Origin of the sequence: Gemmobacter fulvus, from assembly GCF_018798885.1 — a bacterium.
Classification (GTDB): Bacteria; Pseudomonadota; Alphaproteobacteria; order Rhodobacterales; family Rhodobacteraceae; genus Gemmobacter; species Gemmobacter fulvus.
Map to the genome: position 1 here is coordinate 57,672 of NZ_CP076363.1, position 113,165 is coordinate 170,836.

The 113,165-nt window shown below is 63.5% G+C and carries 107 protein-coding genes and 1 pseudogene (2 of these 108 cut by a window edge); 75 read left to right on the plus strand and 33 right to left on the minus strand.

Annotated features, from left to right (window positions below; all coding sequences use genetic code 11):
- The 4 genes from KM031_RS18780 to KM031_RS18795 all read left to right on the plus strand — a co-directional run.
- Nucleotides 1-625 carry the 3' portion of a 2-oxo acid dehydrogenase subunit E2 gene (locus KM031_RS18780; protein WP_215505679.1) on the plus strand. The gene continues 68 nt to the left of window position 1, outside the view, so the window shows 625 of its 693 coding nt (coding positions 69-693); its start codon lies off the left edge, out of view; its stop codon occupies nt 623-625.
- Nucleotides 622-1,323: a lipoate--protein ligase family protein gene (locus tag KM031_RS18785; RefSeq protein ID WP_215505680.1), complete on the plus strand. Its 702-nt coding sequence runs from the start codon at nt 622-624 to the stop codon at nt 1,321-1,323. The genes KM031_RS18780 and KM031_RS18785 overlap by 4 nt, the downstream gene beginning before the upstream one ends.
- A gap of 74 nt (nt 1,324-1,397) precedes the next feature.
- The gene (locus KM031_RS18790) at nt 1,398-1,985 is read left to right on the plus strand and encodes a gluconate 2-dehydrogenase subunit 3 family protein (RefSeq protein ID WP_215505681.1); all 588 of its coding nucleotides are present in this window, start codon (nt 1,398-1,400) and stop codon (nt 1,983-1,985) included.
- A gap of 11 nt (nt 1,986-1,996) precedes the next feature.
- Nucleotides 1,997-3,574 (plus strand): GMC family oxidoreductase, encoded by a 1,578-nt coding sequence (locus KM031_RS18795; protein ID WP_215505682.1) that lies wholly within the window; start codon nt 1,997-1,999, stop codon nt 3,572-3,574.
- A gap of 17 nt (nt 3,575-3,591) precedes the next feature.
- On the opposite strand, the gene KM031_RS18800 is transcribed toward KM031_RS18795, so the two are convergent.
- Both KM031_RS18800 and KM031_RS18805 read right to left on the minus strand, forming a co-directional pair.
- On the minus strand, nt 3,592-5,361 hold the full coding sequence (locus KM031_RS18800; RefSeq protein WP_215505683.1) for a sigma-54-dependent Fis family transcriptional regulator: 1,770 nt from the start codon (nt 5,359-5,361) through the stop codon (nt 3,592-3,594).
- A gap of 110 nt (nt 5,362-5,471) precedes the next feature.
- On the minus strand, nt 5,472-6,758 hold the full coding sequence (locus KM031_RS18805; protein ID WP_215505684.1) for an RNA polymerase factor sigma-54: 1,287 nt from the start codon (nt 6,756-6,758) through the stop codon (nt 5,472-5,474).
- An 86-nt stretch (nt 6,759-6,844) separates the two neighbouring features.
- Here KM031_RS18805 and KM031_RS18810 point away from each other — a divergent pair, with 86 nt between their 5' ends.
- Nucleotides 6,845-7,810 (plus strand): hypothetical protein, encoded by a 966-nt coding sequence (locus KM031_RS18810; RefSeq protein WP_215505685.1) that lies wholly within the window; start codon nt 6,845-6,847, stop codon nt 7,808-7,810.
- 6 nt (nt 7,811-7,816) lie between these two features.
- Here KM031_RS18810 and KM031_RS18815 read toward each other — a convergent pair whose 3' ends face one another.
- From KM031_RS18815 to KM031_RS18825, 3 genes are read right to left on the minus strand one after another with little or no spacing between them, the layout of a single operon-like run.
- Nucleotides 7,817-7,999 carry a hypothetical protein gene (locus KM031_RS18815; RefSeq protein WP_215505686.1) on the minus strand — a complete coding sequence of 61 codons (183 nt, stop codon included), beginning with the start codon at nt 7,997-7,999 and terminating at the stop codon, nt 7,817-7,819.
- 23 nt (nt 8,000-8,022) lie between these two features.
- Nucleotides 8,023-9,153: a WD40 repeat domain-containing protein gene (locus KM031_RS18820; RefSeq protein WP_215505687.1), complete on the minus strand. Its 1,131-nt coding sequence runs from the start codon at nt 9,151-9,153 to the stop codon at nt 8,023-8,025.
- Nucleotides 9,154-9,167: 14 nt separating this feature from the next.
- Nucleotides 9,168-9,449 (minus strand): hypothetical protein, encoded by a 282-nt coding sequence (locus tag KM031_RS18825; RefSeq protein WP_215505688.1) that lies wholly within the window; start codon nt 9,447-9,449, stop codon nt 9,168-9,170.
- 35 nt (nt 9,450-9,484) lie between these two features.
- On the opposite strand from KM031_RS18825, the gene KM031_RS18830 reads away from it, so the two are divergent.
- Nucleotides 9,485-9,760 carry a hypothetical protein gene (locus tag KM031_RS18830; protein WP_215505689.1) on the plus strand — a complete coding sequence of 92 codons (276 nt, stop codon included), beginning with the start codon at nt 9,485-9,487 and terminating at the stop codon, nt 9,758-9,760.
- An 8-nt stretch (nt 9,761-9,768) separates the two neighbouring features.
- On the opposite strand, the gene KM031_RS18835 is transcribed toward KM031_RS18830, so the two are convergent.
- Nucleotides 9,769-10,215 carry a hypothetical protein gene (locus tag KM031_RS18835; RefSeq protein WP_215505690.1) on the minus strand — a complete coding sequence of 149 codons (447 nt, stop codon included), beginning with the start codon at nt 10,213-10,215 and terminating at the stop codon, nt 9,769-9,771.
- Nucleotides 10,216-10,975: 760 nt separating this feature from the next.
- Between KM031_RS18835 and KM031_RS18840 the strand changes: the two genes are divergently transcribed.
- The 12 genes from KM031_RS18840 to KM031_RS18895 all read left to right on the plus strand — a co-directional run bounded on the left by KM031_RS18840 (nt 10,976) and on the right by KM031_RS18895 (nt 24,120).
- A complete protein-coding gene (locus tag KM031_RS18840) occupies nt 10,976-12,643 on the plus strand; it encodes an aromatic/alkene/methane monooxygenase hydroxylase/oxygenase subunit alpha (protein ID WP_215505691.1) in 1,668 nt (555 codons plus the stop codon).
- 102 nt (nt 12,644-12,745) lie between these two features.
- Nucleotides 12,746-13,804, plus strand: coding sequence for an NADH:ubiquinone reductase (Na(+)-transporting) subunit F (locus tag KM031_RS18845; protein WP_215505692.1), 1,059 nt, complete (start codon nt 12,746-12,748; stop codon nt 13,802-13,804).
- 54 nt (nt 13,805-13,858) lie between these two features.
- Nucleotides 13,859-14,917 carry an aromatic/alkene monooxygenase hydroxylase subunit beta gene (locus KM031_RS18850; RefSeq protein WP_215505693.1) on the plus strand — a complete coding sequence of 353 codons (1,059 nt, stop codon included), beginning with the start codon at nt 13,859-13,861 and terminating at the stop codon, nt 14,915-14,917.
- A 12-nt stretch (nt 14,918-14,929) separates the two neighbouring features.
- On the plus strand, nt 14,930-15,301 hold the full coding sequence (locus KM031_RS18855; protein WP_215505694.1) for an MmoB/DmpM family protein: 372 nt from the start codon (nt 14,930-14,932) through the stop codon (nt 15,299-15,301).
- A 58-nt stretch (nt 15,302-15,359) separates the two neighbouring features.
- Nucleotides 15,360-16,439: an NAD(P)-dependent alcohol dehydrogenase gene (locus tag KM031_RS18860; RefSeq protein WP_215505695.1), complete on the plus strand. Its 1,080-nt coding sequence runs from the start codon at nt 15,360-15,362 to the stop codon at nt 16,437-16,439.
- A 36-nt stretch (nt 16,440-16,475) separates the two neighbouring features.
- Nucleotides 16,476-17,498, plus strand: coding sequence for an amidohydrolase family protein (locus KM031_RS18865; protein ID WP_215505696.1), 1,023 nt, complete (start codon nt 16,476-16,478; stop codon nt 17,496-17,498).
- 5 nt (nt 17,499-17,503) lie between these two features.
- Entirely contained in the window at nt 17,504-18,307 is an 804-nt protein-coding gene (locus KM031_RS18870; RefSeq protein ID WP_215505697.1) for an iron-sulfur cluster assembly protein, read from the plus strand.
- Nucleotides 18,308-18,377: 70 nt separating this feature from the next.
- On the plus strand, nt 18,378-20,012 hold the full coding sequence (locus KM031_RS18875) for a molecular chaperone GroEL (protein ID WP_215505698.1): 1,635 nt from the start codon (nt 18,378-18,380) through the stop codon (nt 20,010-20,012).
- A 66-nt stretch (nt 20,013-20,078) separates the two neighbouring features.
- On the plus strand, nt 20,079-21,122 hold the full coding sequence (locus tag KM031_RS18880; RefSeq protein ID WP_215505699.1) for an NAD(P)-dependent alcohol dehydrogenase: 1,044 nt from the start codon (nt 20,079-20,081) through the stop codon (nt 21,120-21,122).
- A 168-nt stretch (nt 21,123-21,290) separates the two neighbouring features.
- Complete coding sequence (locus tag KM031_RS18885) at nt 21,291-22,325, plus strand: ABC transporter substrate-binding protein (protein WP_215505700.1); 1,035 nt, start codon at nt 21,291-21,293, stop codon at nt 22,323-22,325.
- On the plus strand, nt 22,322-23,362 hold the full coding sequence (locus KM031_RS18890) for a FecCD family ABC transporter permease (protein WP_215505701.1): 1,041 nt from the start codon (nt 22,322-22,324) through the stop codon (nt 23,360-23,362). The genes KM031_RS18885 and KM031_RS18890 overlap by 4 nt, the downstream gene beginning before the upstream one ends.
- Nucleotides 23,359-24,120, plus strand: coding sequence for an ABC transporter ATP-binding protein (locus KM031_RS18895; protein ID WP_215505702.1), 762 nt, complete (start codon nt 23,359-23,361; stop codon nt 24,118-24,120). The genes KM031_RS18890 and KM031_RS18895 overlap by 4 nt, the downstream gene beginning before the upstream one ends.
- Nucleotides 24,121-24,226: 106 nt before the next feature.
- Here the strand turns inward: KM031_RS18895 and KM031_RS18900 are convergent, their stop codons facing one another.
- The gene (locus KM031_RS18900) at nt 24,227-25,585 is read right to left on the minus strand and encodes a formimidoylglutamate deiminase (RefSeq protein ID WP_215505703.1); all 1,359 of its coding nucleotides are present in this window, start codon (nt 25,583-25,585) and stop codon (nt 24,227-24,229) included.
- Nucleotides 25,586-25,682: 97 nt separating this feature from the next.
- Between KM031_RS18900 and hutI the strand changes: the two genes are divergently transcribed.
- From hutI to KM031_RS18955, 11 genes are all read left to right on the plus strand, one after another.
- Nucleotides 25,683-26,879, plus strand: coding sequence for an imidazolonepropionase (hutI, locus tag KM031_RS18905; RefSeq protein WP_215505740.1), 1,197 nt, complete (start codon nt 25,683-25,685; stop codon nt 26,877-26,879).
- The gene (gene hutH / locus KM031_RS18910; RefSeq protein WP_215505704.1) at nt 26,876-28,426 is read left to right on the plus strand and encodes a histidine ammonia-lyase; all 1,551 of its coding nucleotides are present in this window, start codon (nt 26,876-26,878) and stop codon (nt 28,424-28,426) included. Before hutI ends, hutH begins: the two co-directional genes overlap by 4 nt.
- On the plus strand, nt 28,423-29,229 hold the full coding sequence (gene hutG, locus KM031_RS18915; protein WP_215505705.1) for an N-formylglutamate deformylase: 807 nt from the start codon (nt 28,423-28,425) through the stop codon (nt 29,227-29,229). Before hutH ends, hutG begins: the two co-directional genes overlap by 4 nt.
- A gap of 11 nt (nt 29,230-29,240) precedes the next feature.
- Nucleotides 29,241-30,923: a urocanate hydratase gene (gene hutU / locus KM031_RS18920; RefSeq protein ID WP_215505706.1), complete on the plus strand. Its 1,683-nt coding sequence runs from the start codon at nt 29,241-29,243 to the stop codon at nt 30,921-30,923.
- 77 nt (nt 30,924-31,000) lie between these two features.
- The gene (locus KM031_RS18925) at nt 31,001-32,131 is read left to right on the plus strand and encodes an S-(hydroxymethyl)glutathione dehydrogenase/class III alcohol dehydrogenase (RefSeq protein WP_215505707.1); all 1,131 of its coding nucleotides are present in this window, start codon (nt 31,001-31,003) and stop codon (nt 32,129-32,131) included.
- Between the two features lie 60 nt (nt 32,132-32,191).
- Nucleotides 32,192-32,752, plus strand: coding sequence for an S-(hydroxymethyl)glutathione synthase (gfa, locus tag KM031_RS18930; protein WP_215505708.1), 561 nt, complete (start codon nt 32,192-32,194; stop codon nt 32,750-32,752).
- A 332-nt stretch (nt 32,753-33,084) separates the two neighbouring features.
- Entirely contained in the window at nt 33,085-33,573 is a 489-nt protein-coding gene (glmS, locus tag KM031_RS18935; RefSeq protein WP_215505709.1) for a methylaspartate mutase subunit S, read from the plus strand.
- 16 nt (nt 33,574-33,589) lie between these two features.
- Nucleotides 33,590-35,038 carry a methylaspartate mutase subunit E gene (locus tag KM031_RS18940; RefSeq protein ID WP_215505710.1) on the plus strand — a complete coding sequence of 483 codons (1,449 nt, stop codon included), beginning with the start codon at nt 33,590-33,592 and terminating at the stop codon, nt 35,036-35,038.
- A 28-nt stretch (nt 35,039-35,066) separates the two neighbouring features.
- Nucleotides 35,067-36,311 (plus strand): methylaspartate ammonia-lyase, encoded by a 1,245-nt coding sequence (locus KM031_RS18945; protein WP_215505711.1) that lies wholly within the window; start codon nt 35,067-35,069, stop codon nt 36,309-36,311.
- A 1-nt stretch (nt 36,312) separates the two neighbouring features.
- Nucleotides 36,313-37,458 carry a CaiB/BaiF CoA transferase family protein gene (locus KM031_RS18950; RefSeq protein ID WP_215505712.1) on the plus strand — a complete coding sequence of 382 codons (1,146 nt, stop codon included), beginning with the start codon at nt 36,313-36,315 and terminating at the stop codon, nt 37,456-37,458.
- Nucleotides 37,459-37,461: 3 nt separating this feature from the next.
- A complete protein-coding gene (locus tag KM031_RS18955) occupies nt 37,462-38,325 on the plus strand; it encodes an HpcH/HpaI aldolase/citrate lyase family protein (protein ID WP_215505713.1) in 864 nt (287 codons plus the stop codon).
- Here KM031_RS18955 and KM031_RS18960 read toward each other — a convergent pair.
- The 3 genes from KM031_RS18960 to hutC form a co-directional block, all read right to left on the minus strand.
- Entirely contained in the window at nt 38,282-39,286 is a 1,005-nt protein-coding gene (locus tag KM031_RS18960) for a LysR family transcriptional regulator (protein ID WP_215505714.1), read from the minus strand. The genes KM031_RS18955 and KM031_RS18960 overlap by 44 nt on opposite strands.
- Nucleotides 39,287-39,295: 9 nt before the next feature.
- Entirely contained in the window at nt 39,296-40,849 is a 1,554-nt protein-coding gene (locus KM031_RS18965) for a FumA C-terminus/TtdB family hydratase beta subunit (RefSeq protein WP_215505715.1), read from the minus strand.
- Nucleotides 40,850-41,129: 280 nt separating this feature from the next.
- Complete coding sequence (gene hutC / locus KM031_RS18970; RefSeq protein ID WP_260692199.1) at nt 41,130-41,819, minus strand: histidine utilization transcriptional repressor HutC; 690 nt, start codon at nt 41,817-41,819, stop codon at nt 41,130-41,132.
- A 165-nt stretch (nt 41,820-41,984) separates the two neighbouring features.
- On the opposite strand from hutC, the gene KM031_RS18975 reads away from it, so the two are divergent.
- The 3 genes from KM031_RS18975 to KM031_RS18985 are packed head-to-tail and all read left to right on the plus strand — an operon-like array spanning nt 41,985 to nt 45,416.
- On the plus strand, nt 41,985-42,941 hold the full coding sequence (locus KM031_RS18975; RefSeq protein ID WP_260692207.1) for an ABC transporter permease: 957 nt from the start codon (nt 41,985-41,987) through the stop codon (nt 42,939-42,941).
- 7 nt (nt 42,942-42,948) lie between these two features.
- The gene (locus tag KM031_RS18980; protein ID WP_260692208.1) at nt 42,949-43,803 is read left to right on the plus strand and encodes an ABC transporter permease; all 855 of its coding nucleotides are present in this window, start codon (nt 42,949-42,951) and stop codon (nt 43,801-43,803) included.
- Nucleotides 43,804-43,805: 2 nt separating this feature from the next.
- A complete protein-coding gene (locus KM031_RS18985; RefSeq protein ID WP_215505454.1) occupies nt 43,806-45,416 on the plus strand; it encodes an ABC transporter ATP-binding protein in 1,611 nt (536 codons plus the stop codon).
- Nucleotides 45,417-45,556: 140 nt separating this feature from the next.
- Here the strand turns inward: KM031_RS18985 and KM031_RS18990 are convergent, their stop codons facing one another.
- From KM031_RS18990 to KM031_RS19000, 3 genes are all read right to left on the minus strand, one after another.
- Nucleotides 45,557-46,738, minus strand: a complete 1,182-nt coding sequence (locus tag KM031_RS18990) for a 2Fe-2S iron-sulfur cluster-binding protein (protein ID WP_215505455.1) — start codon at nt 46,736-46,738, stop codon at nt 45,557-45,559.
- Nucleotides 46,739-46,740: 2 nt separating this feature from the next.
- Entirely contained in the window at nt 46,741-47,781 is a 1,041-nt protein-coding gene (locus KM031_RS18995; protein ID WP_215505456.1) for an aromatic ring-hydroxylating dioxygenase subunit alpha, read from the minus strand.
- 100 nt (nt 47,782-47,881) lie between these two features.
- On the minus strand, nt 47,882-48,742 hold the full coding sequence (locus tag KM031_RS19000; RefSeq protein WP_260692200.1) for a LysR substrate-binding domain-containing protein: 861 nt from the start codon (nt 48,740-48,742) through the stop codon (nt 47,882-47,884).
- Nucleotides 48,743-49,044: 302 nt separating this feature from the next.
- Here KM031_RS19000 and KM031_RS19005 point away from each other — a divergent pair, with 302 nt between their 5' ends.
- Nucleotides 49,045-50,556: an ABC transporter substrate-binding protein gene (locus KM031_RS19005; protein WP_260692201.1), complete on the plus strand. Its 1,512-nt coding sequence runs from the start codon at nt 49,045-49,047 to the stop codon at nt 50,554-50,556.
- A 139-nt stretch (nt 50,557-50,695) separates the two neighbouring features.
- Here KM031_RS19005 and KM031_RS19010 read toward each other — a convergent pair whose 3' ends face one another.
- The 3 genes from KM031_RS19010 to KM031_RS19020 all read right to left on the minus strand — a co-directional run bounded on the left by KM031_RS19010 (nt 50,696) and on the right by KM031_RS19020 (nt 54,064).
- Nucleotides 50,696-51,394 carry a GntR family transcriptional regulator gene (locus KM031_RS19010; RefSeq protein ID WP_307742833.1) on the minus strand — a complete coding sequence of 233 codons (699 nt, stop codon included), beginning with the start codon at nt 51,392-51,394 and terminating at the stop codon, nt 50,696-50,698.
- A 182-nt stretch (nt 51,395-51,576) separates the two neighbouring features.
- Nucleotides 51,577-52,722: an aromatic ring-hydroxylating oxygenase subunit alpha gene (locus KM031_RS19015; RefSeq protein ID WP_215505460.1), complete on the minus strand. Its 1,146-nt coding sequence runs from the start codon at nt 52,720-52,722 to the stop codon at nt 51,577-51,579.
- 436 nt (nt 52,723-53,158) lie between these two features.
- A complete protein-coding gene (locus KM031_RS19020) occupies nt 53,159-54,064 on the minus strand; it encodes a LysR substrate-binding domain-containing protein (protein WP_215505461.1) in 906 nt (301 codons plus the stop codon).
- 139 nt (nt 54,065-54,203) lie between these two features.
- Between KM031_RS19020 and KM031_RS19025 the strand changes: the two genes are divergently transcribed.
- The 13 genes from KM031_RS19025 (at nt 54,204) to KM031_RS19085 (ending at nt 69,115) form a co-directional block, all read left to right on the plus strand.
- Entirely contained in the window at nt 54,204-55,241 is a 1,038-nt protein-coding gene (locus KM031_RS19025; protein ID WP_215505462.1) for an aromatic ring-hydroxylating dioxygenase subunit alpha, read from the plus strand.
- Nucleotides 55,238-56,347 (plus strand): 2Fe-2S iron-sulfur cluster-binding protein, encoded by a 1,110-nt coding sequence (locus KM031_RS19030; protein WP_215505463.1) that lies wholly within the window; start codon nt 55,238-55,240, stop codon nt 56,345-56,347. Before KM031_RS19025 ends, KM031_RS19030 begins: the two co-directional genes overlap by 4 nt.
- A complete protein-coding gene (gene hisC, locus KM031_RS19035; RefSeq protein ID WP_215505464.1) occupies nt 56,347-57,480 on the plus strand; it encodes a histidinol-phosphate transaminase in 1,134 nt (377 codons plus the stop codon). The genes KM031_RS19030 and hisC overlap by 1 nt, the downstream gene beginning before the upstream one ends.
- Complete coding sequence (locus KM031_RS19040) at nt 57,480-58,859, plus strand: FAD-binding oxidoreductase (RefSeq protein ID WP_215505465.1); 1,380 nt, start codon at nt 57,480-57,482, stop codon at nt 58,857-58,859. The genes hisC and KM031_RS19040 overlap by 1 nt, the downstream gene beginning before the upstream one ends.
- A gap of 257 nt (nt 58,860-59,116) precedes the next feature.
- Nucleotides 59,117-60,325 carry a CaiB/BaiF CoA transferase family protein gene (locus KM031_RS19045; RefSeq protein ID WP_215505466.1) on the plus strand — a complete coding sequence of 403 codons (1,209 nt, stop codon included), beginning with the start codon at nt 59,117-59,119 and terminating at the stop codon, nt 60,323-60,325.
- Entirely contained in the window at nt 60,318-61,460 is a 1,143-nt protein-coding gene (locus tag KM031_RS19050) for an acyl-CoA dehydrogenase family protein (protein ID WP_215505467.1), read from the plus strand. Before KM031_RS19045 ends, KM031_RS19050 begins: the two co-directional genes overlap by 8 nt.
- Before the next feature lie 432 nt (nt 61,461-61,892).
- Entirely contained in the window at nt 61,893-62,915 is a 1,023-nt protein-coding gene (locus KM031_RS19055) for a substrate-binding domain-containing protein (protein ID WP_215505468.1), read from the plus strand.
- A gap of 154 nt (nt 62,916-63,069) precedes the next feature.
- Complete coding sequence (locus KM031_RS19060) at nt 63,070-64,353, plus strand: ABC transporter substrate-binding protein (protein ID WP_246567093.1); 1,284 nt, start codon at nt 63,070-63,072, stop codon at nt 64,351-64,353.
- A gap of 85 nt (nt 64,354-64,438) precedes the next feature.
- The gene (locus tag KM031_RS19065; RefSeq protein ID WP_215505469.1) at nt 64,439-65,398 is read left to right on the plus strand and encodes a carbohydrate ABC transporter permease; all 960 of its coding nucleotides are present in this window, start codon (nt 64,439-64,441) and stop codon (nt 65,396-65,398) included.
- Entirely contained in the window at nt 65,395-66,228 is an 834-nt protein-coding gene (locus KM031_RS19070) for a carbohydrate ABC transporter permease (protein WP_215505470.1), read from the plus strand. The genes KM031_RS19065 and KM031_RS19070 overlap by 4 nt, the downstream gene beginning before the upstream one ends.
- A gap of 4 nt (nt 66,229-66,232) precedes the next feature.
- Complete coding sequence (locus KM031_RS19075; RefSeq protein ID WP_215505471.1) at nt 66,233-67,240, plus strand: ABC transporter ATP-binding protein; 1,008 nt, start codon at nt 66,233-66,235, stop codon at nt 67,238-67,240.
- A gap of 40 nt (nt 67,241-67,280) precedes the next feature.
- A complete protein-coding gene (locus KM031_RS19080) occupies nt 67,281-68,066 on the plus strand; it encodes a ThuA domain-containing protein (protein ID WP_215505472.1) in 786 nt (261 codons plus the stop codon).
- Nucleotides 68,066-69,115, plus strand: coding sequence for a Gfo/Idh/MocA family protein (locus KM031_RS19085; protein ID WP_215505473.1), 1,050 nt, complete (start codon nt 68,066-68,068; stop codon nt 69,113-69,115). Before KM031_RS19080 ends, KM031_RS19085 begins: the two co-directional genes overlap by 1 nt.
- A 130-nt stretch (nt 69,116-69,245) precedes the next feature.
- Here the strand turns inward: KM031_RS19085 and KM031_RS19090 are convergent, their stop codons facing one another.
- The 3 genes from KM031_RS19090 to KM031_RS19100 form a co-directional block, all read right to left on the minus strand.
- Entirely contained in the window at nt 69,246-70,784 is a 1,539-nt protein-coding gene (locus KM031_RS19090) for an amidase family protein (protein ID WP_215505474.1), read from the minus strand.
- Entirely contained in the window at nt 70,784-72,208 is a 1,425-nt protein-coding gene (locus KM031_RS19095; protein WP_246567094.1) for a S10 family peptidase, read from the minus strand. The genes KM031_RS19090 and KM031_RS19095 overlap by 1 nt, the downstream gene beginning before the upstream one ends.
- Nucleotides 72,209-72,301: 93 nt before the next feature.
- Nucleotides 72,302-72,841 carry a hypothetical protein gene (locus KM031_RS19100; RefSeq protein WP_215505475.1) on the minus strand — a complete coding sequence of 180 codons (540 nt, stop codon included), beginning with the start codon at nt 72,839-72,841 and terminating at the stop codon, nt 72,302-72,304.
- Nucleotides 72,842-73,254: 413 nt separating this feature from the next.
- On the opposite strand from KM031_RS19100, the gene KM031_RS19105 reads away from it, so the two are divergent.
- On the plus strand, nt 73,255-74,220 hold the full coding sequence (locus tag KM031_RS19105) for a helix-turn-helix domain-containing protein (RefSeq protein WP_215505476.1): 966 nt from the start codon (nt 73,255-73,257) through the stop codon (nt 74,218-74,220).
- 16 nt (nt 74,221-74,236) lie between these two features.
- Here KM031_RS19105 and KM031_RS19110 read toward each other — a convergent pair whose 3' ends face one another.
- Complete coding sequence (locus KM031_RS19110) at nt 74,237-75,763, minus strand: MFS transporter (protein ID WP_215505477.1); 1,527 nt, start codon at nt 75,761-75,763, stop codon at nt 74,237-74,239.
- An 84-nt stretch (nt 75,764-75,847) separates the two neighbouring features.
- On the opposite strand from KM031_RS19110, the gene KM031_RS19115 reads away from it, so the two are divergent.
- On the plus strand, nt 75,848-76,387 hold the full coding sequence (locus KM031_RS19115; protein ID WP_215505478.1) for a TetR/AcrR family transcriptional regulator: 540 nt from the start codon (nt 75,848-75,850) through the stop codon (nt 76,385-76,387).
- Between the two features lie 383 nt (nt 76,388-76,770).
- On the opposite strand, the gene KM031_RS19120 is transcribed toward KM031_RS19115, so the two are convergent.
- From KM031_RS19120 to KM031_RS19140, 5 genes are all read right to left on the minus strand, one after another.
- Entirely contained in the window at nt 76,771-78,171 is a 1,401-nt protein-coding gene (locus KM031_RS19120; RefSeq protein WP_215505480.1) for a hypothetical protein, read from the minus strand.
- Nucleotides 78,168-79,526, minus strand: coding sequence for a CHAT domain-containing protein (locus KM031_RS19125; protein WP_215505481.1), 1,359 nt, complete (start codon nt 79,524-79,526; stop codon nt 78,168-78,170). Before KM031_RS19125 ends, KM031_RS19120 begins: the two co-directional genes overlap by 4 nt.
- Nucleotides 79,523-80,875 (minus strand): hypothetical protein, encoded by a 1,353-nt coding sequence (locus KM031_RS19130; protein ID WP_215505482.1) that lies wholly within the window; start codon nt 80,873-80,875, stop codon nt 79,523-79,525. The genes KM031_RS19125 and KM031_RS19130 overlap by 4 nt, the downstream gene beginning before the upstream one ends.
- Before the next feature lie 4 nt (nt 80,876-80,879).
- Nucleotides 80,880-82,178 carry a hypothetical protein gene (locus KM031_RS19135; protein WP_215505483.1) on the minus strand — a complete coding sequence of 433 codons (1,299 nt, stop codon included), beginning with the start codon at nt 82,176-82,178 and terminating at the stop codon, nt 80,880-80,882.
- 122 nt (nt 82,179-82,300) lie between these two features.
- The gene (locus KM031_RS19140) at nt 82,301-83,674 is read right to left on the minus strand and encodes an aminotransferase-like domain-containing protein (protein ID WP_215505484.1); all 1,374 of its coding nucleotides are present in this window, start codon (nt 83,672-83,674) and stop codon (nt 82,301-82,303) included.
- Nucleotides 83,675-83,926: 252 nt separating this feature from the next.
- Here KM031_RS19140 and KM031_RS19145 point away from each other — a divergent pair, with 252 nt between their 5' ends.
- The 3 genes from KM031_RS19145 to KM031_RS19160 all read left to right on the plus strand — a co-directional run bounded on the left by KM031_RS19145 (nt 83,927) and on the right by KM031_RS19160 (nt 85,951).
- Nucleotides 83,927-84,409, plus strand: a complete 483-nt coding sequence (locus tag KM031_RS19145; protein WP_215505485.1) for an MSMEG_0572/Sll0783 family nitrogen starvation response protein — start codon at nt 83,927-83,929, stop codon at nt 84,407-84,409.
- 295 nt (nt 84,410-84,704) lie between these two features.
- Nucleotides 84,705-85,406, plus strand: coding sequence for a hotdog family protein (locus KM031_RS19155; RefSeq protein ID WP_215505486.1), 702 nt, complete (start codon nt 84,705-84,707; stop codon nt 85,404-85,406).
- 182 nt (nt 85,407-85,588) lie between these two features.
- Complete coding sequence (locus tag KM031_RS19160) at nt 85,589-85,951, plus strand: DUF983 domain-containing protein (protein WP_215505487.1); 363 nt, start codon at nt 85,589-85,591, stop codon at nt 85,949-85,951.
- A 230-nt stretch (nt 85,952-86,181) separates the two neighbouring features.
- Here KM031_RS19160 and KM031_RS19165 read toward each other — a convergent pair whose 3' ends face one another.
- Nucleotides 86,182-86,379, minus strand: a complete 198-nt coding sequence (locus tag KM031_RS19165; RefSeq protein WP_215505488.1) for a hypothetical protein — start codon at nt 86,377-86,379, stop codon at nt 86,182-86,184.
- A 190-nt stretch (nt 86,380-86,569) separates the two neighbouring features.
- Between KM031_RS19165 and KM031_RS19170 the strand changes: the two genes are divergently transcribed.
- Nucleotides 86,570-86,887: an alpha/beta fold hydrolase gene (locus KM031_RS19170; RefSeq protein ID WP_215505489.1), complete on the plus strand. Its 318-nt coding sequence runs from the start codon at nt 86,570-86,572 to the stop codon at nt 86,885-86,887.
- An 86-nt stretch (nt 86,888-86,973) separates the two neighbouring features.
- Here KM031_RS19170 and KM031_RS19175 read toward each other — a convergent pair whose 3' ends face one another.
- The 4 genes from KM031_RS19175 to KM031_RS19190 form a co-directional block, all read right to left on the minus strand.
- Complete coding sequence (locus KM031_RS19175; protein ID WP_215505719.1) at nt 86,974-88,287, minus strand: TRAP transporter large permease; 1,314 nt, start codon at nt 88,285-88,287, stop codon at nt 86,974-86,976.
- A gap of 4 nt (nt 88,288-88,291) precedes the next feature.
- Entirely contained in the window at nt 88,292-88,789 is a 498-nt protein-coding gene (locus tag KM031_RS19180; protein ID WP_215505490.1) for a TRAP transporter small permease, read from the minus strand.
- 50 nt (nt 88,790-88,839) lie between these two features.
- On the minus strand, nt 88,840-89,850 hold the full coding sequence (gene dctP, locus KM031_RS19185; RefSeq protein ID WP_215505491.1) for a TRAP transporter substrate-binding protein DctP: 1,011 nt from the start codon (nt 89,848-89,850) through the stop codon (nt 88,840-88,842).
- 136 nt (nt 89,851-89,986) lie between these two features.
- Nucleotides 89,987-90,970, minus strand: a complete 984-nt coding sequence (locus KM031_RS19190; RefSeq protein WP_215505492.1) for a LysR family transcriptional regulator — start codon at nt 90,968-90,970, stop codon at nt 89,987-89,989.
- 196 nt (nt 90,971-91,166) lie between these two features.
- Here KM031_RS19190 and KM031_RS19195 point away from each other — a divergent pair, with 196 nt between their 5' ends.
- The 10 genes and pseudogenes from KM031_RS19195 to KM031_RS19240 all read left to right on the plus strand — a co-directional run bounded on the left by KM031_RS19195 (nt 91,167) and on the right by KM031_RS19240 (nt 98,358).
- On the plus strand, nt 91,167-91,523 hold the full coding sequence (locus KM031_RS19195) for a Dabb family protein (protein ID WP_215505493.1): 357 nt from the start codon (nt 91,167-91,169) through the stop codon (nt 91,521-91,523).
- On the plus strand, nt 91,516-92,583 hold the full coding sequence (locus KM031_RS19200) for a maleylacetate reductase (protein WP_260692203.1): 1,068 nt from the start codon (nt 91,516-91,518) through the stop codon (nt 92,581-92,583). The genes KM031_RS19195 and KM031_RS19200 overlap by 8 nt, the downstream gene beginning before the upstream one ends.
- Before the next feature lie 10 nt (nt 92,584-92,593).
- On the plus strand, nt 92,594-93,442 hold the full coding sequence (locus KM031_RS19205) for an intradiol ring-cleavage dioxygenase (RefSeq protein WP_215505494.1): 849 nt from the start codon (nt 92,594-92,596) through the stop codon (nt 93,440-93,442).
- A gap of 117 nt (nt 93,443-93,559) precedes the next feature.
- Nucleotides 93,560-95,068, plus strand: coding sequence for an aldehyde dehydrogenase family protein (locus KM031_RS19210; RefSeq protein WP_215505495.1), 1,509 nt, complete (start codon nt 93,560-93,562; stop codon nt 95,066-95,068).
- Nucleotides 95,069-95,308: 240 nt separating this feature from the next.
- On the plus strand, nt 95,309-95,647 hold the full coding sequence (locus KM031_RS19215) for a GMC family oxidoreductase N-terminal domain-containing protein (RefSeq protein ID WP_260692204.1): 339 nt from the start codon (nt 95,309-95,311) through the stop codon (nt 95,645-95,647).
- Entirely contained in the window at nt 95,613-96,266 is a 654-nt protein-coding gene (locus KM031_RS19220; RefSeq protein WP_260692205.1) for a GMC family oxidoreductase, read from the plus strand. The genes KM031_RS19215 and KM031_RS19220 overlap by 35 nt, the downstream gene beginning before the upstream one ends.
- 280 nt (nt 96,267-96,546) lie before the next feature.
- Nucleotides 96,547-97,326 (plus strand): ABC transporter substrate-binding protein, encoded by a 780-nt coding sequence (locus KM031_RS19225; protein WP_246567095.1) that lies wholly within the window; start codon nt 96,547-96,549, stop codon nt 97,324-97,326.
- Nucleotides 97,327-97,468: 142 nt separating this feature from the next.
- Nucleotides 97,469-97,627: a P-loop NTPase family protein gene (locus KM031_RS19230; RefSeq protein WP_246567096.1), complete on the plus strand. Its 159-nt coding sequence runs from the start codon at nt 97,469-97,471 to the stop codon at nt 97,625-97,627.
- Between the two features lie 88 nt (nt 97,628-97,715).
- Nucleotides 97,716-97,940: pseudogene (locus tag KM031_RS19235) on the plus strand (ABC transporter permease subunit); the annotation flags it as partial.
- 142 nt (nt 97,941-98,082) lie between these two features.
- Entirely contained in the window at nt 98,083-98,358 is a 276-nt protein-coding gene (locus KM031_RS19240; protein ID WP_260692211.1) for a hypothetical protein, read from the plus strand.
- On the opposite strand, the gene KM031_RS19245 is transcribed toward KM031_RS19240, so the two are convergent.
- Complete coding sequence (locus KM031_RS19245) at nt 98,264-98,830, minus strand: nuclear transport factor 2 family protein (RefSeq protein ID WP_215505497.1); 567 nt, start codon at nt 98,828-98,830, stop codon at nt 98,264-98,266. The two genes, KM031_RS19240 and KM031_RS19245, sit on opposite strands and share 95 nt — an antisense overlap.
- Nucleotides 98,831-99,277: 447 nt before the next feature.
- On the opposite strand from KM031_RS19245, the gene KM031_RS19250 reads away from it, so the two are divergent.
- Genes KM031_RS19250 through KM031_RS19285 form a run of 8 tightly spaced genes read left to right on the plus strand, consistent with a single transcriptional unit; the run spans nt 99,278 to nt 105,983 of the window.
- Entirely contained in the window at nt 99,278-100,444 is a 1,167-nt protein-coding gene (locus KM031_RS19250) for an amidase (RefSeq protein WP_215505498.1), read from the plus strand.
- A 4-nt stretch (nt 100,445-100,448) separates the two neighbouring features.
- Nucleotides 100,449-101,582, plus strand: coding sequence for an acyl-CoA dehydrogenase family protein (locus KM031_RS19255; RefSeq protein WP_215505499.1), 1,134 nt, complete (start codon nt 100,449-100,451; stop codon nt 101,580-101,582).
- Nucleotides 101,583-101,605: 23 nt separating this feature from the next.
- The gene (locus tag KM031_RS19260) at nt 101,606-101,968 is read left to right on the plus strand and encodes a hypothetical protein (RefSeq protein WP_215505500.1); all 363 of its coding nucleotides are present in this window, start codon (nt 101,606-101,608) and stop codon (nt 101,966-101,968) included.
- A 12-nt stretch (nt 101,969-101,980) separates the two neighbouring features.
- The gene (locus tag KM031_RS19265) at nt 101,981-103,255 is read left to right on the plus strand and encodes an aromatic ring-hydroxylating oxygenase subunit alpha (RefSeq protein WP_215505501.1); all 1,275 of its coding nucleotides are present in this window, start codon (nt 101,981-101,983) and stop codon (nt 103,253-103,255) included.
- On the plus strand, nt 103,252-103,746 hold the full coding sequence (locus tag KM031_RS19270) for an aromatic-ring-hydroxylating dioxygenase subunit beta (RefSeq protein ID WP_215505502.1): 495 nt from the start codon (nt 103,252-103,254) through the stop codon (nt 103,744-103,746). Before KM031_RS19265 ends, KM031_RS19270 begins: the two co-directional genes overlap by 4 nt.
- Nucleotides 103,743-104,507 (plus strand): SDR family NAD(P)-dependent oxidoreductase, encoded by a 765-nt coding sequence (locus KM031_RS19275; RefSeq protein WP_215505723.1) that lies wholly within the window; start codon nt 103,743-103,745, stop codon nt 104,505-104,507. Before KM031_RS19270 ends, KM031_RS19275 begins: the two co-directional genes overlap by 4 nt.
- Nucleotides 104,504-105,469 (plus strand): PDR/VanB family oxidoreductase, encoded by a 966-nt coding sequence (locus tag KM031_RS19280; RefSeq protein ID WP_215505503.1) that lies wholly within the window; start codon nt 104,504-104,506, stop codon nt 105,467-105,469. The genes KM031_RS19275 and KM031_RS19280 overlap by 4 nt, the downstream gene beginning before the upstream one ends.
- Before the next feature lie 13 nt (nt 105,470-105,482).
- Complete coding sequence (locus KM031_RS19285; RefSeq protein ID WP_246567098.1) at nt 105,483-105,983, plus strand: flavin reductase; 501 nt, start codon at nt 105,483-105,485, stop codon at nt 105,981-105,983.
- Here KM031_RS19285 and KM031_RS19290 read toward each other — a convergent pair.
- Nucleotides 105,946-106,950, minus strand: a complete 1,005-nt coding sequence (locus KM031_RS19290) for an FUSC family protein (RefSeq protein ID WP_215505504.1) — start codon at nt 106,948-106,950, stop codon at nt 105,946-105,948. The genes KM031_RS19285 and KM031_RS19290 overlap by 38 nt on opposite strands.
- 177 nt (nt 106,951-107,127) lie before the next feature.
- Nucleotides 107,128-108,582 (minus strand): APC family permease, encoded by a 1,455-nt coding sequence (locus tag KM031_RS19295; protein ID WP_215505505.1) that lies wholly within the window; start codon nt 108,580-108,582, stop codon nt 107,128-107,130.
- A 121-nt stretch (nt 108,583-108,703) separates the two neighbouring features.
- On the opposite strand from KM031_RS19295, the gene KM031_RS19300 reads away from it, so the two are divergent.
- From KM031_RS19300 to KM031_RS19320, 5 genes are all read left to right on the plus strand, one after another.
- Nucleotides 108,704-109,735 carry an AraC family transcriptional regulator gene (locus tag KM031_RS19300; RefSeq protein ID WP_215505506.1) on the plus strand — a complete coding sequence of 344 codons (1,032 nt, stop codon included), beginning with the start codon at nt 108,704-108,706 and terminating at the stop codon, nt 109,733-109,735.
- A 210-nt stretch (nt 109,736-109,945) separates the two neighbouring features.
- Nucleotides 109,946-111,085: an ornithine cyclodeaminase family protein gene (locus tag KM031_RS19305; protein WP_215505725.1), complete on the plus strand. Its 1,140-nt coding sequence runs from the start codon at nt 109,946-109,948 to the stop codon at nt 111,083-111,085.
- 69 nt (nt 111,086-111,154) lie between these two features.
- Nucleotides 111,155-111,577, plus strand: coding sequence for a Rid family hydrolase (locus KM031_RS19310; RefSeq protein WP_215505507.1), 423 nt, complete (start codon nt 111,155-111,157; stop codon nt 111,575-111,577).
- A gap of 33 nt (nt 111,578-111,610) precedes the next feature.
- The gene (locus tag KM031_RS19315) at nt 111,611-112,930 is read left to right on the plus strand and encodes an NAD(P)/FAD-dependent oxidoreductase (protein ID WP_215505508.1); all 1,320 of its coding nucleotides are present in this window, start codon (nt 111,611-111,613) and stop codon (nt 112,928-112,930) included.
- Between the two features lie 107 nt (nt 112,931-113,037).
- On the plus strand, nt 113,038-113,165 hold the 5' portion of the coding sequence (locus KM031_RS19320) for a MarR family winged helix-turn-helix transcriptional regulator (RefSeq protein WP_246567100.1). Its footprint extends 319 nt past the window's final position; 128 of the gene's 447 nt are visible here — the first part of the coding sequence; its start codon is at nt 113,038-113,040; its stop codon lies beyond the right edge, outside the window.

Sequence of the window (113,165 nt, forward strand, 5' to 3'; positions counted from 1 at the left end):
CAAGATGGTGCAAAGCCTGCATGAGGCAGCACAGCTGACCCACCATGCGGCGGCCGATGTGACAGCGCTGCTGGCCGCCAAAACCGATCTGGCGGCGCAGGGGATCAAGGCCTCGGTCGAGGATCTGCTGATGCTGGTGGTGGTGCGGGTGTTGCAAGCCCACCCCGGCCTGAATGGCCGGGTGCAGGGGCGCGAAGTGCATCTTGCCCCGGCGGTCGACCTGTCGGTCGCCATCGCACTGCCCGGCAACTTGCTGGTGGCGCCGGCGATCTTCGGGGCCGACAGGCTGGATCTGGCCGGGCTGCGCGCGGCGCGGCAGGATCTGGCGGCGCGGGCGCGGATCAACAAACTGAGCGTCGCCGAGATGACGGGCGGCAGTTTCTGCATCTCCAACCTCGGGCTGACGCGGGTGGAACAGTTTACCCCGATCCTGAACACGCCGCAGATCGGGATTCTGGGCATCGGCTGCATCACCGACCGGGCGGTGCGGACTGCGGAGGGCGGCATGGCCTTGCGCCCCTATGCGGGCCTGTCGCTGACCTTCGATCACCGCGCGGTTGACGGGGCGCCTGCCGCCGCCTTTCTGACCGATCTCTGCACCGCCATTGAAAGCTTTGTGCCATGACTGGGCCGCTGCTGCGCTGTGCCGATGTGGCCGAGGGGCTGGCGGCAGAGGCGGCGCTGCTGGCGGCGGGGCAGGCGGGCGTCTGTCTCTGGACTGCCGCGCAACGTGGTCTCGTGCTGCCTGCCAGCACCGCGCGTCAGACCGGCTTTGCGGCGGCGGCAGCGGCCAGTGCGGCGCGGGGCTGGCCGCTGCATACACGGCCCAGCGGCGGCGGCACCGTGCCGCAGGGGCCGGGTGTGCTGAACCTCGCGCTGGTCTTTTCGGCCCCGGCGGGGTTCGGCATCGCGGATGGCTATCGTCTGCTCTGCGCACCGCTGGTCGCCAGCCTTGCCACGCTTGGCCTTGCCGCGACACCCGCGCCGGTGCCGGGGGCGTTCTGTGACGGCCTGTGGAACCTTGCCCTGCGCGGGCGCAAGATCGTGGGCACCGCGCAGCGCTGGCGCGCCACGGCGCAGGGGCCGCTGGTGCTGGCCCATGCGCTTGTGTTGCTGTCGGGTGATCCGGCCCCGGCCTGTCGCGCCATTGCCGCCCTGCACCGCAATCTGGGCGACGGTTTCGCCCCCGATCCGGCGCTGCATACAACGCTGGCCGCCGAAAGCCGCAGTGTGGATGCCGCCGCCTTTGCCCGGCAGCTGCACCTTCACGCCAGCCGCGAACTGGCGGCCCTGACCCGGGACGGATGGCCCTGCGCCGCCTGATCCCGCTGCGGGGCGTGGAGGCCCCGCCCTGCGATCAACCAAGGCAAACCACAAAAAAACCAAGGGAGGATACCATGTTACACTTTCTCACCCGTCGGCGGCCTGCGCCGCGCGCCAAGGCCCGGCTCAGCCGCCGGGGCTTTCTGCTCAGTTCGGCCTTGGCCAGCGTTGCCGTGGCCAGCCTCGGTCACGGCACAGCCTGGGCCGGACCGGCGCTTGGCCCCGATGCGGCGGCGACGCTGCTGCGCATGACGCAGGACATCTATCCGCACCCGACATTGGTGGAGCCGGAGCATTATCAGGCGATTGCGGATGCACTGATGACCGAGGCCGAAACGGATGCCGAGGTCAAGACCCTGCTGGCCGACGGGCTGACGGCGCTGGATGCGCAGGCGACGGCGCTGCATGGCAGCGCGTTTGCGGCGGTGGCGGATGCCGATGCGCGCGAGGCGCTGCTGCGTGCGGTGCAGCACGGTGCGTTTTTCCAGAAGATCCGCTGGGCCACCTACTTTGGCATCTATGACAACAAGGCGCTCTGGGCCCGGTTCAACTATGAGGGCTCTTCCTGGGAGGAAGGCGGCTATGCCGACCGGGGCTTCAGCGACATCACCTGGGTGCCACAGGGCCCCTCCGAGGCGGACCGCCTCGCTGCCGTGCAATAAGGGGGCCGCAGATGACACAATTCGATCTGAACGATGACAGCCTTGTCGTGATCGTCGGTTCTGGGGCCGGGGGTGGAACCTTGGCCAATGAGCTGGCTCAGAAGGGCATCAAATCCGTCGTGCTGGAAGCGGGTAAACCCTATACGCAGGACGATATCGAAAACGATGAATGGGGGATGTTCAACAAGATCTCCTGGCTGGACAAACGCATCTCGGCGGGCGGCTGGCATCATGCGGTCAACCATCCGGGCCTTCCGGCCTGGATCGTGAAAGGGTATGGCGGATCGACGATCCATTGGGCGGGCGTTGCGCTGCGGTTCAAGGAATACGAGTTCAAGACCCGCAGCACCTATGGTGACATGGCCGATGCCAATCTGGAGGATTGGCCGCTGTCGCTGGCCGAGCTTACGCCCTATTACGAACGGGCCGAGCTGAAGATGGGTGTCACGGGCAAGACCACCGGGATGCCGCATCTGCCGTGGAACAACGGGTTCCGGGTGCTGGCCGAAGGCGCGCGGCGCACCGGGCGCAGCAATATCGCCTCTGGCCCGATGGCGATCAATTCGGTGGATCGGGACGGGCGACCGGCCTGCCAGCAGATTGGCTTCTGCATGCAGGGCTGCAAGGTCGGGGCGAAATGGTCCACCATGTACACCGAATTGCCGCGCGCGGTGGAGACGGGCAATTGCGAGATCCGCACCGATTGCATGGTGCTGAAGATCGAGCATGACGCGCAGGGCAGGGCAAGCGGCGTGCTCTATGCCGATGCGGCGGGCAATCAGCATCTGCAAAAGGCGCGGGTGGTCTGTGTGGCGGGCAATTCGATCGAAAGCCCGCGGCTTCTGCTCAATTCCGCGTCGTCGTTGTTCCCCGATGGTCTGGCGAACAGCTCCGGTCAGGTGGGGCGCAATTACATGTGCCACACAACGGCGGGTGTCTATGCGGCGATGCCCGAAAAGGTGCGCATGTATCGCGGCACCTCGGTTGCCGGGATCGTGGCCGACGAGGTGCGCGATGATCCGACGCGCGGCTTCCGGGGCGGCTATCACCTGGAATTCCTGTCGCTGGGCCTGCCGTTCCTCGCGGCCTTCCTCGAGCCGGGCAATACCGGCTGGGGCCGCCGCACCGCCGAGGCGATGGAGCAATATGGCAATATGTCGGGCGTCTGGGTCTGTGGCGAGGATATGGCGCGGGCCGACAACCGCATCACCCTGCACGCGACGGAACGCGACCAATATGGCCTGCCGGTGCCGGTGGTGACCAAGACACCCCACAACAACGATCATGCGATGACGGCAGATGCCTGCAATGTCACCGGCGAGATCTATGATGCGGTGGGGGCCAAGGCGATCTACAACCTGCCCGCCTACCCGGCCAGCCACAACATGGGCACCAACCGCATGTCAGCCGATCCCACGCGGGGTGTGGTGAATGCGCAGGGGCAATCGCATGATGTGGCCAATCTGTTCGTGTCGGATGGCAGCCAGTTCACCTCCAGCTCGGCGGCGAACCCGACGCTGACCATCGTGGCACTGGCAATCCGGCAGGCCGAAAGCATCGCGGCCAAGATGACCGCGCGCGAGATCTGAGCCCCGGCCCGGTCCCGTCAGCGGGGCCGGGCCAAACCTTCTGCGGCGATGCGGCGGTTGATGGTGGCGCGGCTGATGCCCATGATCTGCGCGGCTTTGGTGACGTTCCACCCCGCGCTATCCAACGCATCACGCAGGCTGATTTCAGGCGGGGGTGCATCCGTTGGGCAGCGGTGCAGCCGCGCGGGCAGATCGGCGGCGGTGATACGCTGCCCATTGCCGCAGACCAGCGCCTCGGCCAGAACCGAGGCCAGTTCGCGCAGATTTCCCGGCCAGTCATGGGCGTGCAGCAGGGCCTCGGTCTCGGGCGACAGGCTGATGTCAGGCGGGCGGTGCTGATCCAGCAGAGCGGATATCACCTTTGACAGATCGCGATCGCGCAGATTGGGCAGGCGGATCACCGCCTTGCCCAGAAGATGCAGCAGATCGGGGCGCAACCCACCCGTGGCCAGCTCCTGCCAGTCGCCGCGCACGGTGGACAGGATCACCACGCCCTGTGCCGCGGTCTGGCCGGGCCGCACCTCCAGCTGGCCTGCCCGCTCCAGCCCGGTCAGGAACTGCGCCAGTTCGGCCTGATGTTCGGCAGGCAGGGCCGCGACGTTTTCCAGCCACAGCACCGGACGGCAGCCATCATCCGGGGCGGCGCTGAGGCGGCGGGCCTGATCCAGCGCGCTGCGCAGGGCCGCCGCCTGTGCCGGATTGGCCGCCAGACCATCGCAATCCATGGCCAGCATCACGCCTTTCTGCCGCCCCAGATCTTCCAGCAGCCCTTCGGCGAACTGGCTTTTGCCGGTGCCACTGTCGCCGCAGATCAGCAGCGGGCTGCCATGCGCCACCAGTTTGCGCGCGCGGTCGATCAGCAGTGCCATGTCCGGCCCCTGTGCGGCCAGACGGCGCAGCCCGGCCCCGAGGCCACGCGTGCCGCCACCTGCCGGGCGCTGTGCAGCACGTGGCGATTGGGGCAGACGCAGATGCAGCACCGGATCGGGATTGCGCGGCAAGGCTTCAAGATCCAGATCGAACAGCGCCTCAAGCCGCTGGCCGATCAGGGTTTCAGGCGCGCGCGCCCCCATCAGATGCGCGGCAAAAGCCGTCACGCCGACAATGCGTTTGGCATCGTCCAGCGCCACCAGCGCATTGGGCCTCAGAGTGCCACCCCCCGCCGGATCGCTGATCCGCACCTTCAGATGCGGCGCATGGTGGCGGTGGAACAACCGGGCCTGAAGCCGGTCCGCCGCGAGCGACAGCGCGTGTTGGGCAAAGACATAGTCAAAGGCATTGCGCCGGTCGGTTGTCACCAGCGTCAGCGCGCCGATCACACTGCTTTCGGCATCCAGACAGGGCACCGATGTGCAGGCGAAAGGCCGGAAACAGCTGTGAAAATGGTCATCGCCGCGCACGGTGAAGGCCCCGCCTTCGCCCATCGCCATCGAAATGCCGTTGGTGCCTGCGATCTTTTCATCCCAGCAACTGCCCATGGCGATGCCATAGGTTGCATAATCCGCCACTGTGCCGGTGCGGCTGCGCAGATCGACCAGCACCCGGTCGCGGTCCGTCACCACAAGGCAGCTTCCCGCCCGCATCGCCAGATCGGCCAGATGGTCCAGATCCTGCACGCAGCCGCCGATCCGCTCGCGGAAGGCCTGCGACCGGGGCGACAGTTCTGACATCTGCAAGCGCAGCACCGGGCGGCGGGTCGAGGGCAGCAGCCCATGCTGATGGCTGCACCGCTCCCACGAGTCGCGGATGGACTGGCTGTGCCGTTCGGCGTTCCTGATCCCGACCAACTGCGCCTCCCCGCGCTTGAATCGAAAGGGCGCTATACGCTCTTTGCCCGAGCTTACAGCATTGTGACGGCGCGCGGCACAGGACGATGGTCGCAGCTCCGGCCTTTCAGCTAGGCCTCGGCCGTGGCCGCGCGCGGGCGGCGGCGCGACAGCATCGGCGGGATGCCCAGCTCGTGTCGGAACTTCGCCACCGTGCGCCGGGCCAGCGGTTTGCCCTCGCGCCACAGTGCCGTGGCCAGCGCCGCATCGCTGAGCGGGGCCGCCGGATTTTCGCCCGCGATGATCTGGCGCAGACGGTGGCGGATGGCGGCAGACGAGGGCGCCAGATCCAGATGACGGGCGGCCAGCGGGGCGGCATCGAAAAAGCTGCACAGGCTGCGCATCCCATGCGGGGTTGCCACCAGCAGATGCCGCGATACCCGGCTGATGGTGCTGTCATGCAGCGACAAGGCTGCCGCCACTTCGGCCTGCCGCAGCGCAATCAGGCTGCCCGGACCCTGATCCAGAAACCCCTGCTGCCGCCGCAAAACTTCGGTTGCAACGGCCAGCACGGTGCGGTTGCGCCGCTCCAGCACATTGGCCAGCCATTCCGCCTCGGCGCGGGCGGCGCGCAGCTTTGCATCCGGTGCCGGGCTGCGCGGCGGCAACAGGATGGCGGGCAAGGTGCTGCGGTTCAGATCGACGCGCCAGCCCTCTGGCGCTTGCGTCACGATCAGATCCGGCTCGCGCAGCGGCGGGGCATCATTGCCGAACGCTGCCCCCGGTTTGGGGTTCATCCGGCGGATCTGGCCAAGGCAAAGCTGCACCTCTTCGGGGCGCAGCCCGGCGGCCTCGGCCACCGCCCGCAAGCCGCCCGTCGCCAACAGCGGCAGACGCGCCAGAACCGCCAGCATTGCGGGCGAAAGCTGCCCCCGGTCTTCGGCCTGCAAGGCCAGACATTCGCGCAGATCGCGGGCAAAGAGGCCGGCCGGCTCCACCTGTTGCAACCGCGCCAGCAGCGCGCGTGCCTCGGGCAGGCTGCGCCCCGCGGCCGTGGCGATCTCAGGCAGCGGACGGTCAAGCCAGCCATTCGCATCCAGCGCTTCGATGAAAGCCATCGCCAGGGTCAGGCTGGCGGAATCGGAAATCATCAGCCGGATCTGGCGCAGCACATGATCCTGAAGGCCGGGGGCCGATTGCGGCTGTTCGGCCTCCGCGCCGCCCGGCTCTGTCATCACCGACGGCCCGCCGCGCAGCCGCAACATCGGGTTGACCTCGGCCCGGCGTTGCAGATGCACCATCAGGCCATCATTGGTCAGGTGCAACAACGCGATGGCCTGCAACTGCCGGGCCGACAGATGCTGGCGCAGCCCCTGAGTCTGCCGGGCGGCAAGGCTGTGGCGCGGGGATTGGGTCATGCCGGTCCGCCCCCGGTGTCACAAAGCCATTGCACTGAGGACGCGGCTCGAGTCTGATCCGGGCAGTGCAGCGAAAGGATCCTGCGATGCGCAGCGGCACCAGCCCGGACACCCATTACCGCGCCCTCAGCCCCCGGCTTGCCGCCAAGCTGCGGCTGGTCTGGTCGGCGCGCGGGCATGATCTGGACCGGATCTGGGGCGATTGCATGGCCACGGTGCCGGGTATCACCCCGCTGCCGGATCCCCGCCCGGCAGAGCGGACGGCCAGCCCCGGCACGCCATCGCCCGACACGGCGGCGCATGACCAGCTGTGTCTGTTCGATCAGACCCTGATCTGGGCCATGGCGCTGCGCACGGCGGCCCGGGTCGGGGCGGGGCTGGACGGGCTGGCGCTGATCCCCGCACAGGTCGCGGCGCTGGAGGCGCTGACTTCGCGGCTGGTCGATACGCTGTCGGGGCTGCGGATGCTGGTGCTGGCCGGGCTGCCCATCCCGGCGCTGCAACTGGCGCGCTCGGTATCGGAGGATGTCGATATGGTGCTGGCGCTGTTGCTGCGGCGCAAACTGGCGCAGCAGTTCATTGCCTGCACCTGCGCCGAAGAGGCCAACAGCTTTTGGCGGCGGCATATCGCGGGTGGGCGGGCGTTCCGTCTGGTGGCGGAAAAGCTTTATGAGGTCGGGCTCGACCATTCGGATCAGAGCGATTACGGGCGCTGGCGGCGCGGCGTGCTGACGCTGCTGGGCAGTGCGGTGCACAGCTCGGCGCTTGGCTTGCGGGCCGGGGATGCCGCAGCCCCCTGGCCGCAGAACGCCGCGCTGCGCGATTGCCTCGCCTTCGTCACCCATCGGATGCAGGAATTCTGTGCCTGGTCGCATGTGCTGGATACCGGATTGCAGGGGGATCTGGCGCGCATCCGCCTTGCCCGCGCGGCGGGGATGCCGCCACGCGAGGCGCGGTTGCTCGGCTTCGCCGATGGCGGGGCCGAGATCCTGCTGGATCAGATGCGCTGGATGCTGGCAGAGCCGGACCTGCCCGAAGACGCCCGGCGCTAGCCCCGCCTAGTGCGGCGGTTTGGCGGCGCTGATCTTGTTGTCGGCAATCCAGCGCGCGGCAAGAACCAGCGTGCCCATGGCAAAATCCTTGCCATGCGCGCCGATCATTTCCTGCGACACTTCGGCAATCCGGGTGAAAAACGCATCCTTGCTGCGGTCTTCGGCGGTCAGGTCTGTGGTCTGGGTCATGGCTTTATCTCCGAAAAGTGGGGTCATTTGAACAGATGCGGGGGGAAGGTGACGATTGCGGCGTCGCCCGCCGCCGTGCCAAGCGCAAGATGCGTGCCATTGGCCGACCAGCACAGGGCGGTGACGGGGCTGCCGCAGGCATGGCGCAGCAGCATTTCATCGGGCTGGCCGATCTGTGCCACGACCACCGCGCCATCCGCACTTCCGGCGGCAACCAGAGGGCGGTCGGGATGGGCGGCAACCGTCTCGATCAGCACCAGACCGGGGCGGCCATTGCGCAGCGCACCGGTGGCATCGCTGGTGAAGGGCGCATCCTGCAACGACCAGCCCGCAATGCGGAACGCGCCCGAGGCGAAAACCGCGCCCGACGGCGCGCTGAAGCTGGTCGATCCGGGCGGGGCGCGAAAATTGCCGATCTGGGCAATGTGATGGCTGTTGCGCTGCATCAGCCAGAGGCCACCGCTGCGGGTCGCCCCGCCCAGCCAGCCGCCATCCGTAGCAATCGCCATCGCGCCCTCGGCCTGCACCGGATGCCGTTCGGGCGGGCTGCCTGGACGCCACAACAACAGGCCCTGTTCACTGGCAATTGCCAACTCGCCATCCGGCAGGAAGTGCAGCCCATCGGCACGGCAGCGGGCGGGCAGGGACTGGAACGGCACAAGATCCGTTTCATCATAGAGCGTGACGCCGGTTTCCTGCGCAATGGCAAAGCGCCCCTGCCCATCGGTGGCCAGCGCCGAGACCGGCTGTGTGCCTTTCAGCAGGCGCAACACCTGACCCCGCGGGGTCACGCGGAAGATCTGGCCAAACCGGCCTGCGACCAGAAAGCCATGGCTGTTGGAGGCGACGATCCGGGCCGGGCCATCCTCCAGCGCCTCGGTCAGGGCCAGCGGCGGCAGTGCCTTGTCGCGTGGGCGGATGGTGGTGCGTCCGGTGTCCACCTCTTGCCGGATGCGCTTTTCGGGTGGCTCTGCATCGGCCAGGGCTGCCAGCGCGATCCGGCCATCGGCCAACGCAAAGGCCACTGTGGCCCCGGCGCGATCAAAACACAGCGATGTCACGGCCGCGCCCGGCGTCCAGCTGCGCGCCAGCAATTCAAACAGCGCGGGCTGGACCGAGGCGGCGTCGGGGCGGGGCAGGGTGGTCTGATCCATGGGGGATGGCTCCTTCAAAGCAGGGTTTCAAGGTCGCGCGACACCGCGCCCAGTCGCTGTTCAAGCTCGGCAATGCGCAGGGCGCAGGCTTCGGCCAGGGCGGCCACGCGGGCCTCTTCCACCTCGGCTTCGGCCAGGGCGGCGCTGGGGCCGGATTCGGCCATCTGGCGGGCAAAGGCCGCGGCGGCGCAATGTTGCAGCAGGCGGTGATATTCGCCGGTCAGCGCCGACAGGGCCGCGGTGGTATCAAATTGTGCAGTCAGCAGGGCTTGCATTCCCGTGGTTCCTTTTGTCATGGTCCCTCCATTCCCCCGCCATACCGGAGCTTGCGATGATGCCTTTCGCCTTTGATGCCCGCTTCCTTGCTGCGCTGGCGGCCCAGGCCGAAGCCGCACTCGGGGCCGATCATCCGATGGTCCGCGCCGCCGCCATGGCCGCCGAAAGCCCCGGCCCTCAGCAGGCCGCAGTCCTGCAAAGCGCGCTGGATGGCCTGTCGAACCCCATGCGCGACGCGGTGATGCAGGCCACCCACCGCCAGTTGCGCGAGGATCTGGGTGCGATCTGGGCGCAGCTGCCCGGAGCCGCACAATCCGGCGGGATGCACTAAGCACCGCATCACGGGCCACCCCGGATGGCGGCTTCGTCGGCCAGAAGCTGCGCCACAACGCGGGAGATTCCGGCGGAAAACCGCGCCTCGGCCATGTCGATATGGCTGGCCAGCGCATCCCAGATATCCACTCGCATCAGGGTTTCGGCATCGCCGGTGAGGGTTTCGATCTCGCGCAGGTGAAATTGCCGCGCGAGAGAGACGCCGGTGAACACGAAGTCGCGCAGCTCAACCGCATGGCTGTCGATGAAAAAGGGCAGCAGCGGATGGCTCTCCACCGTGACACCCGCCCCAGCCAACGCCTGTTCCAGAAAGGCGCGAAAATGGCTGTGCAGCAGTTCCTGGCTTTGCCCCAGAAACTTCATGGTGAAGATGAGATCCAGCGGAGCACGCGCCACGACCTGCTCTGCGATCTGGCGGGACGGTGGCTGCGGCAGGGGGATCGGGTCTGGCATGGCTTCGGCCTTTGGCTGACAGGCCGGTGCAGCCCGGCGTTCCGGTATTCTACCATTCCCCGGACGCCCAAAGAAGCAGCTAAATCCTCGTAAGATGCTGAATTTTAATGTGAAATTATAAAACCATCGCAACAGATGTAACGTTTTGCAACAGCCCGTCGTTACACCTGTTGCCAAGGATTACATGCCGCGCTGCCGCGTGGATTTGTCGCAGCGCAGCATGATCCACCCGCCGCGAATCGTGCCGGAGCGGCGGCTTTGAGGCCACGTTACAGCCCGATGTTTCAACTTTGCCCTGTTTTGGAACAGCGCATCGTTACAGGTGTAACCTTTCGTCACAGCAGCCCCCGCGCCGGGCGCGCCACAGGCTGAACCGCCCCACTGCGGCGGCTGAAAATTATTTACCGATATAATTCAACGCCTTGATTTGTTTCTTGCACGAATGCCGCAAAAAACATCGCCCCCGCCGCGCCGTTGGCATGGCCCGTGCTTGTATCCCCGGCAGAAGAGGCCGCGCTCCGATGCAGGGCGCCGCGCAAGAACGAAGGAGGGGAGGCGTTATGAGAATGACCACCGGAGCAGGGATGCAGCACGCATGTCGGTTCGGGGCGGCTTTTGCATTCTCTGCCCCCATGAACCTTTGCCGTGACCCGAAGACCCGGCCCGCCCCTGCGGTCGCCGGACCATCCCCGGACGGGCGCGCCCCGTTCACCGGCACCGGGCAGCCGCCCGTGCCGTCCACCACAAGGAGGCTCATGGCATGACGTCTTTGACGCTCAACAAGATCACGTCGCAGCGCGGTATTTCCGTTGGCGAAGCGACGAAGAAGATCTCGGATCTCGGCTGGAACCCGACCTATGTTCAGGAAGCGGCAACCTTCCCGACCGATTACAAGATCAACAAAGCCCCGCGCGACCCGATGAAACAGGTGCTGCGCTCCTACTTCCCGATGCAGGAAGAAAAGGACAACCGGGTTTATGGCGCGCTCGACGCCGCGCTGCGTGGTGACATGTTCCGCAATGTGCAGCCGCGCTGGGTGGAATGGATGAAGCTGTTTCTGGCGATCATCCCCTTCCCGGAAATCTCGGCGGCACGGTCGATGGCCATGGTGGCCCGCATCGCGCCCGGCGAAGACCTGCGCACTGGCTTTACCATGCAGATGGTCGACGAATTCCGCCACTCCACCATTCAGATGAACCTGAAGAAGTGGTACATGGAAAACTACATCGACCCGGCCGGTTTCGACATTACCGAAGAAGCGTTCGGAAAATGTTATGCCACCACCATCGGTCGCCAGTTCGGTGAAGGCTTCATCACCGGCGACGTGATGACCTCGGCCTGCATGTATCTGACCGTGGTTGCCGAAACCGCATTCACCAACACCCTGTTCGTGGCCATGCCGTCGGAAGCCGCCCGCAATGGTGACTATGCGCTGCCGACCGTGTTCCTGTCGGTGCAGTCGGATGAATCGCGCCACATCGGCAATGGCCACTCGCTGCTGATGGCCGCGCTGAAAGAGCCGGAGAACCACCAGCTGCTGGAGCGCGACCTGCGTTATGCGTTCTGGCAGAACCACGCCATCGTTGATGCGGCCATCGGCACGCTGATCGAATACGGCACCACCAACCGCGACAAGGAGAAAGAATCCTACGCGGAAATGTGGCACCGCTGGATCTTCGAGGACTACTACCGCACCTATATGCTGCCGCTGGAAAAATACGGCATCAAGGTGCACCACGACGATGTGCAGGAAGCCTGGAACCGCATCACCAAGAAAAACTACGTCCACAAGGTCGCGCAGTTCTTTGCCGTGGGCTGGCCGGTGAACTTCTGGCGGATCGAGGCGCAGACCGACAAGGACTTTGAATGGTTTGAGCACAAGTATCCGGGCTGGCACGCCGAATTCGGCGAGTTCTGGGCCTGGTATGCCAAGCTGTCGAAGCCCGGCCAGAAGGTCATCACCTTCAACGAGGAAGTCGGCTACGTCTATCCGCATCGCTGCTGGTCCTGCCTCGTGCCCTGCCTCATTCGCGAGGACATGGTGACGGACACGATCGACGGCCAGCTGCACACCTTCGCCCATGAACTGGACCGCTGGACCGCCGTCGAGGCCTTCTCGGACGAATACCAGGGCCGTCCGACCCCGGCGATGGGCAAGTTCTCGGGCAAGCGCGAATGGGAAACGCTGTATCACGGCTGGGATCTGGCCGATGCGATCAAGGATCTGAACTTTGTCCGTGAAGACGGCAAGACTCTGGTCCCGCAGCCGCATCTGCGCTTTGACAACAAGGACATGTGGACGCTGGACGATGTGAAAGGCCACACCCTGATGTCGCCGCTGACGCTGCTGCGCGAAATGTCGCCCGAGGCGCGCGAGGCGCATCTGGCCCAGTATCGCAAGGGCTTCACCATCAATCCCTGCAACTGATCACCACCGCGGGGGCCGCATGTCCGGCCCCCGCACCCAGAACAGAAACGATGAAGGGGCGGCCAAAGGTCGCCGGACTGACGGCAAGGGAGGCCGGACAGAATGGGCGAGGTTTACAACGTAAGGCTGGAGCCTGTGGGCGTGGAATTCGAGGTGAACGAGAATGAGACCGTTCTCGATGCCGCGTTCCGCCAGGGCATCTCGCTGCCGCATGGCTGCAAGGAGGGCCAGTGTTCGGCCTGCAAATGCGTACTTCTCGATGGTGAGGTCGAGATGCTGAAATATTCCACCTTCGCGCTGAACGAAAGCGACCGCGATGGCGGGCAGATCCTGATGTGCCGGGCGCTGCCCTATGACAATCTGACGATAGACCTGCTGAACTATGACGAAGAGGTTCTGTCGAAATCGATCCCGGTCAAGCAATTCGAGGGCCGGATCACCGATTTCCAAAAGCTGACGCATGATATTCGCGGCGTGCAGATCGAACTGGATGCACCGCTGAAATTCTGGGCGGGCCAGTATGTCGACATCACAGTCACCACGGAAGAAGGGGAGACGATCACGCGTTCGTTCTCCATGGCAAATCCGCCGAGCGAAACCCAAAACCTCAGCTTCATCATCAAGAAATACCCCGACGGAAAATTCTCCAACCAGCTCGACAGCGGCGGAATCCGGGCCGGAGCCTCCGTCCGGGTCAGCGGGCCCTTCGGGATGTGCTTCCGGCGGGAAAACCGGGAAGGGCCGGTGATCCTGGTCGGCGCGGGGTCGGGCATGTCGCCGGTCTGGTCGATCCTTCAGGATCAGGTGGCCAGCGGCGAGACACGCGAGGTGCTGTTCTTCTATGGCGCCCGCAGTGAAGCCGACCTGTTCCATCTGGCAGAGATCGGCAGCCTGACGGCGGCCCATCCCGAGGTCACGTTCATCCCGGTCCTGTCACATGCGGCAGAGGATTCCGGCTGGGAGGGCGAGCGCGGCTTTGTCCATGAGGCGGTATCGCGCCGCCTGAAGGCGCAGGGGCTGGCGGGGCAGGGCGATGTCTATGCCTGCGGACCGCCGCCGATGATCGACGCGCTGCAACCCACGCTTTTCATGCTCGATTTCGACAGCGAGCGGATTTTCTTCGACCGTTTCACCACGACGTCCGGTTCATCGGGCCACTAAGGCCGGCCCGATCGCTCGTCCGGGAAACGGACATAACCACAGGGAGAGAGAGACATGACAGCAACGTCCACGCCGGTTCGATCGGGTGCCGCAGGCGCCGCGATCTTTGCCGGATCCACCAGCCGCAAATACAACTACTTCGAGCCGCGCGGCAAACGCGCCACCCATTACGAAGACGTGACGGTGGATGTGCAGCCCGATCCCGAACGCTATCTGATCCAGGACTGGATCATCAGCTTCGGCAACGGCAAGGGGGCCTATACCAAGGACAATACCCGCGCGCTGTCGTCAAACTGGCACGCGTTCCGCGCCCCGGATCAGGAATGGGAGCGGACCCATTACCAGCGGCAGGCCAAGATCGAGAACATGGTCCAGTCGGTCATCAACAATGCCCGCAAGGCCGGGGCGCATCTGGTGTTCGACAAGGCCTGGCAGCGGATCCTGCAAGTGCATCTGGGCGCTTGGAAACATGCGGAATTCGGCCTTGGCACCTCGCTCATGCAGGCGCAGCGCTATGGCTATACCCAGATGATCAACAACGCCACGCTGACCAATTCGTCCTACAAGATGCGGCTGGCGCAGGACATCACGCTGTATCTGGCCGAAATCGGCATGGATATCGAAGGCTGGGATGACGAGGCCGGCAAACGCGCCTGGCTGGAGGATCCGATCTGGCAACCGACCCGCCACGCCATCGAGGCGATCATGGGGACCGAGGATTATCTGGAACAGTATTTCGCCATCAACATCATCTTCGAACCGATGGTGGGCGAGCTGTTCCGGTCGGGCTTCCTGATGCAGGCAGCGGCGGCGAACAGCGATTTCATCACCCCGCCGGTGATTTCGGCCGCCGAGGCCGATTACGAGCGCAATCTCGCGAACACCATCGACCTCATGTATCTGATGGTCAACGACGCCCAGCACGGCGCGCACAACCGCAGCCTGCTTCAGTCCTGGGTCAAGAAACATGGTGATCTGGCCGCCAAGGCCGCGAGCGCCCTGCAACCCATCTGGTCGCAACCCCATTCCAAGCCCGTGTCCTTCGAGGATGCCCGCGCCGTCTCGCAAGAGCGTGTGGGCCAGATCCTTGGCGAACTCGGCCTGGGCCGTTGAAAGGAACTCAGAATGTCCACCACTGCGCGTGACAGCACGAAAAGCAACATCTTCAAGTCGATGAAGGACATCGACCTGAGCAGCCGCGAGATCTCGCATGAATGCGGGGTCACCATGAATGACTCGGTCGAGGCCCGCGCCATCGCCGAATACATGGACCAGGACCCGAAGGTGACGGTGACCTACAACCCGGCCACCATCCGCATCGACGGCGAAGGCAAGCTGATCTTCAAGATGGATGACATCAGCGAATATCTGGGCCGCGACATGACGGCCGAGATCTTCGAGGTCAACACCTCCACCCACTATGGCCGGATGGTGCGGATCGACGACAACACCGTGATCCTGTTCGGCAATATGGACGAAGTGTTCGAATACATCTGATCGCACCGACCAGAGGGCGCGCGGCGCGCGCCCTTTTTGAACAGGTTTGGAGGACCATATGGCTAGCATGATGAAAGCCGCGATTTTCGTGGAAAAGGGTCGCATCGTTCTGGATGACAAACGCATCCCGGATGTCGGCCCGAATGATGCGCTGATGCGCGTGACCACCACCACGATCTGCGGCACGGATGTGCATATCCTGAAAGGGGAATATCCGGTCGAGAAGGGTCTGGTCATCGGCCACGAGCCGGTCGGCGTGATCGAAAAGCTCGGTTCTGCCGTGACGGGTTTCTATGAAGGCCAGCGCGTGATCGCGGGGGCAATCACCCCCTCGGGCTGGAGCAATGCCTGCCTCTGCGGCTATTGCTCGCAGGATGGTGCGGGCACCAAACATGGCTGGAAGCCGATTGGCGGCTGGAAGTTCGGCAATACCATTGATGGCTGTCAGGCCGAATATGTGCTGGTGCCCGATGCCATGGCAAACCTTGCCCCGATTGCCGACGGCCTGACCGACGAAGAGGTGCTGATGTGCCCCGACATCATGTCGACCGGCTTTGCCGGGGCCGAAAACGGCGGCATCAAGATCGGTGACACGGTGGCAATCTTTGCGCAGGGGCCGATCGGGCTGTGCGCGACCGCCGGCGCCCGCCTTATGGGGGCCAGCCGGATCATCGCGGTGGATACCGTGCCCGCCCGCCTGGCCATGGCCAAACGCATGGGCGCCGATGAGGTGATCGACTTCAAGGCCTCCAACAATCCGGTCGATGCGATCATGGATCTGACGGATGGGCGCGGGGTCGATGTCGCCATCGAGGCACTTGGTCTGCAATCCACCTTCGAGGCCGCGCTGCGCGTGCTGCGCCCCGGCGGCACCCTGTCGAGCCTTGGCGTCTATTCGACCGACCTGCGCATTCCGCTGGATGCCTATGCGGCGGGCCTTGGCGAAAAAACCATCCGTTCGGCCCTGTGCCCCGGTGGCAAGGAACGGATGCGCCGGATGATGAACATCGTCCGGGCGGGCCGTGTCGACCTCAAGGGGCTGGTGACGCATCGCTTCACCCTCGACCAGATCGAGGATGCCTATGACCTTTTCGCAAATCAGCGCGACGGTGTTCTGAAAGTGGCCATCACCACCTGACGCCGCGCCAAACCACCATCACCCAGGGAGGACAAGATGTTCAAGACACCCGACGGCAAGGAAATTTTCGTTCTGGATTGCCACACCCATTTCTGGGACGGCAGCCCCGAAAACCAGCGCAATGTGCATGGCAAACAGTTTGTCGAATGTTTTTACGCCTATCACACCAACCTCAGCCCCAAGGAAGAGCTGTGGGAGAAATCGCGCTTCGAGAAATACTCCGAAGACGATATCTACCGCGATCTGTTCGTGGATGGCCCGGATGACATGGCCATCGTGCAGACCACCGTTCTGAAGGATTTCTACAAGAACGGCTTCGGCTGCATCGAACGCTCCACCCAGATGGCAAAACGCCATCCGGGGCGCTTCATCGTCAACGGATCCTTTGATCCGCGCGATGGCGAAAAGGCGCTGGAATACATCCACTACATGAAGGAAACCTACGACATTCAGGGGGTGAAAATGTACACCGCCGAATGGAACGGCTCTTCCAAAGGCTGGAAACTGACCGACCCCGACGCCTATCGCTGCTTTGAGCTGTGCGAAAAGCTGGGTATCAAGAACATCCATGTGCACAAGGGCCCGACGATCATCCCGCTGTCGAAGGATGCGTTCAACGTGGGCGACGTGGATGATGCCGCCACCGATTTCCAGAACCTGAACTGGATCGTCGAGCATTGCGGCCTGCCGCGTCTGGACGATTTCTGCTGGATCGCGACGCAGGAAACCAATGTCTATGGCGGGCTGGCTGTGGCGCTGCCCTTCATTCACACCCGCCCGCGCTATTTTGCCGAGGTGATTGCAGAGCTTCTGTTCTGGATCGGTCCGGAAAAGATCCTGTTCGGCTCTGACTACGCGATCTGGACGCCGAAATGGCTGGTCGAGAAGTTCTGGAACTTCGAACTGCCCGAAGACATCGCGGCAGAGCGCGGGGTGCAGCTGACGCCCGAGGTCAAGGAAAAGATCCTGGGGCTGAATGCGGCGCGGCTTTACGGGATCGACGTGGCGGCCAAGCGCAACGAGCTTGCGCAATCGCCCGTCCGTATCGCGGCGGAGTGAGCGCGATGGCCGTGCAGATCCACGGCGCGCAGGCCCGGGACGTGTGGCGGCGGCTCTCTGCCGTCACCGACCCCGAGCTGGACGAGCCGATCACCGACATGGGCTTTGTCGAACGGCTGGACATCGTGGCCGGGTCGGAGGTCGAGATCGACTTCCGCCTGCCAACCTATTGGTGTTCGCCGAACTTCGCCTTTCTGATGGCCGATGGTATCCGCCGGGCCGCCTTGTCTCTGCCCTGGGTGCGGCGGGCCACGGTGCGCCTGCAGGACCATTGTTTTGCCGATCAGGTCAATGCAGGCGTCAATGGCGCGCAGGATTTCGAGGCGATTTTCGCCGAGATGAGCGATGGCAGCAGTCTGGGCGAGGTGCGCGAAAAGTTCCGCGAGAAGGCGTTCCAGCGGCGGCAGGAGGCCGTGTTGCTGGGCTTGCGCGCCGTCGGCATGACGCCGGGCCGCATCACCGCGATGACCTTGCAGGATTTCGACAGCATCGGTTTGCTGCGCGCGCCCGAAGCGGCGGCGCAAAAGCCGCGCTACCGCGAAATCCTGATCGAGGAAGGGCTGGCCTGCCTGCCCGATGATCCGGTGTTCGTGACCTGGCAGGGCGAGCGCATCGCCGCCTCGGCCCTGGCCGATCACATGACAACGCTGCGCGCGGTGCGCATCAACATGGAGTTCAACGGCGCGCTGTGCCGCGGGCTTCAGGCCGCGCGCTACAAGGAAGTCGATCTGAGCAGCGGCGAGCCAGAGCTGATCGACTTCATTCTGGGCCGGGTTCCACCCGCCGGGCAGCACGCCCCGTCGGGCTGAGGCCGGATCGAACACCCACCATCACGACAATAAAACCGGGGCCAGGGGCCGCCGGTTCAGGGAGGATCATATGCCGAACATGCTACTTCACAGCGGCGAAGCCCGCCGCGCACTGGCCCGGGGCGTTGCCCGTCTGGCCGCGGCCGTCGAACCCACGCTTGGCCCCAAGGGCATGAATGCGATGATCGACCGCCCGGTCGGCACGCCGCTGGTGACCCGCGATGGCGTGTCCATCGCCACCGAGATCGAACTGCCCGACCGTTTTGAAAACATGGGCGCGCAGGTCGTGCGCGAAGTGTCGATGCAGACCAACGAGGTGGCGGGCGACGGCACCACCACCGCCATCGTGCTGGCCAATGCGATGATCCAGCAGGGCGTGGTGCAGGCCGAACGCGGTGCGCGGGCGGTCGATCTGTGCCGGGGTATCGAACTTGCCGTGGAAACCGTGGTAGCCGCGCTGAAAAAAAGTGCCGTGCCTGCCAAGGGCAACCCGCGCATCCTGTCGGCAGTTGCCAATATCGCCGCCACCGACGCTCGGCTGGGCGCCATCGTGGCCGAGGCGCATGAACGTGTGGGCGCGGATGGCATCATCACCGCCGATTTTTCGGTGACGGTGGAAACCCATCTGGAAGTCGTCGAAGGCATGTCGTTCGAGCGCGGTTATATCTCGCATCACATGGTCACCGATCAGGACGAGATGGAGGTGCATCTGGACCGTCCGCTGATCCTGCTGACGGATCAGAAGATCCTTGACCCTTCGGCGCTGGATGCCGCCCGCGCGATTGCCGATGCCGAGGGCCGTCCGCTGCTGATCGTGGCCGAAGAAATCGCCCCCGAAGTGGTGGTGACATTGCTGGAGGCCGCGAAGCCCGGCAAATACCTGATCGTGCATCCGCCGGAATATGGCCATTGGCGCCGGGCGCAGATGGATGATCTGGCCATCCTGACCGGCGGGCAGGTGCTGGCCCGTGATCTGGGCCGCAAGGTCGAGGCGGTGACCCGCGCGCAGCTGGGTGCGGCACGTTCGGTCCGCGCCTCGGCCAATCAGACGACGGTGATCAAGGGCGAGGGCGATCCCGCCGCCATTGTCGCCCGTCGGGCGCAGGTGCAGCGGCAGTATGACATCGCGCCGCCCAATATCGAACAGGACAAGCTGCGCGAACGGCTGGCGAAACTGTCGGGTGGCACGGCGGTGATCCATGCGGGGGGCCTGACGCCCGTCGAACAGAAGCGCAAGATCCAGCTGATCGAGGATTCGCTGCACGCGATCCGCGCCGCTGTCGAGGAAGGCGTGGTTGCCGGTGGCGGCTCGGCGTTGGCACATGTCGCACCCGAGCTGGAACCTCTGGCCGCCGGGCTGAGCGGCGATGTGGCGGCGGGCGTCGATCTGGTGCGCGCCGTGCTGACCCGGCCGCTGGCGCGCATTGCGATCAATGCGGGCTGTGATCCGAATTCGGTGATTGCCGAGGTCATCCGCTCTGGCCCCGGTTATGGCTTCGATGCGGCGCAGGGCACTTTCCGCGACATGATCGAGGCGGGCATCGTCGATCCGGTGCGCGTCACCTGTTCCGCGCTTGGCAATGCCGCCTCGGTCGCCGCGCTGATCCTGACCACCGAAACGCTGATCGGCCATAGCGAGGAATATGTGGATCCGACCGCAGGGGCCGCCCTTGGCGGCGGCGCGGAACGGCTGGGCCGCCCGTGACACAGCGGGGGCCGGGCATCGGCCCCCTTCCCATCGCAATCTCCGACAACCGCAAAGGAGTGCCCCATGAAGGCCGCGAGACTTTACGAATACGACCCCGCGATGAACGTGAAACTGCGCATCGAGGATATTCCCGCCCCGACGATCACCCGCCCGGATGAGGTGATTGTAAAGGTGGGGGCGGCGGGCCTGTGCCGCACCGATCTGCACATCATCGAAGGGGTGTGGCAGGGCATCATGGATCCGCATGGCGCGCTGCTGCCCTATGTGATGGGCCATGAAAATGCCGGCTGGGTCGAGGATGTGGGCAGCGCCGTCACCTCGGTGAAACCGGGCGATGCGGTGATCTGCCATCCGCTGCGCACCTGCGGCATCTGCCTGAACTGCCACCACGGCCACGACATGCACTGTGAACACAGCCAGTTTCCGGGCCTTGGCCTGAATGGTGGCTTTGCCGAGTATTTTCTGACCAACGAACGCTCGCTCATCAAGCTCAACACCAATATCGCGCCGCTGGATGTGGCCCCGATGGCGGATGCCGGGATCACCGCCTATCGCGCGGCGAAACGGGCGGCGAAGATGCTGCCCCCCGGCAGCTATTGCGCCGTGCTGGGTGTGGGCGGGCTGGGCCATATCGCGCTGCAGGTGCTGCGCGAAATGTCTGGCTGCCGCACCATCGCGATTGACCGCGAACCGGGCGCGCGGGTTCTGGCGAAAGAGCTGGGGGCCGATCATGTGCTGGATGGCGGGCCGAACCTGATCGAAGAGCTGAAGTCGATCACCGGCGGCGGCGCACATGTAGTGATTGATTTCGTGGGCGAACTGGGGGTGGAAAACATCTGCTGGCGTCTGCTGCGCAAGGGCGGCGAGGTGATCGTGGTCGGTTATGGCGGCACGATCGAAGTGCCGACGCTGGATCTGGTGGCCAATGAAATCAAGATCGGCGGCAGTCTGGTGGGCGATTACACCGAGTTGGTGGAACTGATGGAGCTGAACGCCGATGGCAAGGTGAAGATGCACTACACCCAGTACAAGTTGGATGACATCAACACCGCCATCGACGATTTCAAGAACCGCCGCTTCACCGGGCGCGGCGTGATCGTGCCCTGACTCCGGGGCCGGATCCCCGCCGTGCGCGAAGCGCGCGGCGGGGTGCTGCTTCAGGCTGATAGCAGCGGGGACGGGCGGGGTGATCATTTCCGACAAAAATACTCTTGATCTTGGTTGGGCCAATATCTAAGGGAACATGACGATTTTTGTCAGAAATGGAATGACCCCATGCGGACCAAAAGCCTCGCGGCGCTGATTGGCTTTGCCGCCACCCTTCTGTCCACTGCCGCGCTTGCAGAGCCGACAGTTTATCCCCTGACAATCGAAAATTGCGGCCAGCAGGTCACCTTCGCCAAGGCCCCGGAGCGCACGGTCGCCCTGGGCCATAACAGCGCCGAGATCCTGTTCCTGCTGGGGCTGGAGGACCGGATGGCAGCTACCGCCTTTTGGCCGAACAAGGCGCTGCCAGAGGTTGAGGCCGCGAACAGCAAGGTCGAAGTTCTGACGGTGGAATTTCCGACGCTGGAAGCGGTGCTGGCCAAACAGCCTGATTTCATCCCGGCAATGATCGTGACGCTGATGGGGCCGGACAGCAAGGTGGCCAAGCGCGAGGATTTCGAGAAGTTGGGCATCGCGACCTATCTCTCGCCGAGTGCCTGCACCACGGTGGCTGACACGCAGAATGCCAATGGCAGCAAGGCGACGAGCGTCTATGGCCTGCGCGAAAACCTCTGGACCATGGACCTGCTATATCAGGAAATCGACGATCTTGCGCGCATCTTTGACGTACAGGATCGCGGGCAGGCGCTGATTGCGGATTTCAAGCGGCGCGAGGCCAACCTGCGCGCCGAGTTTGCCAAGCGGGACGACCTGACCTTCCTGTTCTGGTTCTCGTCGCCATCGCCTGCCGATGACGCCTATCTGACCGGCGGCAATGGCCCCTCGGCCTATATTGCCGATCTCCTTGGCGGATCGAACGCGCTCAAGACCGAAGCAGAATGGCCGGCCCTTGGCTGGGAAGGCATCATGGCCACCAATCCGACGGTCATCGTCGCGGCGCAGGTCGACCGCAAGCGTTGGGGCCTCGACGAGGCCGAGAACAAGATCGACTTCCTCTCCACGGATCCGGCGGTCAGCCAGATGGAGGCGGTGAAATCGGGCCGGATCGCGGTGATCAGCGGGGCGGCGATGAACCCCTCGGTCCATACGATTTATGGCGCAGAACAATTGGCCAAACAGATCAAAGCGTTTGACCTGAAGTGAGCAGCGGCGTCGAAAAAGAGGCCGGGGCAGGGTGGCTTGCCCTGTTCCTCGGCCTCACGCTGATCGTTCTGGCCATCGTGGTCGCCGTGGCGGCGGCGATTGGCGACTATCGCATCGGGGTAGGCACGGTGTTTCTGGCCGTGACCAATGGGCTGGGCCTGACGACGGCGGACATCCCGCCGATCGAACAAAGCGTGGTCTGGGATCTGCGGCTGAGCCGGGCGCTGATTGCGGCGCTGGCGGGTGCCGGGTTGGCGATCAGTGGCGCGATTCTTCAGGCGTTGTTGCGCAACGCGCTGGCCGAACCCTTTGTGCTGGGCGTTTCGGCCGGGGCTTCGACCGGGGCGGTTGCGGTGATCGTGCTGGGCATTGGCGCAGGCAGCCTGTCCTTGTCGATGGGCGCCTTTGCCGGGGCGTTTGCTGCCTTTGCCATGGTGGCGCTGTTGTCAAACGGCGCGACCAGCGGGCCGAACCATACGATCCTTGCGGGGGTCGCGGCGTCGCAGCTGTTCAACGCGCTGACCTCTTATATCGTCACCACATCCGGCAATGCGCAGCAGGCCCGCGACGTGATGTTCTGGCTTCTGGGCAGTTTCGGCGGCGTGCGCTGGCCCGATTTTCAGCTGTTGCTGGTGGTTGTGTGCCTCGGCCTCTTGATCTGTCTGCTGATGGCGCGATCCCTTGATGCCTTTACCTTTGGCGATGAGGATGCCGCGTCGCTTGGCGTGCCGGTTGCGCGCATCCGGCTGATATTGTTCGGCGTTACCGCGATGATGACGGCAAACATCGTCAGCATGGTGGGCACCATCGGCTTTGTCGGCCTCGTGGTGCCTCATGCCGCGCGGTATATCGTGGGGCCGCTGCACCTGCGGCTTCTGCCCGCCTGTGCGGCAGTGGGGGCGGTGTTCCTTGTGCTGGCCGACATCGCCTCGCGTGTGGTGGCCGAACAGCAGACCATCCCCATCGGCGTCGTCACCGCAATGGTGGGCGTGCCGTTTTTCGCCATCATCCTTTACAGGGCGAGGCCGCAGACATGAGCGTATCCGCGCAGAATCTGGTCTGGGGGGTGCGGCGCAAGACGATTGTCGCCGATGTCTCGCTTGCGGTGGCCCCCGGAGAGACGCTGGGCCTGATCGGCCCGAATGGCTCTGGCAAATCCTCCTTGTTGCGGCTGCTGGCGGGGTTGAAACAACCGCAATCCGGGCGGGTTGAAATTCTGGGGCAAGACATTGCCCGCGTGCCGCGCCGCGCGCTGGCGCGGCAGGTGGCTTTCGTGCAGCAGAGTGCGGCGACCGACACCAATGTGTCGGTGCGCGATGTGGTCCGGCTGGGGCGGACGCCCCATCGTTCGGCGCTTTCCGGCTGGACGGCCACGGATGAGGCCGCCGTTTCCGCCGCGCTGGAACAGGTCGACATGACCGACCGCCGCACCCAGGCATGGCAAACCCTGTCGGGGGGCGAGCGGCAGCGGGTTCACATCGCCCGCGCCTTGGCACAATCGCCGCGCGTGATGTTTCTGGATGAACCGACAAACCATCTGGATATTCACCATCAGATCGAAATCCTGCGCATGGTGCGTGACCTTGATCTGACAAGCATTGTCGCGCTGCATGATCTGAACCTCGCCGCCATGTTCTGCGACCGGATCGTGGTGCTGCAAGCCGGGGCGGTGGTGGCCTGCGGCACGCCCGAAGCGGTGCTGACCCCCGGGCTTTTGCGCGAGGTGTTCCGAGTTGAGGCAGAGGTGAGCGCAGGCCGCTGTCCGGGCCAGCCGCATATCCGCTTCAAGGCGTGATGCGGCAGACGAAAGGCGCTGTCGCGCGGGTCTCGCGCAGAACTGCCCCCCTGATCCTGAGCTAAAAGGGGGCAGTTCTGGATGACGGGTGTCAGCTTCGGCCCGGTCACATCGCGTCGATCAGGCCTTTCACGGCTGTCCGCCAGCCCGCGATGATCTGCTCGCGGTGGATGTGGCGGCCCTGTTTCACCTGATGCCGGCCTGCTGACCACAGATCGGTGACCACAGTATCGGGGGCGGCAAAGGCCAGCCCGTCAAGAATGTGATCCGGGTGCAGGGCGCAAAGGCTCGGGTGCGACAGGTCAATCGCTGTCAGATCGGCGAGAGTGCCGACGGCTATCTGCCCGGCGTTGCGCCCCAAGGCCTGTGCGCCCCCGCGTGCCGCACCGACATAGAGGAATTGGCCGACCGATCCTTCAGCCGGAACCATGACGTTGCGGGCAATGTCGCGCAGGCGCTGGCTGTATTCCAGTGTGCGCAGCTCTTCGGTCAGGCTGATACGGACGTTGCTGTCGGACCCGATGCCGAAGGCGCCGTTGGCGGCCAGCCATTCCGGCCCGTTGAACGGGCCATCGCCCAGATTGGCCTCGGTGATCGGGCAAAGCCCTGCCACGGCCCCGCTTTTCGCCAGCGCTGCCGTTTCCTGCGCCGTCATATGCGTGGCATGGATCGGGCACCAATCTGCGCCAATGGGCGTATTGGCCAGCAACCATTCGACCGGCCGCGCCCCGAGCCATGCGCTCACATCGGCCACTTCCTTGGGCTGTTCGGCCACGTGAATGTGGATCGGGTTGCCTGCTGCCAATGGCAGGACGCGGGCCAGATCGGCAGGGCAGGTGGCGCGCAGGGAATGAGGCGCAATGCCCACGCGGGTATCGGCGGGCAGCGCAAGGGCCGCCGCGCGCGCGGCCTCCAGCAGCGCCGCAAAGCTATCGACGGTATTGCCGAACCGCAACTGGCCGGTGGAGAGCGGCTGCTGGCCCACACCGCCATAGCTGTAAAGAACGGGCAGATGCGTCAGGCCAATGCCGGTCAGGCTGGCGGCGGCAAAGATGCGGTTCGACAGTTCGGCGATATTTGCATAAGCGCCACCACCCGTCTGATGATGGACATAATGGAACTCGCCAACGGCAGCGAAGCCGGTTTCCTGCATCTCCATGAACACAAGGGCGGCAATCGCCTCCATCTGTTCCGGCGTCAGGCGGTCCATGAAGCGGTACATAAGGTCTCGCCAGGTCCAGAAACTGTCGCGGCCTGCGATGCGGTGTTCTGTCATGCCCGCCATAGCGCGCTGAAACGTGTGGCTGTGCAGGTTCGACAGGGCAGGAAGCAGTGCCGACACGCGCGTGTCGGTTGGTTGCGGGGCCGCCGCTTTGTCCACACCCGTGATGTGACCATCAGCAACCGAGATCCTGACCTGCTTTACCCATCCCTCAGGCAACAAGGCGAGTTCTGCAAAAATCATAATGAAGACTCCTTATGTGTAGACATAACCCTAATACTTGCATTAATAACGACTCGGCAACACCTTTTATGGAGCATGCGCCTTGCAGCACTCTACCGTGGTCCTGACGAACCTTCGTGCAGCAACCCTGCAGCCCGGCACAGATCCTTATGGGTTGATCGAGGATGCAGCCCTTGTGCTGGTCGGGGACAAGATCGCCTGGGTCGGGCCGCTGGCCGCGCTGCCGGGTGACTATGGTGATCTGACCGCGCAGGACATGGGCGGGCGTCTGGTCACGCCCGCGCTGATTGATTGCCACACCCATGTCGTTCACGGCGGCAATCGCGCGACAGAGTTCGAGATGCGCCTGCAAGGGGCAAGCTATGAGGCCGTCGCAAGGGCAGGGGGCGGCATTGTTTCGACCGTCAAGGCGACCCGCAACGCCTCGGAAGATGAGCTGGTCTGGGCGGCACTGGCCTTTGTCGATGCGATGATCGCCGAAGGCGTGGCGGTGATTGAAATCAAGTCGGGCTATGGTCTGGAGCGGGACACCGAACTGCGGATGCTGCGCGCGGCGCGGCGGATCGGCCAGATGCGCCCGGTTCTGGTGCGGACCAGTTTCCTCGCCGCCCATGCCGTGCCGGTGGAATATCAGGGCCGCGCGGATGCCTATATCGACGAGGTGTGCATCCCCACGCTGCATGTCGCCCATGCCGAAGGGCTGGTCGATGCGGTCGACGGGTTTTGTGAGGGCATCGCCTTTTCCCCGACGCAGATCGAGCGTGTGTTCCAGGCTGCCCAGACGCTTGGCCTGCCGGTCAAACTTCATGCCGAGCAACTGTCCAACCTTGGCGGCGCGGCGCTGGCTGCGCGCTTCGGGGCCTTGTCTGCCGATCATCTGGAATATCTGGATGAAGCCGGAGTGGCCGCAATGGCCGCCGCCGGAACTGTTGCGGTCATTCTACCCGGCGCGTTTTACACGCTGCGCGAAACCGCAATGCCGCCCATCGACCTGCTGCGCCAATATGCCGTGCCGATGGCAGTGGCGACAGATATGAACCCCGGCTCTTCCCCGATGGCCTCGCTGTTGCTCGCGATGAACATGGCCTGCACCCTGTTCCGCATGACCCCGGCCGAGGCCCTGGCCGGGGCGACGATCCACGCCGCCCGCGCTTTGGGTCTGACGGATCGTGGCACGCTGGCGACAGGGCAGGCCGCAGACCTTGCCATCTGGAACTGCGGGCACCCGGCCGAACTGGCCTATCGTATCGGCTTTAACCCCCTTCATCAGCGCATTCAGGGAGGCGTCCTGTGACCGCCGCACACCACACTCTTGTCCTGACCCCTGGTCAGACCACGCTGGATCAGCTTGCCCGCATTTACCGCGAGGAAATGTCGGTCACACTTGATCGCAGTGCAAAGCCGGGAATTGAAGCCGCCGCCGCGGCAATCAAGGCCGCGGCCGCCGGGGATATTCCGGTCTATGGCGTGAATACCGGCTTTGGCAAACTCGCGTCCTTGCGTATCGCCCCGGATGACACGGCCACATTGCAGCGCAATCTGATCCTGTCGCATTGCTGTGGGGTCGGCGAAGCCATCCCGCGCCGCCACGCCCGTCTGCTGATGGTGCTGAAACTGCTCAGCTTTGGTCGCGGTGCTTCGGGCGTGCGCTGGGAGTTCGTCGAGTTGATCGAGGCGATGCTGGCGCGCGGCGTCACGCCGATCGTGCCTGCGCAGGGCTCGGTCGGGGCCTCGGGGGATCTGGCACCGCTGTCGCATATGACGGCTGTGATCATCGGCGAAGGCGAGGCCGAGTATCAGGGCCGGGTGATGCCGGGGGGCGAGGCGCTGGCCGCCGCAGGCCTGTCGCCCGTCGCCCTTGGTCCGAAAGAGGGGCTGGCCTTCATCAATGGCACGCAATTCTCCACCGCCTTCGCGCTGGCAGGCCTGTTCGACGGCTGGAATGCCGCGCAATCGGCCCTGGTAACCTCGGCGCTGTCGACCGACGCGATCATGGGGTCCACCGCCCCGTTGCAGCCTGAAATCCACAGCCTGCGCGGCCATGCAGGGCAGATCGAGGCCGCAGGTTTCATGCGCGCGCTGCTGAACGGCTCCGAAATCCGGGAAAGCCATATTGATGGCGACGCGCGGGTACAGGATCCCTATTGCATCCGCTGCCAGCCGCAGGTCACCGGGGCGGCGATGGATGTGCTGCGTCAGGCCGCCCGCACGCTGGAGATCGAGGCGAACGCCGCCACCGACAACCCGCTGGTGTTGAGCGAGGCTGGATTGATCGTTTCGGGCGGCAATTTCCATGCCGAACCCGTGGGCTTTGCCGCCGACATGATCGCGCTGGCCCTGGCCGAGATCGGTGCCATCGCCCAGCGGCGCGTGGCCCTGATGGTTGATCCGGTGCTGTCGTTCAACCTGCCGGCCTTCCTGACCCCGCGCCCCGGCCTGAACTCTGGCCTGATGATTGCCGAAGTCACCACGGCGGCACTTATGTCGGAAAACAAACACATCGCCATGCCCTGTGTGACCGACAGCACGCCCACGTCGGCCAATCAGGAAGATCACGTGAGCATGGCTGCGCATGGTGCTGTGCGCTTGGGCAAGATGGTGCAGAACCTGAATGTGATCCTTGGCGTCGAGGCGATCTGCGCCGCCCAAGGCATTGATTTCCGAGCACCGCTGCACACCAGCAGCCCGTTGCAGGGCGTTGTCGCGCGTCTGCGGCAAGACGTGGCGACGATGGGCGATGATCGGTATATGGCCCCCGATCTGGCGGCGGCGGCGGCTCTGATCGGCAGCGGTGCGCTTGCACAGGCCAGCGGCCTTGCCCTGCCAGAGCTTTCGGCATGACACCCGTCAGCATCACGCAAGGCGACAGCCCGGTCATTCTGGGCCTGCCGCATGGAGGCACCTTCGTGCCTGACGCGATGCTGGCGCGGCTGAATGACCGTGGCACCGCCCTGTCAGACACGGATTGGCACATCGCGCAGCTGTATCAGGGTCTGTTGCCCGGTGTCACGACGGTGGCAGCGACGTTTCATCGCTATGTCATCGACGCCAACCGCGACCCGGCGGGGGTTTCGCTTTATCCCGGTGCCAATACCACGTCGCTCTGCCCGACCACCGATTTCGACGGGATCGACATCTGGCTGGACGGGCAGGCACCAGGCCCGGATGAGGTTGCCGAGCGCCGGGCGCATTACCACACGCCCTATCACGACGCTCTGGCGGCCGAGGTCGCGCGGGTGAAAGCCCGGCATGGTGTGGCGATCGTCTATGATTGCCACTCGATCCGCTCGACCATTCCTTTCCTGTTTGACGGGGTGCTGCCGGTCTTTTCTATCGGCACCAATGACGGGCAGACCTGTGCGCCGCAGGTGACGGAGGTGGTCTCGGCCCCCTGTGCTGCGTCCTCCCGGTTCGACTCGGTGGTGAACGGACGCTTCAAGGGCGGCTGGACCACCCGCCACTATGGTCAGCCCGCCAACGGCGTTCATGCCATTCAAATGGAGCTGGCCCAACGTGCCTATCTCGCTGCCGAGGCGGCACCCTGGACCTATGCCGCCCAGACCGCCGCACCCCTGCGCGCGGTTCTGGCGCAAATTCTGCAATCTCTTGATACGCTTGCCCGTTCGGGCGTGCTCAACCGCTGAAGGAGCCCCACATGCTTGACCGTAAGAACAGCCGCGACATTTACCCTGCGACCGGGACGGAGATCACGGCGAAAAGCTGGCAGACCGAAGCCGCGATGCGGATGCTGATGAACAACCTGCATCCCGATGTTGCCGAAAACCCGCATGAGCTGGTGGTTTACGGCGGTATCGGCCGCGCCGCGCGCAGCTGGGGTGATTTTGACCGGATCGTCGCCACGCTGAAGGATCTTGAGGAGGACGAGACCCTTCTGGTGCAATCGGGCCGCCCGGTCGCCGTTGTGCGCACGCACAAGGATGCGCCGCGTGTGCTGATCGCGAACTCGAACCTCGTGCCGCATTGGGCGACCTGGGATCATTTCAACGAGCTCGATAAGAAGGGCCTGATGATGTATGGCCAGATGACCGCAGGGTCCTGGATCTACATCGGCACCCAAGGCATCGTGCAGGGCACTTATGAAACCTTTGCCGAGGCGGGCCGTCAGCATTACGGCGGGTCGCTGAAGGGCAAATGGATCCTGACCGGCGGTCTGGGTGGCATGGGCGGCGCGCAGCCGCTGGCCGCGGTGATGGCCGGGGCCTGCTGTCTGGCGGTGGAATGCGACGAGACCCGCATCGATTTCCGCCTGCGTACCCGCTATGTCGACGCCAAGGCCAAGACCCTGGACGAGGCGCTGGCGATGATCGCGGACTGGACCGCGAAGGGCGAGGCAAAATCGGTCGGGCTGCTGGGCAATGCCGCCGATATCTTCCCGGAAATCGTGGCGCGGATGAAGGCGGGCGGCCCGCGCCCCGACATCGTGACCGACCAGACCTCGGCTCATGATCCGCTGCACGGTTATCTGCCGCAGGGCTGGACGGTTTCGGAATGGCGCGCCAAACAGGAGAGCGATCCGAAAGCCGTGGAGACGGCGGCCCGGGCGAGCATGAAGACCCATGTCGCGGCGATGGTTGATTTCTGGAACGCGGGTGTGCCGACGCTGGATTACGGCAACAACATCCGCCAGGTGGCGCAGGAAGAAGGGCTGGAAAACGCCTTCGCCTTCCCCGGTTTCGTGCCCGCCTATATCCGCCCGCTGTTCTGCCAGGGCATTGGTCCGTTCCGCTGGGTGGCGCTGTCGGGCGACCCGGAAGACATCTACAAGACCGATGCGGCGATGAAGAAGCTGTTCCCCGAGAACACGCATCTGCACAATTGGCTGGACATGGCGCAGGATCGGATCGCGTTCCAGGGCCTGCCCGCCCGCATCTGCTGGATCGGGCTGGGGGATCGGCACCGCGCCGGTCTGATGTTCAACGAGATGGTGAAGAACGGCGAGTTGAAAGCGCCGATCGTGATCGGGCGTGATCACCTCGACAGCGGCTCCGTCGCCTCGCCCAACCGCGAGACCGAGGCGATGAAGGACGGGTCGGACGCCGTGTCCGACTGGCCGCTGCTGAACGCGCTGGTCAACACCGCCTCGGGCGCGACCTGGGTGTCGATCCACCATGGCGGCGGCGTGGGCATGGGCTTCTCGCAGCATTCCGGCGTGGTGATCGTGGCCGACGGCACCGATGACGCGGCCAAACGGCTGGAACGCGTGCTGTGGAACGACCCAGCCTCGGGCGTCTGGCGCCACGCCGACGCAGGCTATGACATCGCCATCGACTGCGCCAAAGCCCGCGGCCTCCGCTTGCCGACCATTCTGGGCAACTGAGCGCGGCCTCGGCCCCCTTCCTTCAAGGCAGCCAGACGACCCTCTGGCTGCCTCCCCCCTATTGAAAGGATCCGCCCATGCGTACCCGCGCCGCAGTCGCCGTCGCCGCAGGCAAACCGTTGGAGATCATGGAGGTGAACCTTGCCGATCCGAAAGAGGGCGAAGTCCTCGTCGAGATCAAGGCAACGGGCATCTGCCATACGGATGAATTCACCCTGTCGGGTGCCGACCCCGAGGGGCTGTTTCCGGCGATCCTCGGGCATGAGGGGGCAGGCGTCGTCATCGCCTGTGGGCCCGGTGTCACCACGCTGAAACCCGGCGATCACGTCATTCCGCTTTATACCCCGGAATGTCGGCAATGCCCGAGCTGCCTGAGCCAGAAGACCAACCTCTGCACCTCGATCCGCGCCACGCAGGGGCAGGGCCTGATGCCTGATGGCACCAGCCGGTTTTCCATGCTCGATGGCACGCCGATCCATCATTACATGGGCTGTTCCACCTTCGCCAACCACACGGTTGTGCCGGAAATCGCGCTGGCGAAGGTGCGGGAAGACGCGCCTTTCGACAAGATCTGCTACATCGGCTGTGGTGTGACCACCGGGATCGGTGCCGTGCTGAACACCGCCAAGGTGGAGATCGGTGCGAAGGCCGTGGTCTTTGGTCTGGGCGGTATCGGCCTGAACGTCATTCAGGGCCTGCGTATGGCCGGGGCTGACATGATCATCGGCGTTGATCTGAACAACGACAAGAAGCCCTGGGGCGAGAAGTTCGGGATGACCCACTTCATCAATCCCAAAGAAATCGAAGGATCTGTGGTTCAGGCCATTGTGGAGATGACCAAGACCCCGTTCGACCAGATCGGCGGCGCGGATTACTCGTTCGACTGCACCGGCAACGTCAAGGTGATGCGCGACGCGCTGGAATGCACCCATCGCGGCTGGGGTGTGTCGGTGGTGATTGGCGTGGCCCCGGCAGGGGCCGAGATCCAGACCCGACCGTTTCAGCTGGTGACGGGCCGGGTGTGGAAAGGCACGGCCTTTGGTGGCGCGCGCGGCCGCACCGATGTGCCGAAGATTGTTGACTGGTACATGGACGGCAAGATCGAGATCGATTCGATGATCACCCATACTCTGAAGCTGGAGGACATCAACAAGGGCTTCGATCTGATGCACGCGGGCGAAAGCATCCGCGCTGTCGTCGTGTTCTGAGGTCACGCACCCGGAGCCGGACCGGCGCTTCTATCCGGTAAAAATGGGAGGAGAGATCACATGACCAAACCGAATCTGCATCCGGCGCTGGACAACGGCATTGCCGCGACCTCGGCGGAGTTTTCTGGCGGCACGCTTGTCTGCGCCTGCACGGAAAATGCCGTGCGTGTGCGTGTCGAGGGACAGATCGCCCACAATCACGCCTGCGGCTGCACCAAATGCTGGAAACCCGAGGGCGCTGCCTTCTCGATCGTCGCGGTGGCCCCGCATGACAAGGTGACCGTGGTTGAAAACGGTAACAAGCTGGCGGTCGTCGACCCGGAGGCGCTGATCCAGCGCCATGCCTGCAAGGACTGCGGCGTGCATATGTACGGCCCTGTCACCCGCAAGCACCCGTTTCAGGGGTTGGACTTCATCCACCCCGAACGGTTCGAGGAAAAAGGCTGGGCACAACCCGGCTTTGCGGCCTTCGTTTCTTCGGCCATTGAGGGCGGAACGGCGCCATCCGCGATGGACGGGGTGCGGGCACGTTTCAAGGACCTGGGGCTTGAACCCTATGATTGCCTGAATCCTGCCTTGATGGATTACATCGCAACCTGGACGGTCGAGAACCGCACATAACGCTCCCTGACTGGCCCGCTGAACCCAGGTTCGGCGGGCCTCTTTCTATGACGCCCGGGCTTGCCTTGGTCAAGAAAGGCCTGCACGGCATCTTCTGCCGCGGCTCTCGCCGTAACCTTTTGGCGCACGTTTCCAACACCCGAAATTTCGAAGGCGTATCGTCTTGTCGCTTGGGGCTCTGTTCTGGCCCCGGGGCAGCGGGGGCGTATCCATCGCTTTGCATACGGACAAACAGTTAATCAAATCTGATCTATAATCAAAAACAAATAAATAGTTTTGACCGCTTTGCCTGCACGTTCTAATCCGTCTGGAACACCAGCAAGGGGGCGCGGATGTCCACGGAATCGCAGGATTACAAAATCGTTCTGGGCGTGATCGGGGCGGATTGCCATGCTGTCGGCAACCGCATCCTGACCTCGGTCCTGACGCAGGGGGGCATCGACGTGGTGAACCTTGGGGTCATGGTGGCGCAGGATGAATTCATCGAAGCGGCATTGTCCGAACAGGCGGGGGCCATTCTGGTCTCGTCGATTTACGGCCATGGCGAACTGGACTGCCAGGATTTCCGGGCGCGCTGCGAGGAACGCGGGCTGACCGATATCGTGCTCTATGTCGGCGGCAATCTGGTGATCGGCAAACAGGAGTTTTCCGTCGTCGAGGCGCAGTTCCGCGAGATGGGCTTTGATCGGGTGTTCCATCCCAGCGCCGATCTTCAAGAGGTGATCGGCCTTCTCAAGGCAGATATCGACGCGAACCGCCCGGCACAGCTGGCGCGCAACTCGCGCCCGCTGGCAGACGAGCGCCTTGGCCTTTCGGCCTGATACAGGGAAATCCGCAATGACCGAACTGACCAATCACCGTCTGGACACTGCCGGTTTCGAGGCCGAGCGCGCGGAAATCCTGCAGAGCTGGCCGACCGGCACGGGTGTCAGCTTTGCCGAAGCCGTGAAGGTGCAGGAGGCGCTGCCCACCGAAAAGCGCTTTCCCGTTGCGCTGGCCGCGGCGGATGCGCAGGGCATGACCCTGTTGCAGCCGCGCGCCGGTGTCGCGCTGGTGCGTGAACATGCGGCGCTTCTGAACGGGCTCAGCCCCTATTGCGATGTGCTGCCCACGACGATCGACGCCTATACCCGCCACAACCGCTATACCGAGGCGCAAGACGGGATCGACCGTTCGCGTGCCGCTGGAACCTCGCTGTTGAACGGCTTTCCGGCGGTCAACCACGGGGTTGATGGCTGTCGTCGTCTGGTGGATGCGGTGTCGAAACCCGTTCAGGTGCGCCACGGCACACCGGACGCGCGGCTTCTGGCAGAGATCACGCTGGCGGCGGGGTTCTCCAGCTTCGAGGGCGGCGGCATTTCCTACAATATCCCTTATGCCAAACACGTGCCCCTGGAGCGTTCGATCCGGCATTGGCAGTATTGCGACCGGCTGGTCGGGCGGTTCGAGGAGGAGGGCGTCTCAATCAACCGCGAGCCCTTCGGCCCGTTGACCGGCACGCTGGTGCCGCCGTTTGTCAGCCATGTGGTTGCCATTCTGGAGGGGCTTCTGGCGCTGGAACAGGGCGTGAAGTGCATCACGCTTGGCTACGGGCAGGCAGGCAATGTGGCGCAGGACATCGCGGCGCTGCGGTCATTGCGGCGTCTGGCACATCACTATTTCCTGAACGCAGGCTATGCCGATTACAAGCTGACCACGGTGTTTCATCAGTGGATGGGCGGCTTTCCTGCGGACGAGGCGCAGGCGACGGCGGTGATCTGTCTTGGCGCGCTGGTGGCGCGGCAAGCGCGGGCGACCAAGATCATCGTCAAGACCCCGCACGAAGCCAGCGGCGTGCCGACGCTGGAGGCGAACCAGGCCGGGCTGAAGGCCACTCGGCAGATGGTGAACATGATCTCTGACCAGAACCGCGTGGACAGCCCCGATATCCAGATGGAAATCGACGTGATCGAGGCCGAGGTGCACGCCGTCATGCGGGAAATCCTGCGGCTCGGGCGTGGTGACATCGCGCGCGGTGCCGTGGCGGCCTTTCAGACGGGAGCGATGGACGTGCCCTTTGCCCCGGCCCGTGCGAATCTGGGCAAGCTGACGCCGGTGCGCGACAATCACGGGGCGATCCGGTTGTTTGATGTGGGCAACGTGCCTTTGCCCGCCGATGTGCTTGCCTTCCACCGCGACAAGATTGCCGAGCGCGCCCTGTGCGAGCGGCGCGAGCCTTCCTTCAACATGGTGGTCGATGACGTGCGCGCCATCTCTGCCAGCAAACTTGTCGGCCGACCTGCCTGACCCTTTGGCCTGAACCTGCGGAATCCCCATGAAGATCAAGAACGTTCACCTCGCCCCAGGCTATTCGGCCTTCTATTTCGACGATCAGGCCGCCATCAAGGCGGGCGCCCGGCAAGACAGTTTCGTCTATACCGGCGCCCCCTTGACCCCCGGTTTCGATCAGGTGCGCCAATGCGGTGAAAGCATCTCGATCATTCTGGAACTTGCAGACGGGCAACTGGCCGAAGGCGATTGCGCGGCGGTGCAATATTCGGGTGCGGGCGGGCGCGACCCTCTGTTCACGGCGGAACGCTTCATTCCGCTGATCCGCGCGCATCTGGTGCCGCGGCTGATCGGGCTGGATGTGTCGCAGTTTCGCGACAATGCCGCAAGCTTTGACGCGCTGACCATCGGCGGGGCGGCGCTGCACACCGCCATCCGCTATGGCCTGTCGCAAGCGCTGCTAGACGCCACCGCCCGCGCGACTGGCAGGCAGAAATATCAGGTCGTGGCCGACGAATGGGACTTGCCACAGGTTGCCGCACCGCTGGCCCTGTTTGGCCAAAGCGGTGATGACCGTTACAATGCCGTGGACAAGATGATCCTGAAACAGGTCGCCGCCCTGCCGCATGGATTGATCAACAATGTGCCGCAAAAGCTGGGCGAGACGGGGGGCAAGCTTGCCGAATATGTCTCGTGGCTTTGCCACCGCATCCGCAGCCTGCGCCGCAGCGCCGCCTATATGCCGGATCTGCATATCGACGTTTATGGCACCGTGGGCGAGATCTTCGAGAATGACGCGGACCGCATCGCCGACTATCTGACCACGCTGGAAAAGCGGGCCGAGGGCTTCACCCTCTATATCGAAGGCCCCGCCGACGCGGGATCGAAAGAGGGCCAGATCGCGCTGCTGGCGGCCATCAAATCCGCTCTCTCCGCGCGGGGCAGCGCGGTGAAGATCGTCGCCGACGAATGGTGCAACACACAGGCCGATGTGGTCGATTTCGTCGATGCCCGCTGCTGCGACATGGTGCAGATCAAGACGCCCGATCTTGGCAGCCTGCACAACACTATCGACGCCGTGCTGTATTGCAAGGCGCAGGGAGTCGAGGCCTATCAGGGCGGCACCTGCAACGAGACCGACATTTCCGCCCGCGCCTGCCTTCATGCCGCGATGGCGACCCGCCCCGAGCGGGTTCTGGTCAAGCCCGGCATGGGGTTTGATGAGGGCATGACCATCGTGGCGAACGAGATGAACCGCATCCTCGCCATTGGCCAGCGGACGGGGGCCTGACATGCAGGAGCACCATCTGAAACCCTACGAGGGCCTGCTGGTCGTCTCGCTGGAACAGGCTGTCGCCGCCCCGCTGGCCTCGTGCCACTTTGCGCAAGGTGGGGCGCGGGTGATCAAGATCGAGCGGGAGGGCGAGGGCGATTTCGCCCGTAAATATGACGGCGCGGTCAAGGGCACGGCGTCCTATTTCGCCTGGGCCAACCATGGCAAGGAAAGCCTGTGTCTGGACATCAAGAAGCCCGGGGATACGGCGCTGCTGGACCGGCTTCTGGCCAAGGCGGATATCTTCATCCAGAACCTCGCCCCCGGTGCCATCGACCGGGCAGGGTTCGGCTCTGAAACTCTGCGCCAGAAATATCCCCGCCTCATCACCTGCGATATCAGCGGGTATGGCGAGGCGGGCGCATACTGCGAGATGAAGGCCTATGATTTCCTCGTGCAATGCGAAAGCGGGCTGGTCGCGGTCAATGGCGCGCCGGGGCATCCGGGGCGGATCGGGGTTTCGGTCTGCGACATCGGGGCCAGCATGAATGCCATCATCGGGCTGCAAAAGGCCCTGATCGCGCGCGGCATCACCGGCAAGGGCAGTGCGGTCAAGCTGTCCCTGTTCGACACCGCCGCCGACTGGATGACGGTGCCCCTGCTGCATACGGTCTATGCTGGAAACGCGCCGCAGCCTGTTGGCCTGCACCATCCGTCCATTGCACCCTATGGCGGGTTTACCACCTCGGACGGGCAGATCCTTGCCATCTCGATCCAGAATGAACGCGAATGGGTCAAGCTGTGCGCCGAGGTGTTCGAGCGCCCGGATCTGGCGAAGGATCCGTTGTTCTGCAATGCGGCGGCGCGCGTCAGGAACCGGCTGGACACCGACGCCATGGTTGCCGCCTATTTTGCCGCCCGGACGCGCGCCGAGATGGAGGCCCGTTTACGGGCGGCGTCCATCGCCTTTGGCGCGGTCAATTCGGTGGCTGATTTTGCGGCGCATCCGCAACTGCGTCGTGCGCCGGTCACTCTGGAAGACGGGCAAGAGGCCGAACTGGTCGCACCCCCCGTCCGCCACAGTTTCGAACCCGATCAGCCGCGGTTGGGCCGGGTGCCTGCGGTCGGCCAGCACAGTGCCGCGATCCGCGCCGAGTTTGGCTGAGCCATGGGCCGCAGCTATCTGTTCATCCCGGCGCATCAACAGCGTCTGCTTGCCCGCGCGCATGAACGCGCGGCGGATGTCATTCTGCTGGATCTTGAAGACAGCGTTCCGGCGGGCCAGAAACCCGGTGCGCGCAGCAGTCTGGCCGCGACAGTGGCGGGGCTGGTGGCAAAAGGCGTCCGCATCGCGGTGCGCGTCAATGCTGGTCTCGGGGATCTGGCACGTGATATTGAGGCCGCATGTCTGCCCGGCGTCGAGGCGCTGATGATCCCGAAGGTGGCGCATGGTGAAACCCTGCGGCTGGTTGCCGATCATCTGACGGTTTGCGAGCGGAACGCAGGGCTGGAGCCGGGCGCCATCGGCCTCATTGCCTTGATCGAAAGTGCCGAAGGACTTTTGAACGCGGCGCTGATCGCCCGCGCCCCGCGTTTGACGGCGCTGGCCTTCGGGACCGAAGATTTCAGCACCGATTGCGGCTTTGCTCCGACACCCGAAACATTGGTGGTCCCGGCGCAGGCCCTGATCTGGGCGGCAAGGGCGGCGGGCGTGGCGGTTCTGGGCCTGCCTGGCAGTATTGCCGATGTGGCCGATGCCGCGCGCTTCGAGAGCCATGCCGCCCTTGGGCAGCGTCTGGGCTTTGCCGGTGTTCTGTGCATCCATCCGCGACAGGTGGGTATCGTCAATCGCCTCTACACGGCTGATCCCACGGCGCTGGAGCAGGCACGGCGCATCGTTGCCGCCTCTGACGCCGCCGAGGCCAGGGGGATGGGTGCGGCACTTCTGGATGGCAAGATGATCGACCCGCCGGTGGTGGCGCGTGCCCTCAGGCTGCTGCGCCAAAATCCGGGCCAAACAGACCCCGCATGATCGCGGGGCCATCTGCGCGCACGAATTCGACAAACTGCCGTGCCGCTGGTCCGGGGGGCCGACGTTTCAGATGCAGCACATACCAGTCACGGATCTGCGGCATGCCATCAACCTGTAACACACTCAATTTGCCTGCCTGACGTTCCAGCGCGATGGTATGGGCCGAAATGAAGGCCAGCCCCATATTGCCCATTACGGCCTGCTTGATATTGGCATTGCTGTCCATCTGTTGCGCGCGGGGCAGTGCAAGCCCGGCCTCGTGAAAGAAATGCTCGTGCACCATCCGCGTGCCCGATCCGCTTTCGCGCACCAGGAACGGCATCGGCACCAGATCGGCTCTGCGGATGCGTTTGGCACGGGCGAGCGGGTGGTCCGGGTGGCTGATCAGCACATAGGGATGTTTGGCGAACTGATGCGCCGTAACCTCGACCCGCTTTGGCGGACGCCCCATCAGCGCCACATCGGCGCGCCCGGCTTCCAGTGCCGCGATCACGCCTTCGCGGTTGTCGATGCTGATCTGCAGATCCGCCTCCGGGTGGCACTTGCGGAACTCTTGCATCAACTGCGGCCCGAAGTTTCGCGCGGTGGAGACCATCACCACGCGCACCTGATTGTCGATCCGGCCCTGCAACGCCTCGACGACATGCACGGCCTCTTTCAGCGTCTCGACCATGCGTTCGGCATAAGGCACAAGTGCCGTCGCCACCTCTGTCGGCTGGACGGACCGGCCCTCCTTGTCGAACAGGGTCGCGCCGAGGCTTTCGCTCAGCTTGCTCATCTGCATGGAAACGGCAGGTGGCGTCAGGCCCAGACGTTCGGCCGCCCGCATGAAGCTGCGGCTTTCGACGGCGGCCAGAAAGATCTGCATCTGCCGCAGGGTAATCTTGTCGCCCAGATCGTCCAAAACCATCCCCTCGCCCTTGCCTGCATGTGGCAGCACCGTCCGGGCGCTGTCAATCATCGCAGCGCCTCATTGCGGACGTGCGAAAAAGTCGCCCCCCTTGTCGTCGATGATCAGAAATGCCGGAAAACCCTGCACTTCGATAAGGAAAACCGCCTCCATGCCGAATTCGGCAAAGTCGATCGGCTCGACCTTGCGGATGACCTCCTTGCCCAGGGTCGCCGCCGCCCCGCCAACTGAGCCGAGGTAGAAGCCGCGATGTGCCTTGCAGCTTTGCACCACGGCAGCCGAGCGGTTGCCTTTGGCGATCATCACCCGCGAGGCGCCACGCGCCTGCAGGTCGGGCACATAGGGGTCCATCCGCGCCGCTGTCGTCGGCCCGAAAGAGCCGGAGGCGTGGCCGGAGGGGGTCTTGGCCGGGCCTGCATAATACACCGGATGGCGTGTCATGTAGTCGGGCAGGGGCTGGCCCGCCGCCACCATGCGCGCAAGTTCGGCATGGACCATATCGCGCGCGACGATCATCGTGCCCGACAGCAGGACGGGGGTGGACACCGCCAGACCCGACAGGGCGTCACAAACCGCGTCGATCTGTTGGTCAAGGTCGATGCGGACCGGCTTCTGGGCTGTGCGCAGCGTCGGTAGAAAGCGGGCGGGGTCGCGCTCCAACGCTTCCAGCCAAAGGCCGTCGCGGTCGATCCGGGCCTTGATCTGGCGGTCGGCCGAGCAACTGACCCCCATGCCGACAGGCAGGCTGCCGCCGTGGCGCGGCAGGCGGATCACCCGCACATCATGGCAGAAATACTTGCCGCCGAACTGCGCACCAAGGCCCATGCTGCGGGTCAGTTTCAGAACCTGCGCCTCAAGACCCTGATCCCGAAACGCCCGGCCCTTCATGTCGCCACAGTCGGGAAGGTCATCCAGCGCGCGGGCCGAGGCGAGCTTGACCGTCTTGAGGCATTGTTCCGCCGACAGACCCCCGATCACGATCGCCAGATGGTAGGGCGGGCAGGCCGTGGTGCCAAGCGTGCGGATCTTTTCGTCAAGGAAGCGGAGCAGGCGGTCGGGCTCCAGCAGCCGGCGTGTCTCCTGAAACAGGAAGGTCTTGTTGGCCGATCCGCCGCCCTTGGCCATGAACAGAAGGTCCAGCGTCTCGCCCTCGCCTGCCTCGATGTCGATCTGGGCGGGCAGGTTGGTGCCGGTGTTCCGTTCCTCATACATCGTCAGCGGGGCCATCTGGGAATAGCGCAGGTTGCGGCTGTCCCAGGTGGCGCGGATACCCTCCTCAATGGCCGCCTTTGCCGACCCTGCCACCAGAAGGTTTTGCCCCTTCTTGCCGGTCACGACCGCGGTGCCGGTGTCCTGACAGCTGGGAAATTCCCGTTCGGCGGCGATCACCGCATTCTTGATCAGTTCCAGAGCCACAAAACGGTCGTTGGCCGAGGCGTCGGGGTCATCGAAAATCTGGCCGAGCTGCTCCAGATGGCTGGTGCGCAGCAGGTGTGACACATCGGCAAAGGCTTCCTCGGTCAGCCGGGCAAGGCTTTCAGCGGGAACGCGCAGAAAGCTTTCGCCAGCGCAGTCAATACGTTCGGGATTATCGAGCGGCAATTTTCGGAACATCTGATCGCCTTCCAGCTTCGGTCCCATCGCTCATAGGGGCGAGAGCTGAAACAGATCAATATCATTGATCTGAAATCTTATTTAGATAAGTAATAATTACTTTTAACACGGCTTCAAGCCGCACCTTGGTGGTGCGCCGGGAATGCCCTTTCGCGCCAGCAAAGCGTCATCGCCTGTCCGACCGGCACCGGGTGCTTGCCAGATATTGCAGGCGGCGTTGCATGGGGCGGCACTCGGCAGCGATCTCGCGTTTCGGGACAGGGGCGAAGAGCCGTCTGCCTCAGTAGCTCGTCGTCATGCGATGGTCGCGGTGATAGACAAGATTGACGTAAGTCACGGTTTCGCCTTGCCAGGTTGTCTGTCGTTCAACCCGGAACAGCGCATCTCTGGGTTCGCAGCACAGCATGAGCGCCTGTTCGGGATCGGCGGAGGTCGCAGAAAAGCTGATCTCGACGCTTGAAAACGGCACCTGCGTCACCAGCCACTCATTGGGGCTGACAACCGAGAAATCGACGGTGCGGGCCGTCGGCGTGGCGTCAAGATTGATCCAGCGATCCTCAAGCTGATAGGGTCTCCCATCCGCGAAATGCAGCGCGACGAGGTGCAGCACCTCGGTCTCTGGTTTGAGGTTCATCTGTGCCCGGCGCCAGTCTGGCGGAACCAGGATTTCCGACCGCACCAGTGCATAGCGGTAGACCGAGCCGAGTTCGATGATCTCGTTGCGCACCAGCGGAATCGCGATCCTTGCCTGCCGGACGGGCGACTGGCGCACGCGTGTCCCCGCCTTGCGCTTGCGTTCGACAATGCCCTCGTCAACCAGCTCTCGCATGGCGCGGTTCACCGTTGCGCGGGCGACGCCGTATTCCACGGCAAGGTCTTGTTCATTCGGAATCAGGCTGCCGGGTGGCCACTCGCCGCCCATGATTCGCATGAGCACGTCCGCCTTAACTTCGCCGAAATTCTTCGCCACACAGGTTCTCCCAATTGCCATGCAGTCTTCGCCCAAAAGCGCCAAGAAATCATCATATTTCTTGCCAATGGCAGAGATTGTGCCAGTTTTTTCTGGACAAGATGGCGTTTTCAGACATTATACATGATCATATAAACTATAAAGCACATACAAATGCTCAGAAAAATCCCCCCTATCCCAAGGTTGATCGCAAGAAGGCTGGCCATTGGTGTGCTGACACTCTTGGTCGTATCGGCAGTGATTTTCTGGGCAGTGGAGCTGTTGCCCGGCGATATCGCGACAGAAATCCTGGGCCAGTCGGCGACGCCCGAGACCATCGCCGCCTTCAATGCCCGCTTCGGGCTGACCGACCCGCCGCTGATACGCTACTTTCATTGGCTGGGGGGTGCGCTAACCGGCGAGTTTGGCCTGTCTATCGCCAACCAGATGCCAATTACCGAACTGATCGGCGAACGCACCTTCAACACCCTCTTTCTTGCCGCCTATGCCGCCCTGATCGCCGTGCCCGTGGCAATCCTGCTGGGCTTGATCGCGGCGCTTTATCGCGGCTCGCTCATGGACCGCATCATCTCGAGCTCGACGCTCGCCGTGATCTCTTTGCCCGAGTTTTTCGTGGCCTATATCCTGATCCTGATCTTTGCGGTGCAGTTGAAGTGGTTCCCCAGCCTTGCCAGCGTCACCCCGGACATGTTGCTTGGCAGTCGCCTGTATGTGTCTTTCCTGCCCGCGCTGACGATGGTGCTGATCGTGATGGCGCATATGATGCGGATGACACGCGCCGCAATCGTCAACCTTCTGGCCTTGCCCTATATCGAAATGGCCGAGTTGAAAGGCGTCAAGCGCTGGCGGGTGATTGCGGTCCATGCGCTGCCCAATGCGGTCGCCCCCATCGTCACGGTTGTCGCGCTCAATCTCGCCTATCTGATTGTCGGCGTCGTTCTGGTTGAAGTTGTCTTTGTATACCCGGGTCTTGGGCAGCTTCTGGTCGACAGTGTCTCAAAGCGCGACATGCCGGTCGTGCAGGCGGCCTGCCTGATCTTCGCCGCGACCTACATCCTTCTCAATTTGGCCGCGGATATCATCGGGATCATCGCCAATCCGCGCCTTCTGCATCCGAGGTAACTCCGTGATCAACTGGCTGTCGCAGCTGCGCACCGCGCCCGTATCGGCAAAACTCGGGCTCGGCCTGATTGCCGCCTATGCCTTCATCGCCATCTTTGCCCCGCTGATCGCCCCCCATACCGAACGTGAGATCGTCGGAAGCGCCTATCTGCCCTGGGCCGCCCCCTTCTACCTTGGGACCGATGCGGTGGGGCGGGATGTGATGTCGCGGCTCATCTATGGCGCGCGCAATACGGTCGGCATCGCGCTGGCAACGACGCTTCTGGCGTTCCTGATCGGGTCGAGCCTCGGCCTTCTGGCTGCCACGGTGGGGGGCTGGCTTGATACAGGGCTGTCGCGCATCGTGGATGTGTTGATGGCGATCCCGTCGCTTGTTTTCGCCCTGCTGATCCTGACCATCACCGGCACCAATGTTGTGGCGCTGATCCTGGTGATTGCGGTTCTGGACAGCACGCGTGTCTTCCGGCTGGCCCGTGCCGTGGCACAAGGGATCCTGACGATGGACTATGTGGAAGTCGCCCGGATGCGCGGCGAAGGGCTGTTCTGGATCATCCGGCGCGAGGTTCTGCCAAATGCCGCCTCGCCCCTGATCGCCGAATTTGGCCTGCGCTTCTGTTTCGTGTTCCTCTTCATCTCGGCGCTCAGCTTCCTCGGGCTTGGCTTGCAGCCGCCGACGGCGGATTGGGGCTCGATGGTCCGCGAAAGCGCGCGGCTGATTGCCTATGCGAATTTCTCAAGCTGGCAGACCGCAACCTTTGGCTTTGCGCCGCTGCTTCCTGCGGGCGCGATTGCGGTTCTGACAATCGCGGTCAACCTGGTGGTGGATTGGGTCTTGCATCTGTCTAGCGGACTGAAGGACTGAACATGGCAAAGCTTCTTGAAATCCGTGATCTCTGGATCGAAGGCCGCTCGGGCGATGCCTGGCAGCAGATCGTCAAAGGCGTGAGCCTTGATCTGAACAAGGGCGAAGTCCTTGGCCTGATCGGCGAAAGCGGTGCCGGTAAATCCACGCTCGGGCTGACCGCCATGGGCCATGTGCGGTCAGGCTGCCGCATCGCTTCGGGGTCAATCAAGTTCGATGGCGTCGAGCTTGTCGGCGCTTCGGCGGAAACGCTCCGGGATCTGCGGGGGCGACGTATCGCCTATGTTGCGCAATCCTCAGCGGCCTCTTTCAACCCCGCCTGGCGGTTGATGGCGCAACATTGCGAAGCCCCGCTTCAGCACGGCGTCATGAGCCGCGCCGAAGCCGAAGCCGAAGCGGTGCGTCTTTACAGCGAAATGCGCCTGCCCGACCCGGATCAGATCGGTTTCCGCTATCCGCATCAGGTTTCCGGTGGCCAGTTGCAACGCGCGATGACGGCGATGGCGATGGCCTGCCGCCCTGATCTGATTATCTTTGATGAACCCACGACCGCGCTGGATGTCACGACCCAGATCGAGGTGCTTGCCGCGATCCGCGATATTGTGCGCAATCATGGCACCGCTGCCATCTACATCACGCATGACCTTGCTGTGGTGGCGCAGATGGCGGACCGGGTGAAGGTGCTTCTGAAGGGTGAAGAGGTCGAGGATGGCCCGACACGCGAGATGCTCGCGAACCCGCGTGAAGCCTATACCAAATCCCTGTGGGCGGTCCGCGACTTCCGGCCCGCCCCGCGCGCGCTTGGCGAAGAGCCGGCGACCATTCTCAAGATCGACCAGTTGTCTGCGCATTATGGCCCGCACAAAGTGCTCGACCGTGTGTCCTTTGGCGTGGCCAGGGGGCGGACGGTGGCGGTTGTCGGCGAAAGTGGGTCGGGTAAATCGACCACGGCCCGCGTGATCATGGGCCTGTTGCGGCAAAGCGAGGGCACAGTGACGTTCGACGGCGAGATCCTGCCGCCGAAAGGCACCAGTCGGCCACGCGCGCTGCTCAAGCGGATGCAGATGATCCACCAGATGGCAGACACTGCCCTGAACCCGCGGCAACGGATCCGCGATGTTCTCGGGCGGCCGCTGGAATTCTATCTGGGTCTGAGTGGCAACGCGAAAGAGAGGCGGATCCGCGAGCTTCTTGAAGAGATCGAGCTGGAGCCCGACCGCTATATCGACCGTCTGCCCGGGGAATTGTCGGGCGGGCAAAAGCAACGTGTCTGCATCGCCCGCGCCCTTGCTGCCGAACCCGAGCTGATCATCTGCGACGAGGTGACAAGTGCGCTTGACCAACTGGTTGCGGAAGGCATCCTGCGCCTTCTGGACCGGCTGCAACGTGAGCGCGGCTTGAGTTATCTCTTCATCACGCATGATCTGGCCACGGTGCGGGCCATTGCGGATCAGGTGGTGGTGATGCAGCACGGCAAGGTGGTCGAACAGGGCACCAAGGACGAGATTTTCTCGCCGCCGCACGCAGCCTATACCGAACTTCTGCTGTCATCGGTGCCCGAGATGGACCCCGACTGGCTGAACAACGTTCTGGCGGCACGGCAGTCGGCATAAGCGATGTCCCCCCCTCGCGGGGGGGCTGCGCGATCCTTGGCAATCATGGCAGCGTTCTGATTGAGGAACGCCAAAAACCAGAGGCCCGTGCCGGATCTTTTCCGGCACGGGCCTCCTTCGTTTCATCAAGCGGAACAGGATCACAGATCCAGCACGACCCGCCCTTTTGGCCGCGAACAGCAGATCAGCGCCATGCCTGCGTCAGGCGGATCAAGCGGGTCCGAGGTGTAGTCCACCTCCCCCTCCTTGACGTCACAGATGCAGGAATTGCAGATCCCGGCACGGCAGACAAATGCCGGCTCCAGCCCGGCCGCCTCGGCGAGTTCCAGAATGGAGTCCTTTCCGTTCCACGCGACCGTCACGCCCGAGCGGGCGAAGACGACCTCATCCCCGCTCCGCTGCTCTGCCGCCATCGGCGCCGGGGCCTTGCGAGAATGGGAGTCTGGGATGGCAAAGACATCCGGATCCGTCAGAAAATCAAGCTTCGAGACCGACTTTGGCGCGTTGACCGGGATACGGGGTATCTGCGGCGCGACCGGGGCTGCCATCCCCGCAAGGGAGCCGCCCTTGCCGAAGAATTCATAGGCGATGCGCTCCGGCGGAAAGCCGAGGCTGGTCAGCAGCCGCCACATGGCAACCATGAAGGGCTGCGGGCCGCAGAGATAGACCTGATAGTCATCAACCGGCAGCAGCCGCTGTAGCACCGCCCGATCCACAAGGCCCTCGGCATCATACCGGCCCGCGGCGCGGTCGGCCTCGGTCGGCGCGCGCATGACGTTGCAGACGGTGATCCTGCCGTCCGACGCCGCCGCAAGTGCGGCGGTTTCATCGTGCAGCGCCTGCACCGCGCCATTTTCGGTGGCGTGAACCAGCCAGGCCCTGCGTTGGGTCGCCGCCAGCCGGTGTAGCATCGACAACAGCGGCGTCACACCAACCCCGCCCGCCAGAAGCAGCACCGGGCGCTCGGTGTCTTCATCGAGGAAGAAGTCGCCGCGCGGGGCCGCGATGTCGACCTCGTCGCCCTCGGCAAGCGTGTCATGCAGGAAGCAGGAGCCGATGCCGTCGGGGCGGGTGCCGTCTCCGGCTTCCCGCTTGACTGAAATCCGGTGGCAATCCTGGGCATCCACCGCGTTGGACAGCGAATAGGTGCGCAGGACATGGCCTTTCGGCTGACCCTCGGCGGGGATGCGCAGGGTCAGATACTGGCCGGGGCGGGCGGGCCACAAGGCACCGCCATCGACCGGGACGAAATGGAACGAAGTGATGACCTCGCTCTCGCGCGTTTTGCGAACAAGGCGAAAACGCCGGAATGCCTCCGCCATGATCAGCCCCGCATTTTTTCATCGACCAACCGCTCTTCGGCGATCATCGCCTCAAGCTGGCGGCGGAAGCGCAACTGCCCCGCGTCGATCGACAGGTCAATGTGGGGCGAGGTCTTGCTGTTCATGCCGATCTGCACTTCGTTCAGGATCGCGCGATCCTCTTCAAAGGCACCGCGCACGTCGGCTGCCATCAGTTTGGACAGCTCTTCATCCTTGGGCCGGATGTTGCGCAGCTGGAACCAGTAATAGCGCGTCTCGCCGTCATTGACCGGGGTCATGAAGTTGTAGCTGTCCATGACAAATGTGTCCTGGTGCAGGGTGCCATCCGGGCCGCCGGTGCCCGCTGGGGTAAAGATCGAGCGGATGAGGGCGTGGCTCGGGTAACGCACCTCATAATGTTGCAGACGGTCACATTTGCCCTCGAAACCGATGATCTTGGCATAGAAAGGCGCTGCATCCACGTTCATCATCCAGCGGTGGACGATCACGCCGACCTCGGTCTTGGTGACCTTCAGCGGGGTGTCGCGGGTTGCGGCCTGCGCAAAGCTGGTTTCATGCACCCAGGCCACATGGGACGGATCAAGCAGGTTGTCGCACATTAGAAGATAGTTGCACTTCAACTCCATCGCATCGCCGCTGTTCATGCCCCAGTCGGGATCGTAGAAATTCGGGATATCAATGATTTCGTCCGCGTCTGCGATTGCGGCATTGCCCATCCAGATCCAGACCAGACCGTATTTCTCGTGGACGGGATAGGGGCGCACTTTCGCCGCCGAGGGCATGCGGCCACCGCCGGGGGCCCAGACGCATTGCCCGGCGCAATCGAACGTCAGCCCGTGATAGCCACATTCGACATTGTCATCCTTGATCCGGCCCTTCGAAAGCGGCAGCTTGCGGTGCGGGCAGGCATCCTCCAGCGCAATGACCTCACCCTGAGAGTTGCGATAGACGCAGATCTTTTCGCCAAGCATGATGATCTGTTTCAGGCTGTGAGTGACCTCGTGGCTCCAGGCACCGACATACCAGGCGTTCTTCAGAAACATGACTAAACCTCTCTATGGCTGAGCTTCTATGCCCTATGTCTAGACTATACAGGTGCCAAAGCCCTGTGCGCAGCCTAGAAAGCCAGCCTGATTGTTTAGCCTATCTTAATGTTCCTTCGCGTCTCGGCTTCGATTCCAGTATCGCCCAGTTCAGGAATTCACGGGCGAAATTGCGCGTCAAGGCATTGTTCCCCCAGCAGATATGGTAACCCTCTTGCATCTCGAGGCTTGTCTCGGACAGGCGGACAAGGCGCCCTGTCTCCAGATCGTTCTGCGCGAAAGCTGTTTGTGCCAGAACCACGCCTTGCCCGCTGACCGCCGCTTCCAGCGCGAGGCCGGTGAGGGAATAGACGGCAGCGATCTTCGGTCGCGGCGCAGGCGTGACGCCGATCAGGGTGAACCAATCGTCCCAGGTTGGCGCAATGGATTCGTCCATCGACCAGTCGATGCCGATGAGCGGCACCTGCGCCAGCCCGTCTGGCGTGGCGGCTTCGGGATGGGCCGCCAGAAAGTCAGGCGAGCAGGCCGGAAAACACCTGTCCTGAAACAGCAACCGCGAGTGGGGATAGCGTTTGGCCGAACCGCCATAGGTCAGCCGGAACATCTGCTCCATCAATTGCGGATCCGCCTCCTGATGCGTGGCAATGATACGGATGGAGGGTTCGCGCCCATGGGCCTGAAAGCGATGGATGATCGGATTCAACCACTTCTGAAGCAGGGTCGGCAAGCCCGAGACGGTCAGCTCTTCGGTGCTGCGATGCGACGAAATGAACTCCTGCGCGCGCACCAGCCTGTCGAAGCCTTGCGAAATCAGGTCATGATAGATCCGGGCCGTCGGCGTCATCACCACCCGCCGCCCCTCCTGCGACACGAGTGCGATCCCGATGGAATCCTCAAGTGTTCGCAGCTGTTGGCTGATCGCGCTCGGGGTCACACCAAGGTCACGGGCGGCGAGGTGCACACTGCCCGTCCGGCCGAATGCTTCAAATGCTTGCAAAGCGCGCAACGGGGGTAGGGCGATGACGAAAACTCCACCAATGTTGAGATGATAGTTTAGCAGACCTGTTCTATACGGTAAAGTTTCTGGTTTGTTGCACTATTAATGGGGCTATATGCTGTCAAGGTCAGACATAATGACAGCCGCAGGGCCTGTCATCCACGATCCGCCATATGTGGACGAATGCGGCACTGCGGCCTATCCATAGGGAGTCAACACAGATGTACACCACCAATCGCCGATCACTGCTGCTTGGCGCCGGCGCCATGGCTTCCGCTGCCGCCCTTGGTATCGCACCGATGCCGCTGCGCGCGCAGACCGCTGCCCCCCGTCGTGGCGGCACCTTCCGCATGGCGGTGTCGGACTTCAGCTCCTCCGAACAGCTTGACCCGCAGATGAACGAATATCGGTTCATGATGCACTTGCAGTATCAGCTGCGCAACTGCCTGATCGAAGTGGGCCCCGGTGGTGTGTTGATCCCCGAGCTTGCAACGGAATGGAATCCCAATGCCGATCTGTCGGCCTGGGTCTTCAAGATCCGTCCGGGCGTGGAGTTCCACAATGGCAAGACCCTGACCGCCGAAGATGTGGTGTTCTCGCTCAATCTGCACCGCGGCGAGGCTTCGATTTCGGAAGCAAAATCGCTGATGGCTGCAATCACCGATGTCAGCGTGACAGCACCGCTGGAAGTGACGGTGAAGCTTGAGGCTCCCAATGCGGGCTTCCCGGCAATCCTGTCGATGATCAACATGCTGATCGTCCCGGCGGATGACATGAATTTTGCCGCCGGCATCGGCACCGGCGGCTATATCCTTGAAACCTTCCAGCCCGGCGTCCGCAGCCTGGTGAAGCGCAACCCGAATTACTGGAAAGAAGGTCGCGCCCATTTCGACGCGATCGAGATCCACTGCATCTCTGATATCAACGCGCGCACGACGGCCCTGCAAACCGGCCAGATCGACGCAATGGATGCCGTGGACACGACGACCGCGCCGCTGCTGGCCGCGATGCCCAACATCAAGCTGTTGCAGACCAAAGGAAAGCAGCACCACGCGTTCAGCATGAACGTCAAGGATCCGCTGTTCCAGAACGCGGATGTGCGCCTTGCCATGAAACTCGCGATTGACCGCGAGGCCGTGCTGACGACCATTCAGGCAGGCTATGGCTCGATTGCAAATGACCAGCCGATTTCGGTGGCCTACGCCTATCACAATCCGGGCCTCGCGCAGCACAGCTACGACCCGGAACAGGCCAAGTTCCTGTTGAACCGCGCCGGTGTCAGTGGCCTGACGGTACCCCTGCACGTCTCGGAACTGCCCTTCACCGGGGCGACGAACATGGCGCAGCTCTATGCGCAACATGCGGCGGCGGCGGGTATCACCATCAATGTGCAGCGTGAACCGGATGACGGTTACTGGTCCAGCATCTGGGGTCAACGCCCGATGTTCGCTACCCGCTGGTCTGGCCGCGTGAACGAAGATGCGATGCTGACACTGGCCTATTCGCGCCAGAGCCTCGGCGGCTGGAACGAGACGAGCTGGGACAATGAGGTCTTCAACAACACTCTGGCTGCTGCCCGTTCGGAAGTTGATGAGGTCAAGCGCAAGGAGTTGTATTGGGAGTGCCAGCGCCTCATCTGGGAAGATGGCGGCATGGTTGCGCCGATCTGGGCCGATTTGCTCGATGCAACGTCGAACAAGATTGGCCATGGCGAGATCGGCAACGACTGGGCGCTTGACGGTGCCCGTTGCGGCGAACGCTGGTGGTTCACCGAGTGATCTGACAAGGGCGCTGCAAGCGTCTGGCTGACATCATCCCTCGCATGTGCGCGTCAGCACATGCGAGGCGACGGTCCGGTCGGTGATTGCCCTGTCGCGGCCGTGGTGAGCGCATCCGAAAGGGTTGTTTTAGACCGGTTCAGCAGGTGCAGAAAAAGTCGCGTGCAGAGTTGATATCGCGCGCGATGGCTCTTGCTGCCTCTTCGGCATCGCCTGCGCGGATGGCGGCAATCGCTTGCTCATGGTAAATCTGCCAGTAGTCGGCGCGCGTGCTGGTATCCAGGATCGCCGCATAGAACGGGCCGATCTGCATCCAGAGCCCTTCGATCATCGCCACCAGATCGGGGTTGCGGGTTGCTGAGTAGATCAGGAAATGGAAGGAATAGTTGGCGGCAAAATAGCCCTGCACATCGCCGCGCTCCAATGCGGCGGCCATGTCATTGCAGAACTTTCCGAGCAGATCAGCATGAGCATCGGTCAGGGATGGAACCGCATTGCGCGTGGCAAGCATTTCTAATGTTGTGCGGATTTCAAACAGTTGAACGCCTCGCGCGCGCGAGATCACCGGAACCCGGAAGGCGCTTTGCCGTTCGACCACCAGAATGCGCTCTGCCACCAGTTGCTTGAGCGCATCGCGCACCGGCATGACACTCGTCCCGAACTCCTTGGCCAATCCGCGCGTTGAAAGGCGTGTACCGGGAAGGTAGATACCCGAGGCAAGATTCCAGCGCAGTTTCTGACGGATGTCCTCGGTCAGCGACGCTTGCGGCCTGATCCGTTTGTCGTCGTCAAGCAGGATGTCCGTCCTGATCTTTGGGGACGCCATATTGACTACCATAACTTGTTCACTTGAACGTCAGTTATGCTGCTCGGATGGATTCCGCCAGATGAAACCTTCAACACCATCCCCGCCGCTTGTATTGGCAGGCACGCCGATCTGGCGGCTTGCGTGTTGAAGTCTGGATCCAGATGGATGAAGCGTGCGCCACCCGATGCTGGTGGCGCACGCTGCGTGATGCGTCAGAGGGCGATGTCGCTTGCCAGTTTGCGGGCCATATACTGGTAGATATCCCAGATCGTGCCTTCAAAATGATCGGCGGCCAGACGGCCCCCGGTATAGTATTTGGTCTTCAGCCCTTTCTGCAGGGTTTCCAGCTTTGCCCGGTCTTCCGCGTTGAACTCGTTGCAAAGCCGCACATAGTCGTGCACGCCGGGATCATCCGGATCGGTCAGCACGCCTGCCACGCCCCAGCGGATTGCAACGGCATCTGCGCCTGCCGGTCTCAGGCACAGGAACAGCGTAAAGTGGGGTGCGACGGAAAACACCAGATTTGGATACACGCAATAGAGACCGCTGAACCGCTGTTCCTCGCGCGTCAGATCGGGGTGATAGGGGCCGCGTTCTGGGGTGCTGGGGTTGTAATGCGCCTTGTAGCCGGTGAAGGCGTCGTTCCCCGGGATCTTTTCGCACAGATTGGTCGGCGTGATCGGGTGCAGCGTCTTGGTATGGGTGGCGCTGAGGTGATAGCCCTCCATGAAGTTCTCGCACAGCGACTTCCAGTTGGTCTGCCAGATGTCATCCGTGGCATAGAGGAAGTTCCGCTCGTCAATGTGATAATTGCGGATCAGCGGTTCCATATCGGCAAGCTGCGGCGCGAGCGGTTCGGCCGTTCCGTCAAGATTGACGAAAATGAAGCCATTCCAGATCTCGGTCTTGAAGGATGGCAGGTTGCATTTGCTTTTGTCAAAACCCGGCACCTTGTCCATGAGCGGCGCGCCGATCAGGCGACCGTCGCTGCCGTCGTAGGTCCAGGCGTGATACTTGCACGAAAAACGCGCGGCATTGCCCCGGCCTTCGGCAATGATATTGCCACGATGGCGGCAGACGTTTGACAGAACCCTGACCTCACCATCCTTGCTGCGGGTGACCAGAAGCTGTTCGTCGACCATTTCGGTCGTGAAGTAATCGCCAGGATTGGCGACCTCGCCTTCATGGCCAAGGCAGACCCAGTCCTTGCGGAACACATGGTCCTTCTCAAGCGCGAGGAACGCCTCGGACGTGTAGTATTCTGGCGGCATGGTGACGGCTTCGGACGAGGGCAGGGTCTTGAGTCTCGTCAGGTCATTGCGCAGGCGATCAACCACGGTTGTAGTTTGGATGTTCATGCTTCCTCCTCAAGCGTGAATGGGGTGGCGTTTGGAAAACTGTGATCTCAGTTTTTGCATAATCGGTGCAGGCAGTCAATTTCTGATCTCACCTTTTCTGTATGGTCGCTGCGATCTTCGATCCCTTCTGCAGAGAGCGGATGATATTTTGTGCAGGAATATAAATTATACCTATTATAATCAGTTTATTAACATGATATTTTCTGAAGGCACACCAGTCGGGTGTCGGTTGGCACGCCATGAAAAACGCAGATCTCTGCCTGCGTAGCGACTGCAACAGGGGGGGCTTCCGGTGGCGCTCATGCCATCATGACTGCGACGATTCGCTCGCGGTCTTGCGTTATCTGTGGCTAAATCTTCCGAAATTGATATCTCAGATTTCGTGGAATGCAGTGCGCCTGAAGGCTCCCGCGCTGCACGGTCGCGTGCCAAGTCATCAGTCGCGCGGCGTTGAAATCGCTTTTTGCCGGCGCGAAATTGATTGAATCCAGCTGCGCAGCTCGGCCCCGAACGGCTTTTCCAGCGCAGCCGGATCCCAGGCCAGCGCATAGGATTGCGACAGCTTGAGCCGGATGTCGAAGGGCACGACAAGCCGCCCCATGGCAATATCCTCGTTAGCCATCGACAGTTGCGCCAGAACAAAGCCCCGGCCATTGATGGCCGCATCAATCGCGGCACTGGACATCGAAAACGCAACCTCCCCCGCGGCTTTGCGATGCGCCGCGCCGATATGGGCAGCCCAGTCATGCCAGCCGGGGGCGGCCCCCTGTTCCCGCGCCCATTCGATGCCCAAAAGCGGCGCATCGAGGATGTCGGCAGGCGTTTGCAGCGTCAGGCGGGCCAGCAGCGACGGAGAGCAGGCAGGGACAACCCAATCTGCAAACAGTTCGGTGCGATGGTCAAAGCGCGTGATCATCGCCCCGTAGGACAGCCGGAAATCGACCTCGTCCGCACCAAAGCGCGGTTCGGTGTCGTCTCCGATCAGGCGTACCGTTGCCGTGGGATGCGCTGATTGCCAGTCGAACAACTGCGCCCCGATCCATTTCGATGCCAGAGAGGGCAGGCAGGAAATCGTGAGTGTTGTGTCCGACCGCGTGCGCTCGATCTTGCTTTGCGCCGCGCGCAGCGCATCAAACGCGGCGGTGATGTCATCATGATACTGCCGCCCGCGCGTGGTCAGGCTGATCGACTTGCCTTTGCGCGCTACCAGCCGCAGCCCGACCTCTGCCTCGGCCTTGCGCAACTGCTGGCTGATGGCACCAACCGTCACACCCAGTTCTGCCGCGGCGGCTGTGGCGCTGCCGAGCCGGCCAAAGGCCTCGAACGCCTGAAGCGCGCGCATGGAAGGAAGCTTTTGCAAGACCGGCGCTCCGTCAGGGCGTTTGGTTTAGTTTTTCTATAATAGAACGCAGAAGCAAGGGCTTTTTGAAGCGGCAGATGCGGGCTATCAATATGTTCACACATAACGCAGGGAGCCGATCATGTACCTACATAACAGCTGGTATGTCGCAGCATGGGATCACGAGGTTGGCAGCGACCTGTTTCCGGTAAAGATGCTGGGCGAAGAGATCGTGCTGTTCCGCAAGACCAACGGCGAAGTGGCGGCCCTTGAGGATGCCTGCCCGCATCGCAAGCTGCCGCTCTCGATGGGCCGCATCAAGGGGGATACGGTCGAGTGTGGTTATCACGGCCTGACCTTTGACGGCACCGGCACCTGCACCCGTGTGCCCGGCGTCGAGAAGATCCCGCATGTCGCCTGTGTGCGCGCCTATCCGATCCACGAACGCTATGGCCTGCTCTGGGTCTGGATGGGCGACGCGGAAAAGGCCGATCCGGCCCTGATCTTCCAAGTGGACCATTGGGGCGATCCGGCCTGGGGCCTGAATCGCGGCGACTCGATGGCCATCAATTGCAACTATCTCTACATGACCGACAACCTGCTGGACCCGTCGCATGTGGCCTGGGTGCATCAGAGCTCGTTCGGCAATGCCGCAACCGAAGAGGCACCGCTGGAAACAACCATTGGCGAGAATGGCGTCACGGTCTGGCGCTGGATGTTTGATGTTGAACCGGCACCTTTCTATGCGCCCTACCTGAAGTTCAAAGGCAAGACCGACCGCAAGCAGCACTATGAAGTGCATTATCCCAGCAATGCCATCATCAAGGCGATCTTTGCGCCCGCTGGCAGCGGCGGCGAAGGCCGGCCTCTGCATGAGGATACGTTCCTGATGGACAGCTACAACTTCATGACGCCGATCGACGAGAACACCACCAAATATTACTGGTTCCAGATGCGCAATTTCGCGCCGGATGATGCCAGGATCTCGGCCGAATTTGCCGCCTCGGTGCGGGGGGCGTTTGACGAGGATCGCGCTGTTCTGACGGCGGTTCACAAGGGCATGGCCAACAAGCGCACGCCGAACCTTGATCTCAAGATCGACGTTGGGCCGATGCGGTTCCGTCGCAATCTGGCCAAGATGATCGAAGCCGAACAGGCTCGGAAAGTCGCGGCGGAATGACCGGCAACGCTGAACAGGTGCCGCAAGGCAAGGCCGGGTTTCGTGGCCTGCGGATTGTGGCAAAAACCGTTGAAAGCAGTCTCATCACCTCGTTTCATCTGGAGGCGGCGGACGGCACGGCTTTGCCAAGCTTCCGTCCCGGTCAGTTTCTGGTGTTCAGGATCCCGTCGGATTATCCGAAAGGCTATGTGCTGCGCAACTACAGCCTGTCTGGCGCACCCGACGACAGCGGCCAATACCGCATCTCGGTCAAGCGCGAACCTGCTGCGGGGCCGGGCCTGCCGGTGGGCTTTGGGTCCAGCTATCTGCACGACAGCAGTGCTGTGGGCGATGTGCTGATGGTCGACGGGCCGCGCGGCGAATTCGTGCTCGACGAGGCCAGCGACCGCCCGGTGGTTCTGCTGAGCGGGGGTGTCGGGCTGACGCCGATGGTGGCGATGCTGCATGCGCTGGTGCATCGCTCCACCCGCCGCACCCTGTTTCTGCATGCCTGCGAAAATGGCGACGTGCATGCGCTGCGCGATGAGGTCAACGGTCTGGTCGGTCAGAGGCCGGGCGTGTCGGCGCATTACAGCTATCGCCTGCCAAGCGCCGAGGATCGCGCCGCACAGCGCTTTCACAGCGAAGGGGTCATCACCCGTGCGCGGATGCAAAGCCTGCTGCCGCTTGATGACTACGATTTCTACCTCTGTGGCCCGCCGCCCTTCATGCAGGCGATGTATCAAACGCTGCGCGGGTTTGGTGTGGCGAAGGACCGGATCGCCTATGAATTCTTCGGCCCGGCAACGGTGCTTGACGCCGAGGCCAAACCGCAGCCCGTCGCGAAGGCCACTGCTGCACCCGCAGACGGGGCAATTACAGTGGAGTTTCGCAAATCCGGCATTGTGGCCGCATGGGATGGTGCCGCCCAATCGCTGTTGTCTTTTGCCGAAGATCAGGGCCTGTCCCCCGAATTCAGTTGCCGCGCGGGCATCTGCGGCACCTGCACATCGCGGATGCTTTCGGGCAAGGTGAGCTATTTCGAAGACCCGCTGGAGGAACTGGCGCAGGGCGAATTGTTGCTGTGCTGCACACGCCCTAAAACCGCAATCGTATTGGATCTGTAATGACCGCAACATCCCCGACCAAACCCGAAGCCCGCGCCTTTGCAGCGTTGAAGGTCAATCCCTGCGTGGCGGCATTGCCGCCTTACAATGCCGGCATGTCCCTGACGCGCGCCCGTGCACTGAGCGGGCGCGATGATCTGGCGCGGCTGGCCAGCAACGAAAACGCCGATGGCTGCTCGCCCGCCGTTCTGGCGGCTTTGGCGGATGGCGGGTTTGAGCCCTGGCGATACGCCGATCCGGCCTGCACGGCACTGCGCGAAGCTCTGGCTGACCGGATCGGTGTGGCGGCAGAGGTGATCGTGGTCGGCAACGGCTCCGAGGAAATGATCGCTGCGATTTCGCGGGCCGTCTTGGTTGCAGGGACGCAGGTGGTGACTGTGGTGCCAAGTTTCGGCCTGCACGAGATCGAACCCCTGGCCGCAGGGGCCTCTGTCCTGAAGGTGCCGATGACGGCGGCGGCTGGTTTTGATCTGACGGCGCTGGAGGCCGCAATTGCCGCCGGGCCACGCGTGGTGTTCCTGTCCTCGCCGTGGAATCCGGTCGGGCCGGCGCTGGACCGCCCGGCGTTGCAGCGCCTGATCGACGCTGTGCCTCCGGGCACGCTGTTCGTGCTGGACGAGGCCTATTTTGAATTTTCCGATGCGCCCGACGGTATCGCCATGCTGCGTGACAGCGGTATTGCCCATGTCGTGCTGCGCACCTTTTCAAAGGCCTATGGTTTGGCGGGGTTGCGCGTCGGATATGCCGTTTGTTCCGACCCGGAACTCGCGCGGGTGATTGCGGCGGCCAAGACGCCGTTCAATGTCAACGGGGCCGCGCAACGCGCCGCCATCGCCGCTTTGGCGGATGAAGCGTGGATGAAAGCCTCGGTTGCGGGCATCCGGGCCGAGCGGGACCGTGTCGCCGCAGGTCTGGCCGCACTCGGGCTGCATGCCGCGCCGTCGCAGACCAACTTCCTGTTCTTTGACACCGGGCGTGACAGCGCAGAGGTGGCCGCTGCCCTGCTTCTGGAGGGCATCATTGTCAAACCATGGCGCGAAAAAGGTTATGAGAGCTGGCTGCGCGCCACCATCGGCACGCCTGCCGAAAATGACCGGCTGATGGTCGCATTGCGCAAACTGGTAGCCCGGTGATGGCGCGCCCCCCTTCCACCCCCGACTTGCAGGCCTTGCGGCACGCGTTGAGCGCGGTCGTCGGTGCGCCCTATGTGCGCGATGCGGTCGGCCCCGATCATATGGCCGATTTTCTGGTGCTGCCGGGATCAACCGCCGAAGTCGCTGCCGTCGTCACCATCTGCCATGCGCAGGGCGTGAGCATTGTGCCGCAGGGTGGGCATACCGGGCTGGTCGGTGGGTGCCAGTCGCACCCCGGACAGATCGTGCTGTCGCTGACCCGCATGGCGCAGATCGAGGCCATCTACCCTGACGAGCGGGTGGCCGTGGTGCAGGCGGGCGTCGCATTGGAAATCTTGCAGAATGCCGCGCTGGCGTATGGGCTGGAGCCGGGAATTGATCTTGCCGCGCGGGGAACCGCGACGATTGGTGGCATGGTGTCGACCAATGCAGGCGGCATCATGGCGCATCGCTACGGGGTGATGCGCCATCGGGTGCTGGGCATGGAGGCCGTGCTGCCCGATGGCACGATCTATTCCGACATGACCCGCGTGGTGAAGAATACGGCGGGCTATGATCTCAAACACCTGTTCGTCGGCGCGGAAGGCACGCTTGGCATTGTCACACGAGTGGTTCTCAAGCTGGAGCCTGTGCCGCAATCCACCGCCACCGTGATGCTGGGCTTGCCATCCGCAGCCGCCGCGCTGGAAGCAATCAGCCTCGCGCTGCGTTCGGATGTCGGGCATCTGCGCGCGGCGGAAGGGCTGTGGCAACCCTATATTCAGCTTACGGCGCGGGCGCAGGGCTGGGCCGAGCCAAGCTTTCCGCTGGATCAACCGATCTGTCTCTTGCTGATGCTGGGTGGCGGCAATCAGGCCGATCTGACCGAGGCGATCGAACAGATTTTCGGGGCCACACTCGACCGCCACCCAACCGCCACAGGCATCATCGCGGCCTCGCAACGGCAAGAGGCCGATCTATGGCGGCTGCGTGAAGACACCGATCAACTGTATCGCGCCCATCCGGGGGCGCCGTCCTACGATGTCTCGGTGCCGCTGTCCGAAATCGGAGCCTACGTCGATCATGTTGTGAACGGGCTTGCCGGAATTGACGGTGGGATTGCGCCTTTTGTGTTTGGGCATCTTGCGGATGGAAATCTGCATATCGTGCTGAACCGCAACGGGCCGCTGACTGCCGATCTGTCGCGCGCGGTGGAGGAGGTGCTTTACACGCCCCTGCGCGCGTTTGGCGGATCGTTTTCTGCCGAGCATGGTGTCGGGGTGAAACGCATGTCCTATCTGGGCACGGCAACGGATCCGGGCAAGCTGAGGGCGATGGCGCTGGTCAAGCAGGCGCTCGACCCGGACAGGCTGATGAACCCCGGCAAAGTCCTTCCCTGAGGGCCCGCTCCAGCCGGTTCGCTGCCCCGATCAGTCCCTGACCTGCCCCGAGACGGGGCGGGCTCACGCAAGATATTGCAGGATTATCTCCGATCAACCGGGCCTTGTGCGGCCCGGGTCGCATCGCCACGCGCGCCTATCTTCCAGCAAGAATATACTTGACCATTATGTATGTGCATAATAGCGTCAAGAATATGAATAATGGGAGTCGTCATGCCTCTGATAGATGCAACTTTTGCCATTGAAGCAGGTGCCCAATGAAACCGCTTTCTGGCGTCCGCATACTGGATCTGACCCGCGTTCTGGCCGGGCCGTTCTGCACCGCAATTCTTGCCGATCTCGGGGCTGAGGTCATCAAGGTGGAACCGCCCGCCGGCGACGATTACCGCCATGTCGGCCCGTTCAAAGAGGGTGAATCGGCCCTGTTCGCGCTGAATAACCGCGGCAAGAAGTCGATTGTCCTCGACCTCAAATCACCCGAGGCGCGCGACATCGCCCTGCAACTGGCGGCGGTGTCGGATGTGGTGATCGAGAATTTCCGGCCGGGCGTCGCGGATCGGTTGGGCATCGGCCCCAAGGCACTGCATGCCGCGAACCCGGCGCTCATCTTCGCGTCGATTTCCGGCTTTGGTCAGTCAGGCCCGCTGGCAGAGATGCCGGCCTATGATGTTGTTGTGCAGGCCATGTCGGGCTGGATGGATTCTACCGGCGAAGAGGGCGGCGGACCGCTGCGCACGGGCGAAGCGATTGGCGATATTGCGGCCGGGCTCTATGCAGCCGTCGGGATTCTTGCCGCACTCGTCGGACGTGGACGCGCCGCCCCCGAAGCGCAGACCGGCGTGCAGATTGATATCGCGATGCTGGACTGCCTTGTTTCCATGCTGCCAACGAGCCATGCGCTGCACCACTACGCCGGGGTAAAGGTTCAGCGCACCGGAAACCGTCATCCGCTTTCAACCCCGTTTGGCGCCTTCAAGAGCGCGGACAATGCCGTGATCATTGCTGTTCTCGGAGCGCGCCAGTTCGCGCAGCTGGCCAAACTCATGGGCGACGAGACGATTGCTAGCGACCCGCGGTTCGCAAGCGACGAGCTGCGCACCAGACATGAACCCGAACTGCGCGCCTTGATCGAGCGCTGGACCAGCCAGTTTCCCACCGAGGTGCTGGTGGCGGAATTGCTGGCGCAGGGTATTCCGGCCGCGCCGATCCTCTCTCTCGCAGAGGTTCTTGAAACGCCACACGCTGCCATGCGCGACCTCGTGAGCCCGGTGCCGCACCATAGCCTTGGCACCTCACCTGTCGCGGGGCAGCCGCTGCGGTTCAACGGCGTCAAGCCGGTGGCGGTTCAGGGCGCGCCTGCGCTTGGGGGTGACACACGCGCGGTTCTTGAAGGACTTGGCCTCACTGCCACCCAAATTTCCGGCCTGTTTGCAGCCGGAATCGTAAAAGGAGCTGATCTTGCCTGATTATTCACACCTTCTGGACGAGACGGAGAAAGCCTTTCTCGACATGCTCCAACGCTTTGTCGCGGAAGACCTGATCCCGAAAGCTGCTGCCACGGACGAGAACGGAAAATTCGTCCACGAGCAGATCAAGGCGCTGGCCGAAACTGGCATGATGGGCGCGAACCTGCCCGAGCAATGGGGCGGCGCAGACATTTCCTCGCACGCCTTGTTCGAGGCGGTGGCGATGATCGCGGGCGGCTGCGGCTCTACCGTATCGGCCCTTACCGCGCATTATCTGGCGACGGATTCGATCCTGCTGGGCGCCGATGACGCGATGAAGGCCCGCATCCTGCCGCGCGCCGCCGAGGGGGCGCTTCTGGGCGCTTTCGGGCTGACCGAACCCAATGCCGGCTCTGATCCGGGTGACATGCGCAGCCGCGCAACGCGCGAGGGCGACGGCTGGCGCATCAAGGGCAAGAAATGCTTTATTTCGAACGGTGGCGTTGCCGATTTCATCGTGACCTATGTTGTCACCAACCCTGACGCGGGCGCGCGCGGGATTTCGGCCTTCGTGATTGAAAAGGGAACCCCCGGGCTTGTTCCGGGCCGTGTCGAGCACACGATGGGTCTGCGCGGCGGCCATGTCTGGGAACTGGACATTGATTGCTGGGTTCCGGCAGAAAACATGGTCGGCCCAGAGGGCACCGGCTTCAAGACCGCAATGAAAGTCCTGGACAATGGCCGCACCGAAGTCGCCGCCATGTGCGTCGGCATCGCCCGCGCGGCCTTTGTCGCGGCGCGGGATTGGGCAAAGACCCGGATGATTGGCGGCGAGCCGCTGTCCAACCGTCAAGGCATCCGCTGGATGCTGGCCGATATGGAAACGGATCTCGCCGCAGCTGAATTGCTGGGGCACGAGGCCGCGCGCCAGCGGCACGCCGGTCAGCGGTTCACCAGCGCCGCCAGCCGCGCAAAGCTCTTTGCCTCGGAAGCGGCAGGGCGCGTGGCCGACAAGGCCTTGCAGATCCACGGTGGCTATGGCTACACCCGCGATTTCCCGCTTGAGCGTTATGTCCGCGACCTGCGGATCATGCGGATTTACGAAGGTTCTTCGGAAATCCAGCGCAATATCGTTGCGGGCTATCTGCTCGCCTGACGGGCCGAAGCCGTGCAGCGGCTTGCGCGTCACCCAAGGGGCAAATGAACGCTGCCGTTGCTGAAGCGGCAGCGGCAAGACCAACACGCGCTGCGCGATTACGTGACTCGTATGCTTGAGTTGGCAAGGTGGTCGGCCTTTTTCAGGCTGGCCTCGCATCAGGGGCGCAAACTTTGGAGAATAGTCAGCTTTATTAAATTACATAATAACTATTACCAGATTTAAATCTACGCCCCTCGCAGATGAATAGCCAGGCCGATTGCCAAGAGCACCCGATCTCAAACGGCCATTCTATGAGCTTCGCTGCAAAACAGGCCGCAAGGCCGCGACTGCATTTAGCACCCAAAAAGACCCCAAAACGTTTCGGATCGCTTGACCTGCCCTCACGCGTGGCAGACATCTGATTGGTAATCAAAGGGGGCAGCGGCCCAGATGGCAACACTGAAAGATCTCAGCCGACATCTCGGTCTCTCGGTCACACAAGTGAGCCGGGCGCTGAACGGCCATTCGGATGTGAACGAACAGACCCGTGCCCGCGTGCAGGAAGCTGCCAAGATCTTGAAGTATCAGCCGAATATTTCCGCCCGTCGCCTTGTGACGGGGCGATCCGGCACGGTTGGTCTGGTGGTGCCGCCCCCCGTCAGCACAGATGGCCACGCGGTTTTTGTCGAGATGATCAGCGGCCTTTCGGCAAGTTTCGCGCAACAGAATGTGCATTTTCTGCTGCATGTGGTGAACCCGCAGGAAGATCCGGTCGCGGTGCATCGCCGGTTGATCGACAGCGCGGCGCTGGATGGCTTTGTCATCACCGATCCGGTGGTGAACGATCCGCGCATCGCCTTTCTGCGCAAACGCGATGTTCCCTTCGTCGTGCATGGCCGACTCGGCGACAAGAATGATTTTGCCTATTTCGACATCGACAATTACGCCGTCGCGCACCTCCTGACAGCGCATCTGACCGGCCTCGGCCATCGACGAATCGCCTTTCTCAATGGCGTGCCGGGGCGCACCTATGTCGAATCGCGACGCCGGGGCCATGTTGCGGCGCTGTCAGAGGCAGGGATTGAATGTGACCCGCATCTGCACCGCAATGGCATGATGAACCGCAATTTCGGCCTGACGGAAACCATCCGCCTGATGCAGGCAGAGCAAGGCCGCCCCACAGCCATCATTGCAGGCAATATGTTGATTGCATTGGGTGTTTACGATGCGCTTCAGGCGCTTGGCCTGCGGGTCCCTGCCGATGTCTCGGTCGTGGCCCATGATGATCACCTGCCCGGCGCCACGGCGGAATCGCTGTTTCCGGCGCTGACCACCACCTCTGCCCCGCTGAAGGAAAGCTGGGGCCCGATGGCGTGCCTGCTTGTCAAGGCGCTTGACGCCCAGCCGATTGAAACGCTTCAGAAAATGGGCGGCATCAGCTTTTTCAACCGGGCCTCCACCACCACCCTCTGAGCGCAGACAGCCCTTTCCCGCCAAAATTCCTGTTGACGTGATAGCGCTATCAGGCACATATTTCCGAAACGTTTCGGATCACGCCAGCTTGCAGCCCTTGAGGAGGAGCCAGGTCGGCAGCAGCGACGTGCAGACAGCATAACGGGAGGAAATCATGAAGAAAATTTTCAAGGTCGCAGCACTGCGGTCAACGGTGGCGGCTGGCGTTCTGATGACGGCCGGGGTATCGGTCGCACCGGCGGATGAGCTGTTTTACGTCTCTGGTGCCATCGGCAATGCCATCGCCAATTTCAAGACGCTGGTGCAGCCTTGGGAACAGGCGACCGGCCACACGGTGACCATCGTGCCGATGCCCGCGTCCACCTCGGATCAGTTTGCGCAATACCGGCTGTGGCTTGCGGCGGGCACCGCCGACATCGACCTCTATCAGACCGATGTGATCTGGGCACCGCAACTGGCCGACCACTTCGTCGACATGGCCGAACCGGCCAAGGATCTGGTGCCGCAGCATTTCCCCTCGATCATCGAAAGCCAGACGGTTGGTGGCAAGCTGGTGGCCCTGCCGATCTTCACCGATGCGCCCGCGCTGTATTACCGCAAGGATCTGCTGGAAAAGCACGGCAAGCCGGTTCCCACCACCTGGGAAGACCTGACCGAAACCGCCCGCGCGATTCAGGACGCCGAACGCGCCGCAGGCAAGGCCGATTTCTGGGGCTTTGTCTGGCAGGGCAATGCCTATGAGGGGCTGACCTGCAACGCGCTGGAATGGGTGAAATCCTTTGGCGGCGGTCAGATCGTGGAACCCGACGGCAGCATTTCGATCAACAACGCACAGGCCGCAGCGGCGTTGGATCTGGTGAAAGGCTGGGTCGGCTCGATCAGCCCTGCCGGGGTGCTGGCTTATCAGGAAGAAGAGGCGCGCGGCGTGTGGCAGACCGGCAATGCCGTGTTCATGCGCAACTGGCCCTATGCCTATGGCCTTGGCAATGGCACGGATTCCGCAGTGCAGGGCCTGTTCGACGTGGCCCCGCTGCCCTCGGGTGGCGGGCATGAGGGATCGGCGGCAACGCTGGGTGGCTGGAACATCGCCGTCTCGAAATATTCGACCAAGCAGGATGCGGCAATCAGCCTTGCCCTGTATCTGGCGGGCCCCGAAGCCCAGAAGCAGCGCGCCATATCGGAATCGAACCTGCCCACCATCGTTGCGCTGTATGACGATGCCGAAATTGCAGCCGCGCAGCCGATCATCCCGCTGTGGAAGGATGTCTTCACCCAGGCGGTTCCGCGCCCCTCTGCCCCGACCAAGGGCAAATACAACGAAGTTTCGGCACGCTTCTGGTCGGCCGTGCACAATACGCTGTCGGGCAATGGCACCGCCGCAGAGAACCTTGAACTGCTGGAGCTGGAGTTGAGCGACATAAAGGGTTCGAGCTGGTAATCCTTCCCATCCCGCCGAACCCCGGCGGGCGGAGCAATCCGCCCGCCCCAGTCCCGGCCCAGAGAGGCCAGACAGGGAGAGCCCCATGACATTCCTGCCCCTGCGCAGCGGTGAGCCATCGCTTCTGCAACAACGCCAGCGCGCTGCCTTCTGGTTTCTGGCGCCCATGCTGGCCGCACTGATCTGCGTCGCCGCCTGGCCGCTGCTGCGCACGATCTGGTTTTCCTTCACCGATACCACGCTGTCCGATCTTTATGGCGGCCAGTGGATCGGGTTCGACAATTACCTGTCCATGCGCACGCTGTCGTCGGGCCGCACGGTCTGGCGCGGCACGCTGGTTGATCCGGCCTGGTGGAATGCGGTGTGGAACACCCTGCGCTTTGCCTTGGTGTCGGTCACGCTTGAAACCGTGCTGGGGCTGATCGTGGCGCTGGTGCTGAATGCCGAGTTCCGGGGCCGGGGGCTTGTGCGGGCGGCCATCCTCATTCCCTGGGCCATTCCCACCATCGTTTCGGCAAAGATCTGGGCCTGGATGCTGAATGACCAGTTCGGGATCATCAATGACATGCTGCTGTCGCTGGACCTGATCGACCAGAAGATCGCCTGGACCGCCAGCGCCGATACCGCCATGTATGCCGTGCTGATCGTCGACATCTGGAAAACAACGCCCTTCATGGCGCTGTTGATCCTGGCAGGCCTGCAAATGGTGCCGCGCGACATTTACGAGGCCGCCCGGATCGACGGTATCCATCCGGTCAAGGTTTTCTTCCGCGTCACCCTGCCGCTGATCCGGCCCACGCTGATGGTTGCCGTGATCTTCCGCATGCTCGACAGTCTGCGCATCTTCGATCTGGTCTATGTGCTGACGCCGAATTCTGCCGCGACCAAGACCATGTCGGTCATCAGCCGCGAGAACATGGTGGATTTCGACAAATTCGCCTATGGCGCCGCGCAATCGACACTGCTGTTCTCGATCATCGCCATCTTCGTGCTGCTTTACATCTGGCTGGGCCGGGTGGACCTGACAGGAGATTCCTCCAGATGACCATGCCGCAACCGATCAAGACCGTGGCTTTCTATGCGCTTGTCGCCGGGATCGTGCTGTTTTCGGTGTTTCCGTTCTACTATGCCATCGTCACCAGCTTTGCCACTGGCACGGCGCTGTTCGAGGCGAACTATTGGCCCAAGGCCTTTGACCTGTCGAATTACAGCGCCGTGCTGGGCGGGCGCAACTTCGGGCGGTCAATCCTGAATTCGCTGTTCATCGCCAGCACCACGGTGATCTGCGCGCTGTTCCTTGCCGTTACCGCCTCTTATGCTCTGGCGCGGGTGCGGTTTCGCGGGCGCGGGCTGTTGTTGATGACCATCCTCGCCGTGTCGATGTTCCCGCAGATCGCCGTGCTGGCGGGTCTGTTTGAAGTGATCCGCTTTCTGGGCATCTTCAACACGCCCTGGGCGATGATCCTGTCCTATACGATCTTCACCCTGCCCTTCACGGTCTGGGTGCTGACAACCTTCATGCGCGACCTGCCGGTCGAGATCGAAGAAGCGGCCATTGTTGATGGCGCAACGCCCTGGATCATCATCACCCGCGTCTTTCTTCCGCTGCTCTGGCCCGCGCTGGTCACCACCGGGCTTCTAGCCTTCATCGGTGCCTGGAACGAGTTTCTTTTCGCGCTGACCTTCACCTCTTCCGAAACGACGCGCACGGTGCCCGTTGCCATCGGCCTGCTTTCCGGCGCCAGCCAGCAGGAAATTCCGTGGGGCCCGATCATGGCGGCCTCGGTCATCGTGACCGTGCCGCTCGTCATCCTCGTGCTCATTTTCCAACGCAAGATCGTGGCAGGCCTGACGGCCGGCGGTGTGAAAGGCTGAACCCATGGCCAAGATCGAATTGAACAATGTCACCAAAACCTATGGCGCGCATCAGGTCATCAAGGGCATCGACCTTGAGATCCGCAAGGGCGAGTTCATGGTGTTCGTCGGCCCCTCGGGCTGCGGCAAATCCACCCTGCTGCGGCTGATCTCGGGGCTGGAGGAAATCTCGACCGGCGATCTGCTGTTCGACGGCACCCGGGTCAACGGCCTCGTGCCCTCCAAACGCGGCATCGCCATGGTATTCCAAAGCTATGCGCTCTACCCGCACATGAAGGTCTACGACAACATGGCCTTCGGGCTGGAGCTGGCGAAATCGTCGAAAGACGAGATCAGCCGCCGGGTGCGCGAGGCGGCCCGGCTGTTGCAGATTGATCATCTGCTGGACCGCCTGCCGAAGGAGCTTTCGGGCGGCCAGCGGCAAAGGGTGGCCATTGGCCGCGCCATCGTGCGCGATCCCAAGGTCTTTCTGTTCGACGAACCGCTGTCGAACCTCGATGCCGCGCTGCGGGTGCAGACAAGGCTGGAAATCGCCAATCTGCACCACGCGATGAAAGACGTGACGATGATCTATGTCACGCATGACCAGGTCGAGGCCATGACGCTGGCCGACCGCATCGCCGTGCTGCGCGACGGGCGGCTGGAACAGGTGGGCACCCCGGCAGAGCTGTATGAGCGGCCCAATTCGCTTTTCGTGGCGGGATTCATCGGCAGCCCCAAGATGAACTTCCTGACCGGCGCCTTTGCGGCTGCGGAAAACTGCATCACGCTGGGCATCCGCCCCGAACATGTCACCGTCACCGATCCCGCCGCCGCGCGCTGGTCGGGCGAGGTTGTCCATGCCGAGGATCTTGGGTCCGACAACTATCTGTTCGTGCAGATCGGGGCCGATACCCCTGTAATCGTCCGCCAGCCCGGCAAGCTGACCATCCCGCTGGGCAGCCGCATCGGGCTGTCGCCCGACCCCGCCCATATCCACCGTTTCGATGCCGACGGCACGCCCGTCCGCTGAACCATTCCCCTGCAAAATCAGGCTCTACCAGGAGAAACCCATGTCCATCCGTGTTACCGTCTGGGGCGAGAACGTCCACGAACACAAGAACCGCACCGTTGCCGAGGTCTATCCCGAAACGATGCACGGCACGATTGCCAAGGCGCTGAACCGCGAAGACGGCATCACCGCCACCACCGTCACCCTGCAGGATGCCGATCACGGGCTGACGCCGGAAAAGCTGGCCGAAACCGATGTGCTGATCTGGTGGGGCCATGCCGCCCATGGCGATGTCGAGGACGAGATTGTCGAGCGTGTCTGCAACGCCGTCTGGGGTGGCATGGGCATGATCTTCCTCCATTCCGCCCATTTCGCCAAACCGTTCAAGCGGCTGATGGGTGCGCCCTGCAACCTGACCTGGCGCGAGGCGGGTGAGCGGGAACGGCTCTGGGTCACCAGCCGCCACCACCCCATCGCCCGGGGCCTGCCCGATCATTTCGAACTGGAACATGAAGAGATGTATGGCGAGCCTTTCGGCGTACCAGAACCGCTGGAAACCGTGTTCGTCAGCTGGTTCGCCGGCGGCGAGGTGTTCCGCTCGGGCCTGACCTATCGGCGTGGCGCGGGCAATATCTTCTATTTCCGCCCGGGGCATGAAACCTATCCCACCTACCATGATGCGAATGTGCAGCGCGTGATCGCCAATGCCGCCCGCTGGGCCTATAACCCGCTGCCGCGCATCGCCGACCCCAATGTCGCGCCCAACACGCCGGTCACCGAGGCGCTGGAGCCGATCGAAGAGCGCGGCCCGCGTCTTCACGCCCATGGCGAAGCGGGGTATCGCTGATGGCCCGCCTGCTTATTGTCGGCACGGGCAGCATGGCCGCGCATCACGCCAAGGGCTTCTCGGCCCTGCCAGGGGTTACGCTTGTGGGCGGTGTTGACGCGCGGGCCGAACCGCTGGCCGCTTTTTGTGAAAAATGGTCCATTCCCAACTCCTTCGCCTCGGTTGAGGCCGCGCTGGAATGGGGCGACTTCGATGCCGTCACCAATGTGACGCCCGATGCGGCGCATTTCTCGACCACCATGCCCTTCCTCGCGGCGGGCAAGCATGTGCTGTGCGAAAAGCCGCTGGCCACTGCTGCCGCCGATGCCGATGCCATGGCCGCTGCGGCCCGCAAGGCGGGCGTGGTGAACATGGTGAACCTCAGCTATCGCAATGTTCCGGCGCTGCAACAGGCCGCCGCATTGGTGCGGGCGGGCGAGATTGGCGAGATCCGGCATTTCGAGGCGAGCTATCTGCAAAGCTGGCTGACGCAGGATGCCTGGGGCGCCTGGGACAAGGAAAGCCAATGGCTCTGGCGCTTGTCCACCGCGCATGGGTCGAAGGGTGTGCTGGGCGATGTGGGCATCCATATCCTCGATTTCGCCACTTTCATCGCGGGCCTTGAGGCGACCGAAGTCTCCTGCCGGTTGGCGACCTTCGACAAGGCGGCGGGCGGGCGGATCGGCGACTATGTGCTGGATGCCAATGACAGCGCCACGATGCAGATCGTCCTGAGCAATGGCGCACTTGGCACCGTGGCGGCAACGCGCTTTGCTTCGGGCCATCACAATGACCTGAAGCTGCGGCTCTATGGCACCAAAGGCGGGCTGGAGGTGCAGTTCGAACGCAACACTTCGCGGCTGCGCATCTGCCGCACCGCCGATCTGGTCAGCGCCGAATGGCACGAGGTGGATTGCCCCGAAGTGCCCAATATCTACACGCGCTTCATCGCGGCGATCCGGGGCGAAGGCCCGGCCGAGCCAAGCTTCGACCGCGGCGCGGCCCTGCAACACCTGCTGGATCTGGCCGAGCAATCGGCGGCCCGGAAAAGCCTGAGCCTCGCCGTCTGACGCAGCGGGAACAATCACCGGAGCGTAAACACCCTGACCGACCATCGCGCAGCCACCCCCGCCCAGCAAGGGCAAGCGGATCAGCAGAAACAGAGCGGGGGCGGGCATGGGAGGCCTTTCGGGTGGCGGGTCATGGCAGATCGGCGGCGATGTGGGCAAGGGTCGCCTGTTCAAAGGCGTAGGCATAGGCCAGAAGCCGGGCATCCTGCCCGCGCTTGCCGATCAGGGTCACGCCGACCGGCTCGCCACTGTCCTTGCGGCCGATCGGCACGGTGATCGCCGGATACCCTGCCGTGGCATAGAAGGGCGATTGCAGGTTCGCCATGCCCACCAGCACCTCGACGCCGCCAGCCGCCGCAAAGGCACGGTCCAGCGCCGCCGTGGTTGCCGCCGTCATGTCGACGGTCATGTCCGCGTGGTCTTGCAATGTGAAGCCTTTCGCCAAAGGGGCATAGGCGGTCAGCAGATCCTGCCCGAAGGGGATGCGCGCACCCGGATCGGCTGCATTCCAGGCGATCAGGTCTTCAAGGCTTGCCAGTTCGGGCCGCAGTGCCGTGATGGCGGGCATCATGTCAAAGCGCATGCCCGCGCCAAGATAGGCAAAGAACTGCATGACGGTGCCGCTTGGGTCATCCAGCGTCACCGGCACCATCTCGGCCCCCAGCATGGCAAGGGTCGCGCCGGTGCGGGTGCTGGCCCCGGCCAGATCGCCCGCCTGCGCCATATCCTGCGCCAGCACGCCAACCCGGATGCCGGTCAGCGCCTCCGGCGAAAGCCCCGCCACATAATCCACCTCTGCCGTATCGGCAGCGGCCAGCAGCAGTGCCGCATCGCGCACGCTGCGGGCCATCGGCCCGGCCCCGTCATTGCTGCGGATCAGCGGGATCACCCCCTCGCCACTGACCAGCCCGGCACTGGGCTTCATCGCGACAAGGCTCATCACCCCCGCCGGGGCCACCAGAGAACCTGCGGTTTCGGTGCCGATACTGACCACTGCATACTGCGCGGCAACGCTGATGGCCGAGCCGGAGCTGGAGCCATAGGTCGGCCAAGGCCCCAACGGGTTGACCCCCTGCCCGCCCACCGCGCCATTGCCGCCCGACGGTGTGCCACTCGCCACCACGCCCGCAAGTTCCGACAGGCTGGTCTTGCCGATGATGACGGCACCCGCCTTGCGCAGGGCCGTCACAAGTGCTGCGTCCTGCGGGGCCACATGATCCAGCAGGATCGCGGCATTGGCCGTGGTGTGCATCGGGGCGGCCATTGCGATATTGTCCTTGAGGCTGACCGGAATGCCATCCAGGGGCCCAAGGCTCTGGCCCGCCGCCCGGCGCGCATCGGCGGCGCGGGCCTCGTCCAGTGCGGTGGGGTTCAGCTCCAGCATACCGCGCAGCCGGTCATCCAGCCGCCGGATGCGGGCCAGATGCCAGAGCGTCAGCGCTTCCGAGGACACCTCGCCCGCCGCCATTGCCTGTTGCAGATCGGATATATCCGCCCGCATCAGCGCCGCGTCACGACCGGCAGCGGCGGGCAGCGCCTCCAGCGCCGCAGAAAAGGGCGCGAAGTCCAGCGGGCGCAGCCGGGCCACCTGCACGGCGGCAAGCGGACCGGCGGTCTCTTGTGCAACGGCGGGAGAGGCCAGCAGCAGGGCCAGGGCAAGGGCGCGCATCAGTTGATCCCCGCATAGAACTGGCGCACATCCGCGGCGAATTCGGCGCGGCTGGCCTTTTGAAGATAGAACATATGCCCGCCGGGATAGACACCAAAGAACAGCCGTTCGCGGGCCTCTGGCGTGACCGTGGATTGTTCGATCATATAGCGTGTGCGAAAATAGGGCGTGGCCAGATCGTGCATCCCATGCACGACCAGCGCCTTGAGGTCACTGTTCTGCGCCAGCCCGATGGCCAGATCATCCGGCCCGCCACTGCCGGAGGCGCGATCCCATTGCAGATTGGCGTCGATGTTCAGCGCAATATAGTCCCGGCTGGTCTTGTAGCCCAGATCATTGCGCAGATGGTCCATGAACGGCGGCTGAAGGATGCCGGTCAGCACGGCCAGCGAGCGGTCAAAGGTGTTCAGCCCGGGCACCTCGGGGATCGGGTTCTCGGTGGCGATGGTGCCATCATAGCGGTCCAGCAGCAGGCCCTTGTCTTGCAGCAGGGTTGCGGCAAACATCTGGTCGCCGACGCGGGCGCGTTCGCGGGCAACAAGGCTCGGCTCCAGCCCGGTCATCTGCGCGACCTTGGCAAAGAACGCCTCCTGCCCGGCAGCATCGGTGCGGCCCAAATTCACCAGCCCGGTCGTCAGGGTGGTCAGTGCGAATTCCTCGAACTGTGGCAGGGCCTCAGTGCCCTTGGGCTGCTCGTTCAGCCCATAATGGGCGGCAATCGCCGCCTGTGTCGGGAACATTGTGACCGGCCCGAGGATGGAATAGCGGGTTTCGGCAATCTCGGCGTGCAGCGCGGGCGAGATCAGCACCGCCCGGTTCAGGTTGATGCCATAGCTCTGCGCCAGAATCCGGGTGAGCCCGGCCACCCTCTGCCCGCCATAACTTTCACCCGCAAGCGCCTTGGGCGAGGCCCAGCGGTCATTCTCGGTCAGCCATTGACGGATGAACCAGGCGATGGACTGCATGTCGCTGTCCACCGCGTAATAGGGTTTGGGATCACCCGGCGTGCCATCGGTCCGCGGCAACATGCGGCTATAGCCGGTGCCGACCGGGTCGATGAACACGAGGTCGGTAAAGCCGATCCAGCTGTCGGGGTTCGGCTCCAGCCGGGCAGGCACCGGCGGGAAAGAGCCGTCGCCCGCCGTGGCGATGGTCAAGGGGCCGATGGCCGCCACATGCAGGAAGATACTGGCTCCGCCCGGGCCGCCATTGACCAGAAAGGTCACCGGGCGGGTGGTTTTGTCGGCCCCGTCCATCGTGTAGGCGACATGGAAGAATTCCATCTCGGGCCGCTCAGGGTCTGCGCCGATGGCCAGCATCCCGGCCTTGGTGGTATAGGGCACCGTTTCTTGCGCAAGGGTCCCGCCGGGCCAGAACAGGCCCAGCACCATGGCAAGGGTCGCGAGGGGCCGCAGTGTCAGCATCTTGTCACCTGTCATCAGTCGGAGGGCGGAACCATACCCACCCGGAAAGCTGGGTTTTCGGCCCATGGCGGCAAGCGCCGCATTGGCGCGGTGTCAGAGCTTGCCGCCGCGCAGCTCGATCACCTCACCCGAATCCCGCATCTTGCAGACCATGTGTTCATGGCCAACCGTTGCCTCGATCTCCCATTCATGCTTCTGCGGCGACCGGGCCTTGACGAAATGGACGTGGTGTTTGCCCACTGCAAAATTCTGCGCAACGATACCCGCGCAGCCCGAATAGGCCATGGGCGGCGCCCTCAGATCGGCGCTTTGGCGGCGATGCGCGACGCTGTTCTTCCGCTCGTTCTCGCCGGCGGTATAGCCTTCGACATAACCGCGGGTCTGGCTGTATTCCCAATAGGCATAACCATGCAGACCGTCGCGATAACCGCGCTCGAACTCTGCCGTTTCAACATCGTCGCCGGGCCTGTAGCCGTCCTTGTAGTGATGCTTGTGATGCGCGAGCGCGGCAATGCCCAGAATGGCGATGGCGGCGGCGGCCTTTTCGTCGTCGTTCATCTCTGCCACAGCCGGAGCCACCCCCAGATGCAGGCAAATCGCGGCAATGCCGAGGACTGAAACACAGGATTTCATGCCATAACTCCTTGGTGATATGATCCGTCAGGTGCTGCCATCTACCGGAACCGGCCTATCGGGCGGCGGTGATCTGCCAGACACTGGAGGCAGCCTAGGCACCCGGCCCGGTCGCCGCTATCCACAATGCGCAATTGGGACGCAACCGCCGCATCCTGCGTGATTTCAAGGCGATTTGTCGCAAGGGCGCAGCCTGCTGCGGGAAAGGGTTGACAGGTGAAGACGGGGTTTTACCTTCAACCTCAGGTGAGTGATTTCGGAATGCCGCGCGCAGGCCTGCACCCGAAAATGGGTATCCGGTTCTCGATCTTCTTTTCGCATCATTGTTTTTCTTTCACATGGTCACAGCGATGTTTGGGCCTGACCTCGGACAGCGGCACGCAGGCTGCGCGATGCAAGCGCGTGGGTGAAGCATGGAACATGCAAGCTTCCGCAACAGCGTCAGAACAAACGTGATCCACAAGCGCGACCTGCACACCGAAGCAAGTTCCATCATGTTCCGCACCAGCCGCATCCTGGATCTGTGCGGTGACAATGGCTGTCTGCGCACAGATCTGCTTTCGGTCAACGATCAGGGGTTTTCCATCGGCAGGGTCATGTCGGGCGGGCATGAGGTCTGGCTGCACGAGGATGCCAATTTCACCTTTCTGCTGCCGCTGGCCGGTCGGCTCGAGGTCGGCCTTGGCAGGCAGGGCCATCGCATTGATGTCGGCCAGTTCGCCATGCTGCGCCCGACCGAGCGGCAGACCAGAGCCGTGTCGGATCGCACAGGCCGGTTTCAGGCGGTGACCTTGCAGGTTTCGGCCAACCGCTTGCAGATGCAGGCAGCGTTGCAGGGCCTGCGGAATGCCGATTTCGCGGTGCTGACCATGCCGGTTGCGCGCTATCTGGCGCAATCACTGCCGGTGCTGATGGTTGATACCTGCGGCAAGAGCATACGCGCCCTGCCGCTGCGGGTGGCCGCCGAATTGGGCACTCTGATCGACGAATTGCTGTCCGAGACGCTGGGCACCCCCTTGGCCACATCCAGCACGCGGCGCATCCTGCCGGATTGGCACCGCGTCTGCCAGGCCGAGGAGATCATGCGCGCCCGCTGCGACGAAGCCCTGTCGATGCCCGATCTGGCTGCCTCGGTCGGGGTCAGCCTGCGCAGCCTGCAACTGGGCTTTCAGGAGGTCTACGGCCTGCCCCCGCGCGCTGTGCTGAGCCGTATCCGTCTGGATCTGGCCCGGGTCCGGCTGCTCGCCGCCCGCCCCGGTGAAACCGTCACCTCAATCGCGCTGGAAACCGGCTTCATTCACCTGAGCCGATTTGCGCAGCTTTACGCCCGGACCTTCGGCGAAACCCCACGCGAAACCCTCGGCCGCTGCCGCGCCTGAGGGGATGGGCGCGGCCTCACTCCGTCTGATGCGCCCCGGCTGTCCTGGAACTGCGGGCCAGCAGGAAAAAGACCAGCAGAGCCAACGCGCCGATCAGGGCCGCTGCGGTTGACAGCAGCACCGAATGGGTCTGGGTGAAGGCCGCCTTTCCCGCTGCGATCACCGCGGCACCCTGGTCGGCGGACAGTTGCTGCGCCACCAGATAGCTGTCGCCGATGGACCGCGCCGCCTGTTCGGCCAGTTCCGGCGACAGCCCCTCGGGCGGGGTAAAGGTGCGCCCGAAGATATTCGCCATGAACACTCCGAACAGCGTGATGCCAAGGCCGGTGCCCAGCTCATAGCCAGTGGCCTCCAGCGACCCGGCGGCAGCGCCTTTGCTGGCCTCGACAGCGCCCATGATCGCGATGGAGGATGCGGTGAGGCCGATGCTCAGTGCCAGACCGAGCGAGGCCAGGAGCCCCGGCACCACCAGCCCCGGCCTGTGGAAATCGGTGAAGGCAAGGCAGGCCAGCACCAGAGCCGAAACCGCCATCGACAGGCAGGCCACCAGCCGCAGCCCGAACCGGCTGGACAGCCAGCCCGCGACAGGCCCGCCCAAAGCCGCCGCTGCCATGATCGGGATCATGAAGATCCCGGCCTGAAGCGGCGTCTTGTCCAGCACATATTGCAGCTCTTGCGCCAGGGTCAGCTCTACCCCCGCCAAAGCGCCGCAGGCCACAATCGCCATGATCATCCCGGCCACGATGGCCGGATGCGCGAACAGTGACAGATCCAGCATCGGCTGGGCCGCACGCAACTGCTTGCGGGCAAACAGCGCCAGCAGCGCCGCGCCAAAGGCCAGCACCAGCAGCACGACGGCCAAGGGATGCTTGGCGGCAGCCCCGGCCTTGATTGCATAAACGACCGAGATCATGCCAGCGATCAGCAAAAGCGCCTGCCCGATGGCCCAATGGCCCGAACTGGTCGCCTCACGGCGGGGCAGCAGGAACCAGCACGCCGGGGCCACGATCAGCATCACCGGCACGTTGATCAGGAAAACCGATCCCCACCAGAAATGCGCCAGCAACGCGCCACCGATCAGCGGCCCCGCCGCCGCCCCTGCCGCGCCGACCGTGCCCCAGAGCCCAAGCGCCATGCCGCGCTCGGCCTCGTCTTCAAAGGTGCGGCGGATGATGCCCAGCACACAGGGCATGATCATCGAGCCGCCAAGCGCCAGCAGGATCCGCGTCAGGATCAGCATCGGCGCATTCGGCGCCAGGGCCGCAAGCGCCGAGGCGATGCCGAAAATCGTCAGGCCCGTCAGCAACATGCGCCGATTGCCGATGCGGTCGGCCAGCGTGCCCATCGGCACCAGCAGCCCGGCCATCAGCAGCGGATAGATGTCGATGATCCACAGCACCTGCGTGCTGGACGCCCCCAGCGCCTGGGTCAGCGTCGGCACGGCGACATGCAGGATGGTCATGTCCAGCACCACCGGCAGAAAGGCCAGCATGACGGCCAGCAGCACCAGCCAGCGTTTTGTATCGGGTTGACGGATCGCCATGTTTCACCTGAGAGTCGCTTGTAGGGGCAGATATAAATACATACGTATGGATTGCAATGCCACAGAGAGCTGACGGAAGACTTTATGGGTAGAAAGCCGACGATCACCCGCGACAGCCTGCTGGATGTGGCAGAAGAAATTGTGCGCAGCGGCGGGGCGGGCGCGCTGACCATCGGCGCATTGGCGCAGGCGGCGGGGATCTCGAAGGGCGGGGTGCAATATTCCTTCGCCTCGCGGGATGATCTGGTGCGCGGCCTGATCGACCGCTGGACCAGCCAGTTCGATGCGATGCTGGAGGGCGAAGGCACAGAGGATCCCGTCGGCTTCGTCCGCCGTTACATCGCGGCAACGCGGAGCTCGCAACAGGCGATGAATGCCAAGATGGCCGGGCTGATGGTTGGCTATCTGGAGGATCCGGCAAACCTGCGCGAAACACGCGACTGGTATCACGGCATCTTCGCCCGCCTTGGCGGCATGACCCCCGAGGCGCAGGCTGCCCGTGTGGCCTTTCTTGCGGTGGAGGGCCTGTTCCTGATGCGCATCAACGGCATCGACGAAGACGGCGCCTGGACCGCCTATCTGGATGATGTCGAGGCCATTCTGGCCCGGCTGGTGCCGGAATAGCCGGTGTCTGCTGGCATCAGCCGCACAAGGCACCTGCGTCCTAAATACGAAGATTACATCGCCATCACCCGCGCAGGCGGGATGGCATCCGATGAAATGGGAGATTTACAAGGCCATCTATCCGCAGATCGAGATGCTGCGAGGTTGGCAACACCGAAACCGGCACCTCCTTGATCGACGCGGCCATCGCCGCCGAACCGGATGTGGCGCTGTTGGCGGGCTGGCAGGTCGGCGCGGCAGGCATCCCCGTCATTGTGGTGGATTGCAACGCTCGGGCCCGCGCGGGATGGACTGATCCTCCTGCCGTGCAATCGGGCGGGGTTCTGCACCCGGCGGCCATCAGGAAATGACCCTTCTGGCGCAGCACCCAGTCCGCCCTGTCCCTAGGCCATGGGCCGGGGCTGCGCGATGGTCACCGCAGGATCGCCCAGCAGCACAAGCGCGTCCCAGTCTTTCGCGGCAAGCTGCATGCGCAGCAGCGCGCCTTGGGTGGCGGCCCCTGCCGCCAGTTCCTCCACCGCATGGGCATAGCTGCCGGTCAGGCTGGCGCTGGCACGGCGACAGGCATCCAGCGCCATGCCCATCGGCTGGCCGGAAAACAACCCGGCATAAAGCGCCTCGATCAGTGGCATGGTCATGAACTGGCCGCTGTCGGGCGCGCGCAGGGTCCAGTCGAAGGTCGGCTCGACATGGCCGATGAAACCGCGCAGAGGCCGTTTCGCCCCCAGCAGCGCGCAGGGCAGCGGCGCGGTCATCGCGCCGCAATCCGCGACCCGCCGCAAGATTTGGCCCACATCGGTATCCGGTCCTACATAGCTGCCAAAGCTTGTTGTGCCATCGGCCCCGGCGCTGCAACAGGCATGCGCATACCAGATCGCCCCGTCTGGCGACCAGCCCGCCAGCACAGCCTGCGGATCGAGCACAGCATGGCCCCGGTCCACCGGCGCCCCAAGCTGTGCGCGCATCACGGCAAGATCGCCCAGCGGATGCGTGGCCCCATGGCTGGAAGTCACCACAAGCGCCGGGGTGCCGCGCTCCAATGCTGCAATCAGCCCGGCTGCGGTGCCGCGGTCATCGGTCAGGAAATCTAGGGTATAGTCGCCATCGTCCCGCAGCTTTTCCGCAAGCGGCGCCGTGACCGAGGCGCGCAACAGCGCGGTGATATCCGCCGCATCATGCACCACTGCCCACAACAGCTGGGCCAGCGGATCGGCGCTGCTTTGCCGCCAGTCGCTCAGCAAGGCCTCGACATGGTTTTCCAGCGCCACTCCCGCCAGATCGAGCCGCCCGGTGAAATGGTGGAACTGCAACGCATATTGCACCCGCCAAGGGATGATGGAGGGCGGCGCGACAATCAGCAGATAGCGCGGAATCTGGCCCGCACTATTGCCGTAATGCTGCGCCTGCCAGCTGATGTCTTGCCAGCTGCCATCCTCATGGTAACGACGCAGGGTTGCGGGCAGCCCCTCGGGCGTCCAGCGCAGCACGGTGCCGCCCCGCGCCGCCAGCAGCGCCGCAAGCGGTTCGGGATCGCTGGGCCAGAGCCCAGCCTTGCCGGGGCCGGGGGGCCGCGCATCATCCGGCAGCACCAGCCCCCAGCCGACCCGAGGGTCACGCCAGTTGCGCGGATCGACCGGCACCGGGGCCAGCAGGCGGCTTCGGTGCGGTGTATTCGCCGCCAGCAGCCGGGATCGAAGATCTGCGGCAACCGCGCTGGTATTCTGCGCCGCAGGCCCGGCCCAAGCGTTGATCTGCAGCGTTCCGGGCCAGGGCAGCGGGGTCATGACAGGTCTCCGATCTGACGATCCAGCGCGGCGATCCGTTGCGCAATCGCGCCGATAGCCCCGGCCTCCAGCGTTGCGGCTTGCGTTGCCAGAAATTCCGCCAGGACCTGCCGCTGCGTCTGCAATTCGGCCAGTTTCAGCGGATCCCCCGGATCCCCCGGCGTCAGGAAAAACGGATCCGGGCGCGTGAAGAACACGGGCAGCGACCAATCCTTCACCCGCGCCGTCACATCGACGCCGACCTGCGCGAAATGCTGCCGGATCGCCTCGCGCCCCGCACGCATGCTGCCGACCAGCCGCAGTTCCTGTGCGTTGCTATGCGCAAGCACCGTGCCGATCCGCGCCACCACATCGGACAGAAAGCCGCGCGTGAAGCTGTGCAGGATGCGCGCCTCGGCGGGTTCGCGCATACCCACCACGAAAGGCACCCCCGCCGAGACCAGTTCCGCCGCGACCGACCGAGAGCCCTCGGGCGCGCCCGCGCTGGAACAGGCGTTGAGCGTCACCAGCCAGGCCGTGGCCGGCAGGTGGGAACAGAGATCGACGGATGACAGTTCAAGCGCCGCCCCGCCTGCCGCCGACAGCAGCGTCGCCACCTCCAGCACCGCCCCGCCACCCGGATGCGCAATCCCGTGACAGAACAGATGCACGATCTGCGGCTGCGCCTGCGACACCTCGCGCAGCAGCGCGGCGGCGGTTGTCGGCACTTGGTGATGCGTGATCCGGCCATCGGCCGCCGCCGTGATGGCCGTGGCGACGCTGTCATCCGGGCTATAGACCCGCAGCCGCCACGGATGGCCATAGCCCCGCAGCGCGGCCACGAGTGCCGTATATTCGCACAAAGCGTCGATCCCGCGCGCGGCCAGAACTGCCACCACGCTCAGCCCCTCGGGGCCAAGCCGCCCGGTGGGGCGCGTGGCCGTTTCGGGCACCCGGATGACGCGCAGCACGGGCAGGCCCTGCGACAGATCGAGAAACCCCTTGCCCGCGTCCCACAACAGTTCCCACGGCAGATTGTGTGGCTGATCCAGAATCAGCGGAATGTGCAACCGCACCTCGCGCTCGGCGCTGCCCGCCGGGGCCTGAAACGATCCGTCCAGCGCCTGCGCCCCGTTGCCATGCTGGCGCAACCGATGCAGCAAAGCCCCACCCGCCGCCGTCAGGCATTCGGTGTCCTGCATCGGGTCGCTTGCCATCTGCCGAAGCGCGGCAAAGGGCGGGTCATCCGGGCTTTCCACCAGCACGGCATCCAGCCGTTCGGGCAGCGTGCCCGCAAAGGATTGCACCGTGAAATCATGGCGCAATGCGCCCGAAGCATCGGCTGTGCCGCGAATGGTCACCAGCACGCCGCTCATGGTTTGATGACCTTTTCCAGAAAATCGAGCGCAGCCTGCGCGCCCCGGTCACGCGCCTGATCCAGATCGCTGCGCGGTGTGGCCGATGACAGGCGCGCGCGCTGCCCGTCCAGAATCCGCCCTTTCAGGGCATCGGCGGGGCTGCGGCGCACTTCGTCGCTGAAACGGGCAGAGCCTGTGGTCCGCCCGCCCTCTGGCGGATCGAAAAGCCATTTGATCTGCCCCTTTGGCAAGGCCCGGTCGGTCATAGGTGCCCCGAAGCTCAGGATCCGGTCGCCGGTCACATCGGGCGCATACAACGCCTCGGTCGCGTCGGAAGCCACGGTCAACGCGGGATGCAGATAACAGGGCAGCGCCAGAGGGGCAGATGCGTCCAGCCCCTCGCCCACCAGCAACGTCCGCCACAGCGCGGCCAGCATATCCATCGGGCGGTCTGTATCGTCGATCAGGATCGGGCCGGGCCGCAGCCAGGCAAGCTCATGCACCAGCCGGTGAATGCCCTCGGTGCGGGTCGCAGCACCAAGCGGCGTGAAGCCCATAATCGCACAGCCGAGCCGGTCGTAGAACGCGGCCAGCGCGTCGATCTCGACAAAATCCACCCCGTCCGCCGCCCCGCGACCCAAGGGCGATTGCGTCAGGGCAAGCGCCCCCCGGCCCCCTGCGGAAAAGCCCGGGCAGAGGAATTGCACCGCATCCACCCCGGCTCCGGCATGATGGGTTGCAATCCATGCCAGCCAGGGATTGAGCGGACCGTGCGCCACCGCAGCCTCGCTGCTGTCGTCCGGATCCGGCAAGGTGATCGCAACCCCCTTGGTGCGCACCAGATCGTCAACCAGACCCGACAGAGAGGCGCGGGAGCCCGCATCGGCAAAAACCGTGATCTCGATCAGCGGCAGCATGTCCCGCCGGGCTGTTCCCAGCGCCGTGAGCGTGCGCGACAGCGCCGCGTGCAAATCCGGTGAGCCTGTTGCACAAATCGCCAGCCGGAAACGCAACTTGGGCCGCCACGGGTTCTTGAGGAAGTTCGGAATGCGCAGCACCGAGCGGCCGGTGCGTGCGGCCAACACCGCCTCCCACGGGTAAAGCGCCGCAAGAAGCGCATTGCGATCGGTTTGCAGCCACAATGGCGCACCGGGCGCGGCCTCGGCATCAAGCGCTACCACTTGCGCGCCGATCCGCTCGGGCAAGTCGTGCGATCCGCCCATCGCTGACAGGGGCGTCAGCACTTCGGGGCCAAGCACCTCGGCTCCGATATAGGCTTGCGTCACGATGACCGGCGCATCACCGGACAGGCGCACCCCACAGCGCAACGTCGCAAGGTCATTCTCGTTGCGCAGCATCATCGCCATGGCGCTAACGCAGCTGATTCAGCGCGGCCCACCATGTCCGCGCGTTGTTCACACAGCCATGGCCGTCGATCCCGTTCGCGCCATTCAACCCCAAAAGCCGCACCGCGCCGGGCTGCGGCGCAAAAGCCGCGCCGGCATCGGGCAGAGCGATGATTGCAGACTCGCCGGGGGCCAGCGTCTGCGGACCATAACCGCCAAGCGCGGCATAACGGCTGACAGCGCCCGCCGCCGCGATCTCGGTCAGATCCTTTGCGCGGCGACAGACCAGATGGAAGATACGATAGAGCGGCACATCCTTGTTCGAGTATGTGGCCATGACCGGGCGCTCCACCCGCGACAGAACCGGGCGACAGGCGCCGGGCTGGCCGTTCACATCGGGCGAAAACGCCTGATGGTTCATCGCTGGCTGGAACAGCGTGACGCTTTGCGCCTTGCGCGCGGCCCCCGCGTGCAGCAGCCCCGCCGTAACGACCTTGGCACCGTAGGAATGGCCAAAAAGATGCAGCCGGGCATCGGTTTCCTGCAACAGACGCTTCAGCGTGTCCGCAACGCCGTTCTTGCCGACAACCCCGGCCCGGTCCTTCATCTTCAGCACCGTCGCCGCGCGCAGGATCATGCGCGGATCAAAGCGGAAGACGCCAGCCATCGCCACATCGCCATCCGGGGCGGGCGCGCCGAAGTCGGAAAACCCACCCGCAGGCGGCGCGGTGCCAGCTTCGCTGTTCTTGACGGCAGTCCAAGCCTCCAGAAGGTCTTGTGCGCTGTAGGGCGTGCTGTCCACCTCGTCTTCGGTGTTTGGCAGGGTCATCGCCAGATCTTCGGCAACCCTGCGCGCCAGACTGTTGTCCACGGCCTTGCCGTCTTTCAGCGCCAACGCCACCTCGGCGCGGGTTTCAGGCGACAGAAGCGCCAGCATTTCGCCAAAATCCTCTGTCTCCGATGTCGCCAGAATGTCGGGCGCCTGATCCTTGGGCCAGACAAGGATGGTGCTGGGCCAGATCACCCCGACAAACACCGGCTTGACCTCCGGGCGCAGCACATGCGGATGCGCCTTTGCCGTATCGCTGATGCCGGTTAAAAACGCCTCATACCGTGCCTTGGCGGTCGGAAAGTCATTGTTCCAGCCATGGCTGTAAAACAGCACATCGGTGATCTTTTCCTTCACCACATGGGCCATCAGGTGGTCCAGCGACTGGGGCGAGAGCAACTGCCCCTGCTTGTCATACCGGATCATGTAAAAGGCGACGGTTTGATTGAAGATCCCGTCAAAGGTCGAAATGGGGCCGACGAAGTCAGTGGGCATGGGACCATACCTTATAATGAATTCAGCCAAAGAATCCCTCAAATGTAGCGTAGGGTCAGGCAGCAATCAATCTGCACGTGCGCACTCAAGGGTCTCTGCTCCGCGCGAACCGGCGGTCGCCGTCAGCCCAACCAGACTTCGCCGTTCAGGGTATTGGCGAGGAAGGACAGGCCATGGCGCAGGCCTTCCCGGCTGATCGAGCCGCCAAGGCAGATGCGCACATGCTCATCGGGTGTGCCCAGAACCGTGAAGGCATCCGAGGGCATCAGACCAATGCCATGCCCGTTCATCCGCCCCATCAACTCGGCCCGGCTGACCCCCTCAGGCAACTTCAGCCAGATATTGAAGGCATGCCGGTCGGCGTCGAACTGAAAGCCCTGCAACACCTTCTCGGCAATCTCCTGTCGGGCGGTGCTCTCGGCGCGGATGAAGCGGCAGATGCGGTCGGCGGTGCCATCCTCGATCCAGCGGGTCACCAGCGCCATCGACAGGGGCGAGGCCATGACATTGGTCACCCGCAGGGTTTGCGCGAGCTGATATGAGGATCGGCTGTCGGGCGCGATGGCAAAGGCAAGCCGCAAGCCCGCGCCGATGCACTTGGCCAACCCGCCGATGTGCCAGGTCAGCGCAGGCACCAGCGTTGCAAAGGGCGCAGGGGCGTTCGGCTGGATGAAGCCGTAGGCATCATCCTCGATCAGCGGCAGGCTGTGGCGTTGCAGGATCTCGGCAATTTCCATACGCCGCGCCGCCGGGATCGTCCGCGTGGTCGGGTTGTGCAATGTCGGGTTCAGATACAGCACCTTTGGCTTGTGCAGCAGGATTGCCGCCGCCAGCGCATCGGGCAGAATGCCGGACACGTCAACCGGCAGGCCGATCAGGGTCAGACCCGCGCGCGCAGCGATGGAGCGCAAGCCGGGATAGGTGACCGCCTCGCAGAGAATGGTATCGCCCGGCGAGGCCAGAATGCTCAGCACAGCAACCATCGTGGCATGGGCGCCGGGCGTCACGGCGATGCGGTCCAGATTGGGCACCATGCCGCGCATCGACAACCACGACAGCGCCGCCGCCCGGTCCATCTCGGACCCGACGGTCGATTGATACCGCAGCAGCGGCACCAGATTGGCACCCACGGTGTCCAGCCCCGCACGCATCGCGGCCAGAAGCGCCGGATCATCCGGTTCCGGCGGCGCGTTCATCGACAGATCTTGCTCGCGCGTGCGCCGTGGGTCGGCGGTCGGACCAGTGGCCCCCGGACGCGCGCGGACAAAGGTGCCGCGCCCGACATGGCTTTCCACCAGCCCGCGCGACTGTGCTTCGGTATAGGCACGGCTGATCGTGGTGAAATCCAGCCCCAGAACCTCGGCCAGCCGTCGCTGCGGTGGAAGCCGATCCCCGGCTGACAGCACACCACTGGCGGCATCACGTTCGATGGCATCGGCAATTTCCAGATACCGCGGCTTGCCACTTGTGCCGAAGGTGGGGGCCCAGGATGTCATGTTCTGCTCCGGCATTTGCGCATTGACTGTATTTGTATGAATCGTCGCCCTGGCGCGAAATGACAAGCCGATTGTGCCCTGCGCGCCAGGGCTTTGATTGCGGGCTGCCGGTTTTTAGGCCCAAGCGACCAGTTTTCAATCCCTCCGCTCGGTGACGAGCCGTTCCGCAAAGCTATATTGTATGTAAAGTTGATTCAGCCATTGATCGCACCATGCACCCTGATCTCATCCCAACCCGAACAGGAGTGCCCGATGCCCGCAGTCACCCACGCAGCCAACAAGCCCGGTGATTTTATCGTCGATAACGAAACGAAGGTCTTTGAAGACGTTAAGGCCGATCCGGGCGACAAGGCGCTTGTCACCTTTCACACCATGGCCTTTGAAGGTCCGATCGGGCCAATGAACAAGCTGAACGCCATCCGCCTGACCAAGAAGGCGTTTGACACCTCGATCCTGCTCTATGGCCCCGGGGCCTTGCTGGGGGTGCAGCGCGGCTTCCCCAAGATCGGCGATGAGGCGTTTCCGGGCCACCAGAACTTCAACACGAATCTGGAGCGGTTCATGGCCGAGCGTGGCAGGGTCTACGCCTGTCGCTTTGCGCTTCAGGCGCTCTATGGCACGGGCGAGCCTGCGCTGATCCCCGGCATCACGCCGATCATGCCGCAGGCCGTGCTGGACTGCATCCTGCTCCACAAAAAAGCCAATGCTGTGATCATCGACACCTGGACGGTCTGATCCATGCGGCCCGCCAGACCGGCGGGCCAGCTCAATACCCCAAAGGACAGTGCCATGCCGAAGATGCCCGTCATCGGCTTTCGTCCGGATTATCGCTGGCTGGAAGTGGGATGTTTTGATGCACATGTCAGACCCGCCTATCGCCGGGGTGTCACAGATGTGCGTGGGTCTATTTCATCAGCTTGGGCTGGCTGAACACGTGAGGTTCAGGACGGTTTCTGGGCATTGACGAAGACGCCCGCCACTTGGCCGAACAGATCGCGCAGTACGCAACCGCCGCAATGCAGGCCGCAGAATGAAACATGCGCCGTTCCATCAGGCCGATGCCGTGGAGCAGCGCCGCATGGGCATGGCGGAATGTGGCTGGCGCGGACTGTCCGACGGCTGGATGCTGCGGCACCTTGGTGATCTGCACTGGCGGCTGATCGCGGTCGCGCTTGGCCAGCAGACGACGATCTTTGCCGCTGCCGAAGGCGCGCCGGTCTATGCCGCCTTCGGCGTCATATCCGAACGTATCCTGCATCCCGCGCGCGCCCGTCCCGGCGCGATGATGACGATTGCCGCGCGCTTGCGGCGTCTGTCGCCCAAACGGCTGGTGTCGTTTCATCACCTGAGCATCGGTGAGACGCTGTTTGCCGAAGTGACCATGATCACGGCCTTCGTCCGGCACGGTGAGGCGAGCGGCAATGCCCATCTCCCCCGCGCGCAGCCGCAGGGGCATCTGGACCTGCTGCCGATGGCGCCGGGAGCGGATCGCGGCTTTGTCGATCAGGCCGCCCGGCTCTATCGTGGCTGGGCGGCGACGGAGCCGCTACCGCGGCACGAGGTCGATGTCACCCCCCCTGCCCACAACCGATTTCAATGCGGCGGGGCTGCTTGTATTGCGCCAATTATCCCGCGCTGGCAGACCGTGCGGAATGGCAACTGCGCCCTGACATGGCGCGGCGCCCGCTGGTGGCGCGCGACATCGTCTATCTGGGAATGTCGATCCGGGTGAGTGTGTCACGTCGACCTTAGGACATCATCCACAGACCCCGGACCGGCGCGTGGTCACACTGGCCAGCCGGGGCCGCATCATTGCGAGAATCGTCACCGGCAAATCAGGTTGATTCAGAGACAATCCGCCGCATTGTATGCAATCAATTATTGCGTATGATTGGGTCATCAGGAGATGAGTCCATGCAAGATGCACCGCGCCACCACAAATCAGCCATCTACCACGGCTTCCGGCACAGCTGCCCCAGCTGCGGTCAGGGCAAGCTGTTCAAAAGCTACCTGAAAGTGGCCCACGCCTGCGCCATCTGCGGTCAGAGCTTTACCGCGCAAAAGGCCGATGATGGCCCGGCCTATTTCACCATCCTGATCATGTGCCATATCGCAGGGTTCATGCTGCATGCGATGATCGTGCATACTGATGTCGGCCCGTGGCAGACTGCGCTTCTGATCAGTGGCATCGTCATTGCCGGAAGCCTGCTGTTGCTGCCCCGGATCAAGGGGGCGATGATCGGCTGGCAATGGGCTGACCGGCTGCACGGGTTCTGAACCCGCAAAACGCCCGCGGCCTACGCGGGCGTTTGCTGCTCTGAAAGGCTTTGCTATGCCGACGGCCGTCAACCCGTCACCAACCAGCGCAGCGATCTTTTCAACAAAGGCGGCATAGTCGGCAAGCCCGACCGTCAGCCCTTGATGCCTGCGGCGGTCTGGAACTGCTGAAACTCGGGGGCTGCATCGCGGTGAAATGCGTCATCGCCGAAACGCCAATGGCATGACCATCAGGCGCTGCGGCGCGGACGGCTGATCACATCCTTCGCCACGACAGCCAAGGCGCGCGCAAACATATCAGATGCACCGCCAAGCGCATTCAACACCGCCACCCCGATGGGTCTCGGAGGCCAATCCATCGCATCCTGGGCCATGCTGGCAAGGCCGAAGGCTGCAATGCAGGCTCGGCCCAGGTTGAAAAGGATCAACTCATCGCTCCTGCGTTGAAGGGTCTGCGCCTTTTGCCTGCAGTGCGCTTGCGACAATTTGCATATAATATTCAATCATAATCCAGCGATTGCTTGGTTAATGCCTGATCAATTGTTGGGCATGGCCAACTGTTCAAAACGGGGCTGATCCAATAGGCTTTGCGCAATCCAATGCCCTGACCCACGCGCTGTGCCTGCCAGCCATCGGACCGGGCCATCCGCCCTGCCCGCGGCGCCTTTCAAGGAGTTTTCCGATGCCCAACCCCGCGCTCTTGTTCTGATCCATGGCGCGGGCCATGGCGGTTGGCTCTGGGCGCGGGTCCATGACCGGCTGCACGGCAAAGACCACCGGGTTTTCACCCCGACCCTGACGGGTTTGGGCGAGCGGTCGCATCTGCTGAGCCCCGCTGTCACGCTCGACACCCATGTCGCCGATGTGGTGAACTTGTTCGAATGGGAAGACCTGACGACGCGGTTCTGGTGGGCCATTTCTATGCGGGCTGGGTGATTTCTGCCGCAATGGAGCGGCACGAATGACGCTGCCCCCGGAGTTGGTCCGGGGGCAGCAGGGCAGTCGTTTTTCCGGCAGTGCCGTCAGCGCATGGCCATCGGCAGCCATAGCGCCAGATCCGGCACCAGCGTCAGCAACCCAATCAGCACCAGCGTGCAGAGAATGAACGGCGCCGAGGCCAGAACCACCTCGCGCATCGTCGTGCCGCGTGGTGCCACACCCAGCATGACGAACAGCAGCAGCCCGAACGGCGGCGTTGCAAGGCTGAGCTCCAGCGCGAGCAACATGACGATACCGAACCAGACCGGATCAAACCCATAGATCCCGACCAGCGGCATGAAGATCGGCAGCGTCAGCATCATGATCGACAGCTGATCCATGAACATGCCCAGAATGATCAGGACAATCAGCATGGCCAGCAGCATCGCGTAGGCCGACAGCTCGAACCCGGTCGAAAACGCGATCAGCCCCTGTGACGCCCCGGAAAAGGCGAGGATCTGTGAAAAGGTGGTGGAGCCGAGAATGATCATCAGCATCATCGCCGAGACTTTGACCGAGCCTTGCAGCGCCCGGATGATGACCTGCATGTTCAGCTTGCGATAGGCGGCGGCAAGGATCAGCACCGCTGCCGTGCCGCAGGCTGCGGATTCTGTCGGCGTGGCCCAGCCCAGCAGGATCATGCCCACCACGGCAAACACCACCAGACCCATCGGCAACACATCGCGGATCAGCCCGCCCAGCACCTCGTTCAGGCTGTGCTTCTCGGTCTGATAGGGGGGTGCTGCCTCGGGGTCGAGGCGGATCATCAGCCAGATGGTCACGACGTAAAAGATCGCAAGGATCAGGCCGGGGATCATTCCGGCAATCAGCAGCGCCCCCACGTCGATCCGCGCCAGTGACCCGAGCAGAACCGCCAGAGACGACGGCGGGATGATCATGGCAAGGCCGCCGGTGGCGATGATCGGGCCCATCACGATGTATTTCTTGTAGCCGCGTTTCAGCATGTCGGGCATCAGCGTGGTGCCCAGCATCGCGGTATTGGCCATGGACGAGCCGGACAAGGTGGCAAAGATCGTGCCGCCGCCCACCGTCAGATAGGCCAGCCGCCCTCGGATGCCGCCAAAGCATTTGTCCAGCGCGTTGAACACGCCGATGGCCAGACCCGAGTGAAACAGCAACTCGCCCATGACCAGAAACAATGGCACCGGCGCCAGCGTGAAGCTGGTCACCGAGACGGTGGCATTGGTCAGCAATTGCTCGACCCCGGCCATGCCTCCCATCAAGACGATCACCCCCGCCATGTTGATGATCAGAAAGGCCACGGCCACCGGCATGCCCAGCAGCATCAGCACAACAAGCCCGCCGATCAGAAAGGCGGTCGCTTCATACCATTCCATCATGTCAATGCTCCCCCCCGGCGCCGGTATAGCTTTCGCCGCGCAGGAACATGCGCAGGAACTCTGTTGCCATCAGGGCAAAGCCTGCGGCCATGAACGCATAGAGCAGCCAGCCCGGCAGATCGACCGAGCGCATGTCGATGGTGCCGACCTGCCACTGATGCAGGGCGATGCTGCCCGAGACCCAGGCCAGAACCGCCACCGCCAGCGCGGCGATGATAACAACGATCCGGCTCGCCACCCGCTGCACCGCCGTCGGGGCCAACCCGATGATCGACGAGAGGGACACATGGCCATTGATGCGGACAAGCCAGGGCGCGGCGGCCATGGTGCTGAAAAGCAGCGCATATTCGACAACGGCGCTAGTGGAGGTCAGTTGTGGAAGCCCAAGGTTGCGGCTGAACACGTCATAGATGATCAGCGCTGTGATGATGGCAAGGCTGGCGGCACCTGCGGCGGCCAGCCCGATGACGCAGCGGTCATAGAGGCGGAGGAGGGTCATAGGAATGTCCTGGCAAGGGACCGGGTCCGAAGACCCGGTGCTTGGCGAAATCAACGCGAGAAATAGAGCGCACGCAGTTCATCGGCATAGGGCGACCCCGAAGCCTTCAGGCGGTTCCACACCGCATCATGCGCCGCGTCGACATAGGCCTTGCCAGCCTCGCCTTCGATCCTGGCGACCTTCATGCCATTCGCTTCAAAGCGGGCATTCACGTCGGCTGTCAGCTTTTGCCATTCGGTATAGCCGCTGGCCTCGAATTCGATCGCCACTTCAGACAGGATCCGGCGCGCATCCTCGCTGAGCGCCGACCATTTTGCGGGCGCGATATAGATGCCAAGATCAGATTGCAGGAAGCCCGGATCAACCCGGTATTTCAGGAAACGGTCCCAGTTCCAGCCTTCAATGGCAGAGGGCGGATAGCCCAGACCGTCAAAGGTGCCGCGCTCCAGCCCGGTATAGACATCCGGCACCGGAATGCTGACCGGCACCGCACCGAGGCTTTCATAAAAGGCGTTATAGAGCGGCGAGGCGCGCAGGCGCTTGCCGGTCAGATCAAGCTGGCCATCCGCCGTGCGGGCTGGTTCCTCCAGCAGATAGATGTGCAGCGGTGCGGCCGGGGCAAAGCGGGCCAGCACATGAATGTTCAGCTTTTCCGCTGCGGCCTTCTGCATCAGGGCAAAGCCGCCATTCGCGCGCGAAACGGTCGGTTCAAGGTCGCTGCCGACCCAGGCATCGGCCTCGGGCATGGAGCCGAGCGCATAGCTGATCGGGCCGAAGGTCATGTCGATGACGCCGCGCCCTACGGCTTCGATCTGCTGCATGCCCGGAACGATTTCCGGCCCGCCCACCACGTCGATCCGCACGATACCTTTGCCACGCTCATTCACCGCTTCGGCAAAGCGGCTGTAGAACTGGGTGGTATTGTCGCTGGAGGGAAAGGCGGTGAGCGAGCGCAGCACGTCCTCGGCCAGTGCTGCCGTGCCGCTCAGGGCGCCGACGGCAACGGCGGCAAGAGCAAGCGCGGCATGGCGCAGTCTGTGGGTGGGGGGGAAAGCGGTCATGGTCATTCTCCTGTCGGATACGTTTTTTATGGGTGCAATGCAGTTGATCCGCATTGATATGTTACGCTAGCACGTGACTTTTCATGTATTATTGCGAAGTTTGCAAAACACACTTCTTCGTGCTGCGAGGTTGGTATCAGGAGCCCGCGCAGCATTCAGCGGCGGGTTCCGGCATGATCTGCGGCGCGCGCCCTGCCCCGGTCAGATGGCTTCCCCATTGGGTTTCAAAGGCATTTTCACGAAAATGCGCCACCAGCGCGTCGATGAACAGGCGCGCGCGCATAGGCAGGAAGCTGCGGGTCGGATAGGCGACATTCATCGTCAGCCCGCGCGGCACCCAGTCCGGCAAGATCGGCACCAGACGCCCGGCGCGCAGATCGTCGTGGATGATATAGGCGGGCTGAATCAGGATCCCCATGCCCCCCAAGGCCGCGTCGCGCAGGATCTGCCCGTCATTGGCCACCAGATCGCCGCTCACGTGCTGGCGGCATGTTCTGGTGCTGTCGGTCAGGGTCAGTACATCCCAATCCTCTGCCAGCGAATAGAGCAGCAGGCGGTGCCTTTGCAGATCTTCGGGGGTTTCGGGCGTGCCGTGCTGGTCAAGATAGGCCGGAGCGGCGGCCAGCACGCGTGGCACCTCGGCCAGTTTGCGGATGGTCACCGAACTGTCCGCCTCGGCTCGCCGGGTGCGGATCGCAAGATCAAGGCCGTTTTCGATGATGTCGCAGTAACGGTTCGAGGCCTGAAGCTCGATCCGCACCAAGGGATAGCGCGCCTTGTAGGCGTGAATGACCGGCATCAGATGCAATAGCGCAAAGGACAGCGAGGCGCCGATCCGCAATGTGCCAAAGGGTTCGGCGGCGCCACGGATCACGCTTTCCTCGGCCTCGCGCAGGCTGTTGAGGATTTCGCGCACATTCTGGGCAAAGCTTTCACCTTCCGAGGTCAGCGACATCTGCCGGGTGGTGCGCTGCACCAGCCGCACGCCCAGCCGGGTTTCCAGCGCCGAAAGGGTGCGGCTGACCCCGGACACCGACAGGCCCAGCACCTCGGAGGCGCGGGTCAGGTTTGCCTCTTCCGCAATGGCCGAAAAGATCTGAAGCTCTGTAATCCGGTCCATAGGCACACCCATCGTCAATTTACAGTAATATTACTGTAACAGGCTTGCGGCGAATCAGCTACATTTGTTTGGCAGCCATGAATCTTTGCTGAGCCTGCAAGAATGTTTCGCAAATTGCGTGATTTATCCTGCAATTATGCGGTGCAACTGTAGTGCATCCGGGGTTGGCCCGGCCCGTCTGATACCGGAGCACCCTATGACCGACACCAAGGATTTGCCGATCTGCCACATCGTGATGTGGGATGTCGCTGGCAACTCTGATGCCGAAAAACGCGCCGCCGTCGAAACGGTCCGCGCCGAGTTCGAGGCGCTGCGCGGCTGCATCCCGGGGATGACCCGGCTGGAGATCGGCGTGGATATCAGCGGCGTCGACTATGCCTGCGACATGCTGCTGCTGAGCGAGTTCGACAGCGAAGCGGCGCTGGCGGCCTATGCGGCCCACCCCGCACATCTGGCCGTGCGCGACCGGCTGACCGGGGTGCGGATCGCCCGGCATCAGGTGGATTTTCCGATACACCGCCCGCTGAACACAAAGGAGACAGCCGGTGATTGAGCAAGGTTTTGTCTATAGTGGCAACCCCGCGCGGGTGGTTTTCGGCTTTGGCACCACTGCGGCGCTGCCCGAGGAGATGGCCCGTCTGGGCACCCGCCGCGCGCTGATCCTGACCACCCCGGCGCAAGAGGATGCGGGGCAAAAGCTGGCCGATCTGCTGGGCGAGACTGCGGTCGGCGTCTTTCCGGGCGCGGTCATGCACACGCCGGTGGATGTCAGCGATCTTGCCGCCGACCGGGCGCGGCAGATCAAGGCGGATGTGGTGGTGGCGATCGGCGGCGGCTCCACCACCGGGCTGGGCAAGGCGATTGCGCTGCGCACCGGCCTGCCACAGATCGTGCTGCCCACCACCTATGCCGGGTCAGAGATGACGCCGATCCTGGGCGAAACCTCGGGCGGGCAAAAGCGCACGCAGACAACGGCAAAGGTGCTGCCACAGGTGGTGATCTATGATGTGGAACACACCATGGGCCTGCCCGTGGCGCTGTCGGGCGCCAGCGGCATCAACGCCATCGCCCATGCCGTCGAGGCGCTGTATGCGCGCGAGGCCAATCCGGTGATCAGCCTGATGGCGGCGGAAGGCATCGGCGCGCTGGCCCGCGGCCTGCCCGCCATCGCGCAGGATCCGGCGAACCGCAAGGCCCGGGCCGATGCGCTTTATGGTGCTTGGCTCTGCGGGATCTGCCTGGGGTCGGTGGGCATGGCACTGCATCACAAGCTGTGTCACACGCTTGGCGGCTCGTTCGATCTGCCCCATGCCGAAACCCATACGCTGATCCTTCCACATGCGCTGGCCTACAACGCGCCCGCCGCGCCTGAGGCGATGGCACGTCTGCGCACCGTGCTGGGCGCGGATCCGGCTTTGGCACTGTTTGATCTGGGTCGCGCTGTCGGCGCGCCCGCGTCGCTTGCGGCGCTGGGAATGCCCGCTGACGGAATCGCGCGCGCCGTCGACCTGGCGCTGTCGAACCCCTATTGGAACCCCCGTCCGCTGGAACGCGACGCCCTGACCGCGCTGATCCAGCGCGCTCATGCGGGTGCTCCGCCGCTTGCCGCCTGAGGAGACCGACATGAGCTATCTTTCCGAAGGCAATTCTGTCGAAACGGTCAACGCCCGGATGAGCGCTGCCAGCGATGCGCGGCTGCGGCGGGTCATGGCATCGCTGGTCACGCATCTGCATGGCTTCATCAAGGATGTCGAACTGACCGAAGCCGAATGGGAGACCGCCATCGGTTTTCTGACCCGCACCGGCCAGATGTGCGGCGACGCCCGGCAGGAGTTCATCCTTCTGTCGGATGCGCTGGGGGTATCCATGCTGGTCGATGCGATCAACCATCGCGCGCCCGAGGGGGCCACCGACTCCACCGTTTTTGGCCCGTTCCATGTCGAAGGCGCGCCCGAACTGCCGATGGGCACCTGCATCAGTCTGGATGGCAAGGGCGAGATCTGCCTCTACCAAGGGCATGTGCTGGATCTGGACGGCAAGCCGATTGCCGATGCGCTGGTCGATGTCTGGTCTGACAATGCCGACGGGTTCTATGATGTGCAGCAGCCCGATCTGCAACCGAAGTGGAACAATCGCGGCGTATTCCGCACCGGCCCCGACGGGTCTTATGCCTTTCGCGGCATCAAGCCGGTGTCCTATCCAATCCCCGATGATGGCCCGGTGGGGCAAATGCTGGGCGCGCTTGGCCGACATCCGTGGCGGCCCGCGCATATGCACTTCCGGGTGACGGCACCCGGCCATGCGCGGTTGATCACCCATATCTTTGTCGGCGGGGATAGCTATCTGACCTCCGACGCGGTGTTCGGGGTCAAGGCCTCGCTGATTGCCGATTTCCTGCCGGTGCACAGCCCCACCGAGCAATGGCGCACCGATTTCAACTTTGTCCTGCGGCCGACAACCAACCCCGCCTGATGCCTGCAATTTGGGCAGGGGGATGGCCCCCGGTGCGCTTTGGCACGGCCCGCCTGATATTACATGAAATAGCACGTGAATAGTGTATTATTCACCCAGCAGACAAGGAAGCCAGACATGAGAATCGCGCCCCCCGACAGTGCCGTTTCAGAAATCCTGCCCAGCATCGCCGCCTTTCTGAAAGCCCCCCGAATGCTGATCGGAGCAGAGACCGTCGCCGCGTCCAGCGGTGCAACCTTTGCCGTGTTCAACCCCGCAACAGGGGCTGAACTGGCACAGGTGCCCGCTGGCACCGCCGATGATGTTGACCGCGCGGTGAAGGCCGCTCAGGCCGCGTTTGAAGGGCCATGGTCCCGGCTTCTGCCCGTCCAGCGGCAGGGGCTGATGCTGAAACTGGCCGATCTGATCGAACAGAACGGCGAAGAACTGGCACAGCTGGAAACGCTGAATCAGGGCAAGTCGATCCTGCTGTCGCGGCTGATCGAGGTGCAGTCTTCGGCAGAATACATCCGCTATATGGCGGGATGGTCGACCAAGATTCAGGGAGCCACGCTGGATGTCTCGATCCCGATCCCGCCGGGCATGAGCTATCAGGCCTTCACCCGCAAGGAACCCGTGGGCGTGGTGGCCGCCATCACGCCATGGAACTTCCCGCTGAACATGGCAGTGTGGAAGATCGCGCCAGCCTTGGCGGCGGGCTGCACCGTGGTTCTGAAACCGGCGGAAGAAACCCCGCTGACCGCGATGCGACTGGCGCAGCTCGTGCTGGAGGCAGGTATTCCCGAAGGCGTAGTGAATGTCATCACCGGCATGGGGCACGAGGCGGGCGCGGCACTGGTGGCTCATCCCGGCATCGCCAAGATCACCTTCACCGGCTCGACCGAGACCGGCAAGATGATCGGCATTCAGGCGATGAAAGACATGAAGCGCGTCACGCTGGAACTTGGCGGCAAGGCTCCGATGGTGATGTTCGACGATATGGATCTGGATCTTCTGGGGGCTGCGGCGGGCATCGGCACCTTCTTCAACACTGGCCAGACCTGCTGTGCCGGGGTGCGGATCTATGCGCAGAAGGGCATCTACGAAAAAGCGCTGGAGGTGATTGCCGGTGTGACGCGCAACCTTGCCATCGGCCCGGGCCTCGATCCCGCCAACCAGATCAACCCGGTCGTGTCCGCCCGCCATCAGGCGCATGTGAAGGCCTGTATCGCGCGCGGGCTGGAAGACGGGGCAAAGCCGGTGATCAACGCCACCGCGCCCGCAACCGGCTTCTACGTCGCCCCCGAACTGTTCACCGATGTGCGGCAGGACATGGCCCTGATGCAGGACGAGGTGTTTGGCCCGGTTGTCACCATGACCCCGTTCAGCGACCCGGATGAGGCGGTGCGGCTGGCCAATGACACGCGCTATGGTCTGGGCGCCTCGCTCTGGACCCGCGATCTGAACAAGGTGATGCGCTATGTGCCGAAAATCCAGGCCGGAACGGTCTGGGTCAACAGCCACAATATCCCCGATCAGAACATGCCCTTTGGCGGCGTAAAGCAGTCGGGCATCGGGCGTGAACATGGCGCGGGCGCGCTGGACAATTATCTGGAAACCAAATCGGTCTGCATCGCCTACCGCTGAGCCGACCTGCAACCACCGGCGTTGCCCATAAAGGGCCGCGCCGCGCATCCCGGTCAAGGGGCACAAAGACCCCGGCCACACCCGACAGGAGAGATTGAGATGATCCTGACCAGCCCCGGCTGACCCCCGGCCCTTCGCACACGCCCCCTCCTCCCAACCATGAAGCCCGCAGCACCCGGTTCGCGGCTGGCTGATGTTTGCCCGGCGTCTCTCTGCGAGAGGCCGACCATATGACCCATCTTGCCCCCCTTCCCCGCGCTCGATCTTGCCGGAAAGACCTTTGACTATGTGATCTGCGACGGCGGTTCTGCCGGTTGCGTGCTGGCCGCGCGGCTGAGCGAGGATGAAACCGCCTCAGTCCTGCTGATCGAGGGCGGGCAGGGCGATACGCCCGGCATGGTGTCGACGCCCTTGCGCACCATCGAGATCTGGCAGTCGGAATATGACTGGGGCTATTCCACCGTGCCGCAGAGACATTGCCAGGGGCGGCAGATCTACTGGCCGCGTGGAAAGGTGATCGGTGGGTCATCCGGCGATGAACGGCATGATCTATGTGCGCGGTCACGCGATGGATTATGACGCCTGGGCGCTTGCAGGGTGCCAGGAATGGGATTGGGCCAATGTGCTGCCCTATTTCAAGGAATCCGAGGATTTTGACCGGGGCGCAGATGCGGTTCATGGTGCGGGCGGCCCGCTGCGGGTGACCACCGACGATACGGCTCATCCGGTGATGGACGCGCTGATTGCGGCGGCGGTGCAGGCGGGCATTCCGCTCAATCCCGATTACAATGTTTCCAGCCTCGACAGCATCAGCCGCATCCAGTTCAACACGCGTGAGGGGCGGCGGGCCTCGACGGCGGCGGCGTTTCTGGCCCCGGCGCCGGATCGCCCCAACCTGAGCGTGCTGCCCGCCACCCGGGTCGAGCGGCTGATGATCGAAGCGGGCCGGGTGGACGGCGTCCGCTGCCGCCGGGGTGCGGAACGCTTTGATATCGGCATGGGCCGTGAGGCGGCGCTGAGTGCGGGCACGATCAAAAGCCCGCGCATCCTGATGCTGTCCGGCATTGGTCCGGCGGCCCATCTGAACACTTTCGACATCGCGCCGGTGGTGGTTCTGCCCGGGGTCGGGCAGAGGTTGCCGATGCCTCGGTCATGCCAAGCGCGCCCTCGGGCGATACCAACGCCCCCACCATCATGATCGGAGAAAAGGCCGCCGCCATGATCCGGGTGGCCTCCGCGTGATCCCTGCCAGCCCTGAACCATCTCAAGCCCTTCAATCCTGCCCGGAGCGGTCCGATCCGCATCGGTTATGTCTCGCCCCGGTCCGGGGGCGTTGAATGGCATTTCGGAAAGCGATGGTTATGTGATCGCGGCCGTGCGCACCGCGCTTGCTGGCACGCTAGAAAACGGCCAGCGGCAGCTATGCTGTCGAGATCATCGAAAAGGACACCCAATCAGATCCGAACCGCGCGGGCGACATGGCGTCGGACCTGATCTTTCAGGATGAGGTGGATCTGGTGCTCGGCGGCTCCACGCCCGCTACCACCAACCCGGTGGCGGACCTGTGCGAGTGGAACGGGGTGCCCTGCATCTCGGCGGCGGCGCCCTGGCAACCCTGGTATTTCGGGCGCGGCGGCATCACGGGTGAAACGTCGTTCACGTTCACCAACCATTTCTTCTGGGGCGCCGAAGACCTGATGGCGATGTATATCGGCCTGTGGAACGGGCTGGAGACCAACCGCGTCGGTGGCGCACTCTGGCCCAATGACCCCGATGGCATCGCGTTTTCCGACGGCAGTCTGGGCTTTCCGCCCGCGCAGCAAGCGGCGGGTTTCATCGTGGTCGATCCGGGGCGCTATATCAATCTGAAAGACGCTTTTTCTATCGAAATCAATGCCTTCATGGCCGCCGGGGTGGAGATCGTGACCGGCGTTATGCTGCCGCCCGATCTGGCCACTTTCATGGCGCAGGCAAAGCAGATGGGCTTTGCGCCGACATTCGTGACGGTGGCCAAGGCGGCCCTGACGCCCAAGGGCATTGCCAGCTTTCCCGATGCCCTGGGCGAGAACCTGTCGGGCGAGGTCTATTGGGAGCCGCAATATCCTTTCCGCTCTTCGCTGACCGGCGAGACGACGACGGCTCTGGCCGGGGCGCAATGGCGGGCGGATGGGGCGGGCGGCTTCCGGCTGGTCTACACCTTCAACGCCACCGCCCCCGAAATTGCGACGGATGGCACCCTGCGCCCGGAGGTCTGGTAAGCGATGGCCGGCGATAGTGGCTCCTCGTGCTGGAAGCCCGGAGGCTGACCCGCCGATATGGCACGGTGACGGTGGTGTCTGATGTGTCCTTTGCGCTTGCCCCGGCGAGACGCTGGGGGTGCTGTGGCCGAATGGCGCGGGCATGACCACCTTGCTGAAGATGCTGTCGGGCGAGGTGCAGCCACGTGCCGGGCAGGTTCTGTTCGCAGGTGTGGCTGCCCATGCCCAGCCACAGGCCGCGCGCTGTCAGGCCGGGCTGGTGCGCACAAGCCAGATCCCGCAGCCGTTTGAAGGGCTGTAGGTATGGGAAAATGTGCTGACCGCCGCGCTGCATGGCGCTGGCGGCGGTGGCCGTTGCTCTGTTGCGGTCGCGCACCGGGCTGTGGCTGATGGCCATTCGCGACAGCGAGCCGGGCGCGCAGGCCGTGGGAATCGAGACCACCCGGACCAAACGCCGCATCTATCTGTTTGCCGCAGCCATCGCCGGTGCCGCCGGGGCGTTGATCTACATCACCCAGATCAACGTGCGCCCAGATGCAGCCTTTTCGATCAACTGGGCCGCCTATGTGATCTTTATCGTGGTGATCGGCGGGATCGGCACCATTGAAGGACCGATCGTCGGCACGCTGATTTTTCTCGCCCTGAGCGAGGCGCTGTCGGCGCTGGTCGGGGTTGGGTGCAGCCGCCTGCCGGGGCCGGTCATCCCGATACGCCCGAGCCCAAGCGGCGGCTCTGGTCGCTGTGCTGGATTGGGATATGCATCGCGGCAACGGCACCGAGGCGTGTTTTCTGGACGCCCCATCGGTGCTGACCCTGTTGCCGCATCAGGAAGCCTGCTTTCCCCCCCAGCGCGGCGGCGCATCTGGCGGCGTTGGCTCAGCATCAACGCTGGCAGGATTGACCGGAAAAGAGGGCGGCGCAAACCGCCCCCGAACCTTCAGGGCTGCATCAGCACCGATTTCGACGGATAGTCCGACGCCCATGTCGACGACAGCGGGGCGACAAACACGTTTTCGGTGCGGGTGCGGGTGATCTTCCACGTGCCATCCGCTTCCTTGCGGAAGGTATTGTTCAGCCGCGACGACCGCAGCAGCGCCTTGCCATCCGAGAACAGCCAGGGCTGCATATGCACCCATTGCCCATCGGCGGTGATGCCCGAAGCATGGACGTGGATCTGTTCCGAGGTCAGATAATGGCAGTTCAGGATCAGCGCCGGATCGGTCTTGCCGCCCCAGAACCCCTCGAAATGCTTGCGGATCGCCGGGGCACCGACGGCGCGGCCAAACTGGCCGTTGTAATATTCGCCCACGCCTTCCCAGACTGCATCTTCGGTATACAACGCCATGATCAGGTCGATCCGCTCGGCATCATTCTGAACACCATGCTCCGGCATCGGCGTGTCGCACAGGAACATGTAGCGCGCCTGAATACGGCGGATGTCGGCCTCGGCCTCAAGCACTTCGATCCGGCGGATCAGGCCCGAAATCTCTGCATCTGGTGTCATTTTCTTATCCTGTTCGATGAGGGAGGTCAGTGTCTGCCAGAGAAAGGGCAGGACGATGCAGCCGAGGCTAACCGCGCGGGCGCATCGGTCAAGCGGTAAAATTCACGTAAATTATGAGGTAACAACCCAGAAGCAGGCAAACCGCTGATTTGGCGGGAAAGACGTCTTCGGGAAAACACCTTTGCAGCAATCGCAAGAAACAGCGGCGATTTTGCTGCTATTCTCTGCGCAGAGTCAGCAAGGGGCCATGGCCGCGTATCAGCCCGGCCCTGGATCAGAACACACCGGACCCAAGGGGTTTCCGGTGCAGATGCAGTTGGCATCTACTTGACATTAAAAAGTTTTCTCAGGTTCTGCCTACGAATCACGTTGACCGACCAAGCTATTACAGTAATATTCACGTAATAAGGCACGCAGCTACGCAACACTCGCAGCAAGGGCAGACCCATGACAGCCTCCGCAACCCCTGTTCCCGGAATTGATCTGCGGCTGTCGGTCGAAGCCCCCGATTGCGCTGTGGATGCGCCGCGTGTGGCGGTGAAGGATTGCCTTGATGTGGCGGGCCATCCGACGCGCTGCGGCTCTGCCGCCTTTGCCGGTGCGGCACCCGCGCAGGCCCATGCCGCTGTTGTGGAGCGTCTGGTACAGGCAGGGTGCAGGATCATCGGCAAGACCCGGATGCACGAGCTTGCCTATGGCATGACGGGGGTCAATGCCGCGACGGGCACGCCGGTCAATCCGCGCTGGCCTGACCGGATCCCCGGCGGATCGTCCTCGGGGTCGGCCGTCGCGGTGGCGGCGGGCGAAGTCGATTTTGCCATCGGCACCGACACCGGCGGATCGGTGCGGCAACCGGCCATCTGCTGCGGTGTGATCGGCTTCAAGCCGACCTTCGGGCGGATCGACCGGCGCGGCGCGCATCCGGCGCAAAGCTCGCTGGACTGTATCGGCCCCTTTGCGCGGTCCATGCCGATGATTGAACGCGCGATGCAGGCGATGGACCCCAGCTTTGTGCCGGAAACCCTGAGCCGCGCGCCAAAGCTGGCCCGGCTGCGCACCCGGTTTGACCGCGATGTGGGCGACAGCCTGATCCTGCCAATGATGGCGCAGGGCTATGAGCTGCCCTATGTCGATCTGTCGCTGCTGGATGACGCCTTTCGCGCCGCAATGACCGTGATCGGGCGCGAAACCGCGCTGGCCTTTGGCCTTCTGGTGACGAACGGGGCCGCATTGGGAGAGGATATCCGCAGCCGCCTGAGCGCCGCCATGGCGATCACCGAGGATGAATTGCATCGGGCCGAAGCGGTGCGCGCGGCCTTTACCGCCGAAGTGGATGCCCTGCTCGGCAGCTATGACGCCATTCTGACGCCTGCCCTGCCCAGCGTTCCGCCGCTGTTGTCCGAGGCGACCGATCCGGCAAAAGTGCTGCCGCTGACGCGGTATCTGCGCCCGTTCAACCTGTCGGGCCATCCGGCGATTGTTCTGCCCACCCTCACCAGCGACGGCCTGCCCTCAGGCGTGCAGATCGTCGGTCGCCACGGCGCCGATGCGCAAATCTGCGCCATCGCCCGCTGGTTTTGCGACACCGTCCCGAATTTCCAGACCAAGGACTGACAAGATGAATTCGATCAGTATGCCGCCTCTGGCGCTTGAGACGCTCAAGGCCGAAATCCGCGCCCGGCGGGATGAGTTCCAGACCCTGCGCCATATTCCGAAGGATATTGTCCGCGGGTTTCAGCAGGTCGGGATCTACCGCGCCTTTGTGCCGACGCGCTTTGGCGGCGATGCCCGCTCTCCCGCCGAATTCTGCCGGATGGTGGAAGACATCGCATCGGCAGATGCCTCGGCGGGATGGGTGGCAAGCTTTGGCGTGTCGGCCACCTATCTGGCCGCCCTGCCGCCCGAGACCTATGCCGCCATCTATGGCCATGACCCCGACACCGTGTTTGCCGGGGCGATGTTTCCGCCCCAGCCTGCGCGCCGGGTGCCCGGCGGGCTGGAGGTACGGGGCCGCTGGCCCTGGGGATCGGGCGTGATGGGAGCATCAATCGTCGGCGCGGGCATCCGCATTGATGGCGAAACCTCGGCCCTGCCGCGCACCGCCATCATGCCGCGTGACAGTGTGATCGTCGATGAAACCTGGGATACCGTCGGCCTGCGCGCCACCGGCAGCCACGACTTCGTGGCAGAGGGCGTTGTGGTGCCCGAAGACTGGACCTTCATCCGGGGCGGCAAGCCGCAGCAGGATGACGCGATCTTCCGTTATCCCGCGATGGCGCTGGCCGCACAGGTGCTGGCCGTGGTCGGCCTTGGCGCTGCCCGCGCCGCACTGGACTGGCTGCGGCAGGATGCGCTGGCGCGCAGCTCGATCACCGGCGCCCCCAGCCCGGCGGCCCGCGCCTATGTGCAGATTGATCTGGCCCGCGCCGAAGGGCTGTTGGCCGGGGCCCGCGCCGCGTTTTATGACGCGATCAACGATGGTTGGCACCAGATGCAGACCGCAGGCGAGGTGGACCCCGCGACTCATATCCGGCTGCGCCATACCGCATCGAAAGCCGCGCAGGATGCAGCCGAGGCGGCACGGCTGGCCTTCGTGCTGGGCGGCTCGGAGGCCATGACCACCGGCCACCCTCTGGGCCGCAACATGATCGACGCCGCCTGCGTTGCGCAACACGCCTTCATCGGCGCGGGCAGCTGGCAGGCCGCAGGCGCGGCCCTGTTCGGCCAGCAAACCCCGCCCGGCTATCCGTGATTTTCTGAAAGAAGAGGCACTCCATGTCCGAACCGACCCCGATCCGCACGCTGTTGTGCTTTTCCATGCAGCCTGCCTTTTTTGACCTGCCCTTCGGCCAGATTGGCCCGGTCTGGCAGGCAACGCAGGCGCTGATGTCCGGCATTGCCAAGGTGCCGGGCACCACCATCGTCGGCACGATGGATGACGACCAGACCATGGTCGGTATGTCGAACGGCACGCCCGCCACCTGGTATATTCTTGCCGATTTCACCGATCGTCAGGCCGTGATGGCCGCCTGCAACCTGCTGCGCACCATCGTGGTGGACGATCAGGACCATCGCCTGTGGAAATTCATGCGCGTCGAAGCCCGCATGGGCCGCGCCCTCACCATCCCTGCATTGTAAAGGAACGCTGATATGTCACTCGACATGCCGAAATTCAGCGATCTTGACGCGCTCTATTCGCCGGACGCCAAGGTCGCCACCCAGATGTATGAAGACCCCGAGCTGTTCAAGCTCGAGATGGACAAGATCTTTCGCAAGACCTGGGTCTGGGTGGCCCATGACAGCGAATTTCCCGAAAAGGGCAGCTTCAAGCTGTCGCATGTCGGGCTGGAGCCGGTGATCGTGGTGCGCGACCGCAAGGGCGTGATCCATGTCATGCTCAACCGCTGCCGCCACCGCGCGGCCACGGTCTGCGAAGTGAAGAAGGGCAAGACCAGCTCGTTCCAGTGCCCCTATCACGGCTGGGGCTATGGCCTCGACGGCAGCCTGCGCGCCCTGCCCTACCCTGAGCAATACGGCGACGATTTCAACAAGGAACAGCACGGTTTGCAGCGCCTGCGGACCGAAAGCTACAACGGCATGGTCTTTGCCACCTTCAACGACGATCTCGAACCGCTGGTCGATTTTCTGGGGCCGGAAGTGTGCCGGTATATTGACCTGTTCATGAAGCAGGGCGGCGGCTTCCCGGTGAAGGTGCTGGGCGAACATCAGTTCAGCGTGCCGATGAACTGGAAGGTGCAGCTGGAAAACACCACCGACGCCTATCACTTCCCGGTGGTGCACAAGAGCTTCATGCAGTCGCTGGATGGCCAGACCGAAGAAATCTTCCGCTTTCTGGAAACCGGCAAGGGCTTTGTCGAGGATCTGGGCAATGGCCATTCGGTCATGGCGATGATCCCCGAACTGATCGACCTGGACGAGAACCTTGACGCGCCGATCCCCGAGCGGTTCACCGACCTGGCGCAGGAGCTGCGCGACGAGGGCTATCCCGAGGATCAGGTCAAGAAGATCGTCCGCGCGGTGGGCGGGGCCGGGTTCAACCTCAACCTCTTTCCGAATGTGTCGTTCAGCCTGTCCTTCTTCCGCGTGCTGACGCCGATCACGGTGGAAAAGACCGATATCCGCCACATCGCCCTTGGCATGGATGGCGGCCCGGCAGCGGCAAACCAGATGCGGCTGCGGCTGCACGAACATTTCCAGGGTCCGATGGGCTTTGGCAGCCCCGATGATGCCGAGGTCTGGGAACGTGTGCAGCGCGGCACCAAGGGCGGGGAAGACCTGCCTGTTCTGGTCAATCGCGGGCTGGTCGACGAGGTTCCCGGCACGCTTGGTCCGCGCGGCCATATCAGCGCCGAAACCGGCATGCGCGCCGCCTACAAGATGTGGAAAGGGATGATGTCGCAATGACCGAGATGAGCAAGATCGACACCAGCACCCTTCTGCCGCAGGTGACCGCATTCCTGTGGGCCGAAGCGGATCTGCTGGACCGCAAGGAATATGATCACTGGCTGGATCTGTGGCAGCCCGAGGGCTTTTATACCCTGCCTATCGGCGACACGACCGATTTCGCCAATGCGCTCAACCTCTGCCATGACAATGACAAGATGCGGCGCGACCGGATCGAGCGGTTCAAGCAGGGGTTCTCCATCTCTTCCGCGCCTCCGGCGCTGACCGTGCGCACCGTGTCGCGCATCGTGATCGAAAAGGCCGAAGGCGATGTGATCACGGTGCGCAGCGCAGAGCATGTGATCGAGGACAAGTTCGGGCGCCAACGCGTCTGGGCCGCCAATATGACCCACACGCTTGTCGTCACCGACACCGGCTTTGTGATCCGGGCCAAGGTGGTGCGGCTTCTGAACTCTGACGGGATGCTGAATTCGTTCAGCTATCTGTTCTGATGCAGCCGCTTCCCGAACAGATCCAGACAGCCGTTGTCACAGGTGGCGCGCGCGGTCTGGGCGCAGAGATCTGCCGCGCCCTGCACCGCGCAGGTTTTCGCGTCGTCATCGCCGATGTCACCCCCGGCGATGACGCACAGGCGCTGGCATCCGAACTGGACCTTGCAGGCGAAACCGCGATCACCGCCACCCTGAATGTCGCCAGGCCCGAGGATTTTCAGGCGGTGCTCGACAAATGCGTCGAGCGTTGGGGCGGGGTCGAGGTGCTGGTGAACAATGCCGCGCGCACCGCGGTCCAGCCGGTGCTGGAGATTGACCCGGCCGAATTCAACGCGGTGCTGGCGGTCAATGCCGGCGGCACCTTTGCGGGCAGCCAGATCTTCGGTCGGCATTTCAAGAGCCGTGGGTATGGCCGGATCGTCAACCTTGCCTCACTCGCAGGCCAGAATGGCGGCACGGCAACCGGCGCGCATTATGCGGCGTCCAAGGGCGCGATCCTGACGCTGACCAAGGTGTTCGCCCGCGATCTGGCCGCCTTTGGCGTCACCTGCAACGCCATCGCCCCCGGCCCGATGGACACGCCGATGGTGCGGTCGGTGATCACCCCCGACAGGATGCAGGCCGCATTGGCAGGCATTCCGGTGGGCGAACTGGGCGATCCGGTCTTTGTGGCCGAACTGGTCGCCCTTCTGGCGGGGCCAAAGGCCTCTTTCGTCACCGGCGCCTGCTGGGACGTGAATGGCGGGATCTACATGCGATGAGCGACACGATGCACCTGACCCTGACCGACCGGATCGAAGAGCCCGGCAATATCATCCGCCTGCGCTTTGCACGGGCGGATGGTGCCCCGCTGCCGCCCGTCACCCCCGGCGCGCATCTCGACATCCATCTGGCCGATGGCGCGCTGGACCTCTGGCGGCAATATTCGCTGTGTTCGGACTGCTCGCAGACCGGGTTCTATGAAATCGGCGTGCTGCGCGACCCGAACAGCCGGGGCGGATCGGAGGCCGTGCATCGGCTGGCGCAGCCCGGCACGGTGTTCAAGGTCGAAGGCCCGCGCAACCATTTTCCGCTGACGGAAACAGCCGCGCATACCGTGCTGCTGGGCGGCGGGATCGGCATTACGCCGATGCTGGCCATGGCGCAGCGCCTGCATGACCTTGGCCACGATTTCACGCTGCATTACTGCACCCGCTCGGCCGATGTGACAGCGTTCCGCCAGATGATCGCCGCCGCCGACTGGCGCGACCGCGTGGTGTTTCATTTCGATGATCAGCCCGCAGAGCAGCGGCTGGATCTGGCCCGCGACCTGCCGCCCCCGGCAGCGGATACGCATCTGTATGTCTGCGGCCCGCAGGGCTTCATGGATTGGATCATCAACACGGCGGAAGCGGCGGGCCACCGGACTGCCAATGTCCACCGCGAGTATTTCTCGGCCACGGTCGATACCACGGGCACAAGCTTTGAGGTGGTGGCGCAACGCTCTGGCCTGACCGTTACCGTCGGCCCGGAGGATACGATTGCCAAGGCGCTGGCCCGCGCCGGGGTGAAGATCGAGGTAAAATGCGAAGAGGGCGTCTGCGGCACCTGCGTCACCGACGTGCTGGAGGGCAGCCCGGATCACCGCGACAAGTTCCTGACCGAAGACGAGCGCGCCGATGGCACGATGATCTGCGCCTGTTGCTCGCGTGCCTGTTCGAAAACCCTCGTTCTCGACCTCTGACCCGGAGACCGCCATGACAATGCCCCCCATCAGACCTGAAATGCAGGCCTTTCGCGATGGCATGAGCCGCCTTGGCGCAGCCGTCAATCTGATCACCACCGACGGGCCTGCCGGGCGGCATGGCATCACCGTCTCGGCGGTCTGTTCGGTCACCGACACGCCGCCGACGCTGCTGGTCTGCATCAACCGCAACGCCTTTGCCCATGATGCCTTCGTTGCCAACGGCAATCTCTGCGTCAATGTGCTGGCTGATGGCCATCAGGATCTGTCTCGCAGCTTTGCCCGCTGGACCGGCGAAGACCGCTTTTCGGGCGCGCAATGGTCGCGGCTGGCAACCGGCGCGCCGGTGCTTGAGGGCGCGGCAGTGGCCTTTGATTGCCGCATCGTGGACAGCCAACCCAAGGGCACCCATTCGGTGCTGTTCTGCGAGGTGCAGACCACCCGCCTGTCCGACCAGCCGGGCGGGCTGATCTGGTTCAACCGGGCGTTTCACCCGCTGGAGGCGCGGGTCTAAGCGGGCCGCGCAAACCGAGCGCCACCGGAGACAGCAGAACAACAAGCACCGTGGCGGCCAGAAGACAAAGCCCTGCCACAAAGGCATCGGCCAGTTCGTGCCGCCAGGTGCCCGCCTCGGCCAGCAGCAGGAAGCACATATTGGCATCCAGCCCCATGCCCGCGGTGCGCGGATGCGCGCGCAACACCGCGCCCGCCGCCAGAAACACCAGCGTCAGCGCAAAGATCACCCCCGCCCCATCTGCCCGCAACGGGGTGCGCAGCGCCAGAAAACACAGGGCGGCCAGCATCCCGATCGCCACACCGGGCAGCAGCGTCTGCCGGATCGGGCGAGGATTGGGGGCAGAGGCGAGGATCATCGTATAGACGGTCAGCGTCATCGCCCCGGTCAGCACATCGAACCGCGGCCACAGCATCACCAGCCCGGCCCCACCCGCCGTCATCACCGCACAGAACAGCGCCCGGCGCAGCGCCGCCGGGATGCGCCCCTGCGTCACGCGCGGGGGCAACGGCGCGCTTCGCACCGGGGTAAAGGCAAAAGTCACAGCCGTCACCGACACCACACCGATCAGCGTGCACAGGATACGGTCCAGCGCAGCCGGGGTGGCGGATACGTCAAACGCTGGCCCCGCCAGCGCGGGCAACAGCACGACGAACAACGTCACACCCAGCATAAAAGCGCCATAACTCATCACGCTGCCAATCCACCATGCGACGCCAGCCGTGGCCCCGACCGCCAGCGCCAGCACCAGCGCGATCACCAGATCCGGTGGCCCCAGCGCCAGCAGGCCCAAAGCCAGCGCCGCCCCGGCCAGGGTGCCCAGCACCCGCAACAGGGCGCGCAGCAACAGATCCTCGCGCCAGACCTGATGCACCACCCAGACCGGCATCGCCGCCCAATAGGGATTGGCAAGCCCCAGCATCTGCGCAAGGCCAAGCGCCATGGCGGCGGCGGCAAACAGTTGCATGGCAGTTGAAATCTCTCGGCGGGTCATGGCCATGGCAATACGCACTTTACGAAAAAGGCCGCCCCTCGCAGGGCGGCAAGTTCAGGAGACTGTGAGAGCCAGCTTCGGCCAGATCACGCCGAAACCCTGTGCCTGATGCAAGCTCCGGGCGCAGCAGGGCCGCGCCCGGTTGCCCGCTCATTCAAACACGCGGCCAAGATTGTTATAAAGCTCGGGTTTGGTGCGCTGGATCCATTTGGCCAGCAAGGGACCACAGAGCCCGACCAGCACCACCAAAAGCGGATAGGCCCGGACCAGCACATGATCGGATCCGGTCAACAGCTTGGTGTTCACCGCCACCAGCAGGAACGCCCCGCACAGACCGATCAGCGCCAGAACCGGCGCCACCAGCGTGACCAGAGGCGAATGGCTGTGGGTGTGGGTCCGGCGGAAATAGCGGATGATCGCGACGCAGACCATGATCTGCACCGCCAGAACGCCCAGAACTGCCAGCCCCGACATCCACGAAAACACCACCGCATAGGGGTCCGCCCCGCCCAGCGTGAAGGCCATCAGCAGCGCCGCAGCGGTCAGCGACTGCGCCACACCGGCCCGTGCGGGCGACCCATGCATCGGATGCACATGGCCAAGGCTGTGCGGCAGCAGGCCTTCGCGACCAAGCGCAAAGAAGTAACGGTTCAGCGTATTGTGGAACGACAGCACGCAGGCAAACAGCGACAGCAACAACAGCACATTCATCAGCGCGACGGACCAGCCGCCCAGAACCTGCTCGGCAGCAACGAAATACAGCGACTCCAGCCCGCCTTCGGCAGCGGCGGCGGCCTGAATGTTGGACGGCCCGTAGAACTGCACGATGGCCCATGTGGAAAACGCATAAAAGCCGGTGATCAGCAGCACGGCGGCAAAGGTCGCGCGCGGGATGGTCCGGCTCGGGTCTTTCGCCTCTTCGCCGAAAATGGCGGTGGATTCAAAGCCGATGAACGACCCGACCACAAACACCAGCGCCACGGCCAGACCGGGGGTAAAGACGACCGAAGGCGCGAATGACGAGGCCGTCATGCCTTCGGGCCCACCGCCCTGCCAGATGATCGCGAGGTTGAGCAGCAGCAGGATCAACACCTCGACGACCATCGCAAAGCCGAGGATCTTGCCCGAGAACGAGATATTGCGTTGCCCGGCAAAGTGAACCAGCACCAATGCCAGCAGCGACCAGACGAACCACGGCAGCTCCAGCCCAAGCGCGGCCATGCTGCCCGAAAAGAACACACCGAACAGCGCATAAACGGCGCATTGCACCGAAGTATAGGTCATCAGCGCCAACAGCGCGCCACCAACCCCGGCAGGCCGCCCGATGCCCTGGGCAATATAGGTATAGAAGGCCCCGGCCCCGCCGACATGGCGGCTCATCGCCGTGAATCCTACTGAAAAGATGAGATAGAGCAAACCGGCCAGCACAAAGGCCCCCGGCACACCTGCCCCATTGCCAAAGGCAAAGGCAACCGGCGTGGCCCCGACAACGGCGGTCAGCGGGGCGGCAGCGGCGACGACGAAGAAAACGATATGGGCAAGGCCGATGGAGTTTCGCGCAAGGCGTTCGCCCTCTGGCGCGCCCGTGGTGGCGTCGAGTGACATGATGATGACTCCCTGATGTTTATTTTATGATCTGACTATGAGGGGGAACGTGGCGTCACCCATTGCATTTTGTGCCAAATAATAGATAATATGCGCCAGAGCCGTGAAAAGGGCCGGATGGATGGCAAGAATCGCACTGAATCGCCCGCAGCCCCTGTTGCGCGCGACAGCCGCCCGGCCTCTGGTCGATTTTATTGCCGATTCCGTGGGCGCCAGTGCTGCAATCATGGGCCAGATCGGAATTGATCCCAACATCGCCTCCGACCCCTATGCCCTGATTCCACTGGCGCAATATGTCGAACATTTTGAACGCGCGGCCCTTGTGCTGAGCAATCCAAACCTAGGGCTTCAGGTCGCCATGCGGCTGCGTCCGGCGGATCTGGGGCCGGTCGGCGTGTTGTTTTCAATCTCACCCTCGATCCGCGTCGGCATGACACGCTTGTCTGAAGATGCCGCTATTCTGCAGGATGGTACCCATTCCAGCCTGTTCGAGGTTGGCGGCGATCTGGTCTGGACCTATCGCCTGGCCGACAGCACGATCTGGCCCCGGCGACAGGATGCCGAATTTTCGCTGGCCTCGGTCTGCCAGTTGATCCGGCAAAGCTTCTCGTCCGGCTGGGCCCCGATCGAAGTGCATCTGGAACATGGCGAGATGGCAGAGCCGTCGTTGCTGCAAAAGGTGTTCCGCGCGCCCGTTCTGTTTCATCAATCGGCCAACCGCCTGATCATGTCCCGCGATGACGCGATGCGGCGGCACCGCCCCGAGGATGCAGGGCTGGCGGCCATTCTGACACGGCATATTGCCGATCTCGCGCGGCAGCACCACCACGAGCCGTCGCTGGTGGATCGGGTGCGCCGGATCATCAGCCTGACATTGGGCCAGCGGCCCGTGACCCTGGACAGCGTTGCGGAAGAGCTGCGCATGTCGCCGCGCAGCCTGCAACGCTTTCTGTCAGAAGAGGGCAGCAGCCTGCGCGCGCTGGTGCAGGAGCACCGGATCGAAACCGCGCGCATGTTGCTGGAAAAGACCGATATGCCGCTGTCACAGGTGGCACTGGCGCTTGGATATGCGGATGGCACGGTGTTCTGGCGCGCCTATCGCAGCTGGACCGGGCAGGAACCCAGCGCCAGCCGCCGCCCCGGCGGGGCCTGAACGCCCATCACCGGGCCTGCGGCGCAGTTTGCAGGGTTCTGGCGTGAATTATCGAGATTCTGGCACGCTGTGCCATGGCGATTGTCGGCGGGTTCAGCGGAAATGATGTGACAGGCCCTTTGCCGGGCCGCGCCCCTTTCCCGCACCGGAACCCTCCCTCAGCCGAAGCGCCGCGCAACGCCGCTTCCCAAGCCATGAAAGACCCGCATGATGACTGCATCGACCCGCATCGACTTCATCTATCTGTCCGAAGAGGACATGATCCGCGCAGGCGTGACCGACATGCCTGCCTGCGTTGACTGCATGGAAGAAATGTTCGGTCTGCTGTATCATGGCGACTACCGGATGGCCGGGCCGAACAGCGACAGCCATGGTGCCGCGATCAGCTTTCCCGAAAACTCGCCCTTCCCCGATATGCCCAAACCCACTGCCGACCGCCGCTTCATGGCGATGCCTGCCTATCTGGGCGGCAGCTTCCGCACGGCGGGCATGAAATGGTATGGCTCGAACATTGCCAACCGCGACAAGGGTCTGCCCCGGTCAATCCTGACCTTTGTACTGAACGATGCCGATACCGGCGCGCCGCTGGCCTTCATGTCGGCCAACCTGCTGTCGGCCTATCGCACCGGCGCGATTCCGGGGGTGGGTGCGCGACATCTGGCGCGCAAGGACTCGCGCATTGTGGGCGTGATGGGGCCGGGCGTGATGGCCAAGACCACGCTGGCCGCCTTTATCGCCGCCTGCCCGCTGATCGACACGGTCAAGGTCAAGGGCCGGGGGCAGAAGAGCCTCGACAGTTTCATCAGCTGGCTGAAGGACACCTATCCGCAAGTGACCACGATCCGGATCGTCGACACCATCGAAGAGGTGGTGCGCGGCTCTGATCTGGTGACTTATTGCAATTCGGGCGCGGTGGGGGATCCGTCCACCTATCCGATGGTCAAGCGCGAATGGGTCAGCCCCGGCACCTTCCTTGCCATGCCTGCGCTGTGCAATATCGACGATACCATGCAGGCCGCCGATGTGCGCAAGGTGGTCGACAATACCGGCCTTTACGAAGCCTGGTTTGAAGAGCTGCCCAAGCCCGCCCATGTGCATGTGCCTATCATCGGCGTGAAATTCATGGACATGATCGCCGAGGGCACGATGACCCATGCGCAGTTGGAGGACATCGGCAAGATTGTCGCGGGCGAAGCACCCGGCCGTCTGAACGACGAGGAAATCATCATCATGTCGGTCGGCGGCATGCCGGTCGAAGATGTGGCCTGGGGCACCGTTGTCTATCGCAACGCCATTGAAAAAGGCATCGGCGTGCCGCTGAACCTGTGGGACGAGCCGGTTCTGCGCTGATCCCCCTGCAATCTTCCGGGGCGGCGCTTGACAGGCAGGCCCGCCCCTTTGCCATCAAAAGGATATCCCATGGCCCGCATCGTCAAGGTCAAGACCGGCAACCGGCTGGAAGAGATCAGCAGCTATTCCCGCATCGTTGCGGTGGACAACTGGATTTTCGTCTCCAACACCGCAGGCCGCAACCCGGCCACCAAAGAGATCCCCGAAGGGGTGGAAGCGCAGACCCATCAGGTTTTCGCCAATATCGCAGGCGCGTTGGCCGCCGTTGAGGCAAGCCTTGCCGATGTCATCTCGGCCCGCGTGTTCATTCAGGAGCCTGCGGACACGCCGAAGGTGATGGAAATCTTTGGCGAGAAGTTCCGCGGCGTTGATCCGGCGCTGACCGTCACCTGCCCACCGCTTGGGTCCAGCGTCTACAAGGTGGAGATCGAGGTTACCGCGTATCGCGGGGCGTCCCGCGCCGAAACTGACCGGCTCTCCATCACACTCTGACCCTCTGAAAAGACCCCTGAAAAGGATCCCGGCATGGCCCCCGTCATCTCTCCCGTTCTGACCACGTCTGACATTCCAGCGAAAGCGACGGTGGTGGTGATAGGGGCCGGCATCGTCGGCCTGTCTGCCGCGCTGACACTGGCCGAACGCGGCATCCCGGTCGTTGTGCTGGAAAAGGGCCGGATCGCCGCCGAACAAAGCTCGCGCAATCTGGGCTGGATCCGCAAGACCAGCCGCGCCCCGGCCGATGTGCCGCTGGCGCAGGCCGCCGACCGGCTCTGGGCCGAAATGCCCGCCCGCATCGGCGAGGATGGCGGCTACCGGCAGGCCGGGATCATGTTTGTCGCCCGCTCTGAAACGCAGATGGCGCTTTATGAAAAATGGCTGGGCTCGGTCGCGCATCTGGATCTGGGCTCGCGGCTGGTGTCGCCGAGCGAGATCGACCAGCATGTGCCGGGCGGCCGTGCCCAATGGCAGGGCGGCATCTACACCCCCTCGGATGGGCGCGCCGAACCGACGCTTGCCAGCAGCGCGATTGCGCGGGCGGCCATCGCCAAGGGCGCGCTGATCGTGGAAAACTGCGCCGTGCGCAGCATTGCCACCTCGGGCGGCAAGGTCTCCGGCGTGGTGACAGAGCGCGGCGAGATTGCCTGTGATCAGGTGCTGCTGGCCGGTGGTCTGGGCAGCCGCCGCTTTCTGGGCAATATGGGCATCGCCTTCCCGACGCTGCAACTCATCTGCTCTGTGCTGCGCACCGCGCCGATGGACGGCCCGACCGAGATTGCCGTGGGCGCGCCCGATTTCTCGTTCCGCAAGCGGCTGGATGGCGGCTTCACCATCACCCAGCGTGGCAGGCTGGATGCGCCGCTGACGCCGGACCATCTGCGCATCGGGATGCGCTATCTGCCGCAGTTGCGCGCACAGCGTGGCGCATTGCAGATCGGGCTGGGCCGCACCTTCCTGCATGAGCTGGCAACCGCCCGGCACTGGGCAGCTAACGCCGTCAGCCCGTTTGAGACAAGGCGGATCACCGACCCGCTACCCAATCACGATCTGAATGCCGAGGCCCTGCGCAATCTGCGCGCGGCCTGGCCGGTATTCGAGGCGGCGCGGATCGCCCAATCCTGGGCGGGCACCATCGACGTGACGCCCGATTCCGATCCGGTCATTTCTGCCATCGCGCAGGTGCCGGGGCTGACGGTTGCGTCGGGCTTTTCGGGGCATGGCTTTGGCACAGGCCCGGCGGCGGGCCAACTGGCCGCCGATCTGGTTCTGGATCAGACACCGCTTGTCGATCCGAAACCCTATCGTTTTGACCGCTTCACCACCGCAGCCTCGCACGCAGGAACGTGACCCATTACGTTCAGATTACTTTACCTCAGCCAAGCGGAGGACTAAGCTGCGCTCACGCTGCCGGACCTTTGGCAGATGTGAGGAATAGTTGCAGGAAGGTGCTCGCCTTGCCCACGGATGTCTCTCGTTTTGCCAAGGAAGACTGGCCGTTTTACTGGATCAGCCGTGTCAACGCACGCTATGTGCAGGTGCTTGAAAAGCGGCTGAAACCCCTTGGCATTGATGTGCCGCACTG

What these genes read in the sequence shown, in the direction of transcription:
- KM031_RS19135 (WP_215505483.1), bottom strand. Translation starts at nt 82,178, where the DNA reads ATGCCCACTGACTTCGTCGGCCCCATTTCGACCTTTGACGGGATCTTC.
- KM031_RS19020 (WP_215505461.1), bottom strand. Translation starts at nt 54,064, where the DNA reads ATGCGCGCGCTTCAGGCGTTCGAGGCCTTTGGCCGGCTCGGCAGCGCC.
- dctP (WP_215505491.1), bottom strand. Translation starts at nt 89,850, where the DNA reads ATGACCGCTTTCCCCCCCACCCACAGACTGCGCCATGCCGCGCTTGCT.
- KM031_RS18870 (WP_215505697.1), top strand. Translation starts at nt 17,504, where the DNA reads ATGGCCGTGCAGATCCACGGCGCGCAGGCCCGGGACGTGTGGCGGCGG.
- KM031_RS19310 (WP_215505507.1), top strand. Translation starts at nt 111,155, where the DNA reads ATGGCCCGCATCGTCAAGGTCAAGACCGGCAACCGGCTGGAAGAGATC.
- hutG (WP_215505705.1), top strand. Translation starts at nt 28,423, where the DNA reads ATGACACCCGTCAGCATCACGCAAGGCGACAGCCCGGTCATTCTGGGC.
- KM031_RS18985 (WP_215505454.1), top strand. Translation starts at nt 43,806, where the DNA reads ATGGCAAAGCTTCTTGAAATCCGTGATCTCTGGATCGAAGGCCGCTCG.
- KM031_RS19040 (WP_215505465.1), top strand. Translation starts at nt 57,480, where the DNA reads ATGGCGCGCCCCCCTTCCACCCCCGACTTGCAGGCCTTGCGGCACGCG.
- KM031_RS19130 (WP_215505482.1), bottom strand. Translation starts at nt 80,875, where the DNA reads ATGGCGATGATGCTGCGCAACGAGAATGACCTTGCGACGTTGCGCTGT.
- KM031_RS18855 (WP_215505694.1), top strand. Translation starts at nt 14,930, where the DNA reads ATGTCCACCACTGCGCGTGACAGCACGAAAAGCAACATCTTCAAGTCG.
- KM031_RS18820 (WP_215505687.1), bottom strand. Translation starts at nt 9,153, where the DNA reads ATGGATCAGACCACCCTGCCCCGCCCCGACGCCGCCTCGGTCCAGCCC.
- KM031_RS19125 (WP_215505481.1), bottom strand. Translation starts at nt 79,526, where the DNA reads ATGAGCGGCGTGCTGGTGACCATTCGCGGCACAGCCGATGCTTCGGGC.
- KM031_RS18865 (WP_215505696.1), top strand. Translation starts at nt 16,476, where the DNA reads ATGTTCAAGACACCCGACGGCAAGGAAATTTTCGTTCTGGATTGCCAC.
- KM031_RS19060 (WP_246567093.1), top strand. Translation starts at nt 63,070, where the DNA reads ATGAAGAAAATTTTCAAGGTCGCAGCACTGCGGTCAACGGTGGCGGCT.
- KM031_RS19075 (WP_215505471.1), top strand. Translation starts at nt 66,233, where the DNA reads ATGGCCAAGATCGAATTGAACAATGTCACCAAAACCTATGGCGCGCAT.
- KM031_RS19270 (WP_215505502.1), top strand. Translation starts at nt 103,252, where the DNA reads ATGACCGAGATGAGCAAGATCGACACCAGCACCCTTCTGCCGCAGGTG.
- KM031_RS19315 (WP_215505508.1), top strand. Translation starts at nt 111,611, where the DNA reads ATGGCCCCCGTCATCTCTCCCGTTCTGACCACGTCTGACATTCCAGCG.
- KM031_RS18945 (WP_215505711.1), top strand. Translation starts at nt 35,067, where the DNA reads ATGAAGATCAAGAACGTTCACCTCGCCCCAGGCTATTCGGCCTTCTAT.
- KM031_RS18805 (WP_215505684.1), bottom strand. Translation starts at nt 6,758, where the DNA reads ATGACCCAATCCCCGCGCCACAGCCTTGCCGCCCGGCAGACTCAGGGG.
- KM031_RS18955 (WP_215505713.1), top strand. Translation starts at nt 37,462, where the DNA reads ATGGGCCGCAGCTATCTGTTCATCCCGGCGCATCAACAGCGTCTGCTT.
- KM031_RS18965 (WP_215505715.1), bottom strand. Translation starts at nt 40,849, where the DNA reads ATGTTCCGAAAATTGCCGCTCGATAATCCCGAACGTATTGACTGCGCT.
- KM031_RS18790 (WP_215505681.1), top strand. Translation starts at nt 1,398, where the DNA reads ATGTTACACTTTCTCACCCGTCGGCGGCCTGCGCCGCGCGCCAAGGCC.
- KM031_RS18990 (WP_215505455.1), bottom strand. Translation starts at nt 46,738, where the DNA reads ATGGCGGAGGCATTCCGGCGTTTTCGCCTTGTTCGCAAAACGCGCGAG.
- KM031_RS19205 (WP_215505494.1), top strand. Translation starts at nt 92,594, where the DNA reads ATGAGCTATCTTTCCGAAGGCAATTCTGTCGAAACGGTCAACGCCCGG.
- KM031_RS18940 (WP_215505710.1), top strand. Translation starts at nt 33,590, where the DNA reads ATGACCGAACTGACCAATCACCGTCTGGACACTGCCGGTTTCGAGGCC.
- KM031_RS18995 (WP_215505456.1), bottom strand. Translation starts at nt 47,781, where the DNA reads ATGTTTCTGAAGAACGCCTGGTATGTCGGTGCCTGGAGCCACGAGGTC.
- KM031_RS19240 (WP_260692211.1), top strand. Translation starts at nt 98,083, where the DNA reads ATGCATCGCGGCAACGGCACCGAGGCGTGTTTTCTGGACGCCCCATCG.
- KM031_RS18815 (WP_215505686.1), bottom strand. Translation starts at nt 7,999, where the DNA reads ATGACCCAGACCACAGACCTGACCGCCGAAGACCGCAGCAAGGATGCG.
- KM031_RS19195 (WP_215505493.1), top strand. Translation starts at nt 91,167, where the DNA reads ATGACCGACACCAAGGATTTGCCGATCTGCCACATCGTGATGTGGGAT.
- KM031_RS18900 (WP_215505703.1), bottom strand. Translation starts at nt 25,585, where the DNA reads ATGATTTTTGCAGAACTCGCCTTGTTGCCTGAGGGATGGGTAAAGCAG.
- KM031_RS18840 (WP_215505691.1), top strand. Translation starts at nt 10,976, where the DNA reads ATGACGTCTTTGACGCTCAACAAGATCACGTCGCAGCGCGGTATTTCC.
- KM031_RS19025 (WP_215505462.1), top strand. Translation starts at nt 54,204, where the DNA reads ATGTACCTACATAACAGCTGGTATGTCGCAGCATGGGATCACGAGGTT.
- KM031_RS18830 (WP_215505689.1), top strand. Translation starts at nt 9,485, where the DNA reads ATGATGCCTTTCGCCTTTGATGCCCGCTTCCTTGCTGCGCTGGCGGCC.
- hisC (WP_215505464.1), top strand. Translation starts at nt 56,347, where the DNA reads ATGACCGCAACATCCCCGACCAAACCCGAAGCCCGCGCCTTTGCAGCG.
- KM031_RS18895 (WP_215505702.1), top strand. Translation starts at nt 23,359, where the DNA reads ATGAGCGTATCCGCGCAGAATCTGGTCTGGGGGGTGCGGCGCAAGACG.
- KM031_RS18960 (WP_215505714.1), bottom strand. Translation starts at nt 39,286, where the DNA reads ATGATTGACAGCGCCCGGACGGTGCTGCCACATGCAGGCAAGGGCGAG.
- KM031_RS19155 (WP_215505486.1), top strand. Translation starts at nt 84,705, where the DNA reads ATGAAACATGCGCCGTTCCATCAGGCCGATGCCGTGGAGCAGCGCCGC.
- KM031_RS19015 (WP_215505460.1), bottom strand. Translation starts at nt 52,722, where the DNA reads ATGAACATCCAAACTACAACCGTGGTTGATCGCCTGCGCAATGACCTG.
- KM031_RS19095 (WP_246567094.1), bottom strand. Translation starts at nt 72,208, where the DNA reads ATGCTGACACTGCGGCCCCTCGCGACCCTTGCCATGGTGCTGGGCCTG.
- KM031_RS19085 (WP_215505473.1), top strand. Translation starts at nt 68,066, where the DNA reads ATGGCCCGCCTGCTTATTGTCGGCACGGGCAGCATGGCCGCGCATCAC.
- KM031_RS18835 (WP_215505690.1), bottom strand. Translation starts at nt 10,215, where the DNA reads ATGCCAGACCCGATCCCCCTGCCGCAGCCACCGTCCCGCCAGATCGCA.
- KM031_RS18885 (WP_215505700.1), top strand. Translation starts at nt 21,291, where the DNA reads ATGCGGACCAAAAGCCTCGCGGCGCTGATTGGCTTTGCCGCCACCCTT.
- KM031_RS19080 (WP_215505472.1), top strand. Translation starts at nt 67,281, where the DNA reads ATGTCCATCCGTGTTACCGTCTGGGGCGAGAACGTCCACGAACACAAG.
- KM031_RS19245 (WP_215505497.1), bottom strand. Translation starts at nt 98,830, where the DNA reads ATGACACCAGATGCAGAGATTTCGGGCCTGATCCGCCGGATCGAAGTG.
- KM031_RS18925 (WP_215505707.1), top strand. Translation starts at nt 31,001, where the DNA reads ATGCGTACCCGCGCCGCAGTCGCCGTCGCCGCAGGCAAACCGTTGGAG.
- KM031_RS19090 (WP_215505474.1), bottom strand. Translation starts at nt 70,784, where the DNA reads ATGCGCGCCCTTGCCCTGGCCCTGCTGCTGGCCTCTCCCGCCGTTGCA.
- KM031_RS19055 (WP_215505468.1), top strand. Translation starts at nt 61,893, where the DNA reads ATGGCAACACTGAAAGATCTCAGCCGACATCTCGGTCTCTCGGTCACA.
- KM031_RS19110 (WP_215505477.1), bottom strand. Translation starts at nt 75,763, where the DNA reads ATGGCGATCCGTCAACCCGATACAAAACGCTGGCTGGTGCTGCTGGCC.
- KM031_RS19300 (WP_215505506.1), top strand. Translation starts at nt 108,704, where the DNA reads ATGGCAAGAATCGCACTGAATCGCCCGCAGCCCCTGTTGCGCGCGACA.
- KM031_RS19115 (WP_215505478.1), top strand. Translation starts at nt 75,848, where the DNA reads ATGGGTAGAAAGCCGACGATCACCCGCGACAGCCTGCTGGATGTGGCA.
- KM031_RS18785 (WP_215505680.1), top strand. Translation starts at nt 622, where the DNA reads ATGACTGGGCCGCTGCTGCGCTGTGCCGATGTGGCCGAGGGGCTGGCG.
- KM031_RS19255 (WP_215505499.1), top strand. Translation starts at nt 100,449, where the DNA reads ATGAATTCGATCAGTATGCCGCCTCTGGCGCTTGAGACGCTCAAGGCC.
- KM031_RS18850 (WP_215505693.1), top strand. Translation starts at nt 13,859, where the DNA reads ATGACAGCAACGTCCACGCCGGTTCGATCGGGTGCCGCAGGCGCCGCG.
- KM031_RS19225 (WP_246567095.1), top strand. Translation starts at nt 96,547, where the DNA reads ATGGCGTCGGACCTGATCTTTCAGGATGAGGTGGATCTGGTGCTCGGC.
- KM031_RS19250 (WP_215505498.1), top strand. Translation starts at nt 99,278, where the DNA reads ATGACAGCCTCCGCAACCCCTGTTCCCGGAATTGATCTGCGGCTGTCG.
- KM031_RS19210 (WP_215505495.1), top strand. Translation starts at nt 93,560, where the DNA reads ATGAGAATCGCGCCCCCCGACAGTGCCGTTTCAGAAATCCTGCCCAGC.
- gfa (WP_215505708.1), top strand. Translation starts at nt 32,192, where the DNA reads ATGACCAAACCGAATCTGCATCCGGCGCTGGACAACGGCATTGCCGCG.
- KM031_RS19305 (WP_215505725.1), top strand. Translation starts at nt 109,946, where the DNA reads ATGACTGCATCGACCCGCATCGACTTCATCTATCTGTCCGAAGAGGAC.
- KM031_RS19045 (WP_215505466.1), top strand. Translation starts at nt 59,117, where the DNA reads ATGAAACCGCTTTCTGGCGTCCGCATACTGGATCTGACCCGCGTTCTG.
- hutU (WP_215505706.1), top strand. Translation starts at nt 29,241, where the DNA reads ATGCTTGACCGTAAGAACAGCCGCGACATTTACCCTGCGACCGGGACG.
- KM031_RS19190 (WP_215505492.1), bottom strand. Translation starts at nt 90,970, where the DNA reads ATGGACCGGATTACAGAGCTTCAGATCTTTTCGGCCATTGCGGAAGAG.
- KM031_RS19010 (WP_307742833.1), bottom strand. Translation starts at nt 51,394, where the DNA reads ATGGTAGTCAATATGGCGTCCCCAAAGATCAGGACGGACATCCTGCTT.
- KM031_RS19230 (WP_246567096.1), top strand. Translation starts at nt 97,469, where the DNA reads ATGACCACCTTGCTGAAGATGCTGTCGGGCGAGGTGCAGCCACGTGCC.
- KM031_RS19180 (WP_215505490.1), bottom strand. Translation starts at nt 88,789, where the DNA reads ATGACCCTCCTCCGCCTCTATGACCGCTGCGTCATCGGGCTGGCCGCC.
- KM031_RS19145 (WP_215505485.1), top strand. Translation starts at nt 83,927, where the DNA reads ATGCCCGCAGTCACCCACGCAGCCAACAAGCCCGGTGATTTTATCGTC.
- KM031_RS19030 (WP_215505463.1), top strand. Translation starts at nt 55,238, where the DNA reads ATGACCGGCAACGCTGAACAGGTGCCGCAAGGCAAGGCCGGGTTTCGT.
- KM031_RS19295 (WP_215505505.1), bottom strand. Translation starts at nt 108,582, where the DNA reads ATGTCACTCGACGCCACCACGGGCGCGCCAGAGGGCGAACGCCTTGCG.
- KM031_RS19220 (WP_260692205.1), top strand. Translation starts at nt 95,613, where the DNA reads ATGATCTATGTGCGCGGTCACGCGATGGATTATGACGCCTGGGCGCTT.
- KM031_RS18880 (WP_215505699.1), top strand. Translation starts at nt 20,079, where the DNA reads ATGAAGGCCGCGAGACTTTACGAATACGACCCCGCGATGAACGTGAAA.
- KM031_RS19005 (WP_260692201.1), top strand. Translation starts at nt 49,045, where the DNA reads ATGGCTTCCGCTGCCGCCCTTGGTATCGCACCGATGCCGCTGCGCGCG.
- KM031_RS18950 (WP_215505712.1), top strand. Translation starts at nt 36,313, where the DNA reads ATGCAGGAGCACCATCTGAAACCCTACGAGGGCCTGCTGGTCGTCTCG.
- KM031_RS18860 (WP_215505695.1), top strand. Translation starts at nt 15,360, where the DNA reads ATGGCTAGCATGATGAAAGCCGCGATTTTCGTGGAAAAGGGTCGCATC.
- glmS (WP_215505709.1), top strand. Translation starts at nt 33,085, where the DNA reads ATGTCCACGGAATCGCAGGATTACAAAATCGTTCTGGGCGTGATCGGG.
- KM031_RS19290 (WP_215505504.1), bottom strand. Translation starts at nt 106,950, where the DNA reads ATGCAACTGTTTGCCGCCGCCGCCATGGCGCTTGGCCTTGCGCAGATG.
- KM031_RS19280 (WP_215505503.1), top strand. Translation starts at nt 104,504, where the DNA reads ATGAGCGACACGATGCACCTGACCCTGACCGACCGGATCGAAGAGCCC.
- KM031_RS19160 (WP_215505487.1), top strand. Translation starts at nt 85,589, where the DNA reads ATGCAAGATGCACCGCGCCACCACAAATCAGCCATCTACCACGGCTTC.
- KM031_RS19140 (WP_215505484.1), bottom strand. Translation starts at nt 83,674, where the DNA reads ATGACATCCTGGGCCCCCACCTTCGGCACAAGTGGCAAGCCGCGGTAT.
- KM031_RS19175 (WP_215505719.1), bottom strand. Translation starts at nt 88,287, where the DNA reads ATGGAATGGTATGAAGCGACCGCCTTTCTGATCGGCGGGCTTGTTGTG.
- KM031_RS18845 (WP_215505692.1), top strand. Translation starts at nt 12,746, where the DNA reads ATGGGCGAGGTTTACAACGTAAGGCTGGAGCCTGTGGGCGTGGAATTC.
- KM031_RS19120 (WP_215505480.1), bottom strand. Translation starts at nt 78,171, where the DNA reads ATGACCCCGCTGCCCTGGCCCGGAACGCTGCAGATCAACGCTTGGGCC.
- KM031_RS19070 (WP_215505470.1), top strand. Translation starts at nt 65,395, where the DNA reads ATGACCATGCCGCAACCGATCAAGACCGTGGCTTTCTATGCGCTTGTC.
- KM031_RS18795 (WP_215505682.1), top strand. Translation starts at nt 1,997, where the DNA reads ATGACACAATTCGATCTGAACGATGACAGCCTTGTCGTGATCGTCGGT.
- KM031_RS18825 (WP_215505688.1), bottom strand. Translation starts at nt 9,449, where the DNA reads ATGACAAAAGGAACCACGGGAATGCAAGCCCTGCTGACTGCACAATTT.
- KM031_RS19100 (WP_215505475.1), bottom strand. Translation starts at nt 72,841, where the DNA reads ATGAAATCCTGTGTTTCAGTCCTCGGCATTGCCGCGATTTGCCTGCAT.
- KM031_RS19260 (WP_215505500.1), top strand. Translation starts at nt 101,606, where the DNA reads ATGTCCGAACCGACCCCGATCCGCACGCTGTTGTGCTTTTCCATGCAG.
- KM031_RS19065 (WP_215505469.1), top strand. Translation starts at nt 64,439, where the DNA reads ATGACATTCCTGCCCCTGCGCAGCGGTGAGCCATCGCTTCTGCAACAA.
- KM031_RS18810 (WP_215505685.1), top strand. Translation starts at nt 6,845, where the DNA reads ATGCGCAGCGGCACCAGCCCGGACACCCATTACCGCGCCCTCAGCCCC.
- KM031_RS19285 (WP_246567098.1), top strand. Translation starts at nt 105,483, where the DNA reads ATGACAATGCCCCCCATCAGACCTGAAATGCAGGCCTTTCGCGATGGC.
- KM031_RS18875 (WP_215505698.1), top strand. Translation starts at nt 18,378, where the DNA reads ATGCCGAACATGCTACTTCACAGCGGCGAAGCCCGCCGCGCACTGGCC.
- KM031_RS19105 (WP_215505476.1), top strand. Translation starts at nt 73,255, where the DNA reads ATGGAACATGCAAGCTTCCGCAACAGCGTCAGAACAAACGTGATCCAC.
- KM031_RS19265 (WP_215505501.1), top strand. Translation starts at nt 101,981, where the DNA reads ATGTCACTCGACATGCCGAAATTCAGCGATCTTGACGCGCTCTATTCG.